Genomic DNA, 115,343 nt, shown 5'->3' on the forward strand with positions numbered 1-115,343 from the left:
TGGCCCTCGAAAAAGCAGACATACATCTTCGCATTGATGGTGATATTCAGTGGTCTTTCTTCCCTTGGCTTGGCCTAGAGTTAGACGATATTGGTGTCGCTATAGGGAAAGACCCAGAAATTCTGCAATTTGATCGTGCCGAGTTCGGTCTCGCCATCTTGCCGTTGTTAAAACATACGATTCAAGTCGATCGTGTGCGTTTGGTTAACCTAAAAGCCAGCTTAAATGTCGATAAATCTGGACGTGGCAACTGGCAACGTTTCCCAGAAGCTGATGCGACGAGTACGCCTGACACCGCCCCGGCGGCAAGCAACAATGCACCGGCGTCCAGCAGTTATCAGGCCGCCTCATCAGGGGGAGATGCATCCAGCATTCCTAATATCCAGCTAGACAGCTTGGAAATCGATAATGCGCAAGTGACTTACATCGATGAAAAAACACAGCAAAAAATCGATGCGACCTTTAATGTCAATTTAAGCAATGTGCAGTGGGATAAAGCGTGGCCAATGGTGATGGACGCCGTGGTTAAGCAAAGCGACCTAGCGGGAAAAAACACCCTGACGGTATCCAGCAAGTTGACCGGTGACCTGACGGTGTTCCCAAACCGAGAAGTTTTCTCGTTAGCGAATGCGTCCTTGTCGACAGAGTTACAAGGCGATGCCTTGCCGGCTAGCCCATTAAAAGCCACCTTGGCGATCAAACAATTGGATATGGACGTGCCCCAAGAGAACCTCTTTATGGATGGTGTCTCGGTGGATGCGTTGGGAGTGAGCGCAAGCGCCAAAGTTCAGCTGTATCAAGTGTTGAGTAACCCGCAATACACAGCGTCTCTTTCTATCGGTGAATTCAACCCACGCAAAGTGCTGCAGCAACTGAACATTACTCTGCCTGACATGGCCGACGATAGCGCACTGACCAAAGCCAGTGGTAATGTGAAAATAGAAGGCAGTCGTAATGAACTGGTGGTTCAGCCTATGACTCTTGCTTTAGACGATACCAATCTGCAAGTTCATGTTGTGACTGAACTGTCTCCATTGCGCTGGGATGTGAACGTCAAAGGCAACAACCTGAATTTGGACCGCTATTTACCACCCGAAGCGACGGACTCAGAAAGTAAACAAGGTGAGAAGCAGGCCACGAAGGACACCACGGCCAGCAAAGCAGGAAGCACAACCAGTAGTGCGAATGAAGAACTGGTGCCGTTGGATCTTGTGCGTTCCTTATACGGTCATGTTGGTTTGGCATTTACAAATCTAACCGTGAAAAAACTGCAACTCGATAATGTTGACCTTGATGCCACTATGGCCAATGGCATGGTTCATGTGTCGCCTGCCGCAGTGAGCCTGTACCAAGGCAGTGCAACGTTAAAAGCGACCTATGATGCGCGCACGAACACGCCTAAATTGTCGGTATCGTCGCGCGTCAAAGGCATTGAAATTCAGCCTCTTCTAAAAGACTTTATGGACCTTGATAAGTTGTCAGGCACCACCTCGTTAACGGGAGAATTAAGCAGCAAAGGCAATCAAGTGGATACCTTGATGGCGAATCTAAACGGAGACTTCTTAGCCGAGATTAACAATGGCGCCTTAGTGGGTGTGAATTTGACTAAGAGTGTTTGTCAGGGGATTGCTGCGGTACGAAAAGAGTCATTGAAGAGCAGTGATTTCAGTGCCAATACGCCGTTTGAAACCATGGATTTTCCGATTCATATCGTCAACGGTAAGGTGTCGACTCCTGGGTTAACCATGACGTCTGTTGGCTTATCCGTCACCGGTGATGGGATTGTTTCTTTGCCAAATAAATCGCTCGATTATCAAGTAAATGTCGCTGTGGCTGGCAGTGAGCTAGACCATGCTTGTCGAGTGAATGAGAAACTGACGAAACTGGCTTTTCCTGTCGTTTGTAAGGGGCAGTTCAGTGATGACCCTACCAGCTTGTGTCGTCCAGACATAAAAGGGTTTGGGAATATTTTTGCGGAGCTGGCGAAGGCGGAATTAAAAGACAAACTGGATGCCGAAAAAGCACGATTGAAAGAGAAAAAAGACGCTAAAATCGACGAAGCAAAAGAAAAATTGCAAGAAAAGCTAAAAGATAAATTGAAGAACTTATTCTAACCGCGACGCTGGTCTTTTAAGCTTAGAACGCAAGATAATAGTGTGAGAAATGAATGCAAGCAGTAGAAAACTTCGCACCACGCGTACTCGCGTGGTTCGATGAGTTTGGGCGTAAAAACCTACCGTGGCAGCAAGAGAAAACACCGTATCGGGTCTGGATCTCAGAGATCATGTTACAGCAGACCCAGGTGACGACTGTGATCCCGTATTACCATAAATTTATGGCCTCCTTTCCAACGGTTGAAGCACTGGCGGCCGCCGAGCAGGACGAAGTGCTCGCCCATTGGAGTGGGTTAGGCTATTACGCCCGCGCTCGTAATATGCACAAAGCGGCCAAAATGTTGGTCGATGAGCTGGATAGCGAGTTTCCACAAAGTGTCGAAGGCGTCTGTGAGCTTCCCGGTATTGGTCGCTCAACGGCATCGGCTATCTTATCTATTTCTCGTGGGGTTCAAGCGGCCATTTTGGATGGCAATGTAAAGCGAGTGCTGGCGCGTTTCCATGCGGTGCCTACTTGGCCTGGCGAGAAAAAAACGGAAAATGCGATGTGGGCGTTGGCTGAACACTATATGCCAGCGCAGCGCTGCGGCGATTACACTCAAGCTATGATGGATCTTGGGGCGACGTTATGCACACGCTCTAAGCCTCAATGCCTTATTTGCCCACTCGAAAAAGATTGTTTAGGGCGCCGCACAGAAGACCCAACTCAATTCCCCATTCGCAAACCTAAGAAAGCAGCGAAGCCAGAAAGAAGTATACAGTTGTTGGTTTTAGTAAACGAAGACAACCAAGTGTTTATGGAAAAACGTCCTCAATCTGGTATCTGGGGAGGGCTCTGGAGTTTGCCAGAGCTGGCGAGCGAAGAAAGTGTGGTCTTGCATGTGGAGCAGCGTTTTCAAACCCATATTCACAACATCGCCCCTTTGAGTGTATTTCGTCATACCTTTAGCCATTACCATTTGGATATAGAACCGAGTCAGGTGCGTATTGGTTCTATTGATGCGGTTTTTGAAGCAGGGAAATATCAGTGGTTTTCGTTGCACGAAGCGTTTGATCTAGGCTTACCCGCACCAGTGCGGACTATTTTAACAGGCCTAGAGAATACATCCTGTTGATCAAATAGGGCGGTTTGGCTATCGCTTCAAGGCATAACTTCTGGGTTATGCCTTGATTTCTGATGCTTAAGCGCCATTATTGAAACTATCCTTTTTTTATGGCGAGTTATCCTTATGTCGAATACTGTTTTTTGCAAAAAGTTCCAAAAAGACATGGAGGCGTTAGATCGCGCACCATTACCTGGCGCCAAAGGGCAAGAGATTTTACAAACGGTTTCTAAGCAAGCATGGCAAGAGTGGCAGTTGCTGCAAACCATGATGATTAATGAAAAGCAGTTGAATCTGATGTTGCCTGAATCGCGTAAGTACGTGATGGAGCAGATGGAGAAATTCTTAAACAATGAGCCGACCGACAAGGTGACAGGCTACGTTAGCCCAGATGATATTGTCGAGCTGTAAACTGCAGCGTGCATGACAGCGAATAAAAAGCCGATTCGGAGAAATCTGAATCGGCTTTTTTACGGCTGAAAGAGCGCGAAAGAAGGTTTATTGGGTTAAAAAACTGGCAAACAGTACGCTTTTCACCGGTTCTTGGTTGGTTTCGGCTTTCATCGCAGCATTAACAGCGACCGCGGCTTCTTCGCGGGTTTTTTCTCTTGCTTGGGCGCCAGAGACTTGCTCGTCTGTGCGCGAGCTTAAAAACATCACTAAAGCATCGCGTATTAGTGGCATATTGTCTTGAATAATGGCTTCATGGGAGACATCTGTTTGCAACGTTATACTGGTCTTAATGTATTTTAGTCGGTTACTGGCGGTTGTGTAATTGACAATAAAGTCTGGGGTAAGCTCTACGTAAGCAGGTTGAGCGGTGTTTTCCTCGTCGGCGGCCAGAGCAAAGGTGCTGAGCAGAGAGGTCATAATTAAGCTCAGTGCGAAAAATTGTTTTAAAGGCGTTATCAGTGACATTATCTGGTCTCGTACTCGTTTTGATTGTCAGTATACTAACTGGCATTAACGCATTGCGACAGTAGCAAGACGAACTTTTCCACATTGTCATTGTCCATGCTTTTTTTCAAATTCAATATACTGGAATGTCTGGGATTTATATGTTTTCTATTTTTTCAGCACGTCGTTTTCATGGTGTTATTGGGGTGGCGGCTTTTGCTTTGCTAGGCGCAGCGTTTTACATGGAATATCAAATGGACTTGGAACCGTGCCCGTTATGCATGCTCCAGCGTATTGCTTTCTTATGTATTGGTGTTTTTTCATTGGTTTCTGCGGCGGTATCGAGCGAACGAGTGCGAAAGTGGCTCGCTGGGACCGTTGTCGTATTGTCTGTGTTGGGGGCGGCGCTGGCCATTCGCCATTTGTATCTGCAAAATTTACCCATTGATGAACTGCCGGCGTGCTTGCCCGGATTAAGTTACATGGTCGATGCTTTTCCTTGGCAAGATATTGCCAAAGCAATGATCATGGGAACCGGAGATTGTGGCGAGGTGGTATGGACCTTCTTAGGTTTGAGCATTCCTGGTTGGACATTGATCGCGTTTATTGGCATGGCGATTGTGAATCTATTTATCGTCTTTCGCCGCATTAATAAGGGCGAATAACAGGGCTTCGAAACGTTACAAATCCTTTAATTGAGTTGCTTGCAGGGGGTAAACGTTCGGAATATGCTTGAGACAAAGCTTTATTAGGGCATTATGTTACTGACCATTAGCGAGAAGTGTATTGAAAACTCGTTATCGCAAGAATGGAGCCATTATTATGTTAGAGCGATGTAAGACAGCACAAGAACGATGGGGTGGAGTTCATGAGATCATTGACCGTTGGCTAGCACAGCGTCGTCAACTGATTGAAGCGGGTATGCAGCTGCGTGAGCGTGGCGAGTACACACCAACAGACACCCCTAAAATCCAAGCCTTTTGTGAGCTGCTTGTGGATTATGTATCGGTGGGGCATTTTAATGTATACGAACAACTTGCACTGGAAGCAAAAGACTTTCGTGATGATCATGCTTTAACGCTGCTAAAAGAGTTGTTACCTGAAATTGATGGTACTACTCAGCTGGCGCTTGAGTTCAATGATAAATACGACACGAAAGAGCATTGTAATGGACAATTAGAAGCGCTTTTATTTTCGTTGCAGGCGTTAAGTGTCATTATGGCAGAACGTTTTGAATACGAAGATAGACTGATCAAGGAACTCCATGAAGCTCATAGCGAACAAAGCACTTAAGCTAGGTGCTGTTATCGGCACGGCCGCAATGCTGCTGTCGTGTTCTGCTAAATCGCCGGAACGAACCGCTGAGTATGCGGTTCAAGGCCTTTACTCTGCTGCACTTAGTAATGATGGCAGCGCGGCCCTTGTTGGCTCTATACAGCATGGGGGTAGTTATTGGACCACGGCGTTAAACGACCGTCGTTTCAATTGGAATCATGCGAAAGGCGAATACACCTCTTTAATTAGTGTCGATATTGATCCGACCAATGCGTTCGCCGCGACCGGATCAGCTCGCACCCTAGTGTTATGGAATACCAGCAGCGGCCAGTCGGCTGGTTTCTGGAATACCCCAGGTGACATCAAATCTCTAAAGCTAACCAATAATGGTGATTACGCCTTGTTAGGGTTAGATGATCAAACTGCACGTTATTTTGATGTGAAAAATGGCGGCATTAAACAAACCTTTCGAACCGGCGCGATTGTGCGATCTGTGGACGTTTCCCCTGATGGACGATTGGGGCTAACCGGAGACGATAATCGCCAAGTCATCCTATGGGATACCCAGACAGGTGAGAAAAAATTCAGTTGGTTGTTGAGCAATCGTATCTCGACAGTGGCTTTATCAGCAGATGGAAAATACGCATTTGGCGCCGCACAACTGGGTAATGCCAAAGTCTGGTCAACGCTTACCGGCAGAGAAATCGCCTTAATAGACACAGGCAGTCTAGATAAGCGCCAAAACACCATTAGCCAAGCGGTCTTTTCAGCGGATGATAGAAAACTGTTACTTGGTGGCATTAACCGTCGTGTATCCTTACGAGACATCAGCAGTGGCGAAGTGCTGCAAGAATGGGACTTGTATCTTAAAGAGGCGTTACGCCCAACAGGGTCAAGTGTGTTGGCGTTATCCTATGGTAAAGACGGACGTTATTACGCGATTGGCAGTAATGGCTACCTTAATGTATTGGAATAACGATTTTTTTAAATCACGAATCTACTGGAACAAATAGCTCATGTTTTCTTTCCCCGCAAAATGGGCATCGTTGGCGGCCTTGCAAGGCCTTCTTTCGGTCGCTGCTGGTGCGTTTGGTGCCCACGCTTTAAGTCATCTTCTCAACGCAAACGCATTAAGCTGGTGGCATACCGCGAGTCAATATTTGATGTACCATGCGTTAGCAGGCTTATTGGCGGCTGCGCTGGCAAGTTATCTTCCTGCCGCGAAAAAAATCATTATTCTGTTTGTGGTAGGCAATACCATCTTTTCTGGTAGTCTCTATATTATGGCGCTGACAGGTGTCTTGTGGTTAGGTGCCATTATGCCGATTGGCGGCACATGTTATTTGCTAGGCTGGTTTTTCCTGACAAAATCTCTGTGGCAATGGCAAACTAATAAACAAGAGCCTGAGACTAAGTAAAGCGCAAAGCAGGACATCAAGATTAAATTCCGGTAGGATAGCCGCCAAAATTCACGGTCGATCAAAAAATGTTCGATAGTCTGTTTCCGCTAAAGTGGCACGAATCAAAATCATGCAAGATCCAATGACTGACAATCCTATGTTAGAAAACCAAGAGCTAGAAAGCCAAGAGCAAGAAAACCAAACTCCAGAAGCGCAAGCACAAGAGAATCCAGAGCCTATCAAAAAGCGCACGATTCGTAGCTTTGTGGTGCGTGGCGGTCGTATGACCGAAGGCCAACAGAAGAACTACGACGCTAACTGGGCGTTTTATGGTCTTGAGCTAGCCGATGGACGAATTGATTACCAAACTACCTTTGGACGTCAGTCAGACGTTGTCATTGAAGTGGGCTTTGGTATGGGTGCATCTTTGGTTGAAATGGCCAAAAAAGCGCCAGAAAAAGACTTTATTGGTATCGAAGTTCACCCGCCTGGGGTTGCAAAACTGATGATGCTGGCACAAGAAGAAGGGCTTAAAAACCTGCGAGTATATTGTGACGACGCCATTGAAGTCATGGCTTCTTGTTTGCCTGAGCAAGCCGCGAGTGCCTTTCAGTTGTTCTTCCCTGATCCTTGGCACAAGAAAAAGCACAACAAACGTCGCATTGTGCAGCCTTTGTTTGCTCAGCAAGTAGCCAATGTACTTAAAGAAGATGGCTACTTTCATATGGCGACCGACTGGGAACCTTATGCAGAGCACATGCTAGAAGTAATGGAAGCCCAGGAAAATTACAGCAATGCCGCAGGCAAAGGGAACTATCACCCTCGCCCAGAATGGCGTCCGCTAACCAAATTCGAACAACGCGGTGAGCGTCTTGGTCACGGTGTCTGGGATTTGATTTATAAAAAGCAATAACAAATTAAAGGCAGCTAAAGGATGAGAGAATGACTGAAATGCAAAGCCCTAAACAACGTCAGAATGATGACGAAATAGATTTAGTAGAGCTTATTCTGGAACTATGGAAAGGCAAAATGCTAATACTGGCCTTTGTGATTGCTTGTTTCTGCCTTGGTTTTGCTTATACAAAAATGGTTCCTGTAACTTATTCTGTAACTTCCCATTACATTGTGGATTTATATCCAGATGAAGCGTTCAAGCTTTGTGACAAAGGGGCTTTGAGAGATAAGGACTGCTTAGAAGAAAAAACCTTGGCTATGTTTAGTAGTTTCTTACCTCAGTGGTCTGTGGACTCTAAGGCGAAAGAGGTTGGCTTAAGCGTTAAGCATAGCCATCGAGCAGTGGCAGATTATTCGCTAGATTTAGGGGTAGCAAATAATCATTTAACTCAGTCGATTTTAGAAGAGGCTAAAGAGAGCCTTGCGATAATCAATGGGCTAGATGTTGATCTACGTAGTACTGAGACTGTTGCTAAAAAGCTTTTGTCCGCCAAGCGCATGATTTATTTAATAGAAGTAAAAAAGAAGCAAGTGTTAACGCTAGCAACACCTGTAGTACAGAAAAAGTCGCCTAAAGTGGCTTTGATTCTTGTTATCAGTGTGTTGCTCGGTGGCATGTTGGGTGTGTTTGCAGTACTGATGAAAAAATTTGTTGCTGAGCTAAAAAGCAGAAGCTAATAGTACTGGTACATATTGAAGACAATAAAAAAGCGGCCTAGGCCGCTTTTTTATGCAATATGAGAAAGTGAGATTATTTGATCTCAACACTCTCACGGCTGTTACCCGCATCAAAGTATTCTTGGAATACTTTTGGTGTGCGGCCACGGCCAGTCCACTCGTGAACGTCACCATTGACTTCTAAACGGTATTTAGGCTCAACAGTTTTGCCTTTGTTGGCACTGTTTTTTGGCGTGCTTAGTAGGGCAACTTCTTCCATTGTTAAGCCGCTTTTTGCGATTAGAAGTGCGATCTCTTCTGCACGAGCCGCTTTTTCAGCTTCTTCGGCTAGTCGAGCGCTTTCTTCTTCTTTTACTTTGTCTAGTGCGTTAGTAAAACCAGCAATTAGGTTTTCTAGTTGAGCAACGGTTAGCTCTTTTGCTGCTGCGCGTGCTTTTGCTTTATTGCTTGCTAGTTCAAGTAATAAACTCATAAGTATCCTCTAATGTATCTGTTAAAAACGGGTTGTTGTGTGTACTACACCGAAAAAGAGATTCATCCTTACACTCAATAAGTGTCGAAACGGTACTACTTGTTTGAACGACCAGAGGCGGTAGGAGTGAGTTATCTGTATCTGCTTTTCTGTCGCAAGCGGATAGTGGAAAATCACCTCGTTCTTTCTCTAGTATTAAAAAGCGGTTTAGCTTTCTTCTTTTTTCGCATATTAGGATGAAAGTAAATGTTGTATTGTTATCTTAATCATAAGAAAGATAATCGATCATCCGTGTGTGAGATATTATCAATACAGTTTGGACAATATTCATACTAATTCAAGTTTTACCCGTGAATTCTAATGAAAAAAAACAAAACATGCGAACATAATAATCTGTTATGACTTCTGTAAAGTGTAAAAAATAGGGCAAATAATGAGATGTCTTGCGAATAGTTTAAGTAGAGAGTTTTCTATAGCGGAAAAATACGCCAAGAATATATTAGCTTTGTTTGAAGATGGCGCGACTGTGCCCTTTATCGCTCGCTACCGAAAAGAAAGTAGTGGCGGAATGCTGGATGTGGATTTAAGGCGTTTTCATGAGCGCTGGCAATATCTAGTTGAGCTAGAAAAACGTCGAGATTCAATTCTAGCCACACTCGAAAAGCACCCTAGTTGCCCAGAAAGTGTCATGCTTAAGATAAAACGAGCCACGACAAAATCAGAGCTAGAAGATCTCTTCGCCCCATTCAAGAGTACGCGTAAGAGCAAAGCGACTGAAGCGGCGGAGTTAGGGTTAACGCCTTTAGCAGAAGCCCTGTGGGCTGGTGTGCTGTCAGAACGGTCGAAAGACATCTCAGAGTGGTTGGCGTCGTCTAATGTGTCGTTAGGGGCCAAAGAGGCTTTAGAGGGGGCGCGAGAAATCATTATAGAAACCCTGTCTCTCGATGCAGATCTTTTGAAACAAGGTCGAGAACTCTTGTTATCGAAAGGGCAAATGCAGAGTAAATTAGTGCGTGGTAAGAAAGAGATCGGTGAAAAATATCGAGACTATTTTGAATATAGCGAAGCCGTTAGAAAGATGCCCTCACATCGAGTATTGGCATTATTTCGAGGGAAGAAAGAAAGCATTTTAAAGCTCAGCATACTGCTTTTGAATGAAGAAAGTGAGCTGTCCAGATTGAACCTTTCTCATTTGCTAGGCCTTTTTGACGCTCAAAAAAATGAGAAAAATGTCGCTTTTTGTAAGTTAAATGTAAAGCAGAAAGAGTATTTACTACTCGCTTGGGATAAAAAGATCCATTCTAAATTAGAAAGCGATATTTTTTCTATTTTAAAAGAGCAAGCGGAAGAGGGGGCGATTAATGTCTTCGCGAATAATTTAAACGATTTATTAATGTCTGCTCCGGCGGGAGCCCATCGGGTGATTGGTGTTGACCCTGGGTTTCGTAATGGGGTGAAACTGGCGGTTATTAATGAGTTGGGTGACGTGATTGATCATGGGGTTATTTACCCATTTACTTCTGAGTCACAAAAAGACAAAGCGATGGCCAGGTTACTGGATCTCATCAAGCAGCATAAGGTGGCATGGCTTGCGATTGGCAATGGCACGGCTTCACGAGAATCCGAACAATTGATCAATCAATTGATTCAGCAGGAAAACTTATCTTGCCGTACCGTGGTCATCAGTGAGGCTGGGGCGTCTGTGTATTCGGCGTCGGACGTGGCGATAAACGAATTTCCTGATTTAGACGTCACTATTCGCGGCGCCATTTCTATTGCTCGTCGTTTTCAAGATCCATTGGCAGAGTTGGTGAAAATCGACCCTCAAGCGATAGGGGTAGGTCAGTATCAGCATGATGTGAAGCCTGCGCAATTAGCGAGTTCGCTCACGAATGTGGTAGAGGACTGTGTGAATAAAGTGGGCGTGGATGTGAACTTGGCGTCGGCTTCCTTGTTGTCTTATGTGGCAGGGTTAACGAAACGCATGGCGCAAAATATCGTGGAGTATCGTCGTCAGAAAGGGCGAATAGAGAGTCGAGAAGAGCTGTTAAAAGTAAAAGGCATTGGTGCGAAGGCGTTTGAGCAGTGCGCGGGCTTTTTAAGAGTGTTGAATGGGCGTGAGGTATTAGACAGTTCTGGTGTGCACCCTGAATCGTATTCTTTGGTACGCTCGATGGCTCAAGCGATGAGTACTCAGGTAGATAAGTTGTTAGACAATGGGGCTGCTATTAATCAGTTGCAGCTTAAGTTTGCCGATTTTTCGGGGGTCGACCGTTATACCTTTGATGACACCCTGAAAGAGTTGGCTAAGCCTGGCCGAGACCCTAGACCTGAGTTTCGTTATGCCGAGTTTGATCAAAGCGTACAATCTATGGCGGACCTAACAGAAGGTATGTCATTAGAGGGGGTGGTAACCAATGTGGCGGCGTTTGGTGCCTTTGTCGATATCGGTGTGCATCAGGATGGTTTGATCCACATTTCTCAATTGGCAGATCGTTTCGTCAAAGACCCAAGGGATCTTGTTCGAGTGGGCCAAGTGATCAAGGTCACTGTGTTAGAAGTGGATGAAAAGCGGAAGAGAATCAGCTTGAAAGCCACAGGGCTTTAAATAGCTAGTGCAGCGACAGAGAGTAATTGGCAGATACCTTAAAACAGATACCTAAAAACAGATAGCCAAAAGCAGAAAACAAAAAACCGATTGGGCGTTTGAGGCGCCACAATCGGTTTTTTGTGCTTATAGGGTTTATAAGGGAAAACCCTATGAGCCCGTTTTATAGTGCCGCAGCAATCTCTGCTTTTGCTTTATTAAAGGCTTCAACACCAGGCTCACCCATAGATTGGCCGCCAGCAACAAAACTGTCTTTCACCGTTAAACCAAGGAAGGACAAGAAGGTTTTTAAGTAAGGCAGTTGGTGATCCATTGGAGAATCCGTTAGGAAGCTGCCGCTGGCAGAGAATAAATACGCGTCTTTGCTAAGCAGACCAACAGGACCTGTCTCAGTATATTTAAAGGTACGACCAGCACGTGAAATATAATCAAAGTAAGACTTTAAGGTAGAAGGAATGCTGAAATTATAGATAGGGGCTGAGATGGCAAGAACATCAGCGGCTTCTAGCTCTTCGATGAGTTCGTCACCAAGCGCAACAATAGCTTGTTGTGCTTGGCTGCGATCTTCGGCAGGGGTAAACAGTGCGCCCAATGTCTCGCTCGTAAAGTGCGGTAGAGGGTTTGCATTAACATCACGAACCACCACAGTGCCGTTTGGGTTTTTCGCTAACCATTGCTCAACGAATTCATCGGCCAGTTGGCGAGATTTAGAGTTTTCGCCAGAGGCACTAGAATCAATGCGTAATAAAGTCGTCATTTATCATTCTCCAAAATTATTTTTAAGCTGAATTGATCAGCGGTGTGACGGAATGAAGTGATAATAGAGCCAGTTTATTCGATAAAAAAGCGCATTATTTAGCAGATATATATCTAAAAATACGATAAATTCAATGAATCAAAACTTCAGAATGGACATCGCTAGTGAAAGCACCCCGAGTAACATTAGAGCAATGGCGCGTGTTACAAGCCGTTGTTGATAAAGGTGGCTTTGCCCAAGCCGCCGAAGCCTTGCATAAAAGCCAATCCTCTGTGAGCTACACGGTGGCTAAGTTGCAGGAGCAACTAGGCTATCCGCTGTTGATTATTGAAGGGCGCAAAGCGAAATTAACCGAACGTGGTGAGGTTTTGCTGCGACGTTCTCGCCATTTAATTAAAGAAGCGGTGGATCTTGAAGAGCTTGCCAGCACCTTAGGGCAAGGTTGGGAGCCTGAACTTGAAGTTGTGGTCGATCAAGCCTTTCCGACACCGGCGTTATTGCGTGCATTAAAAGGCTTTGAGCCCCAAAGCCAAGGCACTCAAGTGCAACTAAAAGAAGTGGTTCTGAGTGGTGGCGTAGAAGCATTGAAGCAAGGACGGCCAGACCTAGTGCTCAGCGGCATAGTGCCAAAAGGCTATTTAGCCGACCCTATTGTTGAAGTGGAAATGATCGCTGTTGCCGCGGCAGACCATCCATTGCAGCAAGAAACGTTACCGATTAATAATGAACGCTTGAGCCGAGAGCTCCAATTGGTGATCCGTGACTCTGCGGTAGAAACATCCATGGATTCTGGTTGGCTGGGAGCGGATCGCCGCTGGACTGTATCCAGTGTTCAATCCTCGCTAGAAATTGTTACCAGCGGCATAGGCTTCGCTTGGCTGCCAAAAGCCGACTTACACGAGGCATTAGAAAGCGGAAAATTAAAAGCGCTAAACCTTGTCTCTGGCGGCGAGCGAACCTTCTACATGTACGCCATTTTCGGCAAAGGCGAACGCACCGGCCCCGCCGCCAGACTACTGGTTGAGCTACTGCAAAAAGAATGCAACCGCTGCCCAAGTAAAAGAGACTTAGAATTAACGTGACTCAACCAACTAGCACTTGCACTTGAACTGTCATTTGTAGATCTGCTTACCTTGAAAAAGAGCGGCTGATGACCGCAGAGCCAATAAAGCCAAACAGACGAGACACCTGTGATTAACATGACTCAACCAACTTGCACTTGAACTGTCACTTGTAGGTCTGCTTACCTTGAAAAAAGAGCGGCTGATGACCACTGCACCAATAAAGTCAAACAGACGAGACACCTGCGATTAGCGTGACTCTTTTTTTAACTAACAAAACATCACCGGCCATTTCGACTTTAACCCTCGGTTGAAACACCGAATCTCCAGTTATTAGCCTAAAGACTAACCTACAAGACCTGAGACAAAGTGCCTGACACCTGCGATTAACATGACTATTTTTAACTAACACAACATCACCGGCCATTTCGACTTTAAACTTTGTCTACAATAAATAATCGGCTCTATAAAAGAAGGGATGCTTTATGTCATGGAACGACTTAAGAAAAGGAAGATGCTCTCAATCACAGGGTGAATATTTTATAACCTTTAAAACAGAAGGTAATCGCACTTATTTTCAGGATTTCAAACTAGCATGTTTGTTCTGTCAGCAAATAGAAGTGAATGAAATCAACCATCAATGTACCTGGTTAGCTTGGGTGCTCATGCCTGATCATTTTCATGGGTTAGTTCGTTTAGATTCGCAAACCGATCTCTCAGCAGTGATAGGATCATTAAAAGGAAGAAGCGCTAAAATTCTTAATCATTCTAGAAACTCCAAAGGTAGAATTTGGCAAACGAGATTTTACGATAGAGCACTTCGATCTGAAGATGACAGGAAGAATATAGCCAGATATATAGTGGCTAACCCACTTCGCAAAAAATTGGTTAGCAGCGTTAGAAACTATCCATACTGGGACTCAGTTTATCTTTAGCTTGATAGAACAAAGAGCAGCCAGACGAGACACCAGCGATTAACATGACTCAACCAACTTGCACTCGCACTTGAACTTGAACTGTCACTTGTAGGTCTGCTTACCTTGAAAAAGAGCGGCTGATGACCACTGTACCAATAAAGCCAAACAGACGAGACGCCTGTGATTAACATGACTGTTTTTAACTAACACAACATCATCGGCTATTTCGACTTTGACCGATGGACTGGGTCTTGTAGGTCAGCCTTTAGGCTGATGACCACTGCACCAATAAAGTCAAACAGACGAGACACCTGTGATTAACATGACTGTTTTTAACTAACACAACATCACCGGCTATTTCGACTTTGACCGATGGACTGGGTCTTGTAGGTCAGCCTTTAGGCTGATGACCACTGCACCAATAAAGTCAAACAGACGAGACACCTGTGATTAACATGACTGTTTTTAACTAACACAACATCACCGGCTATTTCGACTTTAACCCTCGGTTGAAACACCGAATCTCCAGTTATTAGCCTAAAGACTAACCTACAAGACCTGGGACAAAGTGCCTGACACCTGCGACTAAAGTGATGCAACAATCACAAACCATCACCGACTATTTCGACTTTAACCCTCGGTTGAAACACCGAATCTCCAGTTATTAGCCTAAAGACTAACCTACAAGACCTGTGACAAAGTGCCTGACACCTGCGATTAACATGACTCGACCAACTTGCACTCGCACTTGAACTGTCACTTGTAGGTCTGCTTACCTTGAAAAAAGAGCGGCTGATGACCACTGTGCTAATAAAGACAAACAGGCGAGACACCTGTGATTAACATGACTGTTTTTAACTAACAAAACATCACCGGCTATTTCGACTTTAACCCTCGGTTGAAACACCGAATCTCCAGTTATTAGCCTAAAGACTAACCTACAAGACCTGTGACAAAGTGCCTGACACCTGCGACTAAAGTGATGCAACAATCACAAACCATCACTATCATTTCGACTTTAACCCATATTTGAGACATCGAATCTCCAGTTATTAGACGAAAGGCCACCCATAATAAGCTGTAGTGTCGATTCCAATCCCAACTTTTATTTTTAATTGTCATTTTATTTTTGACAATTGTGGTTGAGCTGAAACGGTACTCAAGGTCTAATAGTCAGTATCATTTATATTCCATTTTATAGACGCCAACACACAAGGACGATCTAATGACTCAGGATATTGTTATCCTCGCTGCCGGTAAAGGCAGCCGCATGAAATCTAAGCTTCCTAAGGTACTGCACGCAATTGGCGGAGTGTCTATGGTGCGCAGAGTATTAACCGTAGCCAGTAGCCTGCCTAATGCCGCCTTACACCTTATTGTTGGACATCAAGGCGAACAAGTCGCAGAAAAATGTCAGGATTTTTCGGCCAATATTGTTTGGCAAAATGACCCTCAAGGAACCGGCGATGCGCTAAAACGTGTTGCTCCGCATTTACAAGAGAATGGCTCAACGTTAACTCTGTATGGCGATGTTCCGCTTATCCAGGCGAGTACGTTAGCAAAAATGACGGCCTTGTCGACACCAAACACCTTGGTGCTGTTAACCGTAACGCTTGATAACCCAACAGGGTACGGGCGTATTGTGCGTGATGCCGCCAACAAGGTGACAGCCATTGTCGAGCAAAAAGACGCCAACGCAGATGAACTTAAGATCCAAGAAGTGAACACGGGAATTTTGCTGGCTCCCAATGCGCATTTACAAACATGGCTGGCAGCGCTTACTAACAACAACGCCCAGCAGGAATACTATCTGACCGATATTATTGCAATGGCAGCACGCGATGGCGTGGAGATTGTTACCGTGCAACCTGCGACTGAAGCAGAAGTGTCTGGCGTAAACGATCGCTTGCAATTGGCCACCTTAGAAAGAGTGCTACAACGCCAACAAGCCGATGAACTGATGAAAAACGGCGCGACCTTACTCGATCCTTCACGTATTGACGTGCGTGGTGAACTGATCACAGGTCAAGATGTTGTGATCGACATTAACTGTCTTTTTGAAGGCAAGGTAGTGATCGGTGACGATGTTGAAATAGGCCCAAATTGCCACTTAAAAAATTGCACCATTGGCAATGGCACCGTGATTAAAAGCAACACCTTGATTGATGACAGCCAAGTGGGTGAAGCCTGTGATATAGGTCCCTTTGCGCGACTTCGCCCAGGAACATCATTGGCCAATAAAGCTAAGATTGGCAATTTTGTAGAAACCAAAAAAGCCATCATAGGCGAAGGCAGCAAGGTCAATCATCTTAGCTACATTGGGGATACGCAAATGGGCGCTGGCGTGAACGTAGGTGCTGGCACCATTACCTGTAACTACGATGGGGTGAATAAATATCTGACGCAAGTGGCCGATAATGTATTTATCGGATCAAATTCTGCGTTAGTAGCCCCCGTCAGTATTGCCGCTGGGGCCACAGTCGCAGCGGGTTCAACCATTACTAAGAATGTCGCGTCAAACCAGTTAGCTCTTGGGCGAGCGCGTCAGACAAGCAAAGACAATTGGCCGAAACCAACAAAAAAATAATGGCATAGACCAAGCATTAAAAAGGCGATAAGCCCTTTTTAATAAACAGATTGAAAGGACAAAACACATGTGTGGAATCGTAGGCGCCATTGCTCGCCGTAATGTATCAAAAATCCTGATTGAAGGATTAAGCCGTCTTGAATATCGAGGCTATGACTCGTCAGGCGTGGCAATCAATAACGAACAAGGGGTTTTCTCTCATCGTGCTGTAGGCAAGGTGCAGGCGTTAAAAGACAAGTTCGCCGCAGAGCCGCTAGACGGCACCATGGGGATAGCACATACCCGTTGGGCCACACATGGTAAGCCAACAGAAGCCAATGCTCACCCGCATTTTTCTGGTGACAACCTTGCGCTTGTGCATAACGGCATCATTGAAAACCATGAAGTATTACGCCGTCAGCTAAAAGCAAAAGGCTACGAGTTCAAATCAGAAACAGACACCGAAGTAATCGTTCATCTGATTCATAACGAACTGAAAACACAACCAGATTTATTAACGGCTGTGCAAGCCACATTGGCTCAACTGGAAGGCGCATTTGCCATTGCCGTGGTAAATAACACTGAAAATGAGCGCTTTATCGCCGCTCGTAAAGGCAGCCCATTGGTTGTGGGCGTTGGCATAGAAGAAAACTTTGTGGCCTCAGATCAGCTCGCGCTCTTGCATGTCACTGATAAGTTCATCTTTTTAGAAGAAGGTGACGTAGTGGAAGTGACGCGTGATGAGGTTGTCATCTATGACCAAAACGGGGAGCAACAAGAGCGCCCTGTGAGCGTCTTTAATCACAACATAGACGCCACCGATAAAGGTGAATTTCGTCACTATATGATGAAAGAAATCTACGAGCAGCCTAAAGTGATCGCTGCGTGTTTAGAAGGTCGAATTAGCGAAAGCAAAGTTCTGACAAGCTGCTTTGGCGCTGACTCAGGCTTCTTAAAAGAAGTGGAGAATGTTCATATTGTTGCCTGTGGTACCAGCTACCATGCTGGCCTTGTTGCCAAATACTGGATAGAAGATCTGGCAGGCCTGCCTTGTTCTGTGGAAGTGGCCAGTGAGTATCGCTACCGTAAGGTTGCCGTGCCAAAAAACACCTTGTTCCTGACGCTGTCTCAGTCTGGTGAAACGGCGGATACCCTAGCGGCATTACGCAAAGCCAAAGAGCAAGGCTATCTCACGACTTTGGCCATTTGTAACGTGCCATCGAGTACTCTAGTTCGAGAATCCGCACTGACACTATTGACCAATGCGGGCGCCGAAATTGGCGTGGCATCGACGAAAGCTTTTACCACACAGTTAACAGCATTGTTAATTACCAGTGTCGCGATAGCGGTTGAAAATGGTCTGTCAGCAGAAAAGGAACAAGCCCTAGTAAATGCCATGCGCTCATTACCGGCTTATGTTAATGCTGCCTTGTTGCAGGATGAGCACATTAAAAAAGTATCGGATCGTTTTGCAAACAAGCATCACGCTTTATTTTTAGGTCGTGGTGCCATGTATCCGATTGCCCTTGAAGGTGCGTTAAAACTGAAAGAAATCTCTTACATTCACGCCGAAGCCTACCCTGCTGGAGAATTAAAACACGGCCCATTGGCACTCGTGGATGAAAATATGCCCATCATTACCATGGTGCCGCACAATGGCATGCTGGATAAATTGAAATCGAACATGCAAGAAGTGGCCGCGCGCGGCGGTGAATTGTATGTGTTTGCAGACCGTACTACGGCGTTGCATAACGAAGAGAACATCATCTTCACAGAAGTACCCAAAGTGGAAGAAATACTGGAACCTATCGTTCATACTATTCCGCTGCAACTCTTGTCGTACCACGTAGCGGTTGTGAAAGGCACCGACGTAGATCAGCCAAGAAACCTCGCTAAATCTGTGACTGTCGAATAATCACGAGCACCAACGGAATGTCTTTTCGTTGGTGCTTATTTCTCCTCTGGTTATTATCCCTTCTTATCTAATCTCTCCATTAAATAATAGTTCGATTCTTGTTGATGTTTTTATTTTTAATTATCACGCCAAGTTTTTATTGCTTATAAATTATTCTAATTTTCTTTTCAACAAAAACAAATATCATAAACATAAAGCAAATATCAGATTGATGGCTTTTTTGCATAAAATGAATTCTTAAAATCAAAAACGAATGTCACACTCAATTTTTCAGCCCCATAAACCAGCAACTTCCATTCTATAAAGTTCTTTTTAATCAAGGTGATACAGGGAGGTCTGCCAGAAAACACCAAGTAAGTGCCAGATTTTATCAATATTGATTAAAATGAGTAGATAAAACATTATTGTTTGACGAATTCGAAACGTTATTTTGTTTTTTAAGAATAAAGTTTTTGTATTTCAAATGCAGATAAAAATATTTTTCTAGCCTCTATTAAAGAGGAAATAACTCAAATAATAATAACAAGGTTGTTTAAAATGAAAAAAATACCATTCATTACACTTGTCTCTTTAGGGGTTACTTGTGTCAATGTGCAGGCTGAAAATTTACAGGAAGCGCTTTCGGGAGGCACCTTTACAGGTGAAATTCGAAATACCTTAGGGCTGGCTTCTCAAACGGACGCGAAAGCATCTGGGCCTTTTAATAATGGCAAGTCACTCGGCTCGGCCATTACTCTTGATTATGTCACCGGTGTTTATTACGGCTTTAAGTTAGGGTTGGGTGCAGAATCTGGCTATGACTGGGGGCTACAAAGTAACGACGCATCCACGCTTGCTGGTGGTGAAAATGACCATAGGGTGACTGCGGATGCAACGAATTTATATCACGCTTTTCTGCAGTACGATTTTGATCACGAGCTAACCGACTCGAGAATTCGTATAGGTCGTCAAAGTCTTGTTACGCCTTTATTGATGAATGATAACATGTATCCCATGCAAGACACCTTCGATGCCTTGGTGTTTGACAATAAAGACCTTGATAAGACAGATCTGCGCTTCATGTACATCAGCAAGTGGAATAAGCGTTTTGGTGATGACAACAATGGCTCCATTGTTGAAACCGACAAAAGATTCGATAACCCTTTAGTTTCTTTATACTTAAACAACAACAGCATCGAAGGGTTAAACATCGAAGCCCAATGGCTTTCTAACAACAATGATGGCGGTGTTGGTGATCCACCAGCGGATGTTGCTGCCCATGATTACGATACAAGCTTCCTTGCATTAACGTATCAAATACCAAACAGCACATGGCTGGTCGGTGCAAAAACCTTATCGGCTAATTTTGACGACAGCCCAGATACGGGCTATTGGGGAGCGCGAGTGAAGAAAACGTTTGACGGCGTTGGCGTTCAGCTTGCTTACACTTCCGTTAATGACGCTGCTAACTTCCCAGGCACGCTAGGACATGTGCCTATGTTTCGACCTTATAGCTCTAGCCTGACGCCAGAAGTATTCGCGGGTTTGCAAGCCACATCACTTACGATGGATTACACATTTAATGTGCCTGGATTACAGGCCAAACTTGGTTATACCAGTTACAAACAAAGTGATGAAGGCATCAAAAACAGTATCAATAATGACTTAGACGGAGCTTATGAAGCCTCTTTAAAAGTGCGTTATCAGCCAGCTGAGATCAAAGGCTTGTCCACCATAGTCGCGTTATCTTACATGGATTACGACCAAAATGTAGATGCGGACAGTATGGCGGTACTGCGCACCTCGGTTAACTATAAATTCTAATGTGCTGAGGTCGAGCCTTGTGTTTTGCGACAGTGAGTCTGTAGGTCGGTGCTACGGCGAACACGCAGACGCAAGGCTCAGGTTCTGCAGCTTAGGGAGATATGAAAACAGTTTATATTAAGTAGTCTTTGTTAGGTAAATACAGAGCCTTTAGCATTACAGCTGGGGACATGCCTCTTGTTTCAGTTGTAGCGTATTTAGATGGAAGAAAATATGAGAAACAGATTTACCGATGTGAACATAAGGACACGAGTTTACTTACCTATCGTGTTGTTGCTTATTTTAATGCTCACGGTGATTTATTTTAATTTTAATGGCAATCAAGAAGTAAGCCGTGCGAATCAAATCCAGCACGAAGTGACAGAAAATAGAAACACAATCATTGAGATTTCTCAGGCACTAAGCGGGTATTTTTCTGGACGTAGCCGGTTGAGTGTACTGGAATCCGAGATCGCAAATTTTGCGGCAAGCCTACATGACCGTCCGAAAATACAGACTCGCTTAGAAGAAATAGACAGCCGTCTTAAAGAATACCAACAAATCAAAAGTGAGGTTTCTGACCTTGAGCAAAGTAACTTCTCACTGATTGATTCGCGTTATGATAAAGCCAATGCTGATACTCATGACACACTAGAGGCATTGCTGAACAATAAAATCACCTATCTAGACGACCGATTAAAAGCGGTCGGTGGTAGCGTGCACTTTATGACTAGCATGTATCAGTTCAAGTTTTTGTTGGCTAACTTCAAATACCAGCCAGATTTATTGCCTGAGTTACAAAAATTCATTACATCGAGTATTAAAGACGCGGAGCGTAATATCGAGCTATTGAAGGGGACGCCGTTCGTAGCAGGGCCCACGCAAGGTAAAAAAGACCTGTTAACCGTGATGAAGAACGTCAACGACATTCATACTAAAACCCTGGCACTGAAACGTATTTCAACAGATCTAGAAGCAAAAATTGCCGCTATGGAAAAGGGCTTTTCTGATGAGCAGGTGGCAAATAACGCCAGTACTTTTGACTTGTTCAGCGGCTATTTATTTACCCTTATGATCGTCATTGTAGGCATTGCTGTTGCTATGATCCTCATCACAACGGTGACCGCGAAAAGCATACTCACCCCCATTTATTCGTTACAGCGGGCAGCCAGCACTTTGGCGAAAGGCGAAGGGGATTTAACGAAGCGATTAGAGGTGCAGAGTCGAGATGAAATTGGTCAGCTGTCGAGTAGCTTCAACCTATTTCTCGATAAGGTTCATGGCATTATGATTCAGGTCGCCGATCTCTCGTCAAAATTGAACCAAATAGCCAACCAGCTGGAGCACCAGACAGACGAGACAGGGCAATCGATTAATAAACAAAAATCCGATACGGATCAAATTGCTGTTGCTGTCGATCAGATGGCATCAACGGTAAAAGAAATCGCCAATACCGCTACCAGCACGGCAGATTCGGCACAATTCTCTGCCACACAAGCGCAAGATGGCATGGTTAATATGCTCACGACGGCGGATCTTTTGAGAGAAGTGAATGGGGAGCTTGCAGGGACCTCCACCATCATGAAAGAAATGGAAGAAAATAGCGCCCAGATTGGCAGTATATTGGATGTAATTCGCAGCATTTCTGAGCAAACGAATCTATTGGCTTTGAATGCGGCCATTGAAGCCGCTAGGGCGGGGGAGCATGGTCGAGGTTTTGCTGTGGTGGCCGATGAAGTGAGAAATCTAGCGCAACGCACGAAAGAGTCGACGGATGAAATTCAACATATGATCGAGTCATTGCAATCCATTTCTAGAAAAGCGGTCCACTCGATGGGCAGTGGTTTAGAAAAATCCACACACGCCACCTCCACTTTCTTGTCTACTCAAGAAGTGCTTGAAAAAGTCTCTAAGCAAATTCAGACAATCACAGACATGAACTTGCAAGTCGCTGCCGCGGTTGAAGAGCAAAGCAGCGCAACAGAAGAAGTTCAGCGTTCCACTTTCAGCGTAAAAAGCTCTTCTGAGCAAATTGCAGAAGTCTCGCAAGCGACCCAAAAATTGGTAGCAGACATGCATCAGATGACAATGGAATTGGACAAAGAAGTCGGTAAATTCGCATTGTAACCCGATGAATCCTAATACGGCCTGACCCATATCTAGTGTGAGTCAGGCTTTGGTCGATTCGGAAATATTGTTGGCAATGTGTCCATCGCTCCATTCTTGACACATCACATTGGTTTCAGGTTTCTCGCCTATTTAGTTTTAATCAGCGCCAAAATCGACACTAGATAAATAATGGGACTTCCTTAACTATAAAATTTATTAATAGTATTTTTGCCACTTATTTTAATAATGGTTAGCCAAGTCAAAGACAAAGTCTTTTAGCTTAATCGTCTTGATCCTTTTGATTCTAATTAATTGAAAACTGTGTAAAAATATCTGAAGTCTGCCCAAAATAGTGAAGTCAGGTCTTGTATATTGCCTGTTTAAGCGTATCGAGTGGAAAAGGTAGGCTGTTGCAAAATACAAGTTTTGATTTTATGTGAGCAGAGGATTTATGCCAGCAAAGGAATACTTATCTAACCTTTTTGTGCAAACGTTAGAGCAAGCAATGGATGGGGTGGTTGTTATCAACCCCCAAAATAATATTATTCTTTATAATAAAGCGGCCGAGAAGCTATGGGGCTTCTCTCATGACGAAGTGATAGGCAAAAACGTCAAAATTCTGGTGCCAGATAATATTAAGCCAAATCATGACAAACTTGTGAATGCCAATAGAGAAACGGGCGTGAATAAAATTGTTGGCATGAGTCGAGATATTGAAATTGTTCGCAAAGATGGCTCAATAAAATGGGGGTCGTTTTCTCTTTCTAAAGTAGAAATGGATGGGAAAATTTTATATACCGCTTTTGTAAAAGACATAACAGACACCATGTTACAGCGCAAGCGGATAGAAATGCTGTCTCTGGTAACAGATAAAACCGATAACGCCATCTTTATTACAGACAACCAATGGCATATTACTTATATCAATAAAGGCTTCATTAATATTTTAGGTTACCAAGAAGAGGATGTTCTTGGTCGCTCTCCCATTTCTGTGATTGCCCCCGTTTCCTATGGCAATAAAGTGGCCGACATCAGAGCAAGTTTACTAAAAGGCGAAGCCGTCAAGCTAGAAGCGCCAGTGCTAGGCAAAGACGGCCGAGAATTATGGTGCTCCATAATGGCCAATCCTGTGTTTGATGACGCCGGAGAGCTCACAAATATCGTCACCATAATGTCTGAGATTACCGCGACAAAACTTCACGAAGTGCTGCACGCCAATATTCTAGGCTCTATTGCCAAAGATGAGCCGCTTGAAGTCATCATGGAAGTGGCTTGCAAAGAAATTAGTAAAATAGACAAGAGCATCATACCGGCGGTACTGAAAGTCGACGATGAAAGAAAGCTTCAGCTGTTGGCCGCGCCTACTTTGCCAGCGGATTATCGAAAGGTACTAAACGATATGCAAATTGGAGAAGGGGTCGCGTCTTCTGGAACGGCCGCGTTTCGACAAGAGGCGGTATTGGTTTCAGACATAAGTACGGACCCTCTTTGGGCGGACTATAAAGATCGAATTCTTCCCTTGGGCATAAAAAGCTGCTGGTCTTCGCCAATTAAAAGCCAGCGTGGCGACGCGATTGGTGTGATTGCATTTTATCGAAAAGAGCATCAAGAGCCGTCTGAAATCGACCATCTTTTAATCAGTGTGTTGTCGCCTTTGTGCGGGCTTGCGATCGAGCGAGAGAAACAGCGTCAAGACATACGACATCTCGCCTATTATGACAGCTTGACCAAGTTGCCAAATCGCAGCCTACTTCATGCAGAAGCAGAACACGCACTCAGAGCTGTTGAAGCCGCGCACCAAACGCTTGCCGTTCTGTTTTTGGACATGGACAGATTTAAACAAATAAACGACACCTTAGGTCACCCCGCTGGCGATTTTTTCTTGAAAGAAATTGCGGCGCGCATCAACCAAAAGTGCGAAGACAATGACATCGCCGGTAGATTGTCTGGCGATGAGTTTGTGGTGATCAAAAAGTATAAAAGTCACGATGAGCTTAATAATTTTATTGAAGACTTGAAGCAGACTATTGCGGAGCCGCTAAGCTTGCCGGGTCTTAAAGTTTCGCCTTCGGCCAGCATAGGGGTGAGTGTTTATCCTGATGATGGACATGATATCGGCACCTTAATTCATCGTGCTGACATGGCCATGTACCAAGCAAAAACATCAGGGAAAGGGCGCTTTGCCTTTTTTAGCCATGAACTTAATCAGCTCGCTCAAGAGCGCCAAGAACTAGAAATAGAGCTCCAAAAAGCGATAGAAAACGATGAGTTACAGCTGGCGTATCAACCTCAAGTGAATATGAAAGACGGCTCTCTTTATGGTGTGGAAGCGTTAGCAAGATGGCATCACCCCAAGTTTGGCTCCGTGTCTCCAGGGAAATTTATTCCCTTAGCAGAAGAATGTGGCTTGATTGGGGATCTCAGTAATTGGGCGCTACGATCGGCCTGTAAACAAATGGCTATTTGGCGCAACAAGGGCGTTGCGATTCCTTCTATCTCGGTCAATTTATCACCGATCAACTTCCATAATATGGATCTATGCAGTGTCATTATGTCGGAGTTAGATTCACACAATCTTAAGGCATCGGACATCACATTAGAGCTCACGGAAGGCGTCTTTTTAGACACCAACCCTAATACGATGAAGGTCTTGCATGATATCCACGACCAAGGTATCGGTTTTTCCATCGATGATTTTGGTACTGGTTACTCAGGGTTAAGCTATTTAAGACGCATTCCAATAAAAGAGCTGAAATTAGACAAAAGCTTTGTCAATGAATTGGAGCAGAGCGAAACCGGCAGAGCCTTGAGTAAGGCGGTATTGCAAATAGGCGAGAGTCTTAACCTAGACGTAGTGGCAGAAGGCATAGAGCGTCAAGGGCAATATAAAATCCTGAAAAATCAAGGCTACCATGTGGCACAGGGGTTCTTGTTCTCAAAACCTTTAAATCCGGTGGAAATAGAAACTTGGATTCGAAACATCCCCATTAACGTGTAGCAAGACCACCGCTTGCCCGGCTCCTAATCTTAGCCGGGCGAAGCGTCAGCTGCTTTTGTACAGCACTATTTAAGTACTCAGGGAATTAAGTACTCTGGGAAGTTCACTCACGTTGGGCGCGCTTAAAGTACCTTTTGTTGGTTTATTCGCTTGGTATCACCAGCTTCATTTCAGGATACATTTCTTCTAGTAACATCTTCAATCTTGCTTTTGCAGTATCGTCGCCATGGACTATATGTACCTTCTGAGGCTTAACGCGCATGCGTTTAATAAAGTGGATCAAATCCTTTTGCCCAGCGTGGGCAGAATAGCCGCTTATCTGTTTAACTTGTGCTTGAATTGGGTATTTAACCCCGTCAAAAATAACGTAGCCACCGGCTTTGTCATGGTAGCGCAATATGTCCCTACCTGGTGTGCCAGCGGCTTGGTAGCCAACAAAGAGAACATCGTTTCGAGCATCGCCCAAGAGGGCTTTTAGGTAATTTACCATGCGCCCGCCAGCGCACATGCCTGAAGCGGCAATGACGATCGCTGGGCGCGTTTGCCGTTTGAGATAGTCGACCGTTTGCAGGTGGTTTTCATGGCTGTCTATGGTGGTGACTTGTTCAAAGCTAAGTGGGTGGCGGCCCGCTTTAACGCGCACTTTTGCCTCTTTATCCCAATAGTCTTTTAAGGATTTATACACCTCGGTAAATTTACTGGCGAGAGGCGAATCGATAATAATGTCGATGTCTTCCCAGCGGATCGATTTGCCAGATCGAGTATGGCTGATGGCCTTGGATGTATTTTGATGAATAATGTGCTCAAGTTCATAGAGCAACTCTTGAGTGCGGCCAATACTAAAAGCAGGAATTAACACAGTGCCAGCGTCGCTTAGGGCGTGTTCGATGCTTTGTTGTAAATTACGACGGCGCAGGGAGCGGTTCTCGTGATTGCGATCGCCATAGGTGCTTTCGATGACTACTTGGTCGGCACGATAGGGTGACTTGGGCGCATTGAGTAACGGCGAATAGGGCGCGCCCAGATCTCCAGAAAACAACACATCGTGATAGCGTCTTCCGCTGGCTTTAATAGCAGGGCTTTTGACTCTAAAGACCCCATAAGCCGACCCTAAGATATGGCCTGCTTGATAAAGTTTGAGTTGTACTTGGGTGGATTGACCTCTGGTTAGGGGAATCTTAATCCATTCGCCATAGTCCATAGGCACTATCTGCGAAGCCAGCCTTGTTAAACAAGCACGAATAATACTGGCGTTACGAGTGACACCGACTTTTAGCGCATCTTCAATCACCAAAGGCAGCAGCTCGGCACTCGGCTTGGAGCAGTAAATCGGCCCATGGAATCCCGCTGCCAGCAAATAAGGCAAACGACCCACATGGTCAATATGCACATGCGTCACCAGCAAGGCTTGCACAGCGCTAAGATCAAAATCGATTTCAAGGCGATTCGCCCCTGCGCCAGAACCTGATGTCTCTGCTCCTTGAAACAAACCACAATCGATTAAAATAGACTGATGATGGTCAATAAACAGCTCATGACAAGACCCAGTGACCCCTTGCACCGCCCCATGATGCTTGATGGTTAACATACAAAATCCCTCTGTATTTTCAGCCCACATTCCACTGACTATAGACCACAAACGACACCGAAACACGCTCCGTCGGATTACGCCTCATTCCTTGTCTCATCCGACCTAGGGTAAAAATCACGATATTTGGTAAAATTAAATCCGCCCAGAATGACGCTTGCACTTTGTAGGTTTGCCTTTAGGCGAATAACTGGAGAATGGACGATTCCAAATATAGGTTAAAGTCCAAATGTTAGGTGACGCTCGCTGGCCGCTCTTTTTTAGGTATCTCAGCCTGTAAAAAAAACAGCCAAACACTATACAAAATCTGGGCTACTTAACAATAAAGAATGGGTTGAGTAGGTTTTCTTTGTTGTATTGCAGTGGTTTGCCCGTTTCGGCGTGGAGCACTTGTCCACCGGCGGCTTCGACGACGGCGTGTGCGGCGGCGGTGTCCCATTCACAGGTTAGGCCAAGGCGTGGGTAGATGTCGGCTTTGCCTTCGGCGACGAGGCAGAGTTTCAGTGAGCTGCCCATGCTGATAATGTCGGCGCCTGGGTAGTCAGCAATAAAGGCTTTAAATTCGTCGCTCTGGTGGGAGCGGCTGCCGACGATGACGAAGTCGCTTTTTTGTGCTGGTTTGGCTCTTACTGTGATGGGCTCAGCGGCTTTGCCATTTTCTTGTTTGTAGGCGCCTGTGTGAGCGTCACCCACGTACAGGGTTTCAAGCGCTGGGGCGTAAACAACGCCAAAAGTCGGTTTGCCCTGTTGGATTAACGCCACGTTAACGGTAAATTCGCCGTTCTTTTTGACAAATTCTTTGGTGCCGTCAAGCGGGTCGATCAGCCAGTATTCGTCCCAATTTAGACGTTCTTTTTTGACGTCTTCAGACGATTCTTCCGACAGCACTGGGTAGTCTGTGAGACGCTCTAGGCCTTCTACCAAAAGGTGGTGGGCGGCTAAGTCGGCTTCGGTCAGTGGGCTGGCGTCACTTTTGTCGTATACGGCGAAGTCTTTTTGGTAAATTTCCATGATCGCGTTGCCTGCTTGGATGGCAAGGTCGATGATGGCTTGTTTGTTACCTTTTTTCATGGGGCGTCCCTTTGTATGGCAGTGGTCGCTTTCTCTTTAATAATCAAATGCTTGCAATGATCAAACTCATGCTGTGGCGATGAAAATGCTATCTGCCCTAGCCGAATGATTGACTATACTTGCGATTAGCGAAAAGCGGCAGTGTAACAGCTATTCATGCTCGCAATGATTGCTTGTAGTGACGTTTAGGGTTAATCCGGCTTGTTTTTCAATGGCTTGACAGAATCTAGACAAAACCACACTTCTAGCTCCATTAATGTGCTTCAAACTGAGTGATAAGACCTCAAAAAACCAAGATGAGGAAGCGATGTCACCTTTAAATGAGCTGTTTTTTAATCAGCTCATGCAAGGTAAACACACGAAGCATAGAGTGGAAAGGAACAGATATGTTGTTAGCGCATTTACAATGTCTTGAGTCGAAAGACAGGAGAGGGGGAATGACCACAAACATCAACCCAGTTGATAATGGCCGTGCGTACGGTAATCGAAATATCGTTATGCAGCATGTGGATGTGACAAAAGAAGCGCGGTCACAACAAAAAGCACAGAAGCCTTGTGTTATCTGGTTGACGGGTTTGTCGGGTGCGGGTAAATCGACCATTGCCAATCTGGTTGAGAAGAAACTGTTCGCCATGGGGCAGCACACCTACTTACTTGATGGCGATAACGTACGCCACGGTCTAAACAAAGACTTAGGCTTTAAAGACGAAGATCGTGTGGAAAACATACGCCGAGTGTCTGAAGTCGCTAAACTGATGGTCGACGCTGGCCTAATTGTCATCTCTGCGTTTATTTCACCTTTTCGCACCGAGCGCGACATGGCGAGAGCAATGGTAGAAGAGGGTGAATTTGTTGAAGTTTTCGTCAATACGTCTCTTGAAGTGGCTGAAGGTCGAGATGTAAAAGGTTTGTATCGCAAAGCGCGCCGCGGAGAGCTGAAAAATTTCACCGGCATCGACTCGCCTTATGAAGAACCGAAGGATGCAGAATGTATACTCAACACAAACGAAAGGTCGGCAGAAGACTGCGCTAACCAATTGATCCAATACCTAGTGAAGCATCATTACCTATAAAACATAGATTTAATAAGCCATAACAACTTCTCATCGTAGGTCGGATGAAGAGAAGAATGAACGAGAATCCGGCATCTCACGTGCCTTGCTCTTCAGATGCCCAAACCCCGTTTTATTCGGGCTAACAGTTAAACAGAACAGGCATGTTTAAAGACCTTGGTGGCTGGGTTCTAGGTCAATTATCCTAGCGTATGCTCTATCTCATCGTAGGTCGGATGAATAGAAGAATGAACGAGAATCCGGCATCACACGCGCCTTGCTCTTCTGATACCCAAACCCCGTTTTATTCAGGCTAGCAGTTAAACAGAACAGGCATGCTTAAAGCCCTTGGTAGCTGGGTTCTAGGTCAATTATCACTGGTCTATGACTCTATCTCATCGTAGGTCGGATGAAGAGAAGAATGAACGAGAATCCGGCATCTCACACGCGCCTTGCTCTTCTGATACCCAAACCTCGTTTTATTCGGGCTAACAGTCAAACAGAACAGGCATGCTTAAAGCCCTTGGTAGCTGGGTTCTAGGTCAATTATCACTGGTCTATGACTCTATCTCATCGTAGGTCGGATGAAGAGAAGAATGAACGAGAATCCGGCATCACACGCGCCTTGTTCTTCTGATACCCAAACCCCGTTTTATTCGGGCTAATAGTTAAACAGCAGTTAAATAGAACAAGCATGCTTAAAGCCCTGTGTTTGTTGAGCATTCATGGTTTAAAAGCTTTCTTTACAGTCTGGGTACTGTCGCCTAGAAATTTCTGCAATGTATTTGAATAGAATGATATGAAATAGGCTTAAAGCGTTTAATTTTCAGTCTTTGGTTAGGTGGTACTAGCTCTTTCTATATGACCATGAAAAATGGCTTTTACTTTTGTGTTGGCTACTTTATAAAATTTGGTGAAAATATGTTCAGATCTGTGTGTAGGCGCTATTTAAAAAGGAACCGATTTCCTTATCGGAAATATCAAGATAAGAATAAATGCATTTTTATTCATATCCCAAAAACCGCTGGAACCTCCCTTCTTCAGTCTCTAGGGAAAAAAAGAGCAGGAGGCAGAGATCATATTTCTTGGCTGGTATACCGAAAATCAGACGCACAAAAGTTTAAGCAATACTTCAAGTTCGCTTTTGTCAGAGACCCGCTAGACAGAACCTATTCAGCCTATAAATACTTATTAAGAGGGGGAAACCAAAGCGGCGATCTAATGGTTGCAGAGAGAATAAAACAGTACCCTAGTTTTGAAGCGTTTGTGTTAGAAGGGCTAGGAAAAGGCCACTTTAGAAGTCATGTGATGTTTCGCCCACAGGCGGATTTTGTTGTAAATGGCAACGATGAAATCGTCGTCGATTTTATCGGCAAGTTTGAAAACATCGAAGAAGACTTTAACTACGTGAAATCCAAATTAGGATTAAAATCCGACCTTGCACAAGCAAACAGAAGTACAGATTCTAATAACGAATACCTTGAGAGCCTCAAGCAAAACAAACAAGTCATGAGCGTAATAACAAGCATCTACGCACAAGACTACCTTCATTTCGACTACCCCTTACCCACCAACGAAGACTGAACCAACCACTCCCCCCGTAGGGCATCATAAGCGAAGCGCAATGTGCCGCTGATTGCTCTCCCCCTTATCTTCAAGGGGGAGCTGGAGGGGGTTGTGCTCTTGGGACTGGCATTGTTTGGTTACATCAAATTCATCGGCGCTGGTACTGCACTTGTAGGTCTGCACTTGTAGGCTGGCCTTTAGGCCAGTAACTCATGAATAGACGATTCCAAATATAGGTTAAAGTCCAAATGTTAGGTAACGCTCGGCAGTAAAAAAACCATCACTTTAATCACACGTGTCGCGTTGGATTGACTCATCTAATACAAGGCATTTGACGCTGCCCTTGTGGGCTGGAATACCTAAAAAAGAGCGGCCAGTAACTGGAGACTATCTAAACTCAACCAGAGGTTAAAGTCGAAACTACAGGGTGAATCGCCACTAGTGCTGATTGCATTCATCTATGTATGAGTTACAGGCCTCGGGGCCTGAGCTCAGCCAAATGGCCTTTCTCTTGTGGTTTTTTAGCTCGGCGCGATAGTGATGATAGCGAAATACCTTATTAAACTTACTTAACTGTTGTCCTATTAATAGCGATGAAATATGAAGAGAATTTCTTGCTTTGTCTTGTGTTAGAAAAGTCTCATCCTTTTTGTTTGCTCAATGAGTTCGTATTGGCCTATTTCTCTACTAATTTTAGGGTAACAAAATGTAACACCTTGATATACAATGCTGGCTTTTTGATCGCTATACGATATTTGAGAATCTTTATTGGAATGAAGTCGCTACTTTTATGGATGAATCGCGTCGTTTTCTTGTGTTGTGCCTCATGGGTTGTTATTAGCAATGCAAATGCATCTCCTTGGTTTGAACCAGATGACGTGTATTTACGGTCTGATTTACAGGTTCTTGCCGATGCTGGATTGATCCATTCTCCTATTAATACGTACCCACTAAAATGGGCTCGTATTAGTGATGATCTGCAAACTGTAGATGTAGCCGGTATGCCTGCTTCGCTGCAACAATCTTACGCTCATGTTTTATATGCACTTCAGCGTGCACAAATGGACAAAGTGCGTCAGCGGTTTAAAGTGGGGTATGCTGATCAAGCTCGTGACGACACTAGCTTTTCTGCTCCTATGACCAAAAAATGGCAAGCACAGTCCAGTTATGAATTAACCGAACATAACTACGCGTATCGCCTCGCTGTTAATTATCAAAATGCGCCAGATAAACGTGGTAATACAAGTAACGAATTCTCTCTTGATGACAGCTTTTTTGCCTACAGCTTCGGCGATGCTAATGTTTCGTTGGGCTCTATTCAGCGTTGGTGGGGGCCAACTTGGGTCTACAACTTAGCCTGGGGACACACACGCAATGCTGTTACTGGGGTCGACTTCTCCTATGACGCATACGATTCACCATTAATCGGCAACTGGCATGTAGAAACCTTTATTGGTCGTACAGAAACCTTAAATGAAAATCAGCAACAGTGGTCAAGTCGTTTTGAATTTAGCCCAACCAGCTGGCTAGACGTAGGGCTAAGCTATCAAAAATGGTTTAATGATGAGGGTGTAGATGGCTATTTCACTGGCGTAACCAGTACAGATGAGCGCCAGCAAGACCAATATAGCGGCGATATACGTCTAAGTTTACCCGCCATTTACCTTAGTAAAACAGCCGTCACACAAAGTGTTTATGCTCAAGGAACAAGCTTGATTAACAGCCAGTCCTTAGCGGCAGCGGTGTTCGGCTGGCAAACGCAATTTAATATCGGCCAACAATATTTACGTTGGATCTTTGAAGCCAAAACCCTAACCGCGGAAGGGGAGGATGAGTGGCGAACGGGTATGGCTAATCGCAGAACATTCGCAGGCTTGCACAACCAGTTGTCGATCAATAATAGCGACATGGGTGACGCAAAAACCGTTAAACTTATTTGGGTAACGCCTCATAACTGGCAATGGACATTACAAGGCCAGCGTTATCAGACCGTCAATGGGCCAGATCAAGATTTAGCATCGGCCTCTGTAGTATTGCCTTTAGCCAAGAGTAATCGATTGACTCTAGGTTCAGATTATAATGTAAACCCTAGTGCAGACTCAGAGCGATGGGCGTATTGGGCTAGTTGGGATTTTCGCTTTTAACTTTGAATGGATTGGATATATTTAATGAGAATGGAAAAAATAAAGTCAGCCTTCTTTTTGTTGGCCTTTATGACCTGTCAGGCCTCCGCCGCCTCGTTTTCTGCTGCGCAACTTGCCCAGTTTAAGCAATTGCCTCAAGCAGAGCAGCAAGCGCTAGCAAAGCAATATGGTGTCAATCTTTCTGATTTAACCAGTTCCAGTAGCTCTGCACCTGTTGTGCCGCAAGAAACCATTCAGCCGCGTACTGTCAATGTCACCAATGTTACTCAAGGCGTGCCACAAGCCAGCCAACCTAAAAACACGCTAATCGATTTTGGTTATGATCTCTTTTCTGGTCAGCCTTCTAGCTATACCCCAGTAGACGATTTACCCGCACCAAATAACTACATGATTGCGCCGGGTGATGAGATAAACGTTCAGTTATTTGGCAATCAAAATCAAAGTTACAGCTTGAATGTTAGTCGTGACGGCAGCATTCAGTTTCCTTCTCTGGGGCCGATTCAAGTCGCTGGGCAAGAATTTTCAGAATTAAAAAGCGATTTAACCAAACGCATTAAAAAACAAATTCTTGGTGTTAATGTCTCTATTTCCTTAGGGGCATTACGTACCATGCAGGTCTATGTCGCAGGGGATGTCTACCAGCCAGGTGCTTACAATATTCCAAGTCTTGCCACAGTCACGCAGGCACTTATTGCCGCAGGTGGGTTTCGTAAAACAGGCTCATTGCGCAATATCGTTGTACGCCGAAATCATCAAATTGTAAATCGTCTAGATCTATACGACTTATTGCTACAAGGCAATACAGAAAATGACATTCGTCTACAACCAGGCGACACCGTATTTGTCGGCGCGAAAGGGCCAAGTGCAACCATTACGGGCAAAGTGCGTCGCCCAGCAGTATACGAAACAAGACTTGGTGAAACATTGGGTGATTTGCTTAAAAATGCGGGTGGCAGTAAGGCAGATGCCTACTTACAGCAAGTAGAAGTGAAGCGTTATCAGTCTAATGGTGTACGCATTATTACCGCAGACTTAACTGCAGCTAGTGGGCGCGATCTGGCGTTAAAAGACGGTGATCGGGTTAGCTTTAAAAAAATCAGTGACCAATTACAAAATGCGGTGCTCGTGCGCGGTGCTGTGACACGTCAAGGTGCCTATGCCTACCACGAAGGTATGAAAGTCTCTGATTTGTTCACCAATGCGAGCGATGACCTTTTACCCAACACAGATCAGCGATATGCCCTTGTTGTTAGAGAGTTCGGCCCGCGTCATCAGATAAAAGTATTGCAGTTTAATTTATCTGAAGCGCTCAGCTCACCAAGTAATAGTCAAAACCTCGCATTGCAAGACAGCGACCAGATCTTTGTCTTTTCAGATGAGTTGAATGTAAAAGCCTGGCAAGAGCCGAAGCCTGTTGATCATAATGCGGGACAAGGCAGTAAGCGAGGTGGTCAAGCAAAACAAGCGTTAGACCCAACAACAGGGGTTCAGCTGGTAAAAGACAGTCAGGTAACGACCAATCTTTTTGAGTCTCAAGAAGAAATTGAGCAACAAGCGGGGCCAGATTCACGTCAAACATTGCTGAAACCTATTATTGAGCGATTGCGTCAACAAGCGATCAATGGCCAGCCGTTAGCGGTATACGAAGTGTCTGGCGAGGTGACTTTTCCTGGGGCCTACCCACTGGTTGAAAACGCATCTCTTAAAAGCGCACTGGCGGCCGCTGGTGGTTTGTTAGAGTCCGCATCAAAAGACCAGGCAGAATTAACACGTGCTGTGGTTATGCCAGGAGAGGTGGCTCTTAATCATCATAAATTTGATCTATCCAAGATCCTTTCTAATCAAGTACCCGATTTTAGATTGGTGTCTAAAGATCGTATTGAGATTCAGCAAAAAACCAACTGGTCTTTGAATAACAAGGTAGAAATACAAGGTGAAGTGCGCCACCCCGGAACCTATACAATAGGGAAAGGGGAAACCATTGCAGATCTAGTGGCTCGAGCGGGTGGCCTCACGCAATACGCTTACCCTGTTGGCGCCATTTTTAGTCGCGAAGTGTTGCGAGTGCAAGAGCAAGAGAGAATGAAAATGCTCTCAGAAAACCTACGACAAGAGATTGCCTCGTTGGCATTGCGTCGTCAGACTACATCGGCGCAATACACCACCAGTCCAACGGATGCTCTGAGTGTGGTGAAAGACCTAAATACCGTGCCAGCGATGGGGCGTTTGGTGATTAATTTGCCAAGTATTTTGAGAGGAGATGAAGCGCAAGATGTCATGCTTGAAAATGGTGACAAGCTGTTTGTTCCTCCAGAGCGTAATACGGTTTCTGTGCTTGGCCAAGTGCAAATGGCGAGCAACTTTACTTTTGATTCTTCTAAGTCGGTTCAAGAGTACATAAATATGACGGGTGGCGAGAAAAAACAAGCCGACATAGACCGCATTTATGTAATACGTGCAAACGGCTCGGTTATGTTGCCAAATCAGTCTTATTGGTTTGCACGAGACTCACAAAGATTGGAGCCTGGTGATGCGATCATAGTGCCGATCGATACGGATTATCTGGATGGTCTAAGTGCATTAAGCACAGCGTCGCAAATAATGTATCAAATTGGTGTGGCGTGGAGTGCTATCAATTAGATTGAAAATAAAGTCCATATCACCAGATATCTATCTGGCGATATGGTTTAGCAGATAAAACAAATTATCATTGTTTTTCAATTACGTTTACTCGTATAAGAATCGGGACAGTTTTATTTATGACGCAAACAAATACCCAGCAGTTGCATTCAATACCGCCTTATGAACAAAGGATACCATTAGCGGATGATGAAATAGATTTAAAGGAACTGTTTTTCGCATTGTGGGCAGGGAAGTGGTGGATTGTTATTTGTGTTTTACTGGCGGGCCTTGCAGGAGCGGGTTATGCCATTATGAAGCCAAATATTTATCGTTCCGATATACTCCTGTCACCTTCTGCTGACTCATCTGGTTCAGGTATGAATATCGGTGGGCAATTGGGGGGGTTGGCGTCCTTAGCAGGAATTAGCTTGGGTGGTGGTAGCTCTAATAAAAGTGAACTGGCTCTACAGGTACTTAAATCCCGTAAGTTCGTAGGAAATTTCATCGAGACTCATCATCTTTTAGCGCCGCTGATGGCGTCAAAGGGGTGGAATAAGAAAACAGATACTCTTAAATATAACGATGAGATTTACAGTGAGCCTGAAAGTCGTTGGTTAACCGATGACGAAGGTAAAACACTCAAGCCAACCATATTGAATGCCACGCAATACTTCCTAAAAAACATTATGTCAGTAAACGCAGACATTAAAACCGGCATGGTGACCTTGAGTATTGATTACTATTCGCCAGAGCTGGCTCAGCGTTGGGTGTCTTGGTTAGTGTCGGATCTAAATGAAGAAATGCGCTTGCACGATATGGAAGATGCTAAAAATAGTATTAATTATTTGAATGAACAGCTAGAAAAGACGAACTTAACAGACAGTCGAGATATGTTGTTTAAGCTGATTGAGCAGCAAACCAAAACATTAATGTTGGCGAATGCACGCAAAGAATATGTGTTTGAAACTGTTGACCCTGCAGTTGTTACGGAGCTGCCATCAAAGCCTAAGCGTAAGTTGATTGTTGCTGTGTCTATTGTATTGGGTGGTTTTTTAGGATGCCTAATTGTATTGATGAGGCAGTTCATTAAAAAATAAATTTGTGTCACTCCTTCTTAATGAAAGTGGCCTGCTTTGTTTTTTAAAAGTGACTTTTATTGAAAATATGAGACTTAACTAAGTATTGCCTAGTAGGGTCTGTTTTTTTATTTTATTATTAATCGTATTCAAGACTTATTAACGAGAGAAAAGGAGTTTTTATGAAAAAGAATCTAATGGCGGCTTTGGTTGTTTCTGCTTGTATGGTTTCTGTACCTACTTTTGCAGCGGGTGAAGCAGCCGGCGCGGCAAGTGGCTCTGGCTCGGCAGCAGGTTCTGGCGCAGCAGCTAGCTCTGGCGCAGCAGCCGGCTCTGGTGCTGCAGCAGGAACTGGCGCAGCGGCTGGAGCTGGAGCGGCAGCAGGAACTGGAGCGGCAGCTGCTGGAACGGCGGCCGGTGTTGCTGGAGCAACAGGTTTGGCGGCGGGCAGTATTACTGCAATCTCTGTAGGTGCGGCAGCAGCAGCTGTAGGCGCAGCAGCCGCCATTTCAGACTCTAACAACTCTTCTTCAGGTGCTACAGGTACGACAGGTACTACAGGTACTAACTAAGATTATTGTTTTACTCAAAGGCCAGCTATGCTGGCCTTTATTTTGTTTGTACCTATAAAGAAAGACAGACCAGTATATGAAGAAGTGTCAGCTTTTATGGATAGGGATGGTCATGCTGTTAGCGGGCTGCACAAGTACCAGCAATATGGCTCTTAAAACCCTTCATGATTCTGTTTTTTCGGCACCAGATGTCGTGATGACAGACCAACAAATAGCCCAACTTACCTATGCTGCCAGCTATATGAGGATGGGCGATGCACCGCAAGCATTTGTCGTGTTAGCGAAGGCAGAAGGGCATGACAGGTTATGGCTTTCTGAAGAAAAAGAAGCAGTGGTGACGCGCTTTGGTCATATTGTGCGAACGGATGGTCTATCTCCAGTAAATATCGAAGCGGTGCGCTTTGTTAAGGGCGACCCGCTAGAAAAAGGTTTAGTTAGCCTTAAGCAGCGCAACTACCAAGCCAATGGCTTGATCAGCAGTATGCCGGACTATCAGTTTGACTTGCCTTTCAGTGCTGATTACCAAGTAAAAGGCTCGGTGCCCGTGGTAATAGCAAATAAAACTCAAAATCTAACACAAGTCGATGAGCACTATTCTATTCCAGCATTGGATTTTAGTGTGGTGAACCATTATTGGTTAAATGACCGGGGTGTGGTGTTTAAATCTCAGCAGCAATTATTACCCACCCTCCCAATGATCACCATCACTACTTTAAAACCTTATATTCAGGATTTGCAATGAACATGGATTGTCTAAAGCAAGGCGGGCAAAAGGGAGTGTCTTCCTATTTGATGATGTTGCTAATGGCATTGTTATCTACGATGGCACTTCCAGTGAAAGCAGGCGATGTCGCCCTAGAGGTAAGTACCAAGGGGCAGTTTGCCGCGCCGCAAACTTATCAGGTGGATCTCACCACTCGAGTGGCCTCTGTGGTGAATGCTTGGCGCTTAAAGCCAGAAGCTTACCGCCTAGGCATTGCTATGCTGCGTGAGAGCGAAAAGCGTGAGCAAAGCCGAATGCGCTGGGCATTAGAATACCAGTTAAAAACAATGCCGATTGACCCTGAGCTTAAAGCATCGCTAACCGAGCAAGTGGGCCGCTTTGTGGCGACAGGTCGTGTGCTAAAGCAATTCAACTGGGACCTAGTAGAGGTTAAGCCCAAGCAAAATCGCTTGTTAAAAGAAGGCGACACCTTTATTGCGCCTTATCGGCCAACGACAGTGCAAATCTCTGGAGCGGTAAAGAATCATGCAGTGCCCTTCGTGGGGGGCAAGACCGTAAGGCAGTATGTGCATCAGATTATACGCTTAGCGGGAGCTGACCCAAGCGTCGTATGGGTAATTACCCCAGACGCTAACATACGCCAAATAGGGGTGAGTTATTGGAATGCACAAAAGGCCCATTTAGCGCCAGGTAGTGTGATTTATGTGCCTTTGCAAGACCAGCAAGCCTTTAACCGTGCCATGGTCACTCTTTATGCCGCTCAGGTTCTCCCATATTGATTTAGCAAGCTTTGGATAGTGTTATATGTCGTTGTTTAAAATGTGTTTTACCGCTGGTTTGCTGCTGCCTTGTGTGTCTACTTGGGGGGCATGGACAGATCAAGTGACGCCATCTCGTGATGATTTTGGTGGTATGGGCTTGATGCAAATGCCCAGTGCTCGCATGGCACCAGAAGGGGATGTGAGCTTCAGCTATTCTCGTATTGACCCTTATGTATTTGGTGCAGTCAATTTACAGCCCTTGTCTTGGTTTAATGCCTCTATTCGCTATGTTGACATTACCAATCGCCTTTATGGTTCAGAAGATTTATCTGGTGACCAAAGTTATAAAGACAAAGGTGTCGACGTGAAGTTCCGTCTATGGGAAGAGGGCTATTACACGCCAGAAATTGCGCTGGGCTTTCAAGACATTGGCGGTACTGGGCTGTTCTCGTCCGAGTTTATTAACGCCACGAAGCGCATTGGGCCTTTTGATATTACTCTAGGAGTAGCATGGGGTTACCTAGGTGCCGCAGGAGACATTTCGAATCCGGCTTGTACGGCCACGGATCGCTTTTGTGAACGCTCGAGAGACTCGGACACGGGCGGCACAATTAATACAGGAAGCTTTTTTAGTGGTGACAGCGCGGCTATTTTTGCTGGTGTAGAATACCAAACTCCCTGGCAGCCATTAACGCTCAAGCTTGAGTACGATGGCAATGATTACCAAAGTGAACCTTTAGATAATAACCTAAAGCAAGATTCACGGTTTAATATCGGTGCAAGCCTCAAAGTAACCGATTATATGGATGTGCAGCTAGCCTATGAGCGTGGCAATACGCTTGCTTTTGGGGTGACCTTCCACGGTAACCTAACCAAAGATGTAGTGACTTTAAAGCACGACCCAGAGCCAGTGCATCTTAAGGCAAAGCCTGCCGTTTTTCAGGGTGAGCCTGTGGCTTATCGAGCAGCACCACTTATTACTGAGCCGTCGCACCCTGAAGGCCCAGTCGTTAAAGATCAGGTTGCGAGCAGCAATGACTCGAATATTATGGACGTAGGGCCGAATCACCCTGCGTTTTCGTCGTCGAGCTTTAGCCCTGCCGAAGTGGCAAGCCTAAGTCACAGCTCGGCTCAAGCAAAGGCTAGCCCTGCTCCAGAGGTTACATCTACAGAGCCTGAGGCGAAAGCGGACAACACCACAGCGACAGATTGGGATCAAGTTGCCAATCAATTGGCAAATAACGCTGGTTTAGCGCCAACGGCTATTTATCAGACTGACCACAGTTTGACGATCGTTGGCAGCCAAACCAAATATCGTGACCGTCATCAGGCCGATGAGCGCACCGCGGCCATTGCTTACAATGCGACGGGCGAACAAATTAACCAGTTTAAAATTGTTGAAACTGAAAATGGGTTAGCGCAAACCGAAACTCAAATCGGCCGTAGCCAATTTAGAGCGCAACACGATTACGATGGTGGTTTCAATCAAGACGCTGCCTTGGCTTACGTAACAGAGCCGCAAGCGCTTCAAGGGGAGGAAGTGTGGAGTAAGCCCTATGATCCACTAAGCTTCTCTTTAACACCAGGTATGAACCAAAGTATGGGTGGGCCAGACGGTTTCTTCTTGTATCAGGTGATTTTAAAAGGTGGCGCTACATTACAATTAACCGATAATTTTTCGTTAAGCGGTGCGGTCTCCGCCAATATGCTGAACAACTACGATAACTTTAAATACGACGCGCCAAGTAATTTACCAAGAGTGCGTACCTATATTCGTGAGTACCTTACGACGTCGGATTTTGGGGTCAATGACTTGCAGGCCACATGGTTTGGTAACCCGGCTAAAAACTGGTACACCCAAGTATACGGCGGTTATTTAGAGTATATGTATGGCGGTGTGGGTGGCGAGATACTGTATCGCCCGTTGGGCAGCCGTTGGGCTATCGGCGCAGACTTGGATGCCGTTAAACAACGTGACTTTGATCAGAGATTTGGCTTTAGGGATTACCAAACGGTTTTAGGGCATGTAAATCTGTATTACCAAAGCCCTTGGGATGGTGTCTCGGCAGAGCTAAATGTAGGGCGCTATTTGGCGAAAGACAATGGTGCGACACTCACTGTGACTCGTGAATTTTCTAACGGTTTTAGAATGGGGGCTTACGCCACTATGACGGATGTAAGCAGTGAAGACTACGGTGAAGGTAGCTTTACCAAAGGCGTATTCATGTCGTTTCCGTTTGATCAGATCACCACCTCATCTACCGTTAAGCGAGGTAGCGTAGGCTGGACACCACTCACCCGAGACGGCGGACAAAAGCTTATTCATAAGTACAGTTTATACGACATGACAGAGCAACGAGGCTATTACGAATACGAAAAACGCTAACATGTAGACCAGACCTCGCTCTCTCGCTATTCATTGGCCGGATCTCGTAGGCCGGATGAAGCGAGGAAGGAGCGATTGCTTATGGAAGAGAGGCATTGCTAAGTCGGGTTCTGTAACTCCATAGGCCAAGCTATGATTACCCCTCATGGGCCAGAACCCCCCCATGGGCTCCCACTGTAGGTCGGCTGAAGCGAAAAACGAGCCCTTGCCCTTGTGGGCTGGAATACCTAAAAAAGAGCGGCCGGTAACTGGAGACTCTGTGTTTCAAACGAGGGTCAAAGTCCAAATCATTGGTAGCGCTCCTCAGACAAAAACGTCACTCTAATCACAGGCGTCTCGCTTGCTTGGGGTTATTAGCACAGTGGCATTCGGGCTAAAGCCACGACCTACAAGTAACGGGTCAAGTTGGTTGAAGCGCATAAAGCCAATCAATCAACTGTTATTATTCTCAATTTTGTAATCCTGTTCCTACGCTTGTAATCTTAGTCCTACAGATATTTTAATCTTTATGGATTTTTTATGTGTTTTCAATCTCATTGTTTGCAACATTAAATCGAGTGTTTTAATATCGTTCACCTGATGAACGGATGCTGTTTCAATAGAATGCTAAGGAAGTGCTTTCTCTGTCTATATTTCTCTTTTTATCCTGATGATTGACTATCAAGTTGCTCTCTATGTTGTCTGATGAATATCGCTATAAAATTTTGAAAGAGCTGCAAAGCAATCCTGATTTAAGTCAGCGTGAGCTGGCAAAGCGCTTAGGTATTAGCTTAGGCAAAACCAATTTTTGCTTAAAAGCCTTGATAGAAAAAGGCTTAGTCAAGGCAGGCAATTTTAAAAGAAGTGACGACAAAGCTAAGTATCTGTACCTGCTAACACCCAAAGGGATTGAAGACAAAGCACTGTTAACTCACCAGTTTTTACAAAGAAAGCTCAAAGAACACGAAGAGCTCGCATTAGAAATAGAATCCCTCCGCGAAGAGGTTGCGAACAACATGGCAGAATCGACACAATGAAACGCCTAGTATTAAAAGTGAATTTTGTGACTATTGTCGAACTAGATAATGTAAAAGAAGGTCTTGAGTGAAAATTATTCCTGTTATTTTATCGGGAGGCGTAGGCAGTCGCTTATGGCCCTTGTCTCGTGAACACTTCCCTAAGCAATGCTTGCCACTTACCGATGCGCAATACAGTCTTTTACAACAAACAGCTAACAGGACCAAGGCCCTAGACGTAAGTGCTCCGATTGTAGTCTGTAACGAAGACCACCGTTTTTTGATAGCCCAGCAATTACAAGAAATTGGTGTAACAGGCGCGAGCATAGTATTGGAACCAAAAGGTCGTAATACGGCCCCGGCCATTGCACTAGCGGCATTAGAAGCAGAACATAAAAGTCTAGAAGATGCGCTTTTATTGGTACTACCGGCTGATCATGTTATTCGTGATGTTACAGCTTTCGAAAAAGCCATTCAGCAAGCCGCTGAACTGGCCGGGCTAGATGCCTTGGTGACTTTCGGTGTGCAACCGACTCGCCCTGAAATTGGCTATGGTTATATTCGTGCTGGTGACGATTTTGCTGTTGCAGAATTTGTCGAAAAGCCAAACCTAGAAACCGCACAATCTTACCTAGATTCTGGAGATTACCTCTGGAACAGCGGTATGTTCTTGTTTAAAGCCAAAGCTTATTTGTCTGAGTTAGCATGCCATCGAGCAGATATCTTTGAGGCAGTAACTCTGGCTTACCTGGCACGCAATGAAGACATGGATTTTGTGCGTATTGACCCAGAAGCCTTTGCTGCTTGCCCAGAAGACTCCATTGATTATGCTGTTATGGAACCCACCCAAAACGCCAAAGTTGTCCCTTACGCAGGGGATTGGAGTGACATAGGTGCTTGGGATGCCTTGTATGACTACGCCGAGAAAGACGCCGAGCAAAACGTGCTGCTGGGCGATGTGATGGCAGAAAACTCAAATAACTGCCTAGTACGAGCTGAATCTCGCTTAGTGGCGGCTGTTGGAGTGAATAATCTTGTCATTGTAGAAACCGCCGATGCGGTATTGGTGATGGACAAAAACAACGCCCAAGACGTGAAGAAAATTGTTAAGCGCCTAAAAGCAGAAGAGCGTGAAGAGCACATGTTTCACACCACAGTGCATCGTCCTTGGGGAAGCTACCAAACGGTTGATCTGGGCGAACGCCATCAAGTGAAACGCATCATGGTAAAACCAGGTGAAAAACTCAGTGTGCAAATGCATCATCACAGAGCTGAGCATTGGGTCGTAGTATCTGGTACGGCAAAAGTACAAAACGGCGATGAAGAGATACTGCTGACGGAAAACGAATCGACTTACATTCCAGTAGGCGTGGTACATGCGTTAGAGAATCCAGGAAAGATCCCTCTTGCATTGGTCGAAGTACAGTCAGGTAGTTATTTAGGTGAAGACGACATAGTGCGTTTTAGTGATAGATATGGGCGCTAATAATTGAAACGCTAATCGGGTGAATAGACAGCGATAGCATTGATACATATTTGAATTTTGGAATTTATATAATATGAAATTTCTTGTAACTGGGGCCGCTGGCTTCATTGGTATGAACGTTTGTCAGCGTTTGCTCGATGCCGGCCATGATGTAGTAGGCCTAGACAATTTAAATACTTATTACATTCCTGAACTAAAACAACATCGTTTGGGTAAGTTGCTGCCTCATACGCAATTTCGCTTTGTAAAATTGGATCTTGCGGATCGTGAAGGAATGGCTCAACTCTTTAAAGAAGGGCAATTTCAACGAGTTATCCATTTAGCTGCTCAAGCGGGAGTACGTTATTCTATTGAGGCTCCGTTCGAATACGCTGACAGCAACCTAATTGGCATGCTGACAATTCTAGAGGGTTGCCGCCAAAACAAGGTGGAGCATCTAGTATATGCCTCTTCAAGCTCAGTTTACGGTATGAACTCAAAGGTTCCATTTAGTGAATCTGACCAGGTTGATCAGCCTGTTTCATTGTATGCGGCTAGTAAGAAAGCCAACGAACTGATGGCGCACTCTTATTCTCATCTTTATAACATTCCTACTACAGGATTACGCTTCTTCACAGTTTATGGCCCTGGTGGCCGACCTGACATGGCGCCTTGGCTATTTACCGAAGCCATTTTGAACGATAAGCCGATCAAGGTATTTAACCACGGAAAAATGATGCGTGATTTCACCTACATTGATGACATTGTAGAAGGCGTGATCCGTATTCAGGATATTATTCCTAGTAAACAGAGAGAAGGACAAGAAGCGGAAAAGAAAGCCCCATATTCTATTTACAATATTGGTAACAATCAGCCTATCCAGTTATCTGAATTTATAGAAGCTATTGAGTCTGCTTGTGGCAAACCAGCTAAGAAAATCTACATGGACATGCAGCCAGGCGATGTGCCTAAGACCTACGCAGACACCGCCCAACTGGAAGCGGCAGTAGGATACAAACCAGCAACAACTATACAAGATGGTATGGCCAAGTTTGTCGCTTGGTACAACGAGTTCCAGAGCGAATTGAAAGATCAAAAGGCATAATGAAAATGAAAATTGCCATAGCAGGAACAGGCTACGTTGGGTTATCTAATGCGATGCTATTGTCACAAAAAAATAGCGTTGTTGCTGTCGATGTTATTCCAGAAAAAGTAGAGATGCTTAATAATAAAAAGTCTCCTATTGCTGATGTTGAAATAGAAGATTTCTTGGTAAATAAAGTACTTGACTTTACTGCTACACTAGATAAAAAAATAGCCTATAAAAACGCAGATTTTGTCATAATCGCGACACCAACAGATTATGACCCTGAGACGAATTATTTTAACACTTCATCTGTTGAAAGTGTTATCCGAGATGTGCTTGAGGTTAACCCAAATGCGGTTATGGTAATCAAGTCTACGGTGCCCGTTGGATATACGAAACGTATTAATCAAAAATTTCAAACGTCGAATATTTTATTTTCACCAGAATTCTTACGTGAAGGTAAAGCTCTTCATGATAATTTATATCCATCACGTATTATCGTCGGCGAGGACTCTGAACGCGCTAAGCAATTTGCATCCTTATTAGAGCAGGGTGCAATAAAGCAAAATATAGATATTTTATACACAGATTCAACCGAGGCTGAAGCAGTTAAGTTGTTTTCGAACACGTATCTAGCTATGCGTGTGGCTTACTTTAATGAACTAGATTCCTACTGTGAATCTCATGATTTAAATACAAAGCAAGTTATTGAAGGTGTGGGGTTAGATCCTCGTATCGGTGGGCATTACAATAACCCTTCCTTTGGCTATGGTGGCTACTGTTTACCAAAAGATACAAAACAATTATTAGCAAACTACGAAAACGTTCCAAACAACATAATTCGCGCCATTGTCGACTCAAACACGACACGTAAAGACTTTATTGCTGACGCTATTTTAAAGCGTAATCCTAAAGTCGTTGGTATTTATCGCCTTATAATGAAAACAGGGTCAGACAACTTTAGAGCCTCTGCGATACAGGGTGTAATGAAGCGTCTAAAAGCTAAAGGTGTGGAGGTTATCTTGTTCGAGCCAGAATTACAGGACGATGAGTTTTTTCATTCAAAAGTGTATCGTGATTTTGATGTCTTTAAACAGACTGCAGACGTGGTGATTGCTAACCGCATGACAAGTGATTTAGATGACGTGGCTGATAAAGTCTATACAAGAGATTTGTTTGGGAATGATTAAATGAAAACCTTAGAGGTTGTTGATGAAAAAACTATCGCATCTGTAGTTATTCGTTATGTAATTGCAAACGATGACAAAGAAATTCTACTAACGGAAAACGAATCCACTTACACTCCAGTTGGCGTAGTACACGCGTTAGAAAACCCCGGGAAGATCCCTCTTGAATTGGTCGAAGTACAGTCAGGTAGTTATTTAGGTGAAGACGACATAGTGCGTTTTAGTGAAAGATATGGGCGCTCAGAATAATGTCAGATTCTAACAAAATAAAAGTTAAAACACTGAGTGACGAGCTAGGTGTTGCTTTTGGTACCAGTGGCGTGAGAGGTCTTGTTAAAGATTTGACGCCTGAGCTTTGCTTCGCTTTTGTTCGATCCTTCCTTCAAGAAGTGTGCCCTCGCTCGAATAGAGTGGCAGTGGGAATCGACCTGCGCCCAAGTAGCCCAGACATTGCTAAAGCTTGTTTAGCGGCGATTGAAGGCAGCGGCGCAGACACTATTTATTGTGGCTCTTTACCAACGCCTGCGTTGGCGTTTTATGCCATGCAAAATAACATGCCAGCCGTGATGATCACGGGGAGCCATATTCCTTTTGATCGTAATGGTATTAAGTTCTACCGCCCTGACGGTGAAATTAGTAAAGCCGATGAAGCCAGCATTATGAATGGTGATGTGTCTATTCCTACTGGTTTAGCAAAGCAGGTTGAACAAGCCATATTGCCGGCGGTAAGTAACACAGCGATTGAGTTATTCAAAAAACGTTATACCGCTTTATTCCCCAAAGATATGTTGCAAGGTAAACGTATTGGTGTGTATGAACATTCCAGCGTCGCTCGTGATGTGATCAAAGAGCTATTAGCTCAATTTGGTGCAGAAGTTGTTTCACTTGAACGTACCGAGATTTTTGTGCCAATAGATACTGAAGCAGTATCAGAGGAAGATAAGCAAAAAGGACTCGATTGGTCGAAGCAATACAGTTTAGACGCTATTGTTTCTACTGACGGTGATGGCGATCGTCCGCTTATCAGTGACGAAAAAGGTCATTGGCTGCGCGGTGATATTCTTGGCGTATTGTGTGCGAATTACCTAGACGCTACTCATGTAGCCGCACCGGTCAATGTGAATACTGTACTGGAGCTTGAAGGTAAAAAACAAACCCCAGCTAGAACCAGCCTACGTACTAAAATTGGCTCGCCTTATGTTATCGCCGGTATGGTGCAACTAGAACAAAGCGCTCTAAGTACAGGTTTAGCGTCTTTTAGTATTGTTGGCTACGAAGGCAACGGCGGTTTTTTAGTAGGTTCTGATATGCAAGTAAACAAGCAAACCTTGCATGCTTTACCAACACGTGACTCTGTTTTACCTATCTTGATTGTGCTTGCTATGTCACATCTACAGCAAAGAGTCATTAGCCTGATAAGTGCTGAGTTTGCGGAGCGCTATACAGCCAGTGATCGAATAAAAGACATTTCAACAGAAACCAGTAAACAGATCATTGCAGATTTAAAAGCCAGTAAAGCAAAGCAAGCTGAACTGCTAGAAAGTATTGTTGAACAGGGCGAAACATTAGAAGTCGTTTCTATCGATGAAACCGACGGACTGAGAATGACTTTAAGTAATGGAGATGTTGTTCATTTAAGACCGTCTGGCAATGCTCCTGAGCTGAGATGCTATGTTGAGAGTAGTGATCAAGCACACACAGATAGCTTAGTAGAAAAAATATTACTTAATGCTTGTTAGATGAACAGCATTAAAACGAGATTCATTGAAATAATTTGAAAAATTATAGTTAAGACTTGAGGGAAATATGACTAAGAAAGCACTCATTACCGGTATTACAGGGCAAGATGGCTCGTATCTTGCTGAATTTTTGTTAGAAAAAGGCTATGAAGTTCATGGTATTAAGCGTCGCTCTTCTTCATTAAATACTGAACGTGTTGATCATATTTATCAGGATAATCACGAAAAAAATCAAAAGTTCTTCTTACATTATGGCGACCTTACTGATTCATCTAACCTAACGCGCATCATAAAAGATATTCAGCCTGATGAAGTGTATAACTTGGGCGCTCAGTCTCATGTGGCAGTATCTTTTGAGGCGCCAGAGTATACCGCGGATGTCGATGCAATGGGTACGTTACGCTTGCTTGAAGCGATTCGCTTTTTGGGTCTAGAGAAGAAAACGAAATTTTACCAAGCCTCTACTTCAGAGCTTTATGGTGAAGTGCAAGAAATTCCACAAAAAGAAACCACGCCATTTCATCCGCGTTCCCCTTATGCTGTCGCAAAAATGTATGCGTACTGGATAGTGGTGAACTACCGTGAGTCTTACGGCATGTATGCGTGCAACGGCATACTGTTTAATCATGAGTCACCACGTCGTGGCGAGACCTTTGTAACCCGTAAAATTACTCGTGGTTTGGCAAACATTGCCCAAGGGCTAGAGACTTGCTTGTACCTAGGCAATATGGATGCGCTGCGAGACTGGGGACATGCAAAAGATTACGTTCGTATGCAATGGATGATGCTGCAGCAAGATAAAGCCGATGACTTTGTTATTGCTACAGGAAAGCAAATATCTGTGCGCGATTTTATTAAACTATCTGCAAAAGAAGCAGGTATTGAGCTCGAATTTAGTGGCAAAGGTCTTGATGAAGTTGCTACTGTAAAATCTATCACAGGTAACGATGCACCTGCATTAAATGTAGGTGATGTTATCGTGAAAGTAGACCCTCGTTATTTCCGCCCCGCTGAAGTAGAAACCTTATTAGGTGACCCATCAAAAGCAAAAGAAAAACTTGGTTGGACACCTCAAATCACAGTAGAAGAAATGTGTGCTGAGATGGTGGCGAATGATCTACAAAATGCCAAACAGCATGCACTTCTAAAGAAACATGGTTTTAATGTTGCTGTATCGATTGAGAACGCATAATTATGAATAACGCGAAGAAGAGAATATTTGTAGCGGGTCATAATGGCATGGTCGGCTCTGCGATCGTTCGTCAGCTAGAAAAAGCTGAAGATGTTGAAATTGTTATTCGCTCTCGTAAAGAGTTGGATCTACTTAACCAACAGGCAGTATCTGATTTTTTTCAGAACGAAAAGATTGATCAGGTATATTTAGCCGCAGCCAAAGTGGGTGGTATCCACGCAAACAATACTTACCCTGCTGACTTCATTTATGAAAACTTAATGATTGAGTGCAATATTATCCATAGTGCTCATATGGCTAATGTACAACAACTACTCTTTTTAGGCTCATCGTGCATATACCCTAAATTAGCAGAGCAACCGATGGCAGAATCGGCTTTATTAACAGGCACCTTAGAGCCAACCAATGAGCCTTATGCTATCGCTAAAATAGCAGGTATTAAGCTTTGTGAAAGCTATAACCGTCAACATGGCAGAGATTACCGTAGTGTAATGCCAACGAACCTTTATGGCCCTGGTGACAACTTTCACCCAGAAAACAGCCATGTTATCCCCGCTCTTATCCGCCGTTTTCATGAAGCAAAGGTAAATGGAGATAAAGAAGTAGTTGCATGGGGCAGTGGCAAGCCCATGCGTGAGTTTTTATACGTGGATGACATGGCCGAAGCTTCTATTCATGTGATGAATCTAGACAAGAAAACTTACGATGAAAACACTCAAGCTATGTTAAGTCATATTAATGTAGGAAGTGGCGTGGATTGTACTATTCGGGAATTGGTCGAAACCGTTGCTAAAGTCGTCGGATTTGAAGGAGATATAAAATTCGATTCAACTAAGCCTGACGGTGCGCCGCGTAAATTGATGAATGTTGATCGTCTTAAATCATTAGGATGGGAATGTTCTGTTTCTTTAGAGGGGGGGGTAAGTTTGGCTTATCAGTGGTTTGTCGATAATCAGAGTGATTTTAGAAACTGAACGTATTCTGATTTAATAATAGTGGTTAGCCTAAAGTATTAATAATGCTCTATTTGTACGTGGAATATGATTTTTGTGAGCTATTTATATGGCCTTTAGATTTCATATTGTGAGTAAATGTTTTTACTTGTAATCGGTTATCTGTTCTTTTATTTTAAATTATCGGTATGAATGTTTAAAAATAGACAAAAAATATAATGGGATCTTTGTGTGTGTTAAAAATGCTGTCTAACGACTTGGTCGATTGATTTTCAATCACCCTGATAAAATTATTTAATTTAATTTAGTTTAAGGTTTGTAGGGGGGACTGCCGTTGCCTCTTCTTTAGGGTGCTTGTTTTAAAATGGAGAGTTTAGCGTTAGTGAGCTATTATAGAAGGTGGTTTTAAGATGAAGGGTAAATGATTACTCCACTTTTTCGATTTTTTATGATGGCACTAAAAGCTTTTAAAAATAAAGTAGATGACTTTTTATGACAAGTAAGCCCGCTACACTATTTTTTGTGCTAGACCTACCAAATATAGAAAGTTGCTTAATGAATTTACTAAGTTCTTAGTTATTTCCCTTACGTGGAAATTAAGTTGATCGTAAGGAAAATTGCTAAATAAATGTTATTAAGTATTCAGTGTTGATTTTATGTAGTTTAAATCTTTATTAGTTGGCTCGGAATTGTTAAAAGTAACCAAGGCATTTTTCTACTCTGTAAGTTTACTATTTTTGATTGAGGTTTATTTTGAGTATTTTAAAAGGGAGCTTTAGTTGGCTTGTTATTAGTAATATGGCCACAGCATCCTCTTTTGTTGTGATGCTATTTAGTGGAGCTATGTTGTCTAAAACAGATTTCGGAGCTGTTGGCTTAGTTATGGTAGTGATGAATATGCTTGAGTCAGTTAAAGAGCTGGGGGTCAAAGAGTATTTAATTGCAGCTGATAGTATCTCAAAGAGGGAAGAAGACATTGCTTGGACTATAGAATTTAGTAAAGGATTAGTGCTATTTTTAATCGTTTGTTGTATTGCTAGGTATTATGATATTTCAGAAGAGTTCGATAACTTAAACTCATATCTATTTTTATTAGGTTTTATATTTTTATTTGATTCTTTTAACTCTCCTACTTACTACAAGTTAAGAAGGTTAATGCAATATAAAAAATTAATTGTTCATAATTTTTTATCTAGTATTGCTCAGGCTACCATTACTGTCTACTTATTGTTTAATGGGCTTACATACGAAGCAATTATCATTGGATATTTTTTTAAAAGCTTGATATTTAACTCCGTTGGATATCTTTTTAGTGGTAGAAGGCCAAGTTTTTATTTTGAAATGAAAGAACTTGGTGTGATGTTTTCGTATGGGGGGTGGATATTTTTTAGTGGTATACTTTTCTATGTGACATCTAGGTTGGATAATTTACTTATTGCAAAGTATCTGACTATCTCGGATTTGGGAGTTTATATTTTTATGTATTCAATATGTAGCGCTCTAATAGCTAATCCATTTAAATCTATTTCAAATGCCTTGTTCCCTATTTTAACAAAGAATAAGAATGAGAATTATATTCATATTGTGATTAAAATGAGTTTAATTCTTTTTATCATTTCTATCCTATTTAATATTCTAATGCCAATCGCTCTCGAATTTTGGTTTGGGAAAAAATGGGAGCAAGGTTACTATGTTTTGAAACTGCTATGTTTTGCAATGGCAATTAATGCGGTAAAGATTGATAGCTATTTCTTGGCTTTTAAAAAGACGAAAGATAAGTTTGTTATTGAGTTGATTAGGGCTGGCGTATTTCTTATTTTTCTTATACCAGCAATCAAATATAGAGGGATTAGTGGTGCTGCTGAAATTACTCTTTTAGCAAATTCAATTTCATTGCTCGTATGGTTTTATCTCATGAATAAAAGGTTTGGTGATAATGGTAATTAAAGCTTTTTTACAAAAAGTAGTCCTTCCACTTTTCTATACTAGTAGATTAGCTATTAGGTATAAAGACCCAAGAGTTATGTTTAGTTGTGTAATATCTAGAGAATTACCAAAATCTACAAAATTACCTCATCCAATAGGCATCGTTATTGGTAAGAGTAATGGTGTAACTATAGGTGAAAACTGTACCATAATGCAAAATGTGACTATAGGCGTTAAATCCTTAGCGGATGATAAAGGACCTATTATCGGTAATAATGTTTTTATAGGAGCTAATACAGTTGTAGTCGGAAATATTGAAGTCGGTGAAGGAGCAATAATAGGCGCTAATTGTTTTGTAGATTATGATGTGCCGTGCAATTACAAGGTAATTGGGTACAAAAGTAAGTTGATTAAGGGGAAAAATGATTAGCGTTGTGATAAATACATATAATCGAAAAAATGATTTACTTATTGCGATAAAAAGCGTGAAGTTGCAAACAATTCAATGCGCTGAGATTATTGTGATCGATGATTTTTCTACTGATGGCACCCATAAAATTAATTTTGAAAGTCTTGGTGTTCGCTATATAAGAAACTGTAAGAATTTAGGACTTGCAAGATCAAGGCAGATAGGACTAGAGGAGGCTCGTTATGACTATATTGCCTTCCTAGATGATGATGATTATTTTAGTGACAAAAACAAATTGGGAAAACAAATTGATTGTATTAAAACAGACGAAAATATAGCTGTAGTATGTACAAATGTGACAGAATTTGATGGAATTAACGAACCCCAAGATAAACTCATTAATTGGCCTAATGATTTAGAAAAACACTTTTTAAATCGTAATGGTGTTATCTACCCATCGACAACATTAATTAGAAAGTCAGCTTTCTTCAATGTCGGGGGGTTTGATTATCGTTTTCCTAGAGGTATTGATAGCGATATATATAGAAGGTTGATATTTTCAGGGTATAGAATTACTCATTTACCTCAATCGATGGTTTACTACCGTATAGGTAGAAATGATAAAATAACTGATAGCGTAAGTAAAGTTGGTTTGAAAAAAGACTTAATTAGTAATTTTCTCACATTAAGAAAATACTTTATCATTTACCTTAAAAACCCAGATTGTTTATTAAGTAAACTTAACCTACTTATAAGGCGACTTATTAAGTATACAATTATTTAAGGGGAAGAGTGATATGAAAATTACAGTTTGCTTATGCACCTACAATCGTGATTATCTTATTAAAAATGCTATAGAAAGAGTTTTATCCCAAAGTTTTATGGGTTTTGAGTTGATTGTTGTTAACGATGGTTCGACGGATAATACGTTCACTATTCTTCAAGAGTTAAAAGTTATTTATCCTGATTTAATAGTTATGAATAATGAAGAAAATAAGGGGCTAGCATTTTCTCGAAATGAAGCTCTAAAGAGCTCTTCTGGTGCATGGTTTACATTCATAGACGATGATGATCAATGGGAAAATGATTATCTATCAAGTATGTATAGAGAAGTTCAGGGTGGTGATTGTATTTTTTGTGGTTATCGTCGCAATAAAGTAAAATACTCTTTTGAAGGAAGAAAGTTAGATTTGAAATCGGCCTTGCTATTAGGTTTTACCCCTCCGGTTGGGGCACAAATGTATAGAACAAGTTTCTTAAAGCAAATTGGTGGTTATGACCCTTTGGTTAGAAGTGGTGTTGATCATGATTTATGGATCCGTTTAGTCAATTTTGACGATAGCATACAAGCCATTTTTACTTCATTAGTATTAGTTAACCCTGATCTATATAAATTAAATCATTCGGAAAAAATGACTTTGAATCCAGATAAGCGTATTCCTGGAATAACAAGCTCTTTAGTCCAGTGGAGTGAAAAATTAGACAATATTGGAGGGGTAAAGTTTAGAGAACATTTTACAAATGAATACCGTTACTATCTTCAATCGCGATTTTTTGATTCATTTATTAAGTCAAGAGACTTTGAAATCATCAGCTGTCTTTTGAGATACGAATTAACTAATAAAAATAAATTTAAATTTTTTTTCCGCTATTCATGTTCTTTATTTCTAAGGATTATTAAAAAAGTCCGCTTTTTCAAACGGAAAAATAAGATAAAGCCCTTGTTTAGAGCTTTTTAACTTCTTTGTAAGGTTGTTGGATTTTTAAAAGAGATACTTATGAAACTATTATCAATCGTTACTATCGTCCGCAATGATATAGTTGGTTTTAGGAATACACATGAATCGCTGAAAAATAAACCTAGGTGGGTTGAGTGGATAGTTATAGATGGTGCTTCTATTGATGGTACGGTAGGATTTATTGATAATCACTCGTCTGAAATAGACTTCTTTTTGTCAGAAAAAGATGTTGGTATAGCTGATGCTTTTAATAAAGGTGTTAAAAATTCATCTGGTAAATTCGTTATTTTTATAAATGCTGGCGATATTTTGAGAGATGATTTTTTTTACAGTGCAGAGTTAATTATTACTGACTTGAAAAATAATGAATGTAGCATTGGGGTTTCCAAAATAAAATTTGGAGATGAAATTGTTGGAAAAAGTATAGGGGCTGAAAAACAAAAGATCAGAAATTACTTGCCTCATCAAGGTATGATTATTAAAAAAGATTTTTTTGATAAATATGGTTTATATGATATCAAATATAAATTAGGAATGGACTACGAATGGAGCCTAAGATTTATTCATGATTGGGAAAATGAAATGAATTTTTATGGTTACATTTTAACCGAGATGGAGCCTAATGGTGTAAGTATTACTAACTTTAAAGAAACATTTAAATCATACCACCGTGCTCGTATAAAAAATAAAACACTTCCATTTTGTCTCTCATTGTGTTGTACATACCTGATGATCTATAAAAGATCGATAGGTATTTTTGTTCGAAAGTTTTTTAATCATTAAGTTGCTGTCGTTTATCAATTTACTGATAGCATTCATATTCAAGCTCAATTTTTAAAAAATATTAACTGTCTTTAATAATGTCGAAGGTTTACTTTAGGTAAGCCCTTGTTGTAAAAATAGAATTAGAATTCTATCAGGTGTTTTAGTGTTATATTCGTGTCTATAACATAAGAGTTTAAGCAATAATGGAGCAGAACTATGTAATCATTAAGCGATATTGGGAGGGGAAAGGAATCAAAGATTAGAGTGTTTGATATTTCGATTGATATAATAGATCAACTAACTTTTTAGCGACTATTTGCTTTATTTGAATGGGATTGTTTTGTATATTTATTGGCTACTATTACTTTCTTGCTTACCTTTGTTTTTTCTGAATTCGCAGAAAGCAATTTATTTATTTTTCTTGGCTGTTTTTGTTTCTCTTTTTAGTGCTTTACAGTCAATTAATGTATCTGCAGATCGAGAGGTTTATTTTTCATTTTTTAGATATTTTTCTTATTCTAGTAATGAAAATACGTCTCTCAAAATAGAACCTTTTTTCTATTTCTTATTTACAACATTTAATAAGTCAATGGAATTTAAAGTTTTTGCGTTCTTTTTAGTTTGTTTTTTAGGGATGATGACTAAATTTATTTTGTTTTATAAATATTCTTCACATATAGGCTTATCTGTTATACTCTTTCTTTCATATCTTTTTCTTTTACAGGATATGAACCAGATAAGGGTTGGTTTTGCAATCGGTTTTATGTATCTTGCTATGTTGTCGTATTTTAATGGTATGATATTTAGATGGTTTTTACTTTCAGTATTAGCAACTTGCCTCCATTATTCATCTGTTATTGTTTTCCTAAGTCCTTTTTTTATTTTTAAAAATGTAACGCAGAAAAGACTAATGGTTATTTTGTTTTTAATTGGAGTGTTTTCTATCTTTTGGGTCTATTTAGGCTTTTCAATTAAGATGATGGAGTTTTTAGCTATTATAGATCCTACAGGGAAGTTGAATTGGTATTTAAATAGATCCGACATTTATGAAATTAATCCGATTAAAAGATTGTTGCCCCATTTTCTTTTTCTAATTCCAATTATTATAAAGTATGACCTTCTGCAGTCAAAATATTATCATACAAAATTTTTCGTGCAGTTATATCTTCTTTATGTAATTACTTTTCTTATATTATCTCCAGTCCCTGTCTTAGCCTATAGAATAAGTGATATATTTCTTTTTTCTTCTGTTTTTGTTTTGCCAAGCTTGTTTTTGGTTGTTAAAGAAAAAGTCTTTGCTAAGACGGTAGTTTTTTTGTTTGCATTGTTTCAATTTATATATGTGGTTTATGTGTTGGGGGTGTTTGAGCCTTATTCATTAATAATTACAAGTCAGTTGTAATGGAACTGATGGACGTATTTTTATCTTTGAACTAATATGGTGAGGAAGTTTTGAAATTAATTTCAGTCATTGAGAATATCGCAGATGAGTACGGTGGCCCAGCTAACTCATTACCGAATATGTTAGAAGCTATTCGTTCGGAGTTGTCTATTGAATCTTTAATTTATTCTATATCTTCTTCAAAAAATGAAAGGAATGAGTTTATTGAAAGATTTTCTATCCCCTGGACTCGTTGTCAGAAAATTGGTTTTGACAAGCTTAAATATTCAGCAGAAATAAAAAAAAAACTGAGTTCTGATATGGCAAACGATGATATTCTGTTTTCTAATAACCTTTGGAATTATCCTGCATATCTTTCTGCAAAACTGGCTAAAAAGTATAAGCTCCCACATATTGTTTCAATCCGTGGAACGCTTTACCCTTGGTCTTTAGATCAGAGTAAATTAAGTAAAAAAATTGCATGGAATTTTTTTCAAAAAAAATCATTACAACAGGCTAGTTTGATTCATGTAACTTGTTCTGAAGAGTATAACGCGGTTAGAAAACTTGGTATTACAACTCCTATTGCTATTGTACCTCACGGCATTAATTATGATGATTATCAGGATTTACCTAAAAAAAACAATGCTATAGAATATTTAGGATTAAACCAGGATAAGAAATACATTCTTTTTATGTCTCGTTTACACAAGAAAAAAGGTTTGGATCTGTTGCTAGAGCTTTGGCCTGAATTGGTGAATAAATTCCCTGATTGGTGCTTGCTTATCGTTGGACCAGACTATTCAGATTATACGGATAGTATTTCTAAATTAGCGATTGAAAATGATATTGTCGGCAACATTAAAACACTCGGTATGCTAACAGGGGATAAGAAAAAATGTGTATTAGCTGCCAGTGAGTTTTTTGTTTTACCAACTTATACAGAAAATTTTGGTGTGGTTATCGGAGAGGCTCTAGCCGCTGGGTTACCCACTATTACCACCACGGGAACTCCTTGGTCTGAAATTGGTACCTATAATTGTGGCAAGTACATTAATTTATCTAAAGAAAATATACGTCAAGCTTTACAAGAAATGATGTGTATGGAAGAGGAATCGTTAAATGTAATGTCGGATAACGCGAAGTTATTGATAAAAAATAATTATTCTTGGTCTGCTCAGGCTATTAAATTTGGTCAGGCCTTAGATTTTATTTTAACCAAAAAGCCTGCACCTGATGTTGTTTTTCTTTATGAAGAAAAACCTTCTAGTCATATCTTATAATATCTGAGAGCCTGCATGAAAGTTAGTATTATTACCGCTACGCATAATAGCGAGAAAACAATTTCAGATACACTAAATTCTTTAGAGCAACAAACATATAAAGACATAGATTTTATTATTATTGATGGAGCGTCAAAAGATAATACAATCAATCTAATAAAAAAATGTAGCCGTGTAACGACAATCATCAGCGAGCCAGACCTAGGGATCTATGATGCATTAAATAAAGGAATAAGTGCTGCAACTGGCGATATTGTTGGATTTTTACATTCCGATGATCTGTTTGCTTACCCTGATGCCGTCAAAGATATTGTTTCCACTTTTGTCGACTCTGGTTGTGACGCAGCTTACGCAGATCTTGAATATGTGTCAAAAGACGATAAAAATAAGGTTATACGTCTGTGGAAGTCTGGCCAATATCAAAGAGATAAGTTAAAAAATGGTTGGATGCCGCCTCACCCTACCTTTTATATGAAACGTGATTTATACAGCAGGTTTGGTTTGTTTGATTTGAGTTTTAAAATTGCAGCAGATTACGATTCTTTGCTTCGTTATCTCTGGAGCAATAAAGTGAAAATGGCCTATTTACCAAAAATAGTCATAAAAATGCGTGTTGGTGGAGCAAGTAACCGCAGTTTAAAAAATATCATTCTGAAAACTAAAGAAGATATTGAAGCGTTAAAAAATAACCGTATTTTTTGGCCTCGTGCATTATTGATTAAGAATTTTTCTAAAATCCCGCAGTTTTTTATTAAGAAGTAAAAGAAATAGAGTTGTATTGGTTCAATTAGAACTTACAATCCCTTCTTTCCTAATACCACACCAATTGTCCTAATCAATGTCTCCATTTCCAGCCAGATACTCCAGTGTTTGATGTAGTAAAGGTCATACATCAGCTTCTGTCTGGAGTCTTCTGTGTTTGCGCCATAAGGGTATAGGACTTGTGCCCACCCTGATATGCCAGGTCTAACAAGATGGCGCTCATGGTAGTAGGGAATCTCTTTTTCGTAGTTTTCAACTAGAATGTCCCATTCTGTTCTAGGACCTAGCAAGTGCATTTCCCCTTTCGCGACGTTCCACAATTGTGGTAGCTCATCTATTCGAGACTTTCGCATAAAGTTTCCGAAAGGAAATATTCTAGGGTCTTCTTTTTGGGTATAAGGATCGAATTTTGCGTTCTCATGCATGCTGCGAAACTTAACTGCTTTAAAGCTTTCTCCTTTTACCCCAACACGACTTTGGCTGAAGAAGATCTTTCCAGGAGACTGTTTTTTAATTTTACAGGCTGATGCAAGCATTACAGGAATAGTTAAGGTGCCTAAGACTAAAACCGCACACCAGTCGATGATTCTTTTTACACAATAATTGGTTGTGTTGTAACTATGAACGGTATCTAAATAACTTAAATCTTGTTGGTCATAAGGGATGTAGCATTTTCGCAAAAAAGCTTCCATAAAGTGGAATAGCTCGATGACTCGAGTGCCTTTCATATTAATATGAGTCAGCTCTTTAACTAATTTCTCATTAGCGGGTTTTTCTAAGTTTAGTAGCAAATAATCTGGTGAGATTGTTTCAATGCTTTCTTGTAGTTTGTCTGTCTCATTGAAGTCGATGTAAGTTAATTTAATAGCCTGAGATTTGAGCATTTTATGCTCATGTTCATTAAACTTATAGTTTCTTCCCAAAACGGCGACTTCTATTTTTGTTTTGGAGATTTTTCTGTTCAGATTATTTATGGTTATTTTCAATGACACTACGATGATGGGGGTTGAAATTACCCAAAGTGTCATGATCACTCGATCGAAGTTTGATGTGACCAAATAAAAGTAAGTAATAGTCAGCAATAAAAACACATTGATAAACCAAGTCTTAAAGGTGATCTCGAGTTTTTTTGAAATAGAGCGTTCATTGTAGCGGCTGTAGCCACCTTGAAAGGCGGTACCAAGCAGAAAAAATAGGCCGCTGAGTGCTGCTAGGTAGCAGTAAGATTTTGAGAATGCCCCTGGAGTTAAACAGAAATGGATAAGGCTAAGAAGAAAAGGCGGGATAAGTAAATCGATTAATCCATACAGGCACAGTGCTTTTCTGTTCTGATATCGTTGAAACGAACTTCTTTTCATGTACATCCCTTTGTATAAAACTCTGTAAAGCAGTAGTAGCTTATTGATCTAACGATGAAGGATGATAGCAAATAATGAGGATTAATGTCTTTGTTTTGTATGGGGATAAATTGAGGATGATATCTATTTTGGGCCTTAAGGGATGGACGGCTCAAGAAACGGTTACTTTGTCGAATTATAGTCATTAGCTACAGGAGTGTGAGGAGAATAGTAAGTTCGTATTAGAACAAAAATTGAGCAAAAAAATGGCCATCAGATGATGGCCATTTTTGTTTTATCGTTTGTTTCTCTAGAGTTTGCTAGGGAAGCTATTTAGCTTTTTTCGTTTCCGCTTTTGCTTCGTCTTTTTTCGCATCTGGTTTGACGATGGCGTGAAGTTCAACAACAAACTTAAGCGCTGCATTTGGTGGGATAGGGCCTGTGCCGCCAGGGCCGTATGCTAGAGCCGCAGGAATGTATAGCTCGTATTTAGAGCCAACAGGCATAAGTTGTAGGCCTTCTGTCCAACCAGGGATAACTTGGTTTAGAGGGAAGGTAATGGCTTCGCCACGTTTGTAAGAGCTGTCGAATACTTTGCCGTCGATCAAGCTGCCTTCGTAGTCTACTTTCACTGTGTCAGTGGCTTTTGGTTTTTCGCCTTTGCCTTTCGTGATCACTTTGTAAAGTAGGCCGCTGTCGGTTTTCATAACGCCTTTTTCAGAGGCTTTTTCTTTGATCCAAGCTTCTGATTTCGCTTTATCTGCTGCCGCTAGTTTGGCTTGTTCGCGTTGTTGCTCTTCCATGCGTTCTTTTTGGTACGCTTGGATAGTGGCCGTTACTTCTTCTTTGGTCATTAGGCCTTTTTTGCCAGCGTAAGAATCTTTGAAGCCTTGGTAAAAAGTGTCTAGGTCTAGGTTTTTGAAGTCCTGTTCCATACGACCGCCGAACATGGTACCAATACTGTAAGCCAGTTTTTGTTCTTTAGTGTCTAGTTTGGTGGTTGTGTTATCTGCTGCGTACGCAAAAGAAACGGAGGACATAACCAGCGCCGCAATAAGAGTTTTTTTCATAAAAAAGCATTCCATTTGATTGTTGATTATCGCAGAGCGATGAATTGAGTGTTGTCACGGAATTTGAATCGCATGCCGTTTTTTAAATTGCGTACAATAAGAGGCAGAACTTAGTTGTCACATTTAATACGCCCTGTGCTTAGCAAAATCAGATCCGTTGGTACTGTTCTAACATAAGCAAGGACAATTATGCCAATTTTATGTCGGACTCTTTACCAAAGCGACCCCTTCACCTGCACACTTTGTTGGTTCCAAAAGATAATCTTCTTCTGCAAAGCACAAGGTGTGATCTGAGAATAAGCGTTGCTGCTCCGGCGCGACAATGAGTTTTACATAACCATGACGGTGTTTGCGAAAGCGCTTGTCTTTACAAAGTGTCTTTACGGAATGCTGACGATGAGATTGAGGGTTAAAGCCCAAATTCTTGGCGATGTCTGGTTTGTGATAAATCAAGTTAATTGCAGATGTCATGTATACAGGAACAACCCCCCCTTGAAGTAGGGTGGAGAGAAAGACCCAATCCATCGGTTAAAGTCGACATGTTAGTTCATGCCTAAGAATAATGGGATGAGGATTGGGGTGAGTAGGCTCATGATGAAGCCGCTGGCGATGCAGACGGGGACGATTTCTGGGCCGTGGAATTTGCTTAGCATAGGCAGGGTGAAGTCCATGGCGGTGGCGCCAGAGTAGCCGACCGACATGTGGCTGCTGCGTTTGGCAAAGAAGGGGATCAGCATGAGTGCGACTATCTCACGACCTAGATCAAGCAAGAAGGCGGTGGTGCCGAGTACTGGGTCACCTAATCCTGTAATCAAGATGCCAGATAAACTGTACCAACCAAACCCTGAGACAACGGCCAAGCTCTGGTGCCAGCTTAAGTTTAAGATCAGGCCGCTTAGCCAGCCTGCAAAGAGAGTACTGGCGATGGTTGTCACCGCGATGATGGCGGCTTGCTTATTGAGGAGCATTTTTTTTAAGCGATGATTGCCTTGTCTTAGTTGGCAGCCAACCAATAGCAGCAGTATGTACAGCAGCCCTGTTACCGCTTGATCCACGCCCATCGCCCAGTCTTTGCCGATATAGCCAACCAAGATTCCCACGATTACCCAAGCCAGAGTTTGGGCGGCGTCTTTTAGGGCTTGTCGCTTGCTGGCTTGCGGGATATTGCCTTGGCTTTCAGCATGGGCGCCGCCAAAACGTAATCCTGTGCAATAAAGAGCCGTTAGGCTGATCAGGGTGACCAAGGTAAAAAGTACAAAGGCTTGGAAGCCTGCCACGACCAGCTTTTCAGACAGGTTATCCAGTGCGCCTATGCTAAAACCAATAAGCCCAAGAATTAAATAGACCAGTTTTTCCAAACCAAGTGCAACGCGCTTTGGCGAAAGAAACTTAATGTCTACCCAGTAGCCAAAAAGTAAGGCTACGAGTAATGGGCCGAGTGTGGTGATCACTGTCATGGCTGTCTAACCTTAGTCCTTAATGTTAGGGACACGCAGATGTTACGAATAAGAAAAAGACGGCATTTTGTCGGCATTTTCAGAAGGGCGCAAGGGCATCTCTACACATAAGGTAAGTAAAAGGCTTTATTTGAAATGAAAGTGTCTCTTTTGTGCGTTAAAAGACACGCGTATCAGTGTAAAATATGGCTTCTGGTGCGAGATTGTATCGCCCTATCTTATTCCTTATAAGGGTAGCAGTGTGTTAAAAGGATTTTCTTCTCCGTCTGTTTTAAAAGAGGTTCTGCATCTACTTTTGCCCATGGTATTGACCATGACTCTGGAGTTGTCGATCAGTTTGGTCGATACCGTGATGTTGGGGCATTACAGCGCGACGCACTTGGCGGCGGTGGGCTTGGCGTCCAGTTTGTGGTTGCCTGTAGGGTGTTTTTTGATTGGTGTGACCTTTGGTATTACGCCTTTGGTAACGCGCCATCTGCATGGTCGTCAGCCTAAGTTGGTCAACATCTACATGTCTCAGGCGGTGGGACTGTCGATTATTCTGGGTGTGGTGGCCTGTATTGTCACTGTAACCGTGCTGCCGCATTTTGCTCGCATGATGGCGACCCAAGAAGAAACCCGTCAGGTCGCGGTGGATTATCTGTATATCTTTGCGCCAGCTTTGCCTATGTTGGCCTTGATGACCGCCTACAAAAACTTATTTGAAGCGGCTGGCCGTCCAGGCTTTCCTTTGTTTGTGGCGAGCACCGGGTTGCTGCTGAATATTGTCTTTAACTATGTGCTTATTTACGGCAAGTTGGGCTTTCCTGATTTAGGCGCTCGTGGTGCCGCCATTGCCTCGACCTTGTCTTTGTATTTGTCGGTGACTTTCTTTTTTGTATACGATCGCTTTTTTAATAAACGTCCTTTGTTCTCCAGATTGATCTGGCGCTACATGAAGAAGTTCTCCTTGTTGTTGCATATTGGCGCGCCTGCAGGCTTTGCGTTTACTTTTGAGGTGGCGTTGTTTTCATCGATGACATGGCTGATTTCCTCTTTTGGTGATTTGGCCTTAGGGGCAGGGCAAATCGTGATGTCGTATACCTCTATTTTGTTTACGCCCATGATGGCGATGAGTGCCGTAACCGCGATTGTGGTGGCTAAGGCCATGTCGAAAGAAGGTGTCGCAGGGGTAAGAAAGCGTTTACGCGTTATTGTGTGGCTGGGCTTAGGCTACGTGGCTGTTTGCTTCAGCATCACCCAGTACTTCCACGATGTCATTCCCTTTATTTACAGCAGTGATGCGCAAGTTGTGGCCATGGCCGCCAGTATATTATTGATCTCATCAAGCTATCAGTTGCCAGACATGCTGCAAACGGTGTTTACCGGCGCGCTGCGAGGCTTTCGAGACACGCGCTCTTCCATGATTGCCTTTGCCGTGTCTTTGTTTGGTTTAAGCATTCCGTTTGGTTATTGGCTGTCTCACTACAGCCCTTGGGCAGACACGCTTACATTGCGCGGCTTTTATATCGGCCTTGGAGCAGGATTGAGTTTGTTGTCTGTGATATTGCTGGTGCGTTTACACTTCATCTTGAAGCGATATGAAGGCAAACGGATATTATCTGAAAGGGAAGTGGCTTAGGTATAAAAAGGGAGCGAGGGAGATTGTCTTGCTCTCCCCTTTACTTCAAGGGGGAGTTGGAGGGGGTTGTGCATACGAGACACGTGCGATTAGGGTGATGCAAAAGCTACACAACATCACCGGCTATTTCGGCTTTAACCCCCCGGCCTTCACACACGCACAGATGAAAACTTCGTTTTCAATTGCCAGATTCCCGTCGTGCCTCCGTCCATGCTGGCCTACGATTAATTCAGGATGGCGACTTGTATTGTAGGCCGGATGAAACGAGGAACGAGTGAGAATCCGGCAATGCTCGGACTTCATGGCGTTCCTGCGAGCCCTCGGCGTTCACACACGCACAGATGAAAACTTCGTTTTCAATTGCCAGATTCCCGTCGTGCCTCCGTCCATGCCGGCCTACGCTCTTTTCTAGGATTTCAGCCTATAAGAGCTAGGTCTGTTGTGTTGTGACAATCAAGTTACTAGGTAGCTTGATTGTTTTTTTGTTGTTTCTCTTTGATCTCTGCTTGCCAGATAAGGGCGAGTAATCCCCCGAACAAGGCTTGTATATACACAACACCCGTCCAGAAAAATAAGTAAGATTCAAATAGGTTTACAATGCTCCAGAAAGAGAGGACTGTAATCGAGAAGTATCCTATATCTTTACCTAATGATCCTTTTGAGACTAGGTTTAGAATTTTTAAGAATATCCATCCAAACCAGACAACATAAAATAGTAAGCCAAGCAATCCATAATTAGTGAGTATTGAAAAGTAGGAATTATGAAGATGCCCAAAAGTTTGTCTTATATGGTCAGGTAGCCAGGTTGTTTCTTTTATTGCAATAGACTGACCATTGATGCCCCATCCCAAAATTGGTCGTTCCTCAATTCGCGCCAATGCCGCACGCCATAAGTTAACTCTAATGCCTACGCTGGTGTATGGGATATCATCAAAGTTCCCAGATAGTACACTGTCGATTACTGATGATTCAGATTTTGACCTTTTTTCTACTATGTTTCCCATGTTTTTATACAGTAAAGACCCAGCGATTAGAGTAAGTATAATAAATGCTATAGTTTTTTTATTAAAAAATTTAGATTTATTTTTTTCTTTTAAAAAAAAGTAAATTAAAGTTGTTGAGGAGCAAACTATTAGTGCAAGCCAACCTGCACGGGTTTGCACAGCAATCATGGTAAAGGCACAAAATAATAAGCATGGAATTAGTATTATTAAACTTGATTTTTTCCATAAATATAGTCTAGGTGAAAAACAAATAAGCCCTATCAATATAGTCCCAAAAAATAGACTTGTATGTCCGGCATTTTTTAAACCAAAGTCAACTCTATACCCTTGCCATCCTCTTATTATTTCTTGAAATCCGTCTCCACTGATCCATGGAGACGCTAATACAGCTAGTGCTGCAAGGCTCCAAAAGAGGAAAACTTTTTTAGGGGAGTCTTTTATCCACCAAGCGATAGGTATGAAAAGAAACATTCGTAAAAGTTTATCTAAGCGAGGGGATTCATTTGCCAAATCAGGATAAGCTAAGTGAGCAAAAAACCAGCTGATCAGAGGGAGAAGTATAGACGCTAGTAGTAATAGTAGAGGTGTTTTAACTTGAATGTTTTTACCATAACGATATATGGCAAAAAAACCGAGAATGGCCATAGGGAGACCAAAAATATTGGCTATATGACTATGAGTGTATAATTTCGTTACTGTAAAAAGGCATATAGAAATAAAACCAATTAAAGCTAGAGCGTTCCCTTGCTGAGTATGTTCAAGACGTCGCATTAAAATAATTCTCTGGATAATGTAACAATGTAACAATGTAACAATGTAAAAATGTATTGATGTAAGAAAGATAATAACGGATACCTTTCTTGCGATCACTAGTTTTGTTCAATTCTATTTAAATACTTGCATTGCTGGATGAGTAAGTCTATATCCATGTGTGCTTCGGTGCTGTCGGCGAGGCGGTCGATTTCTTGGTCGCGTAGGGCGGTGTAGTCAAATGACGTGGCGTTTTCTACTCCAGCCCATTTTATGAGGGCGGCAAGGGCTTCAGGGTGGTCGAAGAGTCCATGAAGGTAAGTGCCGATAATCGCGTTGTCGGCTGAGATAAAACCTTCTTTCTGGCCGTTTTCTAGTGTCGCCAGCGGTTGTCTGTCTTGTGTGAAATGCGATACGCCACAATGAATTTCATAGCCCGTGAGTTGAGCGTGTTCTGGCAAGTCATTAGCCTTGTCTAACAACAGCGAGCCTTGGCGTTGTTTCAGCTGTTTGTCTTTTTCCAATACGGTTTCCATGGGAATAAAACCAAAGCCGTTTGATTCTGTGTTTTTCTCATGATTTTCTAAGCCGTGCGGATCGAGTAGCTTTTCCCCTAACATCTGGTAGCCGCCACAAATGCCGATGACTTTGCCGCCGTATCTTAGGTGCTTTTGTAAGTAGCCTTCCCAACCTTCTTGGCGCAAAAACGCCAAATCCGATTGCACGCTTTTGCTGCCTGGCAGTATTACTAAATCCGCTGCGGGTATGGTTTCGTTGGCGCCCACTAAGGTGACTTGCACATCAGGGTGTAAGCGCAGCGCGTCCCAGTCGGTGTGGTTGCTGGTACGTGGCATGACAGGAATAACAACCTGTAATTTGGCTTGAAGGCCTGCTTTTTCTGGGCTTTTTGCCACCGCGTCTTCGGATTCTAAATGGAAGCCTTTTAAATAAGGTAGCACGCCTAGAACCGGCTTTTTGGTGCGTTCTTCAAGCCAGTCCAATCCAGATTGCAGCAAGCTGATGTCGCCACGAAAGCGGTTAATCACAAAGCCAATGACTCTGTCTTGCTCACTTGGACTAAGCAGATCTAGGGTACCAACAAGGTGCGCAAAAACACCGCCTTTGTCTATGTCGGCAATGATGATGACAGGGCTATCGACGGCTTCGGCAAAGCCCATGTTAGCAATGTCGCGGGCGCGTAAATTGATTTCCGCTGGGCTGCCTGCTCCTTCTATTAATACTGCTTGGTACTGGTCAGCAAGGCGATGGTAGGACTCAAGCGCGGCTATTTTGGCGATGCTTTTGTATTCGTGGTAACCCACGGCGTTCATGTTACCGATGGCTTTGCCTTGAATGATAACTTGCGCGCCTGTGTCCGTGTTGGGCTTAAGAAGAATCGGGTTCATGTCGACGTGAGGTTCTAGCCCCGCGGCATAAGCTTGCACGGCTTGAGCTCGGCCAATCTCGTTACCATCGGCGGTTACGGCGCTGTTTAACGCCATATTTTGAGGCTTAAATGGCGCCACACTGATGCCTCGGCGTTGGAATAATCGGCACAGGGCGGTGACTAGGGTGCTTTTCCCTGCATCCGACGTCGTTCCTTGAATCATTAAGTTAAAAGCTGGCATGCAAGTCATCACGTATTTGGTCAATTCGGTGGTAGAATTCTACCCGACATTGATGCTTTTTTAAGTGAAAAAAAGACGCTTAACCATGATTACCTCTATTTTTAATGACTCTTTTGAATTTCTGGGCTCGACGGCCATGATGCTGGTGGCCGCCTTGCTGCTGGATCGGCTGCTCGGCGAGCCAAAAAGCTGGCATCCACTGATTTGGTTTGGCCGCTGGGTGGATTATTGTCGCCATGTTTTGCAGTTACCCTTGAGTGTGGACTCGTTTAATCAGCGTTTATTGGGCGTCGCGGCTTGGTGTGCGGCGGTTTTACCCTGTTTATTAGCGCTCTTGCTTTTGTATTGGTTGCTGCCTGATTGGCTAGATACCGCGTTGTCTGTGCTGATGTTGTACTTCTCCATTGGGTGGCAAAGTTTGCGTGAGCACGCTTTAGCCATTGCGACGCCGTTAAGCCTTGGGCAGCTTGATGAAGCGCGATTTGCGGTGAGTCGTATTGTCAGCCGTGACACGCAGAATTTAACCGAGTCCGACGTGGCAAAAGCGGGCATTGAATCAGTGTTAGAAAATGGCAGCGATGCGATTTTTGCGCCGATTTTTTGGTTTCTTATCTTGGGTGCGCCTGGTGCTTTGGTGTATCGCTTGGCGAATACCTTAGATGCCATGTGGGGCTATAAAACTCGCGAACTTTTGTATTTTGGTTGGTTTGCTGCGCGCTTTGACGATGTGTTGAATTATCTTCCCGCGCGCTTGGTGGTTTACACCTATGCCGCTTGTGGCAAGTGGACTCAGGCGTTACGCTCGGCAGGTAAAGAGGAAGTGCGCTGGAAAAGCCCCAATGCCGGCCCTGTTATGGCCGCCGGTGCTGGCGCCTTAAATGTGAAGCTGGGTGGTGAAGCGCCGTATTTTGGAAAAATCGAGACACGTCCTGTGCTGGGCGAGGGCGATGCACCGACGCCTTTGCATTTAGAAAAGGCCATTGGTTTAGTCGATAAAAGCGTTTATTTATGGGGATTGCTAATATGCATTTTGATTTAGTGCCGCCAAAACACGGTGGCGACTTGGCCTATTGGCAGCGAAAAGTCGGCGCACAAGCGTTGGCTTGGTTAGATCTTTCTTCGGCTTGCAATAGAGAGCCTTGGCCGATTCCTGCTATTGATCCGGCGTTATGGAATGAATTACCAGACCAAGCGGTTTTGATGGCGCAAGCGACCCGTTATTATGGCATGCGCCCTAGTGCGATTGGCGCGGGTTCTCAGCATATTATTGAGTCTTTGCCTGCTTTATTGAGTGAAAAACTGAAGCAGAAAGTCGTTATGGTGCCTCGTATTGGTTATCAGGAACATGCGTTTGCGTGGCAAAAGTGGGGCTATGAGATAGCCTACTACAAGGAACTAGATGAGCTTTTAGAGCAGACTTGGCAAGTCGCTGTGGTGATACAGCCGAATAATCCGAGTGGCCGCTTGTCTTCTTTGGCACAATTGCAGGCGGTGTTGAGTAAAGCAGAATCCATGGATGCTTACCTTGTCGTCGATGAAGCCTTTATTGATCCTATGCCAGAAAACAGCTTGTTGACGACTCAGGTGCCTGAATATTGGTCTCCTTCTTTGTTCGTGATGCGCTCAGTAGGTAAGTTTTTTGGCTTGGCTGGCGCGCGCGTTGGCTTTGCTTTTTGTGCGAATCGTTGGCAAATTGCGTTGCAAAATCTAATGGGGCCGTGGCCGGTGGCAACACCGAGCTTGTTCCTCGTTGGCGCCGCCTTAGACGATACTGAATGGCAAGCGCAAGCGCGACACAGTCTGGCCCAGCGTCAGGCGCTGTTTGTAAACCGAGTGATGCCAAAGCTCAATACGATTTTTGACTCCCAAGACAGCGTGGTTAGTCCTTTGTTTGTGACCTGGCGTTTGGCGAATGCCGCGTATGCGGAGCACGTTTTTGACATGTTGCATTCGGTCGGCGTACATACTCGTCTGGGAGATGGCTGGATTCGAGTGGCGCTGCCTGCAACCGAGGAAATCCCTCGTTTAGACAGAGCCTTAATGGGCTTGTTAAAAACGGCGGGAGGGCGAGAGCTAGCATGAAGCATTTGGTGTTAGGCGGTGTGCGCAGCGGCAAGAGTGCATTTGCAGAAGCGCAAATTGCCGCGCTGGATAAGCCGGTACATTATGTGGCGACGTCTCAGGTTTGGGACGACGAGATGGCGAGTCGAGTAGCCAAACATCAGCAGCGCCGCCCTGAGCAATGGCAGTTAATCGAAGAGCCGATTGCCTTGGCCGACACCTTAATACGCTTAAACCACCCTGGTCACGCTGTGATTATTGAGTGCGTCTCTTTGTGGATAAGTAATTTATTATGTTTAGAAGACGAGGCTGTTTTTGAGCAAGAAACCCACGCCTTTTTAGACGCCGCTAAAGACTTTTCTGGTGAATTGGTTATTGTGTCAAGCGAGGTCGGGTTGGGCATTATGCCGATGAATAAGCTGGCTAGACGATTTGGTGACGAAATCGGCACAATGAATCAAAAATTAGCAAACTTGACCGAACGGGTAACTTTTGTTGCAGCGGGCCTACCAATGCCGCTAAAATCCCCCCTTTAAAATCTGCCTTTGTGTTTTTTGCGTCATTTTCGACTAAAATGCGCGAATATCCCGACACAAGCAAACTTTTCTAGATGCAGCTTAAACACTAGCCGCTGTGATTATCATGGCGGCTTTGAGCATTTAGACCCCTGTTGCGACCGACTATGAGCATAGGAGCTTATGATGACCCCTTATTCGAAAGATTTTCCAGTTTCTTGGGAAGAACTACACCGAAATGCACGTGCATTGTCTTGGCGTTTGTTAGAGCAAGGACCATGGAAAGGCATTATTGCGATTACTCGTGGTGGTTTGGTTCCTGCGGCTATTTTGTGTCGTGAAATGGACATTCGCTTAATCGATACCATTTGTATTGTCAGCTACAGTGGCGATGCCGGTGAAGCCGCGATGAAGCAAGGCGAGCTGAGCGTGCTAAAAGGCGTTGAAGGGGATGGCGAAGGTTTTATCTTGATCGATGATCTGGTGGATACGGGTCGTACGGCGCAAAAAGTACGCGATATGTTACCAAAAGCGCATTTTGCAACGATTTACGCCAAACCAGCCGGCAAACCGCTGGTGGATACTTTTGTTACCGAAGTGAGCCAAGACACCTGGATTCGCTTTCCTTGGGATATGGAATACACCTTCTCGACACCACTTGCAGATCGTCACGCAAAGTAAGCGATAAGTAAATAATCTAAAACGCTTTGTTCCTATCCTGCGGCTTGCGTAAAATGCCCTTCTGATACAGCGAGACATGTTGCAAATTTATACAAAAGTCTCGCTTCTTTTCTCTCGATAATACGCTATTTTTAAGATAGACATTTCAGTTTGCATAGCGGGTCTTAAAGCCGCTGCGCTTTTCTTTAAAACGCTTTATAGGATTTCACTATGCGCCAACATTTTTTTCGATTTGCTTTAGCGAGCTTATTATCACTTTGCATTGCGGTTCCTGCTTGGGCAGAAGGAACCGTGGCTCGGGCTGTTTTTTCTAACGACGTTATTGACCGTGAACCGATCGACGATATTGGTCAGGTTGTTTATGTAAAATATGGCGAGATACAAAGAGTGTATTTCTTTACCGATTTACGTGGCATGGCGGGTAGCCAAGTAACTCATCGTTGGAAATTAGACGGTGACGTGATGGCGGATATTTCGTTTGATATCGGTGGCGATCGCTGGCGTGTTTGGTCAAGCAAACGTTTAATGCCAGGGTTTGATGGCACTTGGACCGCAGAAGTCGTGCAAAATGGTAAGGTGATTGACTCTCGCTCGTTTCGTTATATAGACGAAGACGATGATGACAGCAGCAGCTCTGCTATGGAAACACCTGACCCCGCTATTAACACAACAGAGACAACGCAGTAGGTTTGTAATTATGCCGCATATACGAGTACGTGGGCTGCCATTTGAAGACCTTGAATCCATCGGAGACATTCTGGTGGAAAACTTGGCAGAGATCACAGACACACCAAACTCACATTTTACCCTTGAGTTTCAAGCAACGAGCTATCTAGTTGTAGGAGGCGCTTCTCCGGCGTATCCATTTTTTGAAGTCTTGTGGTTTGACCGTGGCGACGAAGTGAAAGCGAAAGTCGCCCGCGCAATTGAAGATCTAACAAGACCACTGGTAGAAAGTGGCCAAGACATTACCGTATTGTTCCGCGATTTACAGGGTAAAGACTACTACGAAAACGGCGAGCATTTTTAGCTAGTTACTAAAATTATGGTTGTTAAGATAGCCCGCCGCACCCTAATATCTTTATTTTTGGTATGTGGTTAGTTTTCGTCTGCGCTTAATTTTGCTTTTTTTGAAAAAAATCTTAACTCTTTTAATGATTGAGAGTTCTGCGCGTAATGTTTGAAGTTTAATTGGCCAAGGCGTTTTTTTTGAAAATTCAATAAATAGATCTTGAAGTGGATGCACACATTTTCCACTCCAAGGTTTGATAGGGCCAATGAAATGGACTATTTGAGGCTTTTTAATTGCATTGTATAACTCGTTTTTTCTTGATTCTAGGTAGTCATAACCCTTTTCATGAGCACTGTAAGCAGCAGGCTGGAAGTTCCAGCTTAAATCTAAGTTTTTCCATTGATTTTTTAGAATATTATTTAAAGCATCTTGATCTAGAAAATTTGCATCGTCTGGATGCTTGATAAGGTAGTTTAATGCTTTTTCACCAAGCTGATTATTAATCCAGAGATTTAGATCTATTAATAATACACCAGCATTAAAGTAATTATCTTGTCTTTCTTTATAAGATTTAGGAGAGCATAGGTCAATGATAGCTCCTATTGGGAAATTATTTAAATTTTCTTCCCATAATTCCTTTAGGTCGCCTAAAATAACAAGGTCACAATCAAGGTATATAACTTTCTCAAGGGCTTCAGGTAAGTAACGATGCATATATAGACGTAACAAAGTCCCAATTCCAAATCTTCCTAAATCTATGTTCAATGAATCAAAGTTGGATGTATCGACATTTATTATACTTAATTTAGCGCCATAGTGCTTAACTGTCCTTTCCAGGTTTATCTTGGTTTCTTTTGTTAGGCCTGTAGTTAGTAAGTAAAAATTGAACTCTTCTCTACTGGACGTGTTTTCTAAGGCCGAGACCATTACCGTTGCACTGTATGCTGCATAGTTCTCATCTGAACATAATACAATGTTAATCATTAGGTTCACTTCTATATATGATTTTTGATGGGAATTCAGATGACTTTAAAGAAGTAAAATATATGTTTAACATATCCAGTATTACTTAATATGAATAATTAAATTAGGCCAATTTATATAGAGTAATATATTTGGTTTCTTGGCCTTCATACGCTTACTAATTACTTCGTCATTTACCTAACTATATCATTATGTAATTTGATCATCTATCGGAAGTGTAAGCTAAGGCTTCTTTTTTTTGCATGTCAAAGCGCGGAAGGTATGTGAATAGCAGATTCAATTGCTTATGCCTTGATCACTGAGCTCATGGGCGTAGATACAAAATATCGGTTAGTTTTATTTTAGGCAATGATTTTATCGCCGTTTCAGCTTTGAGTTAAGGAAACATTAAGGTTATGCGGTGATCCTGTTGTGTTTTTGTGAATTTTTTGTTTAAGATATGTGAAATTTATGTATAAATCTCACATGGTGCTTTATGAACTTACAATTGACGCACAGCTTGTATCTAGCAACAGGTAACAATAGAGATGTGTATCTGCATCCTATGGATGATCAGGTCTGTATCAAGATTCAGAAAGAGCATGGAGATCAACATAATATTCTAGAAGCGAAATTCTTAGAAAAGCATCACCATAAAATTTTCCCTCAGTATTATGGGATGGTTTCTACTAACCTAGGTGATGGCCTTGCTATTGGTCTGGTGAAAGACTTCGATGGCTCAATCTCTAAATCCTTAGAAGATTATGTTGAGTCTCAGGAAGTTAGTGAGTCAGAAGCCAAAGTTTATATTGAATTTATTGGGCGAGAGTGTCTAAGAAATAACTTTATTTTAGGTGATGACGGTTTACAAAATATTTTATTAAAGAAAGAGCGAGATGGCTCTATTCACCCTATTTTGATCGATGGGTTTGGTCCTAAAAATAGTTCTTTTCGGTATGTGTTACGAGAGCTTATACCTCCCCTTACAAAATTTAAAACACGCAAACACATAGGGGTTATGTTTAAAAGGCTAGAAAAAACCTTAAATAAATTAAACTCCGAATCTAAAGTCTTGTCTTAACTATTTCATTTGATAGAAGAGATTAGTGTCACGCCTATTTAGTCCACAAATATACGTGACACTTGTGATTAATATGACTCTTTTTTACAACCGAGCGTCACCGGTTATTTGGACTTTAACCCTCGGTTGAAACACCGAATCTCCAGTTACTGGCCGCTCTTTTCTAGGTATTCCAGCCCACAGAAAAACCATCCAGCCAGGCTACACTAGGTCTTGTAGGTCAGTCTTTAGGCTGATGACCACTGTGCCAATAAAGCCAATCATACGAGACACGTGCGATTAGAGTGATGCTTTTTTACAACCGAGCGTCACCGATCATTTCGACTTTAACCTATGGTTGAAACACCAAATCTCCAGTTACTGGCCTGAAGGCCAGCCCACAAGGGCTTGGTGGCATCAAATGGTCTTGTACTTGTAGGCCGTGGCTTTAGCCCGGATGCCACTGTGCCAATAAAGCTAATCATGCGAGACACGTGCGATTAGAGTGATGCTTTTTTACAACCGAGCGTCACTTGTCATTTCGACTTTGACCTATGGTTGAAACACCAAATCTCCAGTTATTAGCCTAAAGACTAACCTACAAGACCTGAGATAAAGTGCCAGACACGTGTGATTTATACGATGCTTTTTTAACAAACAAAACATCACCGGTCATTTCGACTTTAACCCTCGGTTGAAACACCGAATCTCCATTTATTAGCCTAAAGACTAACCTACAAGATCTGAGATAAAGTGCCAGACACCTGTGATTAACATGACTCTTTTTTAACAAACAAAACATCATCAGCTATTTGGACTTTAACTCTCGGTTGAAACACCGAATCTCCAGTTATTAGCCTAAAGACTAACCTACAAGACCTGAGATAAAGTGCCTGATATGTGTGATTAGAGTGATGCTTTTTTACAACCGAGCATCACCGATCATTTGGACTTTAATCTATGGTTGAAACACCAAATCTCCAGTTATTAGCCTAAAGGCTAACCTACAAGATCTGAGATAAAGTGCCAGACACGTGTGATTTATATGACTCTTTTTTAACAAACAAAACATCATCAGCTATTTGTACTTTAACCCTCGGTTGAAACACCGAATCTCCAGTTATTAGCCTAAAGGCTAACCTACAAAACCTGAGATAAAGTGCCAGACACGTGCGATTAGAGTGATGCTTTTTTACAACCGAGTGTCACCGGTCATTTCGATTTTAACCCTTGGTTGAAACACCGAATCTCCAGTTATTAGTCTAAAGACTAACCTACAAGACCTGATATAAAGTGCCTGACATGTGTGATTAGGGGGATTTTTTCAAAAAAGGCTACCCCAAAAAGGGCAGCCTAAGGTTGGTATATCTGGCTCGGTTTTGTTTACTTCTGAAACTCGTACACTGATCCCAAGTCTAAGATCTTAGTCAGTTCATCCAGTGCGGTGCGGCTTTCGATGAGCAGTTGCGGGTCGGCGAGGTCTGCTTCGTGCAATGTGTCGCGGTAGTGTGCGTCTACCCAGGTGTTCAATCGGCCGAACAGTGTGTCGTTCATCAAGGTGGCAGGGTTGAGTGCGGCTTTTTCGGCTTGTGTCAGCGCGACGCGAAGACGCAAGCAAGCGGGTCCACCACCGTTGCTCATGCTTTGTTTCAGGTCGAATACTTTGACTTCTGTGATCGGCGAATGACCTGCCACTAGACTATTCAAATACGCCCACACGGCTGGGTTGTTTTCACATTCCCCTGGTACGACCAGTACCATGTCGTTGTCGCCACGGCTTAATAGTTGGCTGTTAAACAAGTAGGATTGAATACAATCTTGCACAGAGACAGCGTCAGTTGGCACTTCAATCAGATGAAACTGTGACGCACGATCGCCCCACGCAGCCAACAAGTCTTGTTTCATTTTGGCGGTGTCGAGAAAGGCTTCTTGGTGATAGAAATGCGCATTGCGGTTCCCCACGGCGATGACGTCGTTGTGGAATACGCCAGCGTCTATCACGTCAGGGTTTTGTTGCGCATAGACCACTTGTGATGGGGTTAAACCATGGCTGCGCGCCACAGCTTGAGACGCTTCTAAGGTATGACGCGCTGGAAATTTCGCAGGACGTGGCGATGACATATCAAACGCCGACATGCCATAGACAAAAAATTCGATGCCTTGTTCGTTGTATTGGTCACAGAAGCGAGTGTGATTGGCGGCGCCTTCGTCTCCAAAATGATCGACACTTGGCAACGCTGAATGATGGGCAAAGTGTTTTTCGTCTTTGAAAGTCGCTTTTAAAATCGCGCCTGTGGTTTCGTGCTCGATCGAGCGATGAAACTTATTCACCAAATTAGCGGGGGTAAAATGCACACGACCATCTTGAGTGTCGCCGCTTGGGGATACAGTGGCGGCGTTGGCCGTCCACATGCAAGACGCAGAGCTAACGGCGGCAAGTATTTTGGGGGCTTGTTTGGCAGCTTGTGCCAAAATGTCAGCATCTGACCCAGAAAATCCAAGGCGACGTAAACTTGGAATATGTGGTCGCTCATGGGGCGCTAGTACCCCTTGAACGAAGCCCAGATCCGCCAAGGCTTTCATTTTTACCAAGCCTTGTTTGGCCGCGGCTTTCGGGTTGGAAGGGCGCGCTGAGTTGTTTAAAGACGCGACATTACCAAAAGAAAGGCCGCTGTAGTTATGGGTCGGTCCCACTAAGCCATCAAAATTGGCTTCAGTCGCATTATTCATAGTTACCTCTGTATTCCAAATGCTGTTGCAAGCGCTGGGCTTTAATAGAGCAGCGCTTGCAAACGGTCGTAAAAGCTAGTGTTAGAGCGTCAAACCAGGTGTTAAATTTTCTGGCATAGAAAGACTGTCCGCTTCGATGCTCGCAACAGGGTAAGCACAGTAGTCTGCGGCGTAGTAAGCGCTCGCTCTGTGGTTGCCGCTGGCGCCAGTACCACCAAAAGGTGCCGCACTAGAGGCGCCGGTTGTTTGGCGATTCCAGTTAATGATGCCGGCACGACTGTGTTGTAAGAACCACTCATACTCGCTTTTCTCATCAGACAAGATACCTGCCGATAAACCGAAGCTGGTATTGTTGGCCACTTGCATGGCTTGGTCTAATGAGTCGTAGCGCACAACGGTCAGCAGTGGGCCAAAGTACTCTTGGTCTGGCAAAGCATCTAGCATGTCAGTGGCATCGACAATGCCGGGTGTGACAAAGCCTGTGTTAGCGTCGCCGCGAGTCATTTCAAGCAGCGGTTTGGCGCCGAGTCCAACAAGTTTGTTGTAAGCTTGCAGCAAGCCATCGGCCGCTTGAGCGGAGACGATTGGTCCCATGAATGGAGCCTCTTCTGCGTCAAAACGATCAATGCGTAGGGCTTTGGTCGCAACGATAAGCTTTTCTAGAATCGCATCGCCGACGTGGCCTTTTGGTAACAATAAACGACGTGCACAGGTGCAACGTTGTCCGGCTGAAATAAACGCAGATTGGATGATTTCATGCACAGCCGCGCGTTGATCTGCGATGTTTTCTGAGACCAATAACGGGTTGTTACCCCCCATTTCTAACGCAAGAATTTTACCCGGATGGCCGGCAAAATCTTTGTGCAGTATATGGCCGACTTGTGGACTACCAGTGAAGAATAGGCCATCGATACCTTGATGATTGGCCAGCGCCACGCCAGTGGCGCGTTCACCTTGAACCATATTGACCACACCAGCAGGAAGACCGGCTTTTTCCCACAATTGAATGATTAAATCCGACGTGGCAGGGGCTTGTTCGCTTGGTTTAAAGACCAGGGTATTGCCCGCGATAAGCGCAGGTACTATGTGGCCGTTTGGCAAATGACCTGGGAAGTTGTAAGGCCCAAACACCGCCACAACGCCGTGTGGGCGATGGCGTAAACGAGCTGTTGCGCCTGGCATTGATGAGCTTTTTTCACCAGTGCGCTCGTCGTAGGCTTTTTGAGAGATGGCTACTTTACCGACCATGGCGGCGGCTTCGGTGCGAGTTTCCCAAATAGGTTTGCCAGTTTCGCGGCTGATCACGGTGGCAATGGCTTCGCTGTTTTCTTTTACCAGCGCGGCAAAGGCTTCAATGATGGCAATGCGTTCTGCTCGAGGGCGATTTGCCCAAGCAGGAAAAGCGTTGCGTGCCGCAGTAATGGCTTGATCCACTTGGCTTTTGCTGGCGCTGTTGGCTTCCCAAACTAGGCTAGCATCGGCAGGGTCGATAGAGCGAGACAGCGGGCCTTCGCCTTGAATCCATTGTCCATTGATGTAATGAGCTTGTTTCATGTGTGCTCCTCTTATTGAGTAGACTGTGTCTTTGCCATCATGGTCCGATGGCCTAGTGTGTTTGTGGTCGCTTTTGCATTGTCTTTTGTTAAGCGGTTTGTCGCGCCATTCTGCGTTTTAGTGAGGCGACAATTCGACAACGCGCACGGGTTCTTTATTAGAAACCGCAAGATGCTCAGCTTCTTCCTGAGTCAGCGTCATAGCGCTGCCAGGTGGGGTTGAGCGTTGAATCATGATGCAGCGGAAATCTTTCACCTTGGCATTTGAAACCAAATAATGAACGCCTTCTCCTGCGCCTTTTGGTTCGCCAATACTGGCAAGACAGAGACGACTGTCGCGAACCGCCCGAATGTCTTGTACGCGGGCTTCAATGGTCGGTCCGCCGTCGAAAATATCGACGTAATTTTCATAGCGGAAGCCTTCTTGCTCGAGCAAACGACGCGCTGGAACCGTGTTTTTATGAACTTGACCCAGCACGTCGCGGGCTTCTTGGCTGAGCAAGTTGACGTACACAGGGTTGTTCGGCATCAATTCAGCAATAAACTGCTTACTGCCAAGGCTGGTTAGCTCGTCGGCACGATCAAAGTCGATGGAGAAAAAGTGACGACCTAGGCTTTCCCAGAAAGGTGACACGCCGTTTTCATCGCTGACGCCACGCATTTCTGCGAAAATTTTGTCGGTAAAACGCTCAGGGAATTGTGCCAAAAACATAAAGCGCGACTTAGACAAAAGTTGTCCGTTTTTAGAGTGTCGGTAGCCTTCTTCTAAAAACAAGGTGCAGACTTCACTGCAGCCGGTGTAGTCATTGTTTAGTACTAGGGTCGGCATTATGTTGTGCACGCCAAGCTCACGAGAAGAATGTGTGATGGTACCCACGTGGTAACTGTAGAAGGGTTCATCTAAGCCCACGGCTGCTAGCAAACCGGTCGTGCCTACGATATCCCCTGTATCCGTGTCTTCCAACACCATTAGGTAATCTTCAAGGCCAGGTTTTTCGACGGTTTCTTTAGCAAAAGAGCGCGTTGCCGAGTCTATTTTGTGTTGTAAAATAGCTTCGTCGGCCACTAAAGAGGTAAAGCCAACCCCGGTTTTTTCTGCAAGCCGATAGAGGGATGCATGATCCTCTTGGCGAATTGGGCGGATGACCATCATGATAAAAATCCTCTTAAAATATATTCATACCACTTAAGGCATTACTGCATGACATGCGAGCATGTCGTTAAAGTAGAACCCACTGAATTCGGCTTCCAGACGTTATCTGCAGACGTTCTTGTGTGTTTTTCCCGATGGCTAATCCCGCAACTTGCGGCTCAGCCGTGGCGGCCGTCACTCGAAAATCTTCTAAATGACCGGCCGAAATAAGGTGCGTTTTACCGGTTAGCGTGTCCGGTTGAATCAAGGCTTTGCCAATACGCTGTTGGCTCACTGTGGTTAAGTTTTCTGAGCGCGCTTCAAGCGTTGGCCCAGCGTCAAAAATATCCACGTAACCACGGAACTCGAAGCCTTCTTCAAGCAAGATGTCGGTGCTTTTTTCAGAGTCTTCATGGAGCACACCAATCACTTCTTGCGCCGCTTCTGGCAAGGTAGGAACGTAAATTGGGTAGCGTGGCATCAAGTCGGCAATGAAGTGCTTGTTACTGACGCCTGACAAGTAGTCTGCTTTTTTGAAATCCATGGTAAAAAAGTGTTTACCCAGAGCGTCCCAAAAAGGCGAATAACCATGACGATCGCTTTCGCCTCTTAGTTCCACGAACAGACGCTTGGTAAAGCGCTCAGGATGGCGAGCGATAAAGAGCAGTCTGGCACGAGACAACAGAGCGAGCGCCGTGGCATTTTGATGGGCTTTGTCGACCACGAGAGACATTAGTCGGCTGGTGCCGCTGTAGTCGTGGCAAAGAAATAAAGCAGAAATACGGTTATGGATTTGTAATTGAGGGGACGCGTGAACGACCTCATCAATACGATAACTGTAAAAAGGCGTGTCGATACCGACCATGGCTTCTAAACCGCAGGTTCCGACTATACTGTTTGTGCTGGTATCCACTAAGACAAATAAGTAGGATTCATCACCGGGTTGCACCACATCGGTTTGTAGAGAGCGGCGTGACGAGGCTATTTTGTCATTCAGTCTCTCACGGTTCGCAGGAAAATTTGTCATGCCGATACCCGCTTCCTGAGCTAAGCGCTCTAAAGCAGGAAGGTCACCAAAATCTACGGGGCGTACGAGATACATAAACAAACCTTGTAATATCGATGAGTGACATGTGGTCTATCACTGGAAATACACATTAGGGGGTTATTATTCCCTAAGTCTAGTTGCTTAAATAGAGGCTAAGTTTTCAAATAGCGACCAAGTATTCTGGTTTTTGGTAAAAATAGGTCGATTTTTAATAAAAGGGCTGGTTTATGAAGATGGGAGTCTATCGCCATTATAAAGGGGCGAAGTATTGGGTTGAGCGTGTAGTGACTCACAGCGAGACAGAAGAAAAACTGGTTATTTACCAAGCTTTGTACGGTGAATTCGGCTGGTGGGCACGCCCGCTGAGTATGTTTTCCGAGCAGGTAGAAATAGGAGGACAGAGTATTCCGCGTTTTGAATGGCTAAGAGCAGAGAAAAACGCAGAATAATCGTTAAGATGCATTCGCCTATTTATTCAGGCGTGTGCATCCAAGGGGACTCTCGCATAAAACGAATAATATTCTCACGTAACCAGCGATGGGCTAGGTCGTTGTGTGAACGTTCATGCCAAAAAATATGAATCGGGTGGCGACCCTTGTATTCATCGACCTCAATGACTTCTTTAGGGATAGGCAAGATTTTTACCGTACAGAAGTTTTCTTTTTCACACATCATAGTCGAAAACAAATCACCAATAGAGCGAGAAGCCACTAAAGCCATGCCACGTTTGATGGCTTGCATGGTGACCATAAGGCTGTCTGTTTCTAAGGCTGGTTCTATGTCGTAGCCCAACTTTTTGAGCTTATTAGCGGTGTTTTGAAAGCTCGAATCTTGATGATTACGTAAGTGATGGGTGACGGTTTTATGGGCTAGCAACGCTTCAAGAGAAATGTCGTCTTGATGAAACAATGGGTGCGCTTCGCTTAATACGATGCAAGCTTCCATATAGCCAATGAGCTTGCTGCGAATGTTGCCCGGTGTTTGATTGATCCGCATGATGCCAAGGTCGGCGTTGCCAGACATTAAATCTTCGAATTGGGATTCTTCCCCCCAGCCACTGATCGACAAGCGTGAATCAGGTGCTTCTTTGTGTACTGAGGCCAATAACGGGTCGATAAAACTTTCTAAATCCCCTTCGTCGACGCGTATGCGAAAGCGGCGCTGGAGGTTTTTTAAGTCCAAGACACTGGGGGCCATCAACTCAGATAAAGAGCTTAAAATAGGCTGAATCTGGTTGTTGAGTTCGGTGGCTTTAGCGGTTGGGCTTAAGCCATAGGCTTGGCGGGTAAAGAGAGCATCCTTAAATAAGTCGCGTAATTTCTGCAGACTTTTACTTAAGGCAGGCTGTGTGACACCAAGGCGATCTGCTGCGCGCGATACGCTGCCTTCTTCCATGATGGTGACAAAGGCCACCAAGACTTTGATGTCGAGCTTTAGGACGTCATTTAGCTGCATAGTGTTCTCAATCCATTAGAATACGACGTGTGGCAGGCAGTTCGCCCACCACACATAAAGCAGTGCTCTATGATTCGAAATCCGAGCGTTTGCGATATTTTACACGGAACAAAAGCGCATAAAACACAGGAACCGCGATTAAAGTAAGGATTGTGGCAAAGCCCAAACCAAACGAAATCACCACGGCCATGCCTTCGAAAAACGCATCATAGAGCAATGGAATCATGCCTAAAATGGTCGTGATTGCGGCCATGCAAACCGGTCTAACGCGACTGACTGACGAAATAAAGATGGCTTCATAGAGTTCTGTGCCTTGCTCTATTTCCACGTTAATCTGATCTGCCAAAACAATGCCGTTTTTGACCACCATGCCGGACAAACTTAAGAAGCCCAGTAAGGCCATAAAGCCAAAGGCGGCATTCATCGCCAACAGTCCCGTAGACACCCCGATCAGTGCCAAGGGCACACAGAACCAGATGGTGAGCGGTACGCGTATTGAATTGAATAGCAGCACAGTGATGATAAACATAAACAAATACCCCATCGGCAAGGCCTTAAAGATATTGGCTTGAGCATCGGTACTGCTTTCGTATTCACCCCCCCATTCTAAGGCGTAGCCCGGTGGCAATTTAATCGCTTCTACTGCACCACGTATGCGTCCGAAAACAGCCATGGCGGTTTCGTCATTCAAAATATTTGGGTCAGCCATCACTGTGATGGTGCGTTTTCGATCACGGCGTTCGATGATTGGGTTTTCCCAAACGGTTTCAAAGCCAGACACCAAGGTCGATAAGGTGACATAGGAACCAGACGCTGGGCTGTAAATTTGCAGATCACGGATCTGATCAATCGACACGCGCTCGCTTAGTGGCGCGCGTTGCACAATCGGTAAAAGGTCTGTGCCTTCGCGGTACAAGCCGATTTGTGAGCCACTAAAGTTAGTGAGCAGCACGTCATCTAGATCGGTTTTACTGATCCCTAAGCGTCGTGCTTGGGCGTCGTTAAACAGCGGGCGCAATACTTTTACCGGTTGGCGCCAATCGTCTTTGATGTTTTCTAAACCACCATCTTGACGATAGATTTCTTTGATCTGGGCGCTGTACTGACGCAACAAGACAGGGTCTGGTCCACTGATACGAGCTTCAACTTTAGCGCCACTGGATGGCCCAAGCTGCAAGCGTTCTAGTTTCACTTCGAGTCCAGGGTATTGCTCTTTCATCTGGTAATACAGATCTTTGAGTAAGCCTGGAATGTCTTCTTTGCTCTTAGTGCGGATAATAAACTGAGCGTAGCTGGAGTTAGCCTGTTCAGCGGTATACGTCAGCATAAAGCGCAACATGCCTTGCCCAGTGGACGATGCAACATACTCAATACGCTTGTCTTTTAGTAACTTGCCTTCAATGGAGCGAACCGTTTTATAGGTGTCGTCAATGTGCGTTCCTTCTGGCATTTGTATGTCCATATAGAACATAGGCGTAGACGACGGCGGAAAGAAGGATTGTTTAACAAACTGAAAGGCCCAACCTGCGGTCAATAAACCGACGATCAAGAGCGCCACAGTAATCCAGCGAAAATGCAGGGCTTTGTCGAGCAGCCATTTGTAGCCGGCAAACAAAAAGCCTTTATACGGATCTTCACCGGCGTCGTTTGTGCCCGCGGTAATGCTTTCCTTAAAGAATAAGTCACAGAAGAAAGGCGTTAGGGTAATGGCGGTAATCCAGCTTAGAAGTAGGGAAATCATCAGCACATAAAACAATGACCCCACAAATTCACCCACCGCATCCGGCGATAGGCCGATTGGCGCAAAGGCGGTAACGGCAATGACAGTGGCGCCGAGTAATGGCCATTTTGTTTGTTTGACAACGGCGCTGGCGGCGTCGAGCTTTGTCATGCCTCGCTTGAGGCCGATTAAGACGCCTTCGGTAACCACGATGGCGTTATCTACCAACATACCGAGGGCGATGATCAAGCCCCCCAAGGAAATACGCTGCAAGTTGATGCTGAAGTAATCCATGACAATAAAGGTGCCGAGGATGGTCAGCAGCAAAATTAGACCGATCAGCAAACCTGAGCGAATGCCCATAAAGATCAAGAGCACAAGAATAACGATACCGACCGCTTCCGCTAGGTTCAGCAAGAAGTTGGAAACCGAGCGCTCTACTTCTTTTGATTGGAAGTAAATTGGGTCCATGCTGATGCCGACCGGCTGTTGATAGGTCAACTCATTAATGCGTTTTTCGAGTGTTTCCCCAACCTTGACCACGTTTACGTTGGCGGAGAAGGAAATGCCCAAAAGCAGAGATTTTGCCCCATTGAAGTCCACTATGTGGGTTTCAGGGTCCACGTATTCACGCTTGATGGTGGCCACGTCTTTTAGGCGAATAAGCTTGCCATTGATCGGCGTACCAACGATGAGGTTTTCCAATTCAGAGATGTCTTTGAATTCCCCCGTTGGGTTGATGCGAATGTATTCGCTGCCCACCTTAACCTTGCCCGCGTTAGACACATTGTTCTGGTTTTGCAGGAGCGATTGCAGTTGGCTTGGCGCTATGCCCATATTGGCTAATTTGGCGCGCGAGATCTCAATGGTGACCTGCTCATCTTGCTCCGCTGCTACGGTGACTTTGGCGATGCCATCGACCAGAACCAGCTCTCGTTTTACGTAGTCTACGTAGTTTTTCAGGTCTTTATAGCGATAGCCATCGCCATGAACCGCCAGCATGACGCCGTATACATCACCGTAGTCGTCTAGGATGATTGGGCTGCCGACGCCGGTCGGAAAGCTGCCTGCCATGTCGTTGACTTTTTTACGCACTTCGTCCCAAATTTGCTTGAGCTCTTTGGCGCGATATTGGTCTTTAATGGTCAGCGTGATCTGTGAATAGCCCGCCTTTGATAAAGACTTTATTTCGTCCACATAGGGGAGATTTTGTAACTCTTGTTCAATCGGGTAGGTTACTTCCTCTTCGACTTGTTCAGGAGACGCACCAGGGTAATTGGTGATGATGAGCGCATCTTTAATGGTGAACTCAGGGTCTTCTAGCTGACCAAGGTTGGTGAAAGCAATGGCACCACCGATCAATAGAATCAGTGTGACCATCCAGCTGGTGACTTTTTTCTCAATAAAATAAGCTGCAATATTCACTTATAAGCCCCGCTCACGAGTCCATGGGCGAACTTTCATTGATGTGGTTAAGCCATCCACACCGGCGGCCACAATTTGTTCACCGGATGATAATCCAGAGCGGATTTCAATCATCGAATCCTTCAAGGTACCGAGCGTTACCACTCTTTTTGTCACGGTTTGAGTGTCAGGTTGAAAGACCCATACGGTACTTTCCGCTTTGCCTGTTTGGGTGTTTTCGCTTTGTACCACGGCTTCTACTGGCACAATGATGTGCTTGGTAATGCCCAATAATTTACTCAGGTCCATGTCGACATTGGCGGTCATGCCTGGCAACAAGGTGTGCTGGTTGGCGTCGTTACGAATCAGATGAAGCGTTACGTCATAGGCCATAGTGGATGGGTCTGGGGTGGTTTTGTGTTCTTTATAGGTGCCGTGAAAGACTTCATTGGGTGCCACATCAATAACCACATTCGGCTGATAATCCGTCTGTGTGGACTTAATGCTGACCACTAGGCTTTCTGGTACTTGAAACTCAACCTCAAGATTGTCGAGGTCCTGAATATGCATCAAGGTCTGTGTTGCACTGACGTATTGAAAGTTTTCTGTGCTGGTAGAGGAAATAACACCGTCAAAAGGCGCATACAGCTTGGTGTACTTCAGCTGGTTTTTGGCACTTTCTAATGCATTGTCCGCTTGCGCTAAGGTGGCTTTCGCCTCATCAAATTGCGACTTGCTGGTGGCATTGCGTTTTAGCATGATTTGGATGCGATCAAACTGTGCTTTGGCTAAATCTTGATTGGCTTGTGCCAATTCGACTTGCAGCTTGTAGTCGGTCGGGTCCAGCGCAGCAAGCAATTCGCCTTTTTTCACTCTTTGGCCGTCGACCACATTGAGCTTCATAAGCTGGCCGCCAACACGCAGGGCAAGATCGGCGTCTTCACTGGCTTTTAGCTCCGCAGGAAAACGGCGAATATTGATGGCTTCAGTCGACCCAATGGTGATCAATTTAACAGGTCGAACAACCTCTTTTACCGCGCTTGTGTCCTCATTATCAGCAGAACAGGCGGTTAACAAAAGAGACAACATTAGTATGGCAAGTGTGCCACATTGTTTACGTTTAAAGCGCTTCATTCATTGCTCCGTAAAAACCAAGTAAATATTTCAGATAACTTTATTTTATATCTCTATGGCGCAAGTATAAATTTTCAATTGCATATTAAAGATATGACAAAAAGTAATATCTTGCTGTTAAATTGAGATGGAAAAGTTATGCTGGGAAGAGAGGAGAAAATTGCAGTGTGCTGAACGCCAGGTTTTACGGGGCGATTCCCCGTAAAACCTGGTGGTTACTGAGCAAGATTAGGTTTTATCGAGTTGTTCTAAAAAGGTTTCTAGCACTAAGTTTGCCCGTGCGCCTTTTCGGGTAATGGCAGAAAACTGAGTAATGTAGTGGCATTCATCGGGCAAGATGGCGCGCATACGACCATCCCTAACCCAAAGATCCGCCACATGATCGGGTAAAAAGCCAATATAGCGGCCCGTTAAAATAAGGAAGGAAATGCCTTCGCGGTCGGTGGCGGTCGCGCTTGAGGTCAGTGGTTGATGCTGGGCTTTGGTGTCAGGTGTTTGCGCGTAAGCAGGTAATACGGCATCAAAGTCTTTTAATGCGGCTTTACTCAGCTTTTTATCCGCGACCTTAAACAAAGGGTGAGAATCGCTGCAATAGAGTTGTGAGCGCTCTTCGTATAACGGACGATATTCCAAACCGCTGAGTATTTTTAAGTCCGGCACGATACCAATATGCAAACGGCCATCGAGTACGCCACGTTCCACATCGGTTGGTGGAATCATGCGGATATTAATGGTGACTTGTGGGCCCTTGTCTTTTAATGAGGCAAGGGCTCGGGTGATTCGGGTGTGAGGCAAGGTGACTAGATTATCGGTGATGCCGATATTGAGCTCGCCTTTTAAATGCTGATGAAGCGCATTGATCTGGGTGCGAAAATCTTCCAAAGAAGAGAGCAGTTGCAAGGTGTATTCGTATACTTGGCTGCCTTCGTTGGTTAATGAAAACCCCGATCGCCCCCGCTGGCACAAACGAAATCCCAAGCGTACTTCTAAGTCTGACATGGCGATACTGATGGCGGCGCGGCTAATGTTAAGATCGACTTCTGCCGCAGAGAAGCCGCCGCATTCAACCACGGTTTTGAATATTCGTAAAATACGTAAATCGGTATCGCTGACTCGTCCTTGGAACTTGTTCATGGCCGTGCTCTTCTTTAGTGATGCTTATTTTTTTAATGACTCACTTAACTAATCACTTAACTAAAAGTTAATGAAATTGACTTTTATTAATCTATTCTGGTTGGCATAGTGGTGTCAATCTAGTGTGTCGCAAAACGAATAGAGAGACCCAAACACGACTTTAAACTAACTTCACGGAGTGCTCATGGAAACGATCGGACATTTAATCGGTGGTCAACCATCCCACGAAGCGTCACGTACCCAAGACGTCTTTAATCCTGCTACTGGTGACGTTGCCAAAAAAGTAGCGATCGCCTCGAAAGCCACGGTTGAAGAGGCGATTGCGGCGGCTAAAGCGGCTTACCCTGCTTGGCGTGAGACGCCACCATTAAAGCGGGCGCGGGTGATGTTTAAATATAAGGCGTTGCTTGAGCAACATGCGGATAAGATCGCGGCTATGATCGGCGCTGAGCATGGCAAGATTTGCCATGATGCCGCTGGTGAACTGCAACGTGGTATCGAAAACGTAGAATACGCGTGTGGTGCTCCTGAGTTACTAAAAGGCGAGTTTTCTAAGAACGTGGGCCCCAACATAGATTCTTGGAGTGAGTTTCAACCATTGGGTGTGGTGGCCGGTATTACGCCATTTAACTTCCCTGCCATGGTGCCTTTGTGGATGTTCCCTATGGCAATTGTTTGCGGCAATACCTTTGTGCTTAAACCGTCAGAACGAGACCCAAGCACGGCGCTATTTATCGCAGAGTTATTGCATGAAGCAGGCTTGCCTGCTGGCGTAATGAACGTGGTGAACGGCGATAAAGTGGCCGTGGATACCCTATTGACGTCGAAAGACGTGAAAGCGGTTAGCTTTGTCGGCTCCACGCCAATCGCCGAATACATTTATGCCACCGCCAGTGCGAATGGCAAACGTTGCCAAGCGTTAGGGGGCGCGAAAAATCACGCGATTGTGATGCCAGATGCGGACATGGACAACACAGTAAACCAACTGTTGGGTGCTGCCTTTGGTTCTTCTGGTGAGCGTTGCATGGCGCTTTCTGTGGCGGTAGCCGTAGGTAAGGAAGCGGGTGATACCTTGGTCGCCAAAATGAAAGAAGCAATGGCGCCGCTAAAAATTGGTGAATGTTCTGATAAGAGCAATGATTTTGGTCCAGTCATCACTCAAGAGCACAAAGACAAGGTAGTGGGCTTTATTGACAGTGCAGAAGCGCAAGGCGCGACTGTCGTTGTGGATGGCCGTCACCCAGTTGTTGAAGGCTATGAAGGTGGCTTCTTTGTGGGAGCGACCTTGATTGATGGTGTTACTAAGGAGATGGACAGCTACCAGCAGGAAATTTTTGGTCCTGTTTTACAAGTCGTGCGTGTCGATACCATGGAAGAAGCCATGCAATTGATCAATGACCATGAGTACGGCAATGGTACTTGTATCTTTACTCGTGATGGCGAAGCGGCGCGTTATTTCTCGGATCATATTGAAGTTGGTATGGTGGGGATTAATGTGCCGTTACCTGTGCCTGTGGCCTACCATAGTTTTGGTGGCTGGAAGCGTTCCTTGTTTGGGGATTTACACGCTTATGGCCCAGACGCGGTACGTTTTTACACCAAACGTAAAACAATCACGCAGCGCTGGCCATCGGCTGGTGTGCGCGAAGGTAAGAGCTTTGCTTTTCCTTCCTAATGACTCCCAGGTCTCTTTAGAAGTGGGCAAAAATCGTTAGCAATAGGATAGATTTTTTGCCTTTACTGAGTCCTTTGAATGGTCGCTCACCACCTGGTGGCGGCCATTATTTTTGGCCTGATACAGTAGGCTATCCGTGCGCTTAAAGGTTTCTTCTAGAGATTCACCCTGTTTGGCTTGAACCAACCCAATGCTGCAACTAATCGGAGCATCCCAATTGGGAATCTGCACGGCTTCTGGCATTTTCTCGCACATGTCTTCCAATCGTTTCTGAATGATGTCTATGTGGGTATTCGGCAGAATAAAGAGAAATTCTTCACCTCCCCAACGACTGCAAATATCGCTTTCTCGTAAGCTGTTAGACAGGTATTGAGCAATCTTTACGAGAGCTTCATCCCCAGCGTCGTGACCGAGATCATCATTGATTTGTTTGAAGTTATCCACATCGACCAAGGCAATACAGAAGGGATGAGTATTGAACTTTTGGCGAGAAAAATAATATTGCAGCATACGCTGTGCAAAGCGGCGGTTGAAAAGTTGGGTTAATTCGTCGTGTTCAGCAAGTTGCGAAATTTTTAAAAACTGATTTTCAAATAAGCAGCGCGCAATGGCCGCAATGAGAATAAAAGGGATGCTGGCAAAGGTAATATTAAAAATATAAAGCGCTTGATAATGGGGAATGAGTTCCGGCAACTGCAGCTTAAAAAGGACAGAAAAAACGCCAAACGCCAGCATATTGAGAATGCCAAGTATGGTTGAGCTAACCACGGGCAGCACAGGAACGGCCACAATCAGTAAAGCCATGGGCCACAGGTAATATTGAAAGCCTGCGTCAGCGCCTAATAGCTTGGTGGCTAAAAACGCATGAACAATAATTTCACCACACATAATTGCGGCGGACAAACCGTGATGATGGTGCTTATTGGACCAGAAAGTAGAGAGCCATAGCAGAACACTGAGAACATTAAAGCAAGCTAAAAAGGGTTGTTCTAAATAGCTAAAAAGAGCAATAAATAGGCTGTGGACTAAGGCGCCAGTGACGGAGGCAATGTTAAAGATAACGGCTTTTTGCTTTAGGTTATTAGCGAAACTGGTTGAAGCTGGGTATGTTTTCATTGTTTACCGTATCGTTGTACTAGGATGAGCAAGCACGGCAGCTCCTTGCTGTATTTCTCATTGCATAGGTAGTAAGTTTTGTTTTAATTTGTAATTGTATGTTAATCAGGCATCAAATAGCCAAATAAAAATCCGTTCCTCAATATTATTTTGAACACTTAATGTACTATTTTGCTTTGTTTGAAATGGCTTTTTCACTCTGATGACGTATTGGTTGGCTTGGTTTGTGTTGTAAAATCGGCGTTATTTCATGCATGGGATGTAAGATGAATCATATAAAGCTCAGTATTAACAAGTGGTTAACTCTATCACCTGTACTGCTTGCTCTTTTTTTAGTCGCGTGTGCTGGTCAAGAAACCAAGCCTGGGCCCGTTTCTGCAGAGAATAAGCTGACCATTTATGTGAAAAATAACACGGCGTATTTATCGGGCATTTTAGAAGCCGACTTGCCGAGTAAGCTAACCAAAATGATTCGTCAGCACCCCAATGTGACCGATATTGTACTGGTGGATGTGCCCGGAACTGATGATCAGCAAGCCACGATGGAAGGAGCACGGTTAATCCGACGCCTTGGTTTGAACACACATATTGCGGCCACTGGTTATGTATTGTCTGGCGGCGTTGATCTATTCTTAGGGGGGGTGAAGAGAAGCATAGGCGCAGGCGCGGGTGTTGGCGTGCACGCTTGGTCGGATAACGTAGGAACGGTGGCGAATAAGCTCAATAAAATGAACCCAGTGCATGCCACCTATGTGAACTTTTATCTTGAAATGGGCGTTCCTGAGCGTTTCTATTGGTTCTCTATTCAAGCGGCGCCAGCGAGTCGAGTGTATTTTTTATCACCCGAAGAAATGTATGATTATCAGTTAGTGACGGAATAAAATGCTTTAAAACTGGCTATGTTAATGACGCCTTGGCGGAGGAGGGGATATGGAGCAAATTGAACTGTTCACCATTGAAAACCCTTGTCGCGGCGTATGTGAAAACAGCGTTAAAGGTTTCTGCAAAGGTTGCTTGCGCAGTCGCGAAGAGCGCTTCCATTGGCATACCTTGTCGAACGAAAGCCGACATCAGGTATTGGAGTTGTGTAAGCAGCGCCGTCAGCGATTATTAAAAGCCCGCCAAGATAGGTTAACACTCGCTTCTTCCAAAGCGCTTCCTTACGGCATGGAAGAAGGCGGCGATTTCGTGCCCAACACAGTGTTAGACGACGAGACGTTTGAGTTAACCAGTGAGCCTTTTTACCCTGACGCTAATGAGTATTAGCGATCAAAAATAGCGTCCAGTGCTTCTGATAAACGTTCTACGCCAATCACTTCCATTCCCGCGATCGGCTTTTTCGGACAATTGGCTTTTGGCACGACGGCCTTGGTAAAGCCATGTTTTGCGGCTTCACTAATGCGTTCTTGCCCAGACGGCACCGGACGAATTTCCCCAGATAACCCCACTTCACCGAGCACCACCAAATTGTGTGGTAAGACTTGGTCCCGAAAGCTTGAAACCACCGCGGCAATGGCGGCTAAATCGGCACTGGTTTCCAGTACTTTCACACCGCCTACTACGTTTAAATACACATCTTGGTCGGACGTTAATAAACCGCCGTGTTTGTGCAACACCGCCAGCAACATGGCGAGTCGATTGTGATCAAAGCCAACGGTGACGCGTCTTGGGTTGCCAAGTGCGGAGTCGTCTACCAGCGCTTGCAGCTCCACCAATAAGGGGCGAGTGCCTTCCCAAACCACCATAACCAAACTGCCAGCAGCAGGATGATTGCTTCGGTTTAAGAAAATAGAACTGGGGTTTTTGACTTCTCTTAGGCCGTTTTCCAGCATGGCAAACACGCCCAGTTCATTGATCGCGCCAAAGCGGTTTTTCATGCCGCGTAAGGTACGAAAGCGCGAGTCTTCAGAGCCTTCGAGCAATACCGAGCAATCCACCATGTGTTCGAGAACTTTAGGCCCTGCCAGCGAACCGTCTTTGGTGACGTGACCAACCAGCAAAACGGCGGTTTGAGTTTGCTTAGCAAAACGCGTTAACACCGCGGCGCTTTCTCTGACTTGAGAGACGCTGCCGGGGGCCGATTCAATGCCATCTAAGTGCATGACCTGAATCGAGTCGATTACCATGACCTTTGGTTTGACTTGTTGCGCAATGGTGAGAATGCTTTCAACATTGGTTTCCGACAGCATTTTTAAGTTTTTTGTCGGCAGCCCCAATCGTTGAGCACGCATGGCCACTTGCTGTAGCGACTCTTCACCCGTGACATAAAGCGCGTCTTGCTGTTGAGCAAGCCAACACATGGTTTGTAATAACAGGGTACTTTTCCCAGCACCTGGATGGCCGCCAATCAGGACCACGCCGCCGGGTACTAAGCCGCCGCCTAACACGCGGTCAAACTCGTTGGTGCCGGAACTAAAGCGTGGCACATCCCCAAGGTCGACGTCAGACAGGTCTTGAATCCCCGTCACTGCGCCAGCGTACCCTTGATAACGTGGGTCTTGGTTTGCGGCAACGCGGGCCGACGTTTTGCTTGAGGTTAGGCGGATTTCAGACAGTGAGTTCCACGCACCACAGGCTTGGCATTGACCTTGCCATTTGGCGTAGTCGGAGCCACATTCATTGCATACAAACGCTGTTTTTGCTTTAGCCATAGGAGTCTTATCTATTCGTAAAGCCCGCCTAATGAGCGGGCTTTGATGTGTTCAAGTAGAAAGTGAGAATACCATAAAGGGTTATTTAGTGATGATTTCGCTGGTCCAATTCACTGAGTACAAATCGGTGCGACGGTCTTTTAGGTTATTCACAGAACCTTCACTACGGGTTTGTTTTAGCTTATCCAAATCCAAGTCTGAGAACATGATCATTTCTGTATTTGGCGTTGTCTCAGCCATAATCGCATCGTGAGGGTAGGAGAAATCGGAAGGCGAAAATACCGCGCTTTGCGCGTATTGAATGTCTAGATTCTCCACTTGCGGCAAGTTACCACAGCTACCACAGATAACCACATAGCATTCGTTTTCGATGGCGCGTGCTTGGGCGCAATTACGCACTCGCAGATAGCCATTTTTGGTGTCTGTCCAGAAGGGCACAAACAGCATATCCATGTCTTGAGTGGCGAGTAAACGGCCTAGCTCAGGGAATTCCACATCGTAGCAAATCAAGATCCCAACGCGGCCTGCATCGGTATCAAAGACGCGTAATTCATTGCCCCCTTGGATAACCCAGTCACGGCGTTCGTGTGGGGTGATGTGGATTTTCTTCTGTTCTTCAACGGTGCCATCACGACGACATAAAAAGCTTATGTTATACGCTGTTTCGTCTTCCATAATCGGCATTGAGCCGGTGATGATGTTGATGTTGTAACTGACGGCCATTTGCGACATTTCGGTTTTAAAGCGTTCGGTGAAGCTGGCTAAAAAGCGAATGGCTTCTGTCTGATTGCTTTGGTCTGGACTTAATCCCATGAGAGGCGCGTTGAAGAATTCCGGCAAAATGGCAAAGTCACTTTTGTAATCGGACACCGCATCAACAAAGTATTCCACTTGTTTGAGCAGCTCATCGACACTTTCCACTTCACGCATTTGCCACTGGATCGCACCGATACGGACTTGGGTTTTGCGCGATTCAATTACCGTGGTTTCCGGCTCGAAAAAGATGTTTTTCCATTCTAGTAAAGTGGCATAACCTTCTGATTTTTCGTCTTCAGGTAGGTAGCTTTTTAGTAGGCGGGTGACTTGGAAATCATTGGACAATTGAAACGATAAAATAGGGTCGTATATTTTGCGCTCACGAACGGCTTCTAGGTATTCCGCTGGTGACAATTCGTCTGAATGCTCGTGGTAACTAGGGATGCGTCCGCCTGCCAAAATAGCGCGTAAGTTATGTTGGCGACACAGTTCTTTACGGGCTTCGTATAAGCGTCGACCAAGGCGATAGCCACGGTACTCAGGGTGAATCAAGACATCCAGACCGTACATGGCGTCGCCATTGCGGTCATTAAGAATGGTTTCTTTTTGGCCGATCAAATCATCGTAAGTATGGGGGTTACTGAAACGCTGATAGCTCACTTGTACCGAGAGGGCAATGCCGACGATTTTTTCGTGGTCTTCTAGGCAAATCTGACCTTCTGGAAAGTCGGTGATCAATTTGTCGATAGTAAACTTAGGCCATGCACCGCCAATGTCATCGTAGACGCCATCCATCAGCTCTTTGACTTGATCGTAATCGCTTTTGGTTAAATTACGGATCTTTAAGTGCATATCTTCAGACATGGTAACTCCTTATTAGTGCTGCAGAGCGTCGTATTTGAGGACGGGGAAATGCGGCCGATTTGAAAGTGTTTGAAAGTGTTTGAAAGTGAGAAATAGCTTACCAGAAAAAAGAAAACCCCGCCGTGTGGCGAGGTTTTATTTTAGCAAGAAAATGTGCTTAACAAAGAGTCTGAGTAGCGCGTCTGCGTCGTGCGAGATAGCGCGCTACCAGAATGCTTAGCTTTTGTTGAATTCAGGGTACGCTTCCATACCACATTCAGAAAGGTCAACACCTTCGTATTCTTCTTCTTCGCTAACACGTACACCCATGATGGCTTTGATGATCAACCATACGATTAGGCTGGCAAAGAATACCCAAACAAAGATGGTAAGCGCGCCGGCGATTTGGCCGAAGAAAGAAGCGCCATCGTTAGTTAGAGGAACCGCTAATAGACCCCAAATACCAACCACACCGTGAACGGAAATCGCACCCACTGGATCATCGATTTTCAGTTTGTCTAGGGTCAGGATAGAAACCACAACGATCAGACCACCCACCGCACCAATTAGGGTTGCACCCAATGCAGATGGCGTAGAAGGTTCCGCTGTGATAGCGACAAGGCCTGCCAATGCGCCGTTTAGTAGCATGGTCAAATCGGCTTTACCGAATAGGATACGACCAAGTAGCAAGGCAGCAACCGCACCACCAGCCGCCGCAGCGTTGGTATTCAAGAACACCATAGCGACAGAGTTTGCGCTGGCGATATCGCCAAGTTTAAGAACCGAACCACCGTTGAAACCGAACCAACCTAACCAAAGGATGAAGGTACCAAGTGTCGCCAATGGTAAGTTAGCACCAGGGATGGCGCGTACTTCACCGTTAGGACCGTATTTACCTTTACGAGCGCCTAGTACTAATACACCAGCAAGTGCAGCAGCTGCGCCGGCCAAGTGAACAATACCGGAACCTGCAAAGTCAGAGAAACCAATGTCGCCAAGGCTGTACATACCGAAGACAGCGTTGCCGCCCCAGGTCCAAGAACCTTCCATTGGGTAGATGAAGCCTGTCATCACGACTGCAAACACAAGGAATGACCAAAGTTTCATACGCTCAGCAACGGCGCCAGATACGATCGACATAGCGGTTGCAACGAACACCACTTGGAAGAAGAAGTCAGAGGCTGTTGAGTAGATAGAACCGCCTTCAAAACCGCCTTCGCGAGCAGCGAAATCTGCTAGAGTAGCCGCAGTATCAACATCTTGAATACCCGTTAGGAACCAAGTGCCGCCATACATGATGGAGTAACCACAAACAAAGTACATGATGCAGGCAATCGCAAACAATGCGACGTTCTTAGTCAGAATTTCTGTTGTATTTTTAGAGCGGACTAGACCCGCTTCTAGCATGGCAAACCCAGCTGCCATCCACATAACTAATGCGCCGCACACCAAGAAGTAAAAGGTATCCATTGCGTATTGTAATTGAAAAATTTGATCTTGCATGTTTCGCCCCCCTAAAGGCTAATAAGATTCGAACGTGTGTTAAACCGCGTCTTCGCCAGTTTCACCGGTACGAATACGAACCGCTTGTTCAAGGTTAACGATAAAGATTTTACCGTCGCCGATTTTGCCGGTATTGGCGGCTCCCGAAATGGCTTCGACCACTTGGTCGGTCATGTCGTCAGCTATGGCAAGTTCAATTTTTACTTTAGGCAGAAAATCCACAACGTATTCTGCACCGCGGTAAAGTTCTGTGTGACCTTTTTGACGTCCGAACCCTTTCACTTCTGTTACGGTAATACCTTGTACACCGATTTCAGAAAGCGCTTCTCGAACATCATCGAGTTTAAATGGCTTGATGATGGCAGTTATAAGCTTCATACCCACAGTCTCCTTTAAAAGTCTGTCTTATTGTCTGTATCGCAGGTATCAAAGCTTATTCAATATGCGTGCCATAACGCCGATGTGCCTATGTTATAAGGGCTTTGCCAGTAAAGTGTTGAAAATAAGGAAGCAAAAAGATTCACCTTCGATCTTTTTTGGTGCATCTAGTTGGGGTGGTGCGCTGTTATTTTGCATTTATTTGGTGCGATTTATTTTCGCGTTGGCATGTTGTCGTGGGGAATTTTGGCTTATCTGTTTGCTCTTGCACTGAAAAGTCTCTGATAGGAAGCCCGTCACTTGCGGTGACGCGCGCTATATCATGGGGAGAAAAGAGCGATTCTTGGTTTTTACTGCACGAAAACCAAGCATAACGACCAAATGAGCCAGTCTAGTGGCGATATTTAATCGCAACATTGCATGGATTACCCAAGACAGACATAGTGCAGGCTTCTATACTATGGCGTAAATAGCATGACGTAAGAGGGTCACATGATCGATCAATTTATTAAGCAATTGGGCTCAGGGTTAGAGCAAACTGCCGACATACTAGGCAAGTTGCCAAAAGAAGAAATTCAAGCGCAATTACATCAGGTTGCCAAAAATACGCTGACTAAAATGGATTTGGTAACACGCGATGAATTTGAGCTGCAAGCTGCGATGTTGGTTAAATATCGTGAGCGCTTGGGACACTTAGAAGCGCGCATTGAAGAATTAGAGCAAGCGGCGGCAGAGCCAGTTGCGAAAAAGGCGCCAGCGAAAAAAGCCCCTGCTAAGAAAGCAGCGCTCAAAGACGACACAAGCAAAACAGCGTCGGACGAAAAATAAACACAACCGTGTCTGGCGAGCCTTTATATTAGGGTTGCCAGCCTTGTTTCCAGTGTTCGGGTGAGGTCAGATTACGCCAAGGAATGGTGTACTCTTGACGGCTTAATACCGCCTCAATGATGCATTCGATGACGGTGTCTTGCTCATCTCTAATGAGCTTGGTGACAATGAAGTGTTTTTCTTTTTGTTTGGGTGAAGTCGATGTCCATTTAGACAGTAGCAATTTGTTGGGGTTAATTTGATGCATATACATTCCCTTATTAAGCGCTCAGAATGGAAGGTTCGCGCAGACACAATATAGTAATAAGACGTGAGTTATTGGTTATACGTCGCCATCGTCGAGCTGGATTGCTCGATGTTATACAAGATCAAGGAGTGATCGTGAGCTTAGCAACTATCTATGGCCGCGCCCGAGTTGGTGTGGCATCACCGTTGGTGACAGTGGAAACCCATATCTCGAATGGCCTTCCTTCCCTCAATATAGTGGGCTTGCCCGAAGCCGCCGTGCGAGAATCAAAAGACCGCGTACGCAGCGCCATCATTAACAGCCGTTTTGAGTTTCCTACCCGCCGTATCACCATTAATTTAGCCCCAGCAGACCTGCCCAAAGAGGGTGGCCGCTATGATTTGGCGATCGCCATCAGTATATTGGCGGCTTCAGGACAGTTAGGCGAAGTGAACTTACGGGCTTTTGAGTTTATTGGTGAACTGGCTTTGTCTGGCGACATTCGTGGTGTGCCTGGTTTACTGCCTTCTGTTATTGCTTGTCAGCAAGCGGGTCGACAGCTTATTTTGCCTGAAGACAACCAATCTGAAGCGGCCTTAGTGGACGGGGATTCTGTGTTTGCTTCCCGCTTAACGCAAGTCACCGCACATCTTCTTAAACTTACGCCTTTATCCCCTTGTGCCCACAACCTCAATGAAGCGGACCATCTCGTGGAGCATAGGGACATGCGGGATGTAAAAGGCCAATACCAAGCGCGCCGAGCGTTAGAAGTGGCCGCCGCTGGTGGTCATAATCTGTTATTTATCGGACCTGCAGGCACTGGCAAGACCATGTTGGCGTCTCGGTTGCCGAGCATTATGCCGGCCATGACAGAAGCCGAAGCGCTGGCCGTGGCGTCGGTACAATCGGTGGCGGGGCGCAAAATGGGAACAGATTGGCATTGGTCTGAGCGTCCTTTTCGCTCACCGCACCATTCTTGTTCGGCTGCGGCGCTGGTAGGCGGGGGCTCGATACCCAAACCGGGTGAAGCCTCATTAGCGCATTGCGGCGTACTGTTTTTAGATGAGCTGCCCGAATTTGATCGTAAGGTATTGGAAGTATTACGTGAGCCGTTAGAAAACGGTGAGGTTCACATCTCCAGAGCCCGTGGGCAAGTGACATTTCCGGCTCGCTTTCAGCTGGTGGCAGCAATGAATGCAAGCAATGAAGCTTATACGGGCGAGCAGGATTATTACCAATCCAGTGCCAGCCAAAAATACCTAAAGAAACTCTCCGCGCCTTTTTTAGACCGCATTGATTTACACGTAGAAGTGCCACCTTTGCCCTCTAGTGTGTTGGTAAATGCTCAAGAAGAAGGAGAAGACAGTTACGCTATTCGCCAGCGTGTCGAACTTGCCGTAGCAAGACAAAGGCTACGCCAAGGGATGCAGAATTCACAATTGTCTGGCCGTCAGCTAGAGGCTATTTGCGCGCTAAATGAAGACGATAAACTCTTTATGCAGCAAGCCTTGGAAGCGCTAAAACTCTCCGCTCGGGCTTATCACAGAGTGCTTAAAGTGGCGCTGACGCTTGCCGATCTCAGTGGCTCAAAGGTGACGCGTTCGCATTTAATGGAATCGCTCAGTTATCGTAAAATGGAGAAAACGTTGGCTGGCGCAGCAGCGAATTAAGTTATTGTAAGCTCACCGGAGGCGGCAGGACTCAAGTGAGTGTCGTACCGTCCTTTATTTATTGATGATTGACGGAGCTTATCTTAGCGTTACATATTGATACATTTAACCTATTCGGTACAATCCCAAACCTCTGGCTGGTAAGTGTCCATTTCTGGGGCGTTTACCCTTCAGTTTCTTATAATAATTACATCAAAGTGTTGCTGATTTTGAGCGTTTTAACGTGAGAAACAGACAACACTACTAGCGGAGTAGTGGGTTATGGTTATCCAGTTGTTTCCTTTGTGGGCAGTATTGTTATCCGCGTTGGCATATTTTCAGCCCGCGTTATTTGTGGATCTTAAATCGCAAATCATTCCCTTATTAATCGTGATCATGGTTGCTATGGGACTAACATTGAGTCCAAAAGACTTTAAACAGGTACTGGCAAACCGTAAGGCGGTTATTGTTGGTGTCTTGTTGCAATTCCTTGTGATGCCGATCGCCGCCTTTATTGTCGCCTTTAGCTTTGGTTTTAGCACTGAGCTTACTGTGGGTATGTTGCTTGTGGGCAGCGTAGCGGGTGGTACGTCTTCGAACGTGATGTGTTATTTGGCAAAAGGCGATACCGCCTTGTCGATTTCCATGACCGCGATCTCTACTTTACTGGGGGTGGTATTAACGCCCTTCCTTGTGTCCTTGATGATTGGTCAAAGCGTGGATGTGCCAGCCATGTCCATGTTGATGAGCCTAGTAAAAATCGTCTTGGTGCCTGTGGCAGTGGGTGTGTTGATGAACGTATTGTTCTCTGACTTGGTGCGCAAGGCGGAAGTGATTTTGCCTTATGTTTCCATGTTTGCGATCGTTCTGATCATTGCCATTGTGGTGGCGTTAAGCGCTTCTCGCTTAGCTGAAGTGGGCTTAATTGTGGCGGCCGCGGTGATTATCCATAATGCGATTGGTTTAACTCTAGGTTATTGGGTGACGAGTTTATTAGGCTTTGATAAGCGTGTTTGTCGCACCATTGCGTTTGAAGTCGGTTTGCAGAACTCTGGTTTGGCAGCGGCTTTGGCGATTAAGTTCTTTAGCCCTGTGGCGGCTTTGCCTGGTACTTTATTCAGCGTTTGGCACAATATTTCAGGCTCGTTATTGGCGAGTTACTGGAGCCGACGCCCTGTTGAAGACACAAAGTCAGACGCGGACGCTTAGTGTTTAGTTAACTGACTGATGTGTAAAATAATAAAAAAGGAGTGGTGAAAACCACTCCTTTTTTTGTGCTGGTTTATTTGCATTAAGCGTCACGAAGCTTGTGCGAGCATGGACAGAGTCAGGTACACTAGGCGCTGATTTTTAGAGTGGTAAAACCAGAGTGTGTCATGAGTGAATCCCTGCCTTCCATATCCCAGCGTTTACGTAACCTCAATGAGCGTCAGCTTGATGCCGTGAAGAAAATTGACGGGCCCTTATTGGTGCTGGCTGGGGCAGGCTCAGGAAAAACCAGTGTAATTACCACAAAAATAGCCTATTTGATTCAAACGTGTGGTTTCAAAGCCAATAGTATTATTGCGGTAACCTTTACCAATAAGGCCGCTCGCGAGATGAAAGAGCGGGTTTTGGGCATGTTGTCGAAGCAAGAAAGTCGAGGCTTGAGCATTTCGACTTTCCATACCTTAGGGTTAAATATTCTTCGTAAGGAATACCGAAAAGCGGGGCTTAAAGACGGCTTTACCTTGTTTGATTCGCAAGACTCTTTGTCCTTGATTAAAGAGATTTTAGACAAGGAATTCAACGAACAAACCGACGCGGCGGCGTTCTGTCAGAACACCATCTCGAACTGGAAAAACGATTTAACCACACCGCAAGAAGCCACCATGAACGCGGACACCGAAGAGTTTCTGTTGGCGTCGCAAGTGTATGTGCAATATCAGCGTTATTTGCGCGCTTACAACGCGGTGGATTTTGATGACTTGATTTTATTGCCAGTGAGTTTGTTGATGGCCGACGAGCCATTGCGTGATAAATGGCAGAAAAAAGTGCGCTATTTGCTGGTGGATGAGTGCCAAGACACCAATGCCAGCCAGTACGAATTGATTCGCTTATTAGCGGGTTATCGTCGTTGCTTTACCTTAGTAGGGGACGATGACCAATCCATTTACGCGTGGCGTGGCGCACGTCCTGAAAACCTAGAGCGTTTATCGGTTGATTACCCGAATTTGAAACTGGTTAAGCTTGAGCAAAACTATCGCTCAACGAAAATTATTTTGAAGGCCGCCAACACCCTCATTGCCAATAACCCACACGTCTACGATAAAGCCTTGTGGAGTGATTTGGGGGAAGGTGACCCTATTCGTGTCATGGTAACGCGCAATGAAGACGCGGAAGCTGAGCGAGTCGCCGCAGAAATACAGTCGCGGCATTTGCGACATGATATTCCTTACCGAGACTTTGCGATTTTATACCGCGGGAATCATCAGGCTCGATTGATAGAGATTAAACTTCAGGCCTATCGTATCCCTTATAAAATGAACGGCGGCACTTCCTTTTTCTCTCGCGCTGAGATTAAAGATCTGATGGGTTATTTGCGTTTGCTGGTGAATCCAGCGGACGATAACGCCTTCTTGCGCGTGGTGAATTTACCGCGTCGCGAAATTGGCCCAGCCACACTGGAAAAGGTGGGGCATTTGGCCACCGAACGCAATGTGAGTTTATTTGAAGCCGCAGGGTACAAAGCGTTAGAAGAGACCGTTAGCGGACGGCCGTTAAAAAGTTTGCATGAATTTGAGCATTGGATGTCGACCTTGCGTCAGCGTTTAGAAGGCGCCTCTCCGGTGCCCATCATTGAGCAAATGATTTTTGATATGGATTATTACGGCTGGATTCAAGATCAATCCAGCTCGCCAAAAATGGCAGAGCGGCGCATTGAAAACGTTCGTTTTTTACTGGAATCTATCCAACGAATGATGGAATCGGCGTGGGAAGAAGACGAAACCGCAGGCTTAGACCAAGCCATTAGTAAGCTCTTGTTGATCGATATGTTAGAACGACAAGAAGAAGAGGAAGACGAAGATAAAGTGCAGCTTTTAACCCTGCATGCCTCGAAAGGTCTGGAATATCCCCATGTGTTTTTGATCGGTTGTGAAGAAGAGCTGTTGCCGCACCGCAACAGCATCGAAAACGACGACATCGAAGAGGAACGTCGTTTAGCGTATGTGGGCATTACGCGAGCTAAGCGCACCTTATGCATTACCTTGGCTGCCAAACGTCGCCAATACGGTGAAGAAATTGATTGTTTGCCGAGCCGCTTCTTAGACGAGCTGCCAGAAGAGGATCTGGTCTGGGAAGGGCGCAGCGATGAGTCCGATACGGTGAAGAAAGAACGTGGACAAGCCTCGTTATCGGCGCTCAAAGCCATGTTGAACTCATAACTGAAAAGGCCTGTTAGGCTGCATCAAAGCGCGTTAAAAAAGACTTTTTGAAGGAACCCCCAAACGTTGGACTACCAAGGTTGGGGGTTCTTTTTTATGTGTGCTGTTATTTACTTTTGTCGACCATATACTGAGTCGTTTGAGCGAGCTCTTCATCGCTACAGTCAGCACAAAACCCTTTTGGCGGCATAGCGCCAAGGCCATTAATGGCATGCTTCACCAAGGTGTCCATGCCTTTTGCAATATGCGGTTGCCACTCTCTAACATTACCAAGACGAGGCGCACCGGCTGCGCCGCTAGAATGACAAGCAATACAGTAGGTGTGGTAAATTTTTTCAGGTGCGCGACCTGTGTATTCTTTGCTGTCTGAGGTGGCAGCGACCTGGGTAGCTGCCGCTGCTTTTTGGCAGTCTTGCCCTTCTACACACACTTTACCGACGGGCGCGATACGAGCGGCAATCTCATTAGTGTCTTGATTGCTGGCGATTGCGTAATTGGCCAACAAGGCGCTACTGCCAATCAGCAATAAGCGGCGAAAAGAGAATGAAGAGAAAAAGGTCACAAGCAGTCCTTACATCATAAAAAAGCGAGCGATAAGTATACCGTTAAACATTCCCTCGTCTGCAACAAAATGTCTGTCCTTAGACCTTGGGTGAGAGCGCTAACGTGGTGGCGGCAGAAGCGATTTCACGGGCTCTTCGCTGAGCAAGCAGCAACCACCAAAAAATAAATGGAGAATATTCCTGCTTTCTTACGTTTAAGACTAGAATCCTCAGTGTTTTCCTTTAGAATATGCAACTCGAAATTCACTTCTAAGAATTTCTACCCTGTAATGCACCCGTAGCTCAGCTGGATAGAGCGTCGCCCTCCGGAGGCGAAGGCCGGAGGTTCGAACCCTCTCGGGTGTACCATTTCCTTAATAAAATTCAAAGACTTAGACTTTGATTGCCTTTCTTCTATACCTAATAAGGCCCCGTTACTTCTTTTTCGATCAAAACTACGCTTCAACTAGTATTCTTCAATCAGCATTAAATGGCCTTCGCTTTTTTTGACCCAAAACAAATAACGCTAAACATTATTTCGCGCTAAGTCATTTTTAAGTCACGATGAATTGTCACTGTTCAGAGATTGGGCAAAAAAGAGGCAGGGCAGCTTGCTAGTCGAGAAAGTAGCTCACCTTTTCTTTTTGCATGTGTATCAAAAGGATACAATTATATAAGCGTCGATTTGGTGTTCCCTGTAATACATAGAGTAATGCGCGCTGTATGTGGTGATAACTCTCTAAGATATCACAATCTTCGCCACTCATTTGCGACGCTGACATTGTTAAAGCTGATGAATGATGAATCTTGTCAGTTACTCATTTATGAACAGCACCCAGAAACTCAGAACTGGTTGGCTGATAACACGGCTTTTAAGCAGTACTTATACGCGAGCCAGGATCCAACCAGAAAGCACCTTTATGCGTTATCGATATTGATGGGGCATGCGTCGCCAGAGACAACATTGGAACATTACATTCATTGTATGGATTACCTTGCTCGCTTTTCTATTGAAAAACGAATAATGCCGACGGCAGAAATGCTGTCGGATGCATCAGGACAATCTATGGCTACTGTCTATCGGTGGTTGCATGATGGTGCTGATGGGTATCGTTTGGGTCTACATAAGAAGTACAAAAAAATCTTACCGCAGCCCAATCAAGTGGTGTTTTCTGCTGCGATTTCTAATTTCCGATTGGAGCTCATCGCCAATAATGCGGTTAGAAAATTTGATGACTGTCGAAAAGTATTGTTTAAACTGATTCAAAGCCCAGTATTAAAAATCGATGAATATAAGCAGTATGATGTGTTATCAGAGCAAACTGGAGTCAATGCATCAGAGATCAAGAAGTGGGAAAGAAATCTCCTGTCTATGCTCGGTCTAGATAGGCATAAAATTACTTCTGGCGGTGTTGAAAACGGCTCAAGAAGAATCAACTTAGAGCGCTATCAAAACGAAACGCTACCGTTGCCAGCCAAGCCAAGAAACATCGATATTGATCATAATGCTTATATCGAGGTGGTAGACCGTCTTCAGATTATGGCCAAAGAAGACCCTGTCAAACTGCAAGCTCTATTAAAAGGTTTTTCTAAACATACCCAAAAGCGAAACTACCTATTCAGATTTACTGACATTGCTTCCGCCGAACCAGTCATCGATGCATTAAGTGCATTGACTAACGATAAGGTATCGTTGTTACTTACGTTATTGCATGGGCAAAAGCAATCCGACAGCAATATTAAAAGAGTTTGTATCCCACATTGGCGAATGGGCCTAAAGCTCTCGAAGAAATTGGTTTTCAATACAGCTTTAGCTAACAGTGATGCCAAAGCTGGAAAATTTGGGTGGTTAGGGGGTAATTTGATTAACACCGAAACAGGCAAGGCTATCGAAGGGCTAAGGTATGCTTTTGCAATGATGTATGTGTTGGCGTGCGAGTCAAATTCTAATTAGTAGAACAAAGGTAAATTGACTTGTCACGCGAGTGATTATTAAGGTGGAATGACTGTCTAGCAAAGCTTGGGAAGTCCATTCAATGCTACCAACCCCGCCTCTAATTACCTTTAAAAAATTCAATGATTTTGATATTTCTTCTAAATCAGCATAAACTCTAGACAATAAAAAAATGATATAACTCTGTTATAAAGCGCGAACATAAGCGCTGTTTTTTAGTTGAAAAATTTGACCTTATAACCAGTGCTTAAAGGATTTTAGAATTTGTTTATACGGATATACCCTCACACTTTTATATCTATAAGTAGCCCATTATGAATACCCTTGATGAGGGTATAAAAGATGCCCACGGCCGCATTCCTTTCATTATTGGGCTTACCGGGCACAGGTTTGTAGGTGGCCCAAATGAACAAGCAAAGCTATTTGATGAGCTTAAGCAAAGCTTGCTGTATTGGCACAAAGCACTAAAACGGCAAACACCCATTTATTTACTAACAGGTTTAGCCGAGGGCGCTGATTTACTTGCGGTAGATGCAGCAATGGCTTTGCAGGCTGAGTTTGGTTCCCATGCGTTTCGTATACTGGCTACTTTGCCAATGCCTAAAGAAGCCTTTGAACAAGACTTTGCAAAGCGCCCCGAAGCTCATCAAAAATTTACGCAAAGCTATAAGGCCTTGGTAAATAGCCCCAATAAGTTAATAGTGTTAAAAAACGACCTGCCTGAAAGCGCGTACAAGCAGGCCCAAGCTGACGCAAACTTTGGTGAACTACGCAGCAGTTTGTATTTAAACCAAAGCTTGTTTATTGCTAAGTATTCCAACGTGCTTTTAGCGGCTTGGGATGGTAATGACGGTAACGGAGCCGGTGGTACCGCCGATGCGGTGAAGTTTAAGTTGGGCCATCAGGTAAGCTGGCCTGCTAATACTGGTAACCCTGCACTTGAAGCTACCAGCGAGTTTGACGGCCAAGTTGGCGGGTTAGTGCACCATATTCTGTGCGCTAACGAGAACAGCAAAAACACGCCTAAATGGCGAAGTGATTTAGCGAGCTTCCCTGTTGGTCAAGCTCCAAACGAAACTGAGAACAGTGAAGATACCAAAGGCTTTACAGCCCCCGCTATAGGCAAATTATATAGCTACTCGGCATATCCAAGTAAAAAGGCGGATGTACTTAGCGAGTTTATTTCGGCAGAATTTAATGAGCTACTCACAGAGCTAAATATTCATAATGAATCCAAGCAAAAGCTTGATAAAAGTAGCCAACAAGCATGGGTAAGTGCAACAGATATATTTAATGTAGTAGATAACATGGCCCTTGAATTTCAGAGCCAATATCGCCGGTTAATTGCTCTGTTCTTTATGATAATTCTGCCTGGCTTTGTAGCTTACGAATTGGCGGGAAACTACAATAATCAGCTTACCGGTTCGACAATCTTGTTAGGAATATTGCTGGTGCTTATAGCTTCCTCAGCGATTATAAGGCGAAGCCGAAAACTCAATTTGAAGTGGCGGTATCAACTTGCCCGCGGTATTGTAGAAGGCATACGTATAAGGCTTAGTTTAAATGAGGCCGATGTTCCTCCTTCAGCCGAGCCATTAATTCCGCGTAAATTTAGGGCGCATCTTCCTTTAATAAACCAAGCAATTAGCTTGGCTGAGCTTGAATGGTGGGATGAAAGCGCTAAAAGCGCGCCAAATAGTGTAAATGATCAGTGGATAAAACCACAAATTGGTTTTCTAAATTCTAGGCTAAATAATACCTCGTCTTCTATCAAAGAACTTTTGTATAAACGCCCCTTACTTGCTGCACAAAAAGCATCAAGCATTGCTACGTTTTTCTTCTACACCGCTATTGGCGTGGGTAGCCTGTTGTGTATATCCATAGTGCTATTTGAGCTATACAAAATACCAGAACTTGCCAGTGCCAATAACGTGCTGATGTACCTTATTCAATATAGCTTATTGGTGAGTGGCGTGGTGTCGCTATGGTCAGAATTAGCTGGCTATTCCAATACTGCTATGGGCTACAAAGGGCTTAAAGACTTATATGTACGCGCCAGTGTATTGCTAGAACAAGAATGCCATAACACCCCAAAAACCAATAATAAGATGCTGCTAGATTTAGCTCGCGAGGCAATGGTAGAGCACATCACTTGGAATCTTTCAGAAATCGACAACGATTTAAAGCAAAAATAACTACTAGAAATTGAGAATGAACGTATGACCCAAACTATATATTCTTTAATAACCATGTCGGCGCTAACACAGAGCGAAAAAAAAACTCAGAAACTGCGTATAGATTCAGAGCATTCTATTGAATGGGGGCTTGATGAAAGCTTTACCCTGTATGATCATGAAAGCACCCCCAATGTAATAACACGCCATGTTGAGCCAATAATTGGCATAATGAAGCTAGGCCACGAAAGCACCAAAGGGCTGTTTATTAGCATAAGTTTGGCAAACGATATTCAAGTACATAACGTAGACGGCCAGCACTTAGGCGCCCTCACTGGGCACGCAAGCCGTATTTCAAAAGTAATGCAAGTGAGTAATGGGCAAATAGTGTCTATTAGCGAAAGCGGTGAAATTAAGTTTTGGGATGCTAAAAAGCAGCAGCTAGTAAGCGAAATTGAAGCAGACTTTACCGAGCACCAGCATGTGAGTTTTTTCCACCGCTCTAACCATTTGTCAGTACTTGAAAAAAGCGGCGTGGCCATTTGGCTCTTTAATGGCGAACGCGTTTTAAGCCTGCCAGAGCAGAAGTCTCAAATAGAGCAGGCCTACATGTTGAAATCAGAAAATTGGCTGATTAAAGCACAAGACAAAGCCCCTCAAATATGGAGTAATACAGGTAAGTGCTTAAGTACATTTGCCTTTAACTTTTCATTTGATGATGACTTTATAGAGCTAGAAGACAATTCACTGTTAATTAAAACCGCTAGCGAAACGGTAAGTTTGTATAGTGAAAAAGGTGAGTGCTTACATACTCATAATGCAAACAGCACCATTAGTGAGCTATTCTCAACACTGGTAAGTGATGATGAGCTAAGGAAAAAAGAAATAGCCCAAAAGCCAAGCATTAAACATTATAAGCACGTGCGAAATTTTTATTCGTCGGCTAAAGATTTCTTCATACCGGCCAAAGTATTTGAAGAATCAGACATTGATTTTACCGCTAACCCTACCCGCGAAAAAGTATGGGATTTCTTTAACAGGCCTTTGTTTTCAGAAGTTAAAAAAGCTCTTACTGGCATAGTAAAAAGGGCGCATAATTCGCAAAAAGAATTGAGTGATTCAGCTACTAGCGTGCAAAGCCAAATTGATGCTTCAAGTAAATCTTTAAAATTGTTTGGTGCATTCAGTAAAATATTTTTGACCATGTTTGTGTTGGTAGGCGGTGCGGGAGCAGGCTTACTTGCATACATGGAAGGTAACCGCGCGGCGGTGCGCGAGAACGAATTATTAAGCACTATTAACAGCACAGAGCCTGAAATTGTACTTATTGCCCCAGGCGTAGTTTTATTCATTCTATTTATTATGTTTTTTCGCAAAAAACGCAAAGCGGAGAAAGCCTTGGCCAAGTTTGAATCTAACCTTGTGGTGGTGAATACTTTGCACAGTGCCTTTGGTAAAGCTCTAAGCAGCGTAGCGGCGTATAGAAGAGAGCTACGCAGCCAAATCCCTATTACTAAAGCCGAAAATTCAGGCTTATTTGGTGGCACATTTATACGCGAACATATAGACGGCATTATTAACGGCAAGTTAAAGCAAATTGCTATGGATGAATGCGGCCTCGAAAAAGATGACATTATTTCAGAAGACCAAGAGCCTATTATTTTGCCAGCTTGGAGCTTGATTCAAGATGAGAAAAAACGCGAAGAAGTGAAAAAGAAACTCATACGTGCAAATGAGCTATGCTTTTGGCCCGTGAAAGACCGCAGCCTAGCCTGCGCAGTGCAGTTTATTCAGTACAGCTTTTTAACCGCTGACAAAATTGACGTATTTACCTGCTACTATGATTTCATATCAAACAAGAGCTTTGGCAAAGAGGCTAACGCCTTCTACTACAAAGATGTAACCAACATAGTGAAACGCGATGTAGAACGCGAGGGCATATCATTAAGCGCCATCAAAGGTGACGCGACCAGCGATGACTTTTCAGCCAATGAAATTGTATTGTCGGTTTCAAGCGGTGAGCGCATACGCCTAACCATATTGAACGAAGAAACGGTTTCAATGATGAACGCCAGCTCTAAAAAAGCTGAAATGGAATCACGTGAAGTAAAGCTAAAACGCGTTGCTGATGAAGCTCAAGCCATAAAAGAAGATGACAGCCTAACTGAAGAAGAAAGAGAAGAGAGCTTAAGCCAAAACGAGGCCGAGCGTGAGGCGCTTGAGTCAGACGTAATGGAGCTTAGCAGTGACTTCTCAATTAAACGCGCAGACCAAGCCGTTAAAAATATTCGCAGCCGCTTAGACACACATAAGAAAGAACAATGAAGTTTTTTATAAGCTACAGCCGAAAAGACCAAGCTTTTGCACAAGAATTAAAAACGGCCCTTGAGGCCGTGCAATATTCCGTGTGGCTTGATTTAAAAAGCATTGCACCGGGCCAATATTACCTAAACGAAATATCGGCTGGAATAAAAGATTGCGACGTGTTTTTGTTGTTAACCAGCAAGCACTCAATGGGTAATAAAATTGAACAAATTAGCGGCTCAAAAGAAGTAGAGCGAGAGCTTGAGTTTGCCAAACAGCGTGGCAAAACCATTATTCCCATAAAGCTTGATGAAACCTGGACAGAAACCGCAGCACTGCCTGGGCTTGCCATGAACCTTGTAACTAGCCAATGGTTAGATGCCTCAGCCAGTGATTGCAACTTTGTAGTTAAACAAGTGCAGCAAATAATTGAAGGCGGCAGCTTTAATGATATTCAAGTGTCGGTTATACACGAAGTTGACAAACTAATGGCCGAAGGGCATTTTGAAAAAGCCCAGCAAATATTGGCTGCCAACAATTTTGACCACGCACGAATACCCTACATAGAGCTGCTTAGCTTATTAATAAGCATTGGCCACGAACCTGTTAGAAAGCTAAGTAAAAACACAGCCGATGCCGCGGTAAGAACGCTAGAACAGTTACCAAAAAACGAAGATCTTATGCCTGTTATTTTATATTTCTTGGGCATACTTTCAGTGTACTACTACAAGCAAAATGCCATGCGCGATGCCACCGAAGGCTTTGAACAACTCAAAGCACACGCGAGTAGCTTAGGGCGCGTTAAGCCTAAACATATAAAGATGTTCAACCACATTCTACCGCCTGATAACCGGTTTTCGATTGATTGGAAGTATTGAGGTTTTTTGAGCTTGTTAGATTTTTTGTAGCCACCTATTAAATTGCTGTTGTATTGATTTGAGGGTTAAGCGCTAAAGTCAAAATCACGTTGGATATAGTGGTATGGATGGCTTACATCTAGGGAACATGCGATTAAGTCGGTAACATGAGATAATCTTACCGACTTAAGACAACTACGACACCTACCAATCATGAACCAGCTTTCCTTCGCCGACACCGAATTTACCAGCAAACGCCGCAAGACTCGCAAAGAACTCTTTCTTGGTCGAATGGATGAATTGATTCCTTGGCAGCAGCTTGAAGCCCAAATTGAACCCTTCTATCCAAAAGCAGGTAACGGACGTCGCCCCTATCCTTTGTCTACCATGTTGCGCATTCACTTTATGCAGAACTGGTACAACATGGGAGACCTTGCAATAGAAGACGCTCTTTATGAGATTACCTTTATGCGGCTTTTTGCTGGGTTATCCTTAGAAGGTGCGATACCTGATCACACAACTATTATGAATTTCAGGCACTTACTGGAAAAGCATAAGCTTGGACGAAAACTATTTAAAGAAGTCCACAAATGGCTATCAGACTCAGGTATTTACTTCAAAGAAGGCACCATCGTTGACGCGACTATTATTGAAGCCGCTAGCTCGACCAAAAATAAAGCCAAATCACGTGATCCAGAAATGCACCATACTAAGAAGGGAAACCAATGGTTCTTTGGATTGAAAGCACATATTGGCGTCGATGCTAAACGTGGCTTGGTGCACAGTTTCACTACCACTTCTGCCAATGAACATGACCTAAACCAAATCACTGAGCTCATGCATGGCGATGAGACGTTTGTCTCTGCTGACTCAGGTTACCGTGGCGTAGAAAAGCGTGAGGAAACCAAAGATAAGACGTTGGACTGGTTGATTGCGGAGATGCCAAGCAAGGTTCGGGAATGGAAGATGCATCCCCGTATTAATAACCCCCCCCATCAACACTGAGTACATAAAAGCGAGCATCAGAGCAAAAGTAGAGCACCCGTTTCGGATACTGAAGTGCCAGTTTGGCTTCCGTAAAGTGGTCTATAAAGGTCTATCAAAAAATGACAATAAGCTCGCGGTGTTGTTTGCGCTGGGAAACATACTGCGAGTGGATCAGATGATAAGGTCTGCACGGGGTTAATCCGTCTCGATGACGATAGTTGGAGCTTTTAAGCCTCCACCTAGGGAATAAGACACACTAAAAACCGAGGTTTTTAGTAAATTAAAGAGCGAATCAGGCCAACTGCGACTTAGTGCTAATAATCTGACTTAATCGCACGTTCCCTAATCAGTTACACCGATGTAGAAAACTAGCCGGCATCACCACCAGCTTTTACGATGAGAGAATGGAATACGCTTACTTTCTTGTTACTGGTTTCTTAAAAGTCGCGAAAAACTCTCTGCAACGGCATTGTATCTGCTGAATAGAGTGCTCATATTGACTTTCACGAAGAAGGGTTTACTTTGGGTTGGCAAAGTATTTTGCGGCCTTTTGACAACGCTAAATTTGACTACACAATGTCGGTTAATAATTGTGCATTTTTGCAAGTGTGCTATTGTCAATCTGTGACCATAAAATCATCATAAATGCACTTTAATACACTTTCATGTGAAATCATTAATGTTATCCAAGTGACTGATTTGATTGAAATAAAGTGTATTAAAGGTATGTGAGGTATACATGTGCAGCTCTCTCCGGAGGCGAAGGCCGGAGGTTCGAACCCTCTCGGGTGTACCATTTCCCTTGTAAGGCACGTTTTCTCCCTTTGTAGTCTATTGGTTCAGTGCTGTATTTGGTGGGCGTTTTCCTTCATCTTCCCCCTTTTTCTTGGTTTTAAACCCCTCTTGTTTAGCCGTTTGCTTGAACTCTTTTGTGTGTTTATTCGCGATACTTATGCGTTGTTCCATGAAGGAAAAAGGCTATAGTAACGGGTGTGTTTGAGAGGAATGTGATGTATGAATTTTCAAGACCTTGAGGTCGTGTTAAAAGTGGCTGAATTTCGCAGTATTACTGCGGCGGCAACGAGTTTGGATATGCGTGTGGCAACGGCGAGTGCCGCACTTAAACGCGTGGAAGCTAGCCTTGGGGTGGAGCTGTTTATCCGCACAACTCGACAGTTGAAACTGTCGCCTGCGGGAGAGCGTTACCTTCCTGAATGTCAGCAGGCTTTGAATACACTGGAAAATGCCAAACAAGCGGCTCGGGCAGGCTTGGATATTTTGCATGATGAAATACGCATAGCGGTGTCGTCTGATTTGGGTCGTAATATTGTGACGCCTTGGTTAGACACCTTTTTGAGTGACTATCCAGAGGTCTCCTTACACAGCAATATTACCGATAGCCACATTGATTTCTATCGTGATTCCATCGATATGGCGCTGCGCTATGGGGCACCAAACGATGCCAGTATGTATGGCTTTAAAATTTGTAACGTACCGCGTTTATTGTGTGCTTCGAAGCAGTATTTGGCACAACATGGGACTCCCCAACACCCAGATGAGCTGAAAAAATATAATGGTTTGTTTTATCAGTTGCACGACATAGTGCAAGACGAATGGCGCTTTCGTCGAGGAGACGAGCTGTTTAAGGTTAAGCTGAAAGGCAATCGTGCTTCGAACGATGGCGACCTTGTTAGACGTTGGTGTGTGGCGGGTAATGGTTTGGCCATTAAATCGAGTCTTGATATGTCGAAAGACTTGCTCAATGGGGACGTTGAAAGTGTGATGGCTGAGTTCAAACCAACGCCCACAGAACTTTGGTTGGTTTGTCCTAGCCGCCAATCGATCACACCAACCATGCGCTTATTACGGGATTTTTTAAGAGACAAAACACACTCGCTTTTGTCGCAAATGGTGGAAAAGAACATTCTAGATAACAGTGTTTTTGATTGATCTAACACATACTATCTTTTGCATCATAGACTTCCGAAAATGCCCGAGACCAGCATTTTGACGCCAGTTACCAATAACACAAGATAGCTGATTCTATAGATCCATTGTTGGGAAATAATGGTGACAAGCCAGACGCCTGTTCGAACGCCTATAAAGGCGATAGGAATAAGCACTAACGATGTGGTTAGGTTACTGGCGTTGAGTTCTCCTAAGTATGCATACGGAATGAGCTTCATCCCGTTTAGGGCCGCAAAGAAGACCACACTGGTTGCTATGTACTCTTCTTTTGGTAACGTCTTAGGCAGAAGGTGCATGGTTGCAGGAGGCCCGCCGGCATGGGCTATCGTGCTGGCAAATCCTGAGAGCATAGACAGTGCATAGCCCTGAGATGGACGATTAGTGGGGGCTTTTTGGACGAGAAACTTTTGCCCTAAAAAAGCCAAAGCGAGCCCGCCAATGATCCATTCAACCGTGGTGCTAGGAAGAGACCCCATAAAGAAAGAAGCAATAATGACGCCTATGGTCGCCGCCGGCAGCATGCTTTTCAGTTCGCGGTAATTACAGTGCTTGCGATGGTAGATCAAGGCCATTACATCCATGATGCATAACAACGGCAGTAAAATAGCCGCCGCCTGCAGCGGTGAAATGGTCATCGCGATTAATGGCACAGACAGCATTCCTAAAATCCCACCAACACCGCCTTTGCCCATACCATAGAAAAAAACAGCGGGCACAGCCGCCACATAAAACCAAATATCAGTGATCATAATGTACTCAGATAAGTAAAATGACTAAGGGTGGCCTTAGTCATTTACTAGAACAGATGGAAAAGTAAGATTAAGCGATGTGCTGGTTGGCACTATTGTCTAGCCAAGCGCGGGTGACTTGATCGAGCGGTAAGCCTTCACGACAGACTTGATAATCCAAAGCGGCAATAATGTCATTTGAGAAGCGTAATGCATCTAATGCTTCTCGTTGATGAGCGCTAAAAATAGCGGCGCGGTCTTCTCGCACTAATAACACGGCTCTGTCGACAATACCGAGCATTCCTTTAGGATCGGCTATTTCACGGATCGCGAATTTATGATGCAGAAACTGCGGTTTCCATAAGGGAACAATGACCCACTCTTTCTTTTCGACGGCTTGTTCAAACGCCTCAAAGCAGTCTTCTTCTGTGCCTGTATGAAAACGGTAGCCTGCGTTACTTAGGCCGTATTCTTCCATCATGCTAATCGAAAAACGAGTGATGCCTGCTCCCGGATTGATGCCTTGAATGTCTTTATTCATGCGCGGCAACACATCGGCTTTCAGTAAGTCGCTTACTTGCGAGACAGCGTCGGCGGGCACGTACTCAGGCACACCCCATAGCGCATAAGGTTGATAGTGTAGTCCGAGTTCTAGCAGGGGCTGAGCGGATTCGGCATCGGCTTTATAGAGGCCGTGGCTTGAGGGTAACCAAGCGGACGCCAGCATATCGATTTCCCCCGATTTTAGTTTGAGGAAATTCTCTTGGTGAGGGGAATAAACCCTTTCAACTGCAAATCCCATATCTTGTAAAACATGGCGAATAATGGACGCAGTTACCCGATGGAAAGAGAGGTCAGTCACTCCCATTGTGATGATTTTGGACATAATAATGCAGTTCTCAATAAAAGATGGTGAAGAGATAAGCAGAGTGTTGTGAGCAATAAAGCAGGGGCGAGTCACCCCTGCTGTTGGTGAGTTAGTGCTGGTTCAGCTTGATGCGTAGTACATGGAAGGGCTTAGTTGCGCCTTCTTTGCCGGCATTAAGCACAGGCGTTAGGCTCAGCGAGTTTTGTGTAACGTATAGGTAACCCTTGTGGATGGAGAAACCGTCCGCCCAAGACAGCAATTTTTTATCTTGAGCAAAGAGGCGATACCCCTCTTTTTCATTGAATATACCAATTGCGTCCTTTTCGACATCGCCGACATAAATGTCGCCATTGTCTGCCATGATCATGCCGTCGCTAGGGCGTTTTTCACCATAGAACTCAATGCTGTTTGCCAACTCTTTTGTGGACAAGTTGTCATTCGCTAGCGCGTCTGCAGGTAGGCGATAGATAACGCTACCGTTTACCGTACCGAAATAGACCCATTTCTTTTTAGCGTCCATTGTAATCGGGTTCAAGCCTAGGTAAATCGCGTGCTTTTTACCGTCTTCACGTTTGGTAGACATCAAGGCGCCATCAACCACCATATCGTGATGCGGTGCTAACAAAGCTTTGTTTGCTTCAAGTACTCGGCGTGATGTGCCTGTTTTCAAGTCGACAACAATAAAAGCTGGCGCTGGCTCACCGTATAGGTTGCCTAAGCTGGTGTCTGCAATGTAGATCTTGTTGCGTTTAGTGTCGACAACAAAGTCTTGTAAAAACGAGTTGGACGCCATCGCTTTAGGGTCGATCTTAATGCGTTTGAATAATGTGTTGTGAACCGTGTCCCAAGCGACAATTTGTGCTGGGGCCGTGGCGCTGCCCATGTCTAGAATCCAAACGACGCCATCTTTGGTGCTGTCGATACCGATAACGGCAGATAAGCCGACTTTGCCTTTGTCTGGGCCATCAGCCCAATCTTTGGTTGGGAAAGGCACGGTAGAGCCGTCTTTCAGCAATTCAACCACTCGGTATGTTGGGTTATCTAGTGGCTGCATAGACAAAAAAGTGCGGCCTTGCTCTGTGACCGTGATGTTGCCAGGACGTGAGCTTGTGAGGGTCGCGACCTGTTCAATATCGGCGGCTTGGGCAGTACTGATCAGTGTTGTGGCCGCTAATGCCGCCGATAAAATAATGTTTTTCATGTTACATCTCGCAAAATATTATGTCTCTTAGTGGTCTAAGAGACAGGGTGAAGGGGTGAGAGGCGTGCTTAAGAAATGTGAGTCATTTCATTTAGTACAAAGGAAGTCACCGCGCTTTCAGTGGCTTCTACATACTCCGCTAGGTGGCTGTTACCCATGTGCGCTTGCCATAACTCACGTGATTCCCAGT

At 44.2% G+C, this 115,343-nt stretch carries 93 protein-coding genes, 1 tRNA gene and 2 pseudogenes (2 of these 96 running past the window's edge); 65 read left to right on the plus strand and 31 right to left on the minus strand.

The window, feature by feature from the left end; translation table 11 throughout:
• The 3 genes from E0D71_RS06890 to E0D71_RS06900 form a co-directional block, all read left to right on the plus strand.
• Positions 1–2,114, plus strand: partial view of an AsmA family protein gene (locus E0D71_RS06890; RefSeq protein ID WP_133002574.1) — the 3' portion only. It extends 121 nt beyond the left edge of the window; only the last 2,114 of its 2,235 coding nucleotides appear in the window; the start codon falls outside the window, past its left edge; the stop codon is at positions 2,112–2,114.
• 53 nt (positions 2,115–2,167) lie between these two features.
• On the plus strand, positions 2,168–3,229 hold the full coding sequence (gene mutY, locus E0D71_RS06895; RefSeq protein ID WP_133002575.1) for an A/G-specific adenine glycosylase: 1,062 nt from the start codon (positions 2,168–2,170) through the stop codon (positions 3,227–3,229).
• 114 nt (positions 3,230–3,343) lie between these two features.
• The gene (locus E0D71_RS06900) at positions 3,344–3,628 is read left to right on the plus strand and encodes an oxidative damage protection protein (protein ID WP_133002576.1); all 285 of its coding nucleotides are present in this window, start codon (positions 3,344–3,346) and stop codon (positions 3,626–3,628) included.
• Positions 3,629–3,715: 87 nt separating this feature from the next.
• On the opposite strand, the gene E0D71_RS06905 is transcribed toward E0D71_RS06900, so the two are convergent.
• Positions 3,716–4,087 carry a flagellar basal body-associated FliL family protein gene (locus E0D71_RS06905; RefSeq protein WP_243711958.1) on the minus strand — a complete coding sequence of 124 codons (372 nt, stop codon included), beginning with the start codon at positions 4,085–4,087 and terminating at the stop codon, positions 3,716–3,718.
• A gap of 188 nt (positions 4,088–4,275) precedes the next feature.
• On the opposite strand from E0D71_RS06905, the gene E0D71_RS06910 reads away from it, so the two are divergent.
• The 6 genes from E0D71_RS06910 (at position 4,276) to E0D71_RS06935 (ending at position 8,421) form a co-directional block, all read left to right on the plus strand.
• Complete coding sequence (locus E0D71_RS06910) at positions 4,276–4,779, plus strand: disulfide bond formation protein B (protein ID WP_133002578.1); 504 nt, start codon at positions 4,276–4,278, stop codon at positions 4,777–4,779.
• Positions 4,780–4,936: 157 nt separating this feature from the next.
• Complete coding sequence (rsd, locus tag E0D71_RS06915) at positions 4,937–5,407, plus strand: sigma D regulator (protein ID WP_133002579.1); 471 nt, start codon at positions 4,937–4,939, stop codon at positions 5,405–5,407.
• The gene (locus E0D71_RS06920) at positions 5,379–6,365 is read left to right on the plus strand and encodes a hypothetical protein (RefSeq protein WP_133002580.1); all 987 of its coding nucleotides are present in this window, start codon (positions 5,379–5,381) and stop codon (positions 6,363–6,365) included. The genes rsd and E0D71_RS06920 overlap by 29 nt, the downstream gene beginning before the upstream one ends.
• 40 nt (positions 6,366–6,405) lie before the next feature.
• Positions 6,406–6,807 (plus strand): DUF423 domain-containing protein, encoded by a 402-nt coding sequence (locus E0D71_RS06925; protein WP_133002581.1) that lies wholly within the window; start codon positions 6,406–6,408, stop codon positions 6,805–6,807.
• Between the two features lie 112 nt (positions 6,808–6,919).
• A complete protein-coding gene (gene trmB / locus E0D71_RS06930) occupies positions 6,920–7,702 on the plus strand; it encodes a tRNA (guanosine(46)-N7)-methyltransferase TrmB (protein WP_243711960.1) in 783 nt (260 codons plus the stop codon).
• Positions 7,703–7,731: 29 nt separating this feature from the next.
• Positions 7,732–8,421, plus strand: coding sequence for a Wzz/FepE/Etk N-terminal domain-containing protein (locus E0D71_RS06935; RefSeq protein ID WP_133002582.1), 690 nt, complete (start codon positions 7,732–7,734; stop codon positions 8,419–8,421).
• A gap of 73 nt (positions 8,422–8,494) precedes the next feature.
• Here E0D71_RS06935 and E0D71_RS06940 read toward each other — a convergent pair whose 3' ends face one another.
• A complete protein-coding gene (locus E0D71_RS06940) occupies positions 8,495–8,893 on the minus strand; it encodes an H-NS family nucleoid-associated regulatory protein (protein ID WP_133002583.1) in 399 nt (132 codons plus the stop codon).
• A gap of 433 nt (positions 8,894–9,326) precedes the next feature.
• Here E0D71_RS06940 and E0D71_RS06945 point away from each other — a divergent pair, with 433 nt between their 5' ends.
• Positions 9,327–11,501: a Tex family protein gene (locus E0D71_RS06945; RefSeq protein WP_133002584.1), complete on the plus strand. Its 2,175-nt coding sequence runs from the start codon at positions 9,327–9,329 to the stop codon at positions 11,499–11,501.
• A gap of 163 nt (positions 11,502–11,664) precedes the next feature.
• Here the strand turns inward: E0D71_RS06945 and E0D71_RS06950 are convergent, their stop codons facing one another.
• Positions 11,665–12,258, minus strand: a complete 594-nt coding sequence (locus tag E0D71_RS06950; RefSeq protein ID WP_133002585.1) for an FMN-dependent NADH-azoreductase — start codon at positions 12,256–12,258, stop codon at positions 11,665–11,667.
• 164 nt (positions 12,259–12,422) lie between these two features.
• Here E0D71_RS06950 and E0D71_RS06955 point away from each other — a divergent pair, with 164 nt between their 5' ends.
• The 7 genes from E0D71_RS06955 (at position 12,423) to E0D71_RS06985 (ending at position 25,606) form a co-directional block, all read left to right on the plus strand.
• Positions 12,423–13,340 (plus strand): LysR family transcriptional regulator, encoded by a 918-nt coding sequence (locus tag E0D71_RS06955; protein ID WP_133002586.1) that lies wholly within the window; start codon positions 12,423–12,425, stop codon positions 13,338–13,340.
• Positions 13,341–13,804: 464 nt separating this feature from the next.
• A complete protein-coding gene (locus E0D71_RS06960; RefSeq protein ID WP_133002587.1) occupies positions 13,805–14,254 on the plus strand; it encodes a transposase in 450 nt (149 codons plus the stop codon).
• A gap of 1,207 nt (positions 14,255–15,461) precedes the next feature.
• Positions 15,462–16,823: a bifunctional UDP-N-acetylglucosamine diphosphorylase/glucosamine-1-phosphate N-acetyltransferase GlmU gene (glmU, locus tag E0D71_RS06965; RefSeq protein ID WP_133002588.1), complete on the plus strand. Its 1,362-nt coding sequence runs from the start codon at positions 15,462–15,464 to the stop codon at positions 16,821–16,823.
• Positions 16,824–16,890: 67 nt separating this feature from the next.
• A complete protein-coding gene (glmS, locus tag E0D71_RS06970) occupies positions 16,891–18,717 on the plus strand; it encodes a glutamine--fructose-6-phosphate transaminase (isomerizing) (protein ID WP_133002589.1) in 1,827 nt (608 codons plus the stop codon).
• 537 nt (positions 18,718–19,254) lie between these two features.
• Positions 19,255–20,520: a hypothetical protein gene (locus E0D71_RS06975; RefSeq protein ID WP_133002590.1), complete on the plus strand. Its 1,266-nt coding sequence runs from the start codon at positions 19,255–19,257 to the stop codon at positions 20,518–20,520.
• Positions 20,521–20,733: 213 nt separating this feature from the next.
• A complete protein-coding gene (locus tag E0D71_RS06980; RefSeq protein ID WP_165942961.1) occupies positions 20,734–22,626 on the plus strand; it encodes a methyl-accepting chemotaxis protein in 1,893 nt (630 codons plus the stop codon).
• A 433-nt stretch (positions 22,627–23,059) separates the two neighbouring features.
• Entirely contained in the window at positions 23,060–25,606 is a 2,547-nt protein-coding gene (locus E0D71_RS06985) for an EAL domain-containing protein (protein ID WP_133002592.1), read from the plus strand.
• Between the two features lie 142 nt (positions 25,607–25,748).
• Here the strand turns inward: E0D71_RS06985 and E0D71_RS06990 are convergent, their stop codons facing one another.
• Positions 25,749–27,194, minus strand: coding sequence for an MBL fold metallo-hydrolase (locus tag E0D71_RS06990; protein ID WP_133002593.1), 1,446 nt, complete (start codon positions 27,192–27,194; stop codon positions 25,749–25,751).
• A gap of 312 nt (positions 27,195–27,506) precedes the next feature.
• Positions 27,507–28,265, minus strand: a complete 759-nt coding sequence (gene cysQ / locus E0D71_RS06995; RefSeq protein WP_133002594.1) for a 3'(2'),5'-bisphosphate nucleotidase CysQ — start codon at positions 28,263–28,265, stop codon at positions 27,507–27,509.
• Between the two features lie 437 nt (positions 28,266–28,702).
• Between cysQ and cysC the strand changes: the two genes are divergently transcribed.
• From cysC to E0D71_RS07120, 25 genes and pseudogenes are all read left to right on the plus strand, one after another.
• The gene (cysC, locus tag E0D71_RS07000) at positions 28,703–29,338 is read left to right on the plus strand and encodes an adenylyl-sulfate kinase (RefSeq protein WP_279433433.1); all 636 of its coding nucleotides are present in this window, start codon (positions 28,703–28,705) and stop codon (positions 29,336–29,338) included.
• 900 nt (positions 29,339–30,238) lie between these two features.
• Positions 30,239–30,901, plus strand: a complete 663-nt coding sequence (locus E0D71_RS07005; protein WP_243711975.1) for a sulfotransferase family 2 domain-containing protein — start codon at positions 30,239–30,241, stop codon at positions 30,899–30,901.
• Between the two features lie 755 nt (positions 30,902–31,656).
• Positions 31,657–33,027, plus strand: coding sequence for a capsule assembly Wzi family protein (locus E0D71_RS07010; protein ID WP_165942962.1), 1,371 nt, complete (start codon positions 31,657–31,659; stop codon positions 33,025–33,027).
• A gap of 24 nt (positions 33,028–33,051) precedes the next feature.
• Positions 33,052–35,667, plus strand: a complete 2,616-nt coding sequence (locus E0D71_RS07015; protein WP_165942963.1) for an SLBB domain-containing protein — start codon at positions 33,052–33,054, stop codon at positions 35,665–35,667.
• A gap of 119 nt (positions 35,668–35,786) precedes the next feature.
• Positions 35,787–36,746 (plus strand): Wzz/FepE/Etk N-terminal domain-containing protein, encoded by a 960-nt coding sequence (locus E0D71_RS07020; RefSeq protein WP_133002599.1) that lies wholly within the window; start codon positions 35,787–35,789, stop codon positions 36,744–36,746.
• Between the two features lie 161 nt (positions 36,747–36,907).
• Positions 36,908–37,297, plus strand: coding sequence for a hypothetical protein (locus E0D71_RS17385; protein ID WP_165942964.1), 390 nt, complete (start codon positions 36,908–36,910; stop codon positions 37,295–37,297).
• A gap of 76 nt (positions 37,298–37,373) precedes the next feature.
• Positions 37,374–38,039, plus strand: coding sequence for a YjbF family lipoprotein (locus tag E0D71_RS07030; protein WP_133002600.1), 666 nt, complete (start codon positions 37,374–37,376; stop codon positions 38,037–38,039).
• Complete coding sequence (locus tag E0D71_RS07035; RefSeq protein WP_133002601.1) at positions 38,036–38,800, plus strand: capsule biosynthesis GfcC family protein; 765 nt, start codon at positions 38,036–38,038, stop codon at positions 38,798–38,800. Before E0D71_RS07030 ends, E0D71_RS07035 begins: the two co-directional genes overlap by 4 nt.
• Before the next feature lie 25 nt (positions 38,801–38,825).
• On the plus strand, positions 38,826–41,168 hold the full coding sequence (locus tag E0D71_RS07040) for a YjbH domain-containing protein (protein WP_133002602.1): 2,343 nt from the start codon (positions 38,826–38,828) through the stop codon (positions 41,166–41,168).
• 674 nt (positions 41,169–41,842) lie between these two features.
• A complete protein-coding gene (locus tag E0D71_RS07045) occupies positions 41,843–42,184 on the plus strand; it encodes a MarR family EPS-associated transcriptional regulator (RefSeq protein WP_133002603.1) in 342 nt (113 codons plus the stop codon).
• Positions 42,185–42,251: 67 nt separating this feature from the next.
• Entirely contained in the window at positions 42,252–43,649 is a 1,398-nt protein-coding gene (locus E0D71_RS07050) for a mannose-1-phosphate guanylyltransferase/mannose-6-phosphate isomerase (RefSeq protein ID WP_133002604.1), read from the plus strand.
• A gap of 73 nt (positions 43,650–43,722) precedes the next feature.
• Positions 43,723–44,733, plus strand: coding sequence for an NAD-dependent epimerase (locus E0D71_RS07055; protein WP_133002605.1), 1,011 nt, complete (start codon positions 43,723–43,725; stop codon positions 44,731–44,733).
• 5 nt (positions 44,734–44,738) lie between these two features.
• Positions 44,739–45,905, plus strand: coding sequence for a nucleotide sugar dehydrogenase (locus E0D71_RS07060; RefSeq protein ID WP_133002606.1), 1,167 nt, complete (start codon positions 44,739–44,741; stop codon positions 45,903–45,905).
• Between the two features lie 72 nt (positions 45,906–45,977).
• Positions 45,978–46,151: pseudogene (gene cpsB / locus E0D71_RS07065) on the plus strand (mannose-1-phosphate guanylyltransferase/mannose-6-phosphate isomerase); the annotation flags it as partial.
• Positions 46,151–47,641, plus strand: coding sequence for a phosphomannomutase (locus E0D71_RS07070; protein ID WP_133002607.1), 1,491 nt, complete (start codon positions 46,151–46,153; stop codon positions 47,639–47,641). The pseudogene cpsB and the gene E0D71_RS07070, both read left to right, overlap by 1 nt.
• A gap of 67 nt (positions 47,642–47,708) precedes the next feature.
• Entirely contained in the window at positions 47,709–48,833 is a 1,125-nt protein-coding gene (gene gmd / locus E0D71_RS07075) for a GDP-mannose 4,6-dehydratase (protein WP_133002608.1), read from the plus strand.
• 2 nt (positions 48,834–48,835) lie between these two features.
• Positions 48,836–49,807 (plus strand): GDP-L-fucose synthase, encoded by a 972-nt coding sequence (locus E0D71_RS07080; RefSeq protein WP_133002609.1) that lies wholly within the window; start codon positions 48,836–48,838, stop codon positions 49,805–49,807.
• 732 nt (positions 49,808–50,539) lie between these two features.
• Positions 50,540–51,733, plus strand: coding sequence for an oligosaccharide flippase family protein (locus E0D71_RS07085; RefSeq protein WP_133002610.1), 1,194 nt, complete (start codon positions 50,540–50,542; stop codon positions 51,731–51,733).
• Positions 51,723–52,142 (plus strand): DapH/DapD/GlmU-related protein, encoded by a 420-nt coding sequence (locus E0D71_RS07090; protein ID WP_133002611.1) that lies wholly within the window; start codon positions 51,723–51,725, stop codon positions 52,140–52,142. The genes E0D71_RS07085 and E0D71_RS07090 overlap by 11 nt, the downstream gene beginning before the upstream one ends.
• The gene (locus E0D71_RS07095) at positions 52,135–52,905 is read left to right on the plus strand and encodes a glycosyltransferase family 2 protein (RefSeq protein WP_133002612.1); all 771 of its coding nucleotides are present in this window, start codon (positions 52,135–52,137) and stop codon (positions 52,903–52,905) included. Before E0D71_RS07090 ends, E0D71_RS07095 begins: the two co-directional genes overlap by 8 nt.
• Before the next feature lie 13 nt (positions 52,906–52,918).
• Entirely contained in the window at positions 52,919–53,860 is a 942-nt protein-coding gene (locus E0D71_RS07100; protein WP_133002613.1) for a glycosyltransferase family A protein, read from the plus strand.
• A gap of 39 nt (positions 53,861–53,899) precedes the next feature.
• Positions 53,900–54,643, plus strand: a complete 744-nt coding sequence (locus E0D71_RS07105) for a glycosyltransferase (RefSeq protein WP_133002614.1) — start codon at positions 53,900–53,902, stop codon at positions 54,641–54,643.
• A 322-nt stretch (positions 54,644–54,965) separates the two neighbouring features.
• Positions 54,966–56,027: an EpsG family protein gene (locus tag E0D71_RS07110; RefSeq protein ID WP_165942965.1), complete on the plus strand. Its 1,062-nt coding sequence runs from the start codon at positions 54,966–54,968 to the stop codon at positions 56,025–56,027.
• A gap of 50 nt (positions 56,028–56,077) precedes the next feature.
• Entirely contained in the window at positions 56,078–57,289 is a 1,212-nt protein-coding gene (locus tag E0D71_RS07115; protein WP_133002616.1) for a glycosyltransferase, read from the plus strand.
• A 15-nt stretch (positions 57,290–57,304) separates the two neighbouring features.
• Positions 57,305–58,051, plus strand: coding sequence for a glycosyltransferase family 2 protein (locus tag E0D71_RS07120; RefSeq protein WP_133002617.1), 747 nt, complete (start codon positions 57,305–57,307; stop codon positions 58,049–58,051).
• Positions 58,052–58,083: 32 nt separating this feature from the next.
• Here E0D71_RS07120 and E0D71_RS07125 read toward each other — a convergent pair whose 3' ends face one another.
• From E0D71_RS07125 to E0D71_RS07140, 4 genes are all read right to left on the minus strand, one after another.
• On the minus strand, positions 58,084–59,409 hold the full coding sequence (locus E0D71_RS07125; protein WP_133002618.1) for an exopolysaccharide biosynthesis polyprenyl glycosylphosphotransferase: 1,326 nt from the start codon (positions 59,407–59,409) through the stop codon (positions 58,084–58,086).
• Positions 59,410–59,717: 308 nt separating this feature from the next.
• Positions 59,718–60,458 (minus strand): FKBP-type peptidyl-prolyl cis-trans isomerase, encoded by a 741-nt coding sequence (locus E0D71_RS07130; protein ID WP_133002619.1) that lies wholly within the window; start codon positions 60,456–60,458, stop codon positions 59,718–59,720.
• A 198-nt stretch (positions 60,459–60,656) separates the two neighbouring features.
• Positions 60,657–60,929 carry a hypothetical protein gene (locus tag E0D71_RS07135; RefSeq protein WP_133002620.1) on the minus strand — a complete coding sequence of 91 codons (273 nt, stop codon included), beginning with the start codon at positions 60,927–60,929 and terminating at the stop codon, positions 60,657–60,659.
• Between the two features lie 71 nt (positions 60,930–61,000).
• On the minus strand, positions 61,001–61,915 hold the full coding sequence (locus tag E0D71_RS07140) for a lysine exporter LysO family protein (RefSeq protein ID WP_133002621.1): 915 nt from the start codon (positions 61,913–61,915) through the stop codon (positions 61,001–61,003).
• A 241-nt stretch (positions 61,916–62,156) separates the two neighbouring features.
• On the opposite strand from E0D71_RS07140, the gene E0D71_RS07145 reads away from it, so the two are divergent.
• Positions 62,157–63,536, plus strand: a complete 1,380-nt coding sequence (locus E0D71_RS07145; RefSeq protein ID WP_243711961.1) for an MATE family efflux transporter — start codon at positions 62,157–62,159, stop codon at positions 63,534–63,536.
• 461 nt (positions 63,537–63,997) lie between these two features.
• Here the strand turns inward: E0D71_RS07145 and E0D71_RS07150 are convergent, their stop codons facing one another.
• A complete protein-coding gene (locus tag E0D71_RS07150; protein WP_133002622.1) occupies positions 63,998–65,311 on the minus strand; it encodes an O-antigen ligase family protein in 1,314 nt (437 codons plus the stop codon).
• 98 nt (positions 65,312–65,409) lie between these two features.
• Positions 65,410–66,918 (minus strand): cobyric acid synthase, encoded by a 1,509-nt coding sequence (locus tag E0D71_RS07155; RefSeq protein ID WP_133002623.1) that lies wholly within the window; start codon positions 66,916–66,918, stop codon positions 65,410–65,412.
• An 85-nt stretch (positions 66,919–67,003) separates the two neighbouring features.
• Here E0D71_RS07155 and cbiB point away from each other — a divergent pair, with 85 nt between their 5' ends.
• From cbiB to E0D71_RS07185, 6 genes are all read left to right on the plus strand, one after another.
• On the plus strand, positions 67,004–67,957 hold the full coding sequence (cbiB, locus tag E0D71_RS07160; protein ID WP_133002624.1) for an adenosylcobinamide-phosphate synthase CbiB: 954 nt from the start codon (positions 67,004–67,006) through the stop codon (positions 67,955–67,957).
• Positions 67,942–69,000, plus strand: coding sequence for an aminotransferase class I/II-fold pyridoxal phosphate-dependent enzyme (locus E0D71_RS07165; RefSeq protein WP_133002625.1), 1,059 nt, complete (start codon positions 67,942–67,944; stop codon positions 68,998–69,000). Before cbiB ends, E0D71_RS07165 begins: the two co-directional genes overlap by 16 nt.
• The gene (gene cobU / locus E0D71_RS07170) at positions 68,997–69,515 is read left to right on the plus strand and encodes a bifunctional adenosylcobinamide kinase/adenosylcobinamide-phosphate guanylyltransferase (RefSeq protein WP_133002626.1); all 519 of its coding nucleotides are present in this window, start codon (positions 68,997–68,999) and stop codon (positions 69,513–69,515) included. The genes E0D71_RS07165 and cobU overlap by 4 nt, the downstream gene beginning before the upstream one ends.
• Before the next feature lie 165 nt (positions 69,516–69,680).
• The gene (gene gpt / locus E0D71_RS07175) at positions 69,681–70,175 is read left to right on the plus strand and encodes a xanthine phosphoribosyltransferase (protein WP_133002627.1); all 495 of its coding nucleotides are present in this window, start codon (positions 69,681–69,683) and stop codon (positions 70,173–70,175) included.
• A gap of 210 nt (positions 70,176–70,385) precedes the next feature.
• Positions 70,386–70,862, plus strand: coding sequence for a DUF2914 domain-containing protein (locus tag E0D71_RS07180; protein WP_133002628.1), 477 nt, complete (start codon positions 70,386–70,388; stop codon positions 70,860–70,862).
• Positions 70,863–70,872: 10 nt separating this feature from the next.
• The gene (locus E0D71_RS07185) at positions 70,873–71,205 is read left to right on the plus strand and encodes a DUF1904 family protein (RefSeq protein ID WP_133002629.1); all 333 of its coding nucleotides are present in this window, start codon (positions 70,873–70,875) and stop codon (positions 71,203–71,205) included.
• Positions 71,206–71,256: 51 nt separating this feature from the next.
• Here the strand turns inward: E0D71_RS07185 and E0D71_RS07190 are convergent, their stop codons facing one another.
• A complete protein-coding gene (locus E0D71_RS07190) occupies positions 71,257–72,171 on the minus strand; it encodes a glycosyltransferase family 8 protein (protein ID WP_133002630.1) in 915 nt (304 codons plus the stop codon).
• A 475-nt stretch (positions 72,172–72,646) separates the two neighbouring features.
• On the opposite strand from E0D71_RS07190, the gene E0D71_RS07195 reads away from it, so the two are divergent.
• The gene (locus tag E0D71_RS07195; RefSeq protein WP_133002631.1) at positions 72,647–73,231 is read left to right on the plus strand and encodes a YrbL family protein; all 585 of its coding nucleotides are present in this window, start codon (positions 72,647–72,649) and stop codon (positions 73,229–73,231) included.
• Positions 73,232–74,593: 1,362 nt separating this feature from the next.
• Here E0D71_RS07195 and astB read toward each other — a convergent pair.
• From astB to E0D71_RS07215, 4 genes are all read right to left on the minus strand, one after another.
• Entirely contained in the window at positions 74,594–75,940 is a 1,347-nt protein-coding gene (gene astB, locus E0D71_RS07200; protein WP_133002632.1) for an N-succinylarginine dihydrolase, read from the minus strand.
• A gap of 81 nt (positions 75,941–76,021) precedes the next feature.
• The gene (gene astD, locus E0D71_RS07205) at positions 76,022–77,494 is read right to left on the minus strand and encodes a succinylglutamate-semialdehyde dehydrogenase (RefSeq protein ID WP_133002633.1); all 1,473 of its coding nucleotides are present in this window, start codon (positions 77,492–77,494) and stop codon (positions 76,022–76,024) included.
• Positions 77,495–77,611: 117 nt separating this feature from the next.
• The gene (astA, locus tag E0D71_RS07210; protein ID WP_133002634.1) at positions 77,612–78,646 is read right to left on the minus strand and encodes an arginine N-succinyltransferase; all 1,035 of its coding nucleotides are present in this window, start codon (positions 78,644–78,646) and stop codon (positions 77,612–77,614) included.
• 67 nt (positions 78,647–78,713) lie between these two features.
• Positions 78,714–79,727 carry an arginine N-succinyltransferase gene (locus E0D71_RS07215; RefSeq protein ID WP_133002635.1) on the minus strand — a complete coding sequence of 338 codons (1,014 nt, stop codon included), beginning with the start codon at positions 79,725–79,727 and terminating at the stop codon, positions 78,714–78,716.
• A gap of 173 nt (positions 79,728–79,900) precedes the next feature.
• Here E0D71_RS07215 and E0D71_RS07220 point away from each other — a divergent pair, with 173 nt between their 5' ends.
• On the plus strand, positions 79,901–80,122 hold the full coding sequence (locus E0D71_RS07220) for a DUF1653 domain-containing protein (protein WP_133002636.1): 222 nt from the start codon (positions 79,901–79,903) through the stop codon (positions 80,120–80,122).
• 22 nt (positions 80,123–80,144) lie between these two features.
• On the opposite strand, the gene E0D71_RS07225 is transcribed toward E0D71_RS07220, so the two are convergent.
• The 4 genes from E0D71_RS07225 to E0D71_RS07240 all read right to left on the minus strand — a co-directional run bounded on the left by E0D71_RS07225 (position 80,145) and on the right by E0D71_RS07240 (position 86,520).
• On the minus strand, positions 80,145–81,128 hold the full coding sequence (locus E0D71_RS07225) for a LysR family transcriptional regulator (protein ID WP_133002637.1): 984 nt from the start codon (positions 81,126–81,128) through the stop codon (positions 80,145–80,147).
• Between the two features lie 67 nt (positions 81,129–81,195).
• Positions 81,196–84,273, minus strand: a complete 3,078-nt coding sequence (locus E0D71_RS07230) for an efflux RND transporter permease subunit (protein ID WP_133002638.1) — start codon at positions 84,271–84,273, stop codon at positions 81,196–81,198.
• Positions 84,274–85,386: an efflux RND transporter periplasmic adaptor subunit gene (locus tag E0D71_RS07235; protein ID WP_133002639.1), complete on the minus strand. Its 1,113-nt coding sequence runs from the start codon at positions 85,384–85,386 to the stop codon at positions 84,274–84,276.
• Between the two features lie 228 nt (positions 85,387–85,614).
• Complete coding sequence (locus E0D71_RS07240; RefSeq protein WP_133002640.1) at positions 85,615–86,520, minus strand: LysR family transcriptional regulator; 906 nt, start codon at positions 86,518–86,520, stop codon at positions 85,615–85,617.
• A gap of 184 nt (positions 86,521–86,704) precedes the next feature.
• On the opposite strand from E0D71_RS07240, the gene E0D71_RS07245 reads away from it, so the two are divergent.
• Positions 86,705–88,195 carry a CoA-acylating methylmalonate-semialdehyde dehydrogenase gene (locus E0D71_RS07245; RefSeq protein WP_133002641.1) on the plus strand — a complete coding sequence of 497 codons (1,491 nt, stop codon included), beginning with the start codon at positions 86,705–86,707 and terminating at the stop codon, positions 88,193–88,195.
• Positions 88,196–88,231: 36 nt separating this feature from the next.
• Here E0D71_RS07245 and E0D71_RS07250 read toward each other — a convergent pair whose 3' ends face one another.
• Positions 88,232–89,311 (minus strand): GGDEF domain-containing protein, encoded by a 1,080-nt coding sequence (locus tag E0D71_RS07250; protein ID WP_133002642.1) that lies wholly within the window; start codon positions 89,309–89,311, stop codon positions 88,232–88,234.
• Positions 89,312–89,577: 266 nt separating this feature from the next.
• Between E0D71_RS07250 and E0D71_RS07255 the strand changes: the two genes are divergently transcribed.
• Both E0D71_RS07255 and E0D71_RS07260 read left to right on the plus strand, forming a co-directional pair.
• The gene (locus E0D71_RS07255) at positions 89,578–90,192 is read left to right on the plus strand and encodes an alpha/beta hydrolase (RefSeq protein ID WP_243711963.1); all 615 of its coding nucleotides are present in this window, start codon (positions 89,578–89,580) and stop codon (positions 90,190–90,192) included.
• A 49-nt stretch (positions 90,193–90,241) separates the two neighbouring features.
• Positions 90,242–90,577 carry a DUF1289 domain-containing protein gene (locus E0D71_RS07260; RefSeq protein ID WP_133002644.1) on the plus strand — a complete coding sequence of 112 codons (336 nt, stop codon included), beginning with the start codon at positions 90,242–90,244 and terminating at the stop codon, positions 90,575–90,577.
• Here E0D71_RS07260 and radA read toward each other — a convergent pair.
• The 4 genes from radA to glnK form a co-directional block, all read right to left on the minus strand.
• Positions 90,574–91,962 (minus strand): DNA repair protein RadA, encoded by a 1,389-nt coding sequence (gene radA, locus E0D71_RS07265; RefSeq protein WP_133002645.1) that lies wholly within the window; start codon positions 91,960–91,962, stop codon positions 90,574–90,576. The two genes, E0D71_RS07260 and radA, sit on opposite strands and share 4 nt — an antisense overlap.
• Before the next feature lie 81 nt (positions 91,963–92,043).
• Positions 92,044–93,582 carry a bifunctional GNAT family N-acetyltransferase/carbon-nitrogen hydrolase family protein gene (locus E0D71_RS07270; RefSeq protein ID WP_133002646.1) on the minus strand — a complete coding sequence of 513 codons (1,539 nt, stop codon included), beginning with the start codon at positions 93,580–93,582 and terminating at the stop codon, positions 92,044–92,046.
• A 216-nt stretch (positions 93,583–93,798) separates the two neighbouring features.
• A complete protein-coding gene (locus E0D71_RS07275) occupies positions 93,799–95,064 on the minus strand; it encodes an ammonium transporter (RefSeq protein WP_133002647.1) in 1,266 nt (421 codons plus the stop codon).
• 39 nt (positions 95,065–95,103) lie between these two features.
• The gene (gene glnK, locus E0D71_RS07280) at positions 95,104–95,442 is read right to left on the minus strand and encodes a P-II family nitrogen regulator (RefSeq protein ID WP_133002648.1); all 339 of its coding nucleotides are present in this window, start codon (positions 95,440–95,442) and stop codon (positions 95,104–95,106) included.
• A gap of 492 nt (positions 95,443–95,934) precedes the next feature.
• Between glnK and E0D71_RS07285 the strand changes: the two genes are divergently transcribed.
• A complete protein-coding gene (locus tag E0D71_RS07285) occupies positions 95,935–96,270 on the plus strand; it encodes an accessory factor UbiK family protein (RefSeq protein WP_133002649.1) in 336 nt (111 codons plus the stop codon).
• 28 nt (positions 96,271–96,298) lie between these two features.
• On the opposite strand, the gene E0D71_RS07290 is transcribed toward E0D71_RS07285, so the two are convergent.
• On the minus strand, positions 96,299–96,517 hold the full coding sequence (locus E0D71_RS07290; protein WP_165942966.1) for a TIGR02450 family Trp-rich protein: 219 nt from the start codon (positions 96,515–96,517) through the stop codon (positions 96,299–96,301).
• Between the two features lie 134 nt (positions 96,518–96,651).
• Between E0D71_RS07290 and E0D71_RS07295 the strand changes: the two genes are divergently transcribed.
• The 3 genes from E0D71_RS07295 (at position 96,652) to rep (ending at position 101,570) form a co-directional block, all read left to right on the plus strand.
• Complete coding sequence (locus E0D71_RS07295; RefSeq protein ID WP_133002651.1) at positions 96,652–98,166, plus strand: YifB family Mg chelatase-like AAA ATPase; 1,515 nt, start codon at positions 96,652–96,654, stop codon at positions 98,164–98,166.
• 261 nt (positions 98,167–98,427) lie between these two features.
• A complete protein-coding gene (locus E0D71_RS07300; RefSeq protein WP_133002652.1) occupies positions 98,428–99,354 on the plus strand; it encodes a bile acid:sodium symporter family protein in 927 nt (308 codons plus the stop codon).
• 167 nt (positions 99,355–99,521) lie between these two features.
• Complete coding sequence (rep, locus tag E0D71_RS07305; protein ID WP_133002653.1) at positions 99,522–101,570, plus strand: DNA helicase Rep; 2,049 nt, start codon at positions 99,522–99,524, stop codon at positions 101,568–101,570.
• Between the two features lie 106 nt (positions 101,571–101,676).
• Here rep and E0D71_RS07310 read toward each other — a convergent pair whose 3' ends face one another.
• Positions 101,677–102,132: a c-type cytochrome gene (locus tag E0D71_RS07310; RefSeq protein WP_243711964.1), complete on the minus strand. Its 456-nt coding sequence runs from the start codon at positions 102,130–102,132 to the stop codon at positions 101,677–101,679.
• Positions 102,133–102,404: 272 nt separating this feature from the next.
• On the opposite strand from E0D71_RS07310, the gene E0D71_RS07315 reads away from it, so the two are divergent.
• From E0D71_RS07315 to E0D71_RS07345, 7 genes and pseudogenes are all read left to right on the plus strand, one after another.
• A tRNA-Arg gene (locus E0D71_RS07315) sits at positions 102,405–102,481 on the plus strand.
• A 424-nt stretch (positions 102,482–102,905) separates the two neighbouring features.
• On the plus strand, positions 102,906–104,066 hold the full coding sequence (locus tag E0D71_RS07320) for a hypothetical protein (RefSeq protein ID WP_133002654.1): 1,161 nt from the start codon (positions 102,906–102,908) through the stop codon (positions 104,064–104,066).
• A gap of 314 nt (positions 104,067–104,380) precedes the next feature.
• The gene (locus E0D71_RS07325; RefSeq protein WP_133002655.1) at positions 104,381–106,261 is read left to right on the plus strand and encodes a hypothetical protein; all 1,881 of its coding nucleotides are present in this window, start codon (positions 104,381–104,383) and stop codon (positions 106,259–106,261) included.
• A 24-nt stretch (positions 106,262–106,285) separates the two neighbouring features.
• A complete protein-coding gene (locus E0D71_RS07330; RefSeq protein ID WP_133002656.1) occupies positions 106,286–108,565 on the plus strand; it encodes a hypothetical protein in 2,280 nt (759 codons plus the stop codon).
• Positions 108,562–109,422 (plus strand): toll/interleukin-1 receptor domain-containing protein, encoded by an 861-nt coding sequence (locus E0D71_RS07335; protein WP_133002657.1) that lies wholly within the window; start codon positions 108,562–108,564, stop codon positions 109,420–109,422. The genes E0D71_RS07330 and E0D71_RS07335 overlap by 4 nt, the downstream gene beginning before the upstream one ends.
• Positions 109,423–109,611: 189 nt before the next feature.
• Positions 109,612–110,587: pseudogene (locus E0D71_RS07340) on the plus strand (IS5 family transposase).
• Positions 110,588–111,402: 815 nt separating this feature from the next.
• Positions 111,403–112,338: a LysR family transcriptional regulator gene (locus E0D71_RS07345; RefSeq protein ID WP_133002658.1), complete on the plus strand. Its 936-nt coding sequence runs from the start codon at positions 111,403–111,405 to the stop codon at positions 112,336–112,338.
• A gap of 23 nt (positions 112,339–112,361) precedes the next feature.
• Here E0D71_RS07345 and E0D71_RS07350 read toward each other — a convergent pair whose 3' ends face one another.
• From E0D71_RS07350 to E0D71_RS07365, 4 genes are all read right to left on the minus strand, one after another.
• On the minus strand, positions 112,362–113,105 hold the full coding sequence (locus E0D71_RS07350; RefSeq protein WP_133002659.1) for a sulfite exporter TauE/SafE family protein: 744 nt from the start codon (positions 113,103–113,105) through the stop codon (positions 112,362–112,364).
• 70 nt (positions 113,106–113,175) lie between these two features.
• Positions 113,176–113,970, minus strand: a complete 795-nt coding sequence (locus tag E0D71_RS07355) for a glycine betaine ABC transporter substrate-binding protein (protein ID WP_133002660.1) — start codon at positions 113,968–113,970, stop codon at positions 113,176–113,178.
• A gap of 91 nt (positions 113,971–114,061) precedes the next feature.
• A complete protein-coding gene (locus E0D71_RS07360) occupies positions 114,062–115,153 on the minus strand; it encodes an L-dopachrome tautomerase-related protein (protein WP_133002661.1) in 1,092 nt (363 codons plus the stop codon).
• Between the two features lie 68 nt (positions 115,154–115,221).
• Positions 115,222–115,343, minus strand: the final stretch of a protein-coding gene (locus E0D71_RS07365; protein ID WP_133002662.1) for a putative quinol monooxygenase. It continues 169 nt past the right edge of the window; 122 of the gene's 291 nt are visible here — the last part of the coding sequence; the start codon falls outside the window, past its right edge — the gene reads right to left on this strand; it ends in the stop codon at positions 115,222–115,224.

The organism is Marinomonas sp. KMM3893 (assembly GCF_004352855.1).
Classification (GTDB): Bacteria; Pseudomonadota; Gammaproteobacteria; order Pseudomonadales; family Marinomonadaceae; genus Marinomonas; species Marinomonas arenicola.

Excerpts from the sequence above, each read along its gene's own strand:
- mutY (WP_133002575.1), top strand. The coding sequence starts at position 2,168 with ATGCAAGCAGTAGAAAACTTCGCACCACGCGTACTCGCGTGGTTCGAT.
- E0D71_RS06900 (WP_133002576.1), top strand. The coding sequence starts at position 3,344 with ATGTCGAATACTGTTTTTTGCAAAAAGTTCCAAAAAGACATGGAGGCG.
- E0D71_RS06905 (WP_243711958.1), bottom strand. The coding sequence starts at position 4,087 with ATGACCTCTCTGCTCAGCACCTTTGCTCTGGCCGCCGACGAGGAAAAC.
- E0D71_RS06910 (WP_133002578.1), top strand. The coding sequence starts at position 4,276 with ATGTTTTCTATTTTTTCAGCACGTCGTTTTCATGGTGTTATTGGGGTG.
- rsd (WP_133002579.1), top strand. The coding sequence starts at position 4,937 with ATGTTAGAGCGATGTAAGACAGCACAAGAACGATGGGGTGGAGTTCAT.
- E0D71_RS06920 (WP_133002580.1), top strand. The coding sequence starts at position 5,379 with ATGAAGCTCATAGCGAACAAAGCACTTAAGCTAGGTGCTGTTATCGGC.
- E0D71_RS06925 (WP_133002581.1), top strand. The coding sequence starts at position 6,406 with ATGTTTTCTTTCCCCGCAAAATGGGCATCGTTGGCGGCCTTGCAAGGC.
- trmB (WP_243711960.1), top strand. The coding sequence starts at position 6,920 with ATGCAAGATCCAATGACTGACAATCCTATGTTAGAAAACCAAGAGCTA.
- E0D71_RS06935 (WP_133002582.1), top strand. The coding sequence starts at position 7,732 with ATGACTGAAATGCAAAGCCCTAAACAACGTCAGAATGATGACGAAATA.
- E0D71_RS06940 (WP_133002583.1), bottom strand. The coding sequence starts at position 8,893 with ATGAGTTTATTACTTGAACTAGCAAGCAATAAAGCAAAAGCACGCGCA.
- E0D71_RS06945 (WP_133002584.1), top strand. The coding sequence starts at position 9,327 with ATGAGATGTCTTGCGAATAGTTTAAGTAGAGAGTTTTCTATAGCGGAA.
- E0D71_RS06950 (WP_133002585.1), bottom strand. The coding sequence starts at position 12,258 with ATGACGACTTTATTACGCATTGATTCTAGTGCCTCTGGCGAAAACTCT.
- E0D71_RS06960 (WP_133002587.1), top strand. The coding sequence starts at position 13,805 with ATGTCATGGAACGACTTAAGAAAAGGAAGATGCTCTCAATCACAGGGT.
- glmU (WP_133002588.1), top strand. The coding sequence starts at position 15,462 with ATGACTCAGGATATTGTTATCCTCGCTGCCGGTAAAGGCAGCCGCATG.
- glmS (WP_133002589.1), top strand. The coding sequence starts at position 16,891 with ATGTGTGGAATCGTAGGCGCCATTGCTCGCCGTAATGTATCAAAAATC.
- E0D71_RS06975 (WP_133002590.1), top strand. The coding sequence starts at position 19,255 with ATGAAAAAAATACCATTCATTACACTTGTCTCTTTAGGGGTTACTTGT.
- E0D71_RS06980 (WP_165942961.1), top strand. The coding sequence starts at position 20,734 with ATGAGAAACAGATTTACCGATGTGAACATAAGGACACGAGTTTACTTA.
- E0D71_RS06985 (WP_133002592.1), top strand. The coding sequence starts at position 23,060 with ATGCCAGCAAAGGAATACTTATCTAACCTTTTTGTGCAAACGTTAGAG.
- E0D71_RS06990 (WP_133002593.1), bottom strand. The coding sequence starts at position 27,194 with ATGTTAACCATCAAGCATCATGGGGCGGTGCAAGGGGTCACTGGGTCT.
- cysQ (WP_133002594.1), bottom strand. The coding sequence starts at position 28,265 with ATGAAAAAAGGTAACAAACAAGCCATCATCGACCTTGCCATCCAAGCA.
- cysC (WP_279433433.1), top strand. The coding sequence starts at position 28,703 with ATGACCACAAACATCAACCCAGTTGATAATGGCCGTGCGTACGGTAAT.
- E0D71_RS07005 (WP_243711975.1), top strand. The coding sequence starts at position 30,239 with ATGTTCAGATCTGTGTGTAGGCGCTATTTAAAAAGGAACCGATTTCCT.
- E0D71_RS07010 (WP_165942962.1), top strand. The coding sequence starts at position 31,657 with ATGAAGTCGCTACTTTTATGGATGAATCGCGTCGTTTTCTTGTGTTGT.
- E0D71_RS07015 (WP_165942963.1), top strand. The coding sequence starts at position 33,052 with ATGAGAATGGAAAAAATAAAGTCAGCCTTCTTTTTGTTGGCCTTTATG.
- E0D71_RS07020 (WP_133002599.1), top strand. The coding sequence starts at position 35,787 with ATGACGCAAACAAATACCCAGCAGTTGCATTCAATACCGCCTTATGAA.
- E0D71_RS17385 (WP_165942964.1), top strand. The coding sequence starts at position 36,908 with ATGAAAAAGAATCTAATGGCGGCTTTGGTTGTTTCTGCTTGTATGGTT.
- E0D71_RS07030 (WP_133002600.1), top strand. The coding sequence starts at position 37,374 with ATGAAGAAGTGTCAGCTTTTATGGATAGGGATGGTCATGCTGTTAGCG.
- E0D71_RS07035 (WP_133002601.1), top strand. The coding sequence starts at position 38,036 with ATGAACATGGATTGTCTAAAGCAAGGCGGGCAAAAGGGAGTGTCTTCC.
- E0D71_RS07040 (WP_133002602.1), top strand. The coding sequence starts at position 38,826 with ATGTCGTTGTTTAAAATGTGTTTTACCGCTGGTTTGCTGCTGCCTTGT.
- E0D71_RS07045 (WP_133002603.1), top strand. The coding sequence starts at position 41,843 with ATGTTGTCTGATGAATATCGCTATAAAATTTTGAAAGAGCTGCAAAGC.
- E0D71_RS07055 (WP_133002605.1), top strand. The coding sequence starts at position 43,723 with ATGAAATTTCTTGTAACTGGGGCCGCTGGCTTCATTGGTATGAACGTT.
- E0D71_RS07060 (WP_133002606.1), top strand. The coding sequence starts at position 44,739 with ATGAAAATTGCCATAGCAGGAACAGGCTACGTTGGGTTATCTAATGCG.
- E0D71_RS07070 (WP_133002607.1), top strand. The coding sequence starts at position 46,151 with ATGTCAGATTCTAACAAAATAAAAGTTAAAACACTGAGTGACGAGCTA.
- gmd (WP_133002608.1), top strand. The coding sequence starts at position 47,709 with ATGACTAAGAAAGCACTCATTACCGGTATTACAGGGCAAGATGGCTCG.
- E0D71_RS07080 (WP_133002609.1), top strand. The coding sequence starts at position 48,836 with ATGAATAACGCGAAGAAGAGAATATTTGTAGCGGGTCATAATGGCATG.
- E0D71_RS07090 (WP_133002611.1), top strand. The coding sequence starts at position 51,723 with ATGGTAATTAAAGCTTTTTTACAAAAAGTAGTCCTTCCACTTTTCTAT.
- E0D71_RS07095 (WP_133002612.1), top strand. The coding sequence starts at position 52,135 with ATGATTAGCGTTGTGATAAATACATATAATCGAAAAAATGATTTACTT.
- E0D71_RS07100 (WP_133002613.1), top strand. The coding sequence starts at position 52,919 with ATGAAAATTACAGTTTGCTTATGCACCTACAATCGTGATTATCTTATT.
- E0D71_RS07105 (WP_133002614.1), top strand. The coding sequence starts at position 53,900 with ATGAAACTATTATCAATCGTTACTATCGTCCGCAATGATATAGTTGGT.
- E0D71_RS07120 (WP_133002617.1), top strand. The coding sequence starts at position 57,305 with ATGAAAGTTAGTATTATTACCGCTACGCATAATAGCGAGAAAACAATT.
- E0D71_RS07125 (WP_133002618.1), bottom strand. The coding sequence starts at position 59,409 with ATGAAAAGAAGTTCGTTTCAACGATATCAGAACAGAAAAGCACTGTGC.
- E0D71_RS07130 (WP_133002619.1), bottom strand. The coding sequence starts at position 60,458 with ATGAAAAAAACTCTTATTGCGGCGCTGGTTATGTCCTCCGTTTCTTTT.
- E0D71_RS07135 (WP_133002620.1), bottom strand. The coding sequence starts at position 60,929 with ATGACATCTGCAATTAACTTGATTTATCACAAACCAGACATCGCCAAG.
- E0D71_RS07140 (WP_133002621.1), bottom strand. The coding sequence starts at position 61,915 with ATGACAGTGATCACCACACTCGGCCCATTACTCGTAGCCTTACTTTTT.
- E0D71_RS07150 (WP_133002622.1), bottom strand. The coding sequence starts at position 65,311 with ATGCGACGTCTTGAACATACTCAGCAAGGGAACGCTCTAGCTTTAATT.
- E0D71_RS07155 (WP_133002623.1), bottom strand. The coding sequence starts at position 66,918 with ATGCCAGCTTTTAACTTAATGATTCAAGGAACGACGTCGGATGCAGGG.
- cbiB (WP_133002624.1), top strand. The coding sequence starts at position 67,004 with ATGATTACCTCTATTTTTAATGACTCTTTTGAATTTCTGGGCTCGACG.
- E0D71_RS07165 (WP_133002625.1), top strand. The coding sequence starts at position 67,942 with ATGCATTTTGATTTAGTGCCGCCAAAACACGGTGGCGACTTGGCCTAT.
- cobU (WP_133002626.1), top strand. The coding sequence starts at position 68,997 with ATGAAGCATTTGGTGTTAGGCGGTGTGCGCAGCGGCAAGAGTGCATTT.
- gpt (WP_133002627.1), top strand. The coding sequence starts at position 69,681 with ATGACCCCTTATTCGAAAGATTTTCCAGTTTCTTGGGAAGAACTACAC.
- E0D71_RS07180 (WP_133002628.1), top strand. The coding sequence starts at position 70,386 with ATGCGCCAACATTTTTTTCGATTTGCTTTAGCGAGCTTATTATCACTT.
- E0D71_RS07185 (WP_133002629.1), top strand. The coding sequence starts at position 70,873 with ATGCCGCATATACGAGTACGTGGGCTGCCATTTGAAGACCTTGAATCC.
- E0D71_RS07190 (WP_133002630.1), bottom strand. The coding sequence starts at position 72,171 with ATGATTAACATTGTATTATGTTCAGATGAGAACTATGCAGCATACAGT.
- E0D71_RS07195 (WP_133002631.1), top strand. The coding sequence starts at position 72,647 with ATGAACTTACAATTGACGCACAGCTTGTATCTAGCAACAGGTAACAAT.
- astB (WP_133002632.1), bottom strand. The coding sequence starts at position 75,940 with ATGAATAATGCGACTGAAGCCAATTTTGATGGCTTAGTGGGACCGACC.
- astD (WP_133002633.1), bottom strand. The coding sequence starts at position 77,494 with ATGAAACAAGCTCATTACATCAATGGACAATGGATTCAAGGCGAAGGC.
- astA (WP_133002634.1), bottom strand. The coding sequence starts at position 78,646 with ATGATGGTCATCCGCCCAATTCGCCAAGAGGATCATGCATCCCTCTAT.
- E0D71_RS07215 (WP_133002635.1), bottom strand. The coding sequence starts at position 79,727 with ATGTATCTCGTACGCCCCGTAGATTTTGGTGACCTTCCTGCTTTAGAG.
- E0D71_RS07220 (WP_133002636.1), top strand. The coding sequence starts at position 79,901 with ATGAAGATGGGAGTCTATCGCCATTATAAAGGGGCGAAGTATTGGGTT.
- E0D71_RS07225 (WP_133002637.1), bottom strand. The coding sequence starts at position 81,128 with ATGCAGCTAAATGACGTCCTAAAGCTCGACATCAAAGTCTTGGTGGCC.
- E0D71_RS07235 (WP_133002639.1), bottom strand. The coding sequence starts at position 85,386 with ATGAAGCGCTTTAAACGTAAACAATGTGGCACACTTGCCATACTAATG.
- E0D71_RS07240 (WP_133002640.1), bottom strand. The coding sequence starts at position 86,520 with ATGAACAAGTTCCAAGGACGAGTCAGCGATACCGATTTACGTATTTTA.
- E0D71_RS07245 (WP_133002641.1), top strand. The coding sequence starts at position 86,705 with ATGGAAACGATCGGACATTTAATCGGTGGTCAACCATCCCACGAAGCG.
- E0D71_RS07250 (WP_133002642.1), bottom strand. The coding sequence starts at position 89,311 with ATGAAAACATACCCAGCTTCAACCAGTTTCGCTAATAACCTAAAGCAA.
- E0D71_RS07255 (WP_243711963.1), top strand. The coding sequence starts at position 89,578 with ATGAATCATATAAAGCTCAGTATTAACAAGTGGTTAACTCTATCACCT.
- E0D71_RS07260 (WP_133002644.1), top strand. The coding sequence starts at position 90,242 with ATGGAGCAAATTGAACTGTTCACCATTGAAAACCCTTGTCGCGGCGTA.
- radA (WP_133002645.1), bottom strand. The coding sequence starts at position 91,962 with ATGGCTAAAGCAAAAACAGCGTTTGTATGCAATGAATGTGGCTCCGAC.
- E0D71_RS07270 (WP_133002646.1), bottom strand. The coding sequence starts at position 93,582 with ATGTCTGAAGATATGCACTTAAAGATCCGTAATTTAACCAAAAGCGAT.
- E0D71_RS07275 (WP_133002647.1), bottom strand. The coding sequence starts at position 95,064 with ATGCAAGATCAAATTTTTCAATTACAATACGCAATGGATACCTTTTAC.
- glnK (WP_133002648.1), bottom strand. The coding sequence starts at position 95,442 with ATGAAGCTTATAACTGCCATCATCAAGCCATTTAAACTCGATGATGTT.
- E0D71_RS07285 (WP_133002649.1), top strand. The coding sequence starts at position 95,935 with ATGATCGATCAATTTATTAAGCAATTGGGCTCAGGGTTAGAGCAAACT.
- E0D71_RS07290 (WP_165942966.1), bottom strand. The coding sequence starts at position 96,517 with ATGCATCAAATTAACCCCAACAAATTGCTACTGTCTAAATGGACATCG.
- E0D71_RS07300 (WP_133002652.1), top strand. The coding sequence starts at position 98,428 with ATGGTTATCCAGTTGTTTCCTTTGTGGGCAGTATTGTTATCCGCGTTG.
- rep (WP_133002653.1), top strand. The coding sequence starts at position 99,522 with ATGAGTGAATCCCTGCCTTCCATATCCCAGCGTTTACGTAACCTCAAT.
- E0D71_RS07320 (WP_133002654.1), top strand. The coding sequence starts at position 102,906 with ATGAATGATGAATCTTGTCAGTTACTCATTTATGAACAGCACCCAGAA.
- E0D71_RS07325 (WP_133002655.1), top strand. The coding sequence starts at position 104,381 with ATGAATACCCTTGATGAGGGTATAAAAGATGCCCACGGCCGCATTCCT.
- E0D71_RS07330 (WP_133002656.1), top strand. The coding sequence starts at position 106,286 with ATGACCCAAACTATATATTCTTTAATAACCATGTCGGCGCTAACACAG.
- E0D71_RS07335 (WP_133002657.1), top strand. The coding sequence starts at position 108,562 with ATGAAGTTTTTTATAAGCTACAGCCGAAAAGACCAAGCTTTTGCACAA.
- E0D71_RS07345 (WP_133002658.1), top strand. The coding sequence starts at position 111,403 with ATGAATTTTCAAGACCTTGAGGTCGTGTTAAAAGTGGCTGAATTTCGC.
- E0D71_RS07350 (WP_133002659.1), bottom strand. The coding sequence starts at position 113,105 with ATGATCACTGATATTTGGTTTTATGTGGCGGCTGTGCCCGCTGTTTTT.
- E0D71_RS07355 (WP_133002660.1), bottom strand. The coding sequence starts at position 113,970 with ATGTCCAAAATCATCACAATGGGAGTGACTGACCTCTCTTTCCATCGG.
- E0D71_RS07360 (WP_133002661.1), bottom strand. The coding sequence starts at position 115,153 with ATGAAAAACATTATTTTATCGGCGGCATTAGCGGCCACAACACTGATC.